104 protein-coding genes and 1 rRNA gene are annotated in these 109728 nt (G+C 72.6%); 55 read left to right on the forward strand and 50 right to left on the reverse strand.

All coding sequences use genetic code 11. The features are described from left to right. The first annotated feature begins 177 nt into the window (after positions 1-177). Positions 178-813: an NADPH-dependent F420 reductase gene (locus ACWDR0_RS11120; RefSeq protein WP_456351368.1), complete on the forward strand. Its 636-nt coding sequence runs from the start codon at positions 178-180 to the stop codon at positions 811-813. Between the two features lie 77 nt (positions 814-890). Next, positions 891-1877, forward strand: a complete 987-nt coding sequence (locus tag ACWDR0_RS11125; RefSeq protein WP_456351369.1) for an NADPH:quinone reductase — start codon at positions 891-893, stop codon at positions 1875-1877. 182 nt (positions 1878-2059) lie between these two features. Here the strand turns inward: ACWDR0_RS11125 and ACWDR0_RS11130 are convergent, their stop codons facing one another. The 7 genes from ACWDR0_RS11130 to ACWDR0_RS11160 all read right to left on the reverse strand — a co-directional run bounded on the left by ACWDR0_RS11130 (position 2060) and on the right by ACWDR0_RS11160 (position 9620). Further along, positions 2060-3763: a DoxX family membrane protein gene (locus ACWDR0_RS11130; protein ID WP_456351370.1), complete on the reverse strand. Its 1704-nt coding sequence runs from the start codon at positions 3761-3763 to the stop codon at positions 2060-2062. A gap of 376 nt (positions 3764-4139) precedes the next feature. Further along, positions 4140-5087, reverse strand: coding sequence for a 23S rRNA (guanosine(2251)-2'-O)-methyltransferase RlmB (gene rlmB / locus ACWDR0_RS11135; RefSeq protein WP_456351371.1), 948 nt, complete (start codon positions 5085-5087; stop codon positions 4140-4142). 104 nt (positions 5088-5191) lie between these two features. Then, the gene (gene cysS / locus ACWDR0_RS11140; RefSeq protein ID WP_456351372.1) at positions 5192-6592 is read right to left on the reverse strand and encodes a cysteine--tRNA ligase; all 1401 of its coding nucleotides are present in this window, start codon (positions 6590-6592) and stop codon (positions 5192-5194) included. Positions 6593-6744: 152 nt separating this feature from the next. Then, positions 6745-7149, reverse strand: a complete 405-nt coding sequence (locus ACWDR0_RS11145) for a PPOX class F420-dependent oxidoreductase (protein WP_456351373.1) — start codon at positions 7147-7149, stop codon at positions 6745-6747. A 229-nt stretch (positions 7150-7378) separates the two neighbouring features. Beyond that, on the reverse strand, positions 7379-7981 hold the full coding sequence (ispF, locus tag ACWDR0_RS11150) for a 2-C-methyl-D-erythritol 2,4-cyclodiphosphate synthase (RefSeq protein ID WP_456351374.1): 603 nt from the start codon (positions 7979-7981) through the stop codon (positions 7379-7381). Further along, entirely contained in the window at positions 7971-8717 is a 747-nt protein-coding gene (gene ispD, locus ACWDR0_RS11155) for a 2-C-methyl-D-erythritol 4-phosphate cytidylyltransferase (RefSeq protein WP_456351375.1), read from the reverse strand. Before ispD ends, ispF begins: the two co-directional genes overlap by 11 nt. Positions 8718-9137: 420 nt before the next feature. Beyond that, positions 9138-9620, reverse strand: a complete 483-nt coding sequence (locus tag ACWDR0_RS11160) for a CarD family transcriptional regulator (protein ID WP_003953493.1) — start codon at positions 9618-9620, stop codon at positions 9138-9140. A 939-nt stretch (positions 9621-10559) separates the two neighbouring features. Here ACWDR0_RS11160 and ACWDR0_RS11165 point away from each other — a divergent pair. Continuing rightward, on the forward strand, positions 10560-11204 hold the full coding sequence (locus ACWDR0_RS11165; protein ID WP_456351376.1) for a hypothetical protein: 645 nt from the start codon (positions 10560-10562) through the stop codon (positions 11202-11204). Between the two features lie 273 nt (positions 11205-11477). On the opposite strand, the gene ACWDR0_RS11170 is transcribed toward ACWDR0_RS11165, so the two are convergent. Beyond that, the gene (locus tag ACWDR0_RS11170) at positions 11478-12158 is read right to left on the reverse strand and encodes a response regulator (RefSeq protein WP_456351377.1); all 681 of its coding nucleotides are present in this window, start codon (positions 12156-12158) and stop codon (positions 11478-11480) included. Beyond that, positions 12155-13411, reverse strand: coding sequence for a sensor histidine kinase (locus ACWDR0_RS11175; protein ID WP_456351378.1), 1257 nt, complete (start codon positions 13409-13411; stop codon positions 12155-12157). Before ACWDR0_RS11175 ends, ACWDR0_RS11170 begins: the two co-directional genes overlap by 4 nt. A 215-nt stretch (positions 13412-13626) precedes the next feature. On the opposite strand from ACWDR0_RS11175, the gene phoU reads away from it, so the two are divergent. Together phoU and ACWDR0_RS11185 are read left to right on the forward strand one after the other, a co-directional pair. Beyond that, a complete protein-coding gene (gene phoU / locus ACWDR0_RS11180; RefSeq protein ID WP_456351379.1) occupies positions 13627-14316 on the forward strand; it encodes a phosphate signaling complex protein PhoU in 690 nt (229 codons plus the stop codon). Between the two features lie 195 nt (positions 14317-14511). Then, positions 14512-14664 (forward strand): hypothetical protein, encoded by a 153-nt coding sequence (locus ACWDR0_RS11185; protein WP_456351380.1) that lies wholly within the window; start codon positions 14512-14514, stop codon positions 14662-14664. A gap of 194 nt (positions 14665-14858) precedes the next feature. On the opposite strand, the gene ACWDR0_RS11190 is transcribed toward ACWDR0_RS11185, so the two are convergent. After that, positions 14859-16103 (reverse strand): MDR family MFS transporter, encoded by a 1245-nt coding sequence (locus ACWDR0_RS11190; RefSeq protein ID WP_456351381.1) that lies wholly within the window; start codon positions 16101-16103, stop codon positions 14859-14861. A 188-nt stretch (positions 16104-16291) separates the two neighbouring features. On the opposite strand from ACWDR0_RS11190, the gene ACWDR0_RS11195 reads away from it, so the two are divergent. From ACWDR0_RS11195 to ACWDR0_RS11210, 4 genes are all read left to right on the forward strand, one after another. Beyond that, on the forward strand, positions 16292-17053 hold the full coding sequence (locus ACWDR0_RS11195) for a phosphoglyceromutase (protein ID WP_456351382.1): 762 nt from the start codon (positions 16292-16294) through the stop codon (positions 17051-17053). Between the two features lie 156 nt (positions 17054-17209). Then, positions 17210-18346 carry a toll/interleukin-1 receptor domain-containing protein gene (locus ACWDR0_RS11200; protein WP_456351383.1) on the forward strand — a complete coding sequence of 379 codons (1137 nt, stop codon included), beginning with the start codon at positions 17210-17212 and terminating at the stop codon, positions 18344-18346. A gap of 142 nt (positions 18347-18488) precedes the next feature. Next, on the forward strand, positions 18489-19607 hold the full coding sequence (locus ACWDR0_RS11205) for a DUF1152 domain-containing protein (RefSeq protein WP_456351384.1): 1119 nt from the start codon (positions 18489-18491) through the stop codon (positions 19605-19607). A 2-nt stretch (positions 19608-19609) separates the two neighbouring features. After that, a complete protein-coding gene (locus ACWDR0_RS11210; protein ID WP_456351385.1) occupies positions 19610-19840 on the forward strand; it encodes a hypothetical protein in 231 nt (76 codons plus the stop codon). Between the two features lie 37 nt (positions 19841-19877). On the opposite strand, the gene ACWDR0_RS11215 is transcribed toward ACWDR0_RS11210, so the two are convergent. Continuing rightward, positions 19878-20441, reverse strand: coding sequence for a hypothetical protein (locus ACWDR0_RS11215; RefSeq protein WP_456351386.1), 564 nt, complete (start codon positions 20439-20441; stop codon positions 19878-19880). 257 nt (positions 20442-20698) lie between these two features. On the opposite strand from ACWDR0_RS11215, the gene ACWDR0_RS11220 reads away from it, so the two are divergent. Further along, positions 20699-21064: a hypothetical protein gene (locus tag ACWDR0_RS11220; protein WP_456351387.1), complete on the forward strand. Its 366-nt coding sequence runs from the start codon at positions 20699-20701 to the stop codon at positions 21062-21064. A gap of 15 nt (positions 21065-21079) precedes the next feature. Here ACWDR0_RS11220 and ACWDR0_RS11225 read toward each other — a convergent pair whose 3' ends face one another. Both ACWDR0_RS11225 and mshA read right to left on the reverse strand, forming a co-directional pair. Further along, the gene (locus ACWDR0_RS11225; RefSeq protein ID WP_456351388.1) at positions 21080-21595 is read right to left on the reverse strand and encodes a YbjN domain-containing protein; all 516 of its coding nucleotides are present in this window, start codon (positions 21593-21595) and stop codon (positions 21080-21082) included. Continuing rightward, positions 21588-22952, reverse strand: a complete 1365-nt coding sequence (gene mshA, locus ACWDR0_RS11230; RefSeq protein ID WP_456351389.1) for a D-inositol-3-phosphate glycosyltransferase — start codon at positions 22950-22952, stop codon at positions 21588-21590. Before mshA ends, ACWDR0_RS11225 begins: the two co-directional genes overlap by 8 nt. A gap of 362 nt (positions 22953-23314) precedes the next feature. Here mshA and ACWDR0_RS11235 point away from each other — a divergent pair, with 362 nt between their 5' ends. Both ACWDR0_RS11235 and ACWDR0_RS11240 read left to right on the forward strand, forming a co-directional pair. Then, positions 23315-24103: a class I SAM-dependent methyltransferase gene (locus ACWDR0_RS11235; protein ID WP_456351390.1), complete on the forward strand. Its 789-nt coding sequence runs from the start codon at positions 23315-23317 to the stop codon at positions 24101-24103. A 263-nt stretch (positions 24104-24366) separates the two neighbouring features. Beyond that, positions 24367-25506, forward strand: a complete 1140-nt coding sequence (locus ACWDR0_RS11240; RefSeq protein ID WP_456351391.1) for an NlpC/P60 family protein — start codon at positions 24367-24369, stop codon at positions 25504-25506. A gap of 21 nt (positions 25507-25527) precedes the next feature. Here the strand turns inward: ACWDR0_RS11240 and ACWDR0_RS11245 are convergent, their stop codons facing one another. After that, a complete protein-coding gene (locus ACWDR0_RS11245; protein WP_456351392.1) occupies positions 25528-25863 on the reverse strand; it encodes a hypothetical protein in 336 nt (111 codons plus the stop codon). A 445-nt stretch (positions 25864-26308) separates the two neighbouring features. On the opposite strand from ACWDR0_RS11245, the gene ACWDR0_RS11250 reads away from it, so the two are divergent. After that, positions 26309-27667: a PP2C family protein-serine/threonine phosphatase gene (locus ACWDR0_RS11250; RefSeq protein WP_456351393.1), complete on the forward strand. Its 1359-nt coding sequence runs from the start codon at positions 26309-26311 to the stop codon at positions 27665-27667. 416 nt (positions 27668-28083) lie between these two features. On the opposite strand, the gene ACWDR0_RS11255 is transcribed toward ACWDR0_RS11250, so the two are convergent. The 3 genes from ACWDR0_RS11255 to ACWDR0_RS11265 form a co-directional block, all read right to left on the reverse strand. Further along, positions 28084-28425, reverse strand: coding sequence for a DUF2516 family protein (locus ACWDR0_RS11255; RefSeq protein ID WP_456351394.1), 342 nt, complete (start codon positions 28423-28425; stop codon positions 28084-28086). A gap of 131 nt (positions 28426-28556) precedes the next feature. Next, complete coding sequence (locus ACWDR0_RS11260; protein ID WP_456351395.1) at positions 28557-29267, reverse strand: hypothetical protein; 711 nt, start codon at positions 29265-29267, stop codon at positions 28557-28559. 25 nt (positions 29268-29292) lie between these two features. After that, entirely contained in the window at positions 29293-29853 is a 561-nt protein-coding gene (locus tag ACWDR0_RS11265; protein ID WP_456351396.1) for a helix-turn-helix domain-containing protein, read from the reverse strand. Positions 29854-30044: 191 nt separating this feature from the next. Here ACWDR0_RS11265 and ACWDR0_RS11270 point away from each other — a divergent pair, with 191 nt between their 5' ends. The 3 genes from ACWDR0_RS11270 to ACWDR0_RS11280 all read left to right on the forward strand — a co-directional run bounded on the left by ACWDR0_RS11270 (position 30045) and on the right by ACWDR0_RS11280 (position 31702). Continuing rightward, the gene (locus tag ACWDR0_RS11270; protein WP_456351397.1) at positions 30045-30566 is read left to right on the forward strand and encodes a hypothetical protein; all 522 of its coding nucleotides are present in this window, start codon (positions 30045-30047) and stop codon (positions 30564-30566) included. Beyond that, on the forward strand, positions 30563-30991 hold the full coding sequence (locus tag ACWDR0_RS11275; protein ID WP_456351398.1) for a hypothetical protein: 429 nt from the start codon (positions 30563-30565) through the stop codon (positions 30989-30991). Before ACWDR0_RS11270 ends, ACWDR0_RS11275 begins: the two co-directional genes overlap by 4 nt. 129 nt (positions 30992-31120) lie before the next feature. Beyond that, the gene (locus ACWDR0_RS11280; protein WP_456351399.1) at positions 31121-31702 is read left to right on the forward strand and encodes a DUF6368 family protein; all 582 of its coding nucleotides are present in this window, start codon (positions 31121-31123) and stop codon (positions 31700-31702) included. Positions 31703-32064: 362 nt separating this feature from the next. On the opposite strand, the gene ACWDR0_RS11285 is transcribed toward ACWDR0_RS11280, so the two are convergent. Further along, positions 32065-33012, reverse strand: coding sequence for an alpha/beta fold hydrolase (locus tag ACWDR0_RS11285; protein WP_456351400.1), 948 nt, complete (start codon positions 33010-33012; stop codon positions 32065-32067). A 131-nt stretch (positions 33013-33143) separates the two neighbouring features. Here ACWDR0_RS11285 and ACWDR0_RS11290 point away from each other — a divergent pair, with 131 nt between their 5' ends. From ACWDR0_RS11290 to ACWDR0_RS11320, 7 genes are all read left to right on the forward strand, one after another. Further along, positions 33144-34103, forward strand: a complete 960-nt coding sequence (locus tag ACWDR0_RS11290; RefSeq protein WP_456351401.1) for a helix-turn-helix transcriptional regulator — start codon at positions 33144-33146, stop codon at positions 34101-34103. A 150-nt stretch (positions 34104-34253) separates the two neighbouring features. Continuing rightward, positions 34254-35162 carry an aminoglycoside phosphotransferase family protein gene (locus tag ACWDR0_RS11295; protein WP_456351402.1) on the forward strand — a complete coding sequence of 303 codons (909 nt, stop codon included), beginning with the start codon at positions 34254-34256 and terminating at the stop codon, positions 35160-35162. A gap of 59 nt (positions 35163-35221) precedes the next feature. After that, a complete protein-coding gene (locus ACWDR0_RS11300; RefSeq protein ID WP_456351403.1) occupies positions 35222-36181 on the forward strand; it encodes a metalloregulator ArsR/SmtB family transcription factor in 960 nt (319 codons plus the stop codon). Beyond that, positions 36178-36777, forward strand: coding sequence for a dihydrofolate reductase family protein (locus ACWDR0_RS11305; protein ID WP_456351404.1), 600 nt, complete (start codon positions 36178-36180; stop codon positions 36775-36777). Before ACWDR0_RS11300 ends, ACWDR0_RS11305 begins: the two co-directional genes overlap by 4 nt. A 215-nt stretch (positions 36778-36992) precedes the next feature. Beyond that, positions 36993-37421, forward strand: a complete 429-nt coding sequence (locus ACWDR0_RS11310) for a helix-turn-helix transcriptional regulator (RefSeq protein ID WP_456351405.1) — start codon at positions 36993-36995, stop codon at positions 37419-37421. A gap of 10 nt (positions 37422-37431) precedes the next feature. Continuing rightward, complete coding sequence (locus ACWDR0_RS11315) at positions 37432-37857, forward strand: VOC family protein (protein ID WP_456351406.1); 426 nt, start codon at positions 37432-37434, stop codon at positions 37855-37857. A gap of 593 nt (positions 37858-38450) precedes the next feature. Further along, entirely contained in the window at positions 38451-39548 is a 1098-nt protein-coding gene (locus ACWDR0_RS11320; protein WP_456351407.1) for a selina-4(15),7(11)-diene synthase, read from the forward strand. A 145-nt stretch (positions 39549-39693) separates the two neighbouring features. Here the strand turns inward: ACWDR0_RS11320 and ACWDR0_RS11325 are convergent, their stop codons facing one another. Genes ACWDR0_RS11325 through ACWDR0_RS11335 form a run of 3 tightly spaced genes read right to left on the reverse strand, consistent with a single transcriptional unit; the run spans position 39694 to position 43033 of the window. After that, entirely contained in the window at positions 39694-41043 is a 1350-nt protein-coding gene (locus ACWDR0_RS11325; RefSeq protein WP_456351408.1) for a GNAT family N-acetyltransferase, read from the reverse strand. Positions 41044-41066: 23 nt separating this feature from the next. Beyond that, the gene (locus ACWDR0_RS11330) at positions 41067-42044 is read right to left on the reverse strand and encodes an asparaginase (RefSeq protein ID WP_456351409.1); all 978 of its coding nucleotides are present in this window, start codon (positions 42042-42044) and stop codon (positions 41067-41069) included. A 53-nt stretch (positions 42045-42097) separates the two neighbouring features. Continuing rightward, positions 42098-43033 carry an RsiG family protein gene (locus ACWDR0_RS11335; RefSeq protein ID WP_456351410.1) on the reverse strand — a complete coding sequence of 312 codons (936 nt, stop codon included), beginning with the start codon at positions 43031-43033 and terminating at the stop codon, positions 42098-42100. 155 nt (positions 43034-43188) lie between these two features. On the opposite strand from ACWDR0_RS11335, the gene dtd reads away from it, so the two are divergent. Next, the gene (gene dtd / locus ACWDR0_RS11340) at positions 43189-43626 is read left to right on the forward strand and encodes a D-aminoacyl-tRNA deacylase (protein WP_456351411.1); all 438 of its coding nucleotides are present in this window, start codon (positions 43189-43191) and stop codon (positions 43624-43626) included. 147 nt (positions 43627-43773) lie between these two features. On the opposite strand, the gene ygfZ is transcribed toward dtd, so the two are convergent. The 6 genes from ygfZ to ACWDR0_RS11370 all read right to left on the reverse strand — a co-directional run bounded on the left by ygfZ (position 43774) and on the right by ACWDR0_RS11370 (position 48790). Next, positions 43774-44775, reverse strand: coding sequence for a CAF17-like 4Fe-4S cluster assembly/insertion protein YgfZ (gene ygfZ / locus ACWDR0_RS11345; protein WP_456351412.1), 1002 nt, complete (start codon positions 44773-44775; stop codon positions 43774-43776). Positions 44776-44784: 9 nt separating this feature from the next. Beyond that, positions 44785-45294, reverse strand: coding sequence for a Fur family transcriptional regulator (locus ACWDR0_RS11350; protein WP_456351413.1), 510 nt, complete (start codon positions 45292-45294; stop codon positions 44785-44787). A gap of 65 nt (positions 45295-45359) precedes the next feature. Then, on the reverse strand, positions 45360-45932 hold the full coding sequence (locus tag ACWDR0_RS11355; protein WP_456351414.1) for an FABP family protein: 573 nt from the start codon (positions 45930-45932) through the stop codon (positions 45360-45362). Positions 45933-46215: 283 nt separating this feature from the next. Continuing rightward, complete coding sequence (locus tag ACWDR0_RS11360; RefSeq protein WP_456351415.1) at positions 46216-47244, reverse strand: hypothetical protein; 1029 nt, start codon at positions 47242-47244, stop codon at positions 46216-46218. Then, the gene (locus tag ACWDR0_RS11365; protein WP_456351416.1) at positions 47241-47987 is read right to left on the reverse strand and encodes a hypothetical protein; all 747 of its coding nucleotides are present in this window, start codon (positions 47985-47987) and stop codon (positions 47241-47243) included. The genes ACWDR0_RS11360 and ACWDR0_RS11365 overlap by 4 nt, the downstream gene beginning before the upstream one ends. Continuing rightward, the gene (locus tag ACWDR0_RS11370; protein ID WP_456351417.1) at positions 47984-48790 is read right to left on the reverse strand and encodes a hypothetical protein; all 807 of its coding nucleotides are present in this window, start codon (positions 48788-48790) and stop codon (positions 47984-47986) included. The genes ACWDR0_RS11365 and ACWDR0_RS11370 overlap by 4 nt, the downstream gene beginning before the upstream one ends. Positions 48791-48897: 107 nt before the next feature. Between ACWDR0_RS11370 and ACWDR0_RS11375 the strand changes: the two genes are divergently transcribed. Further along, the gene (locus ACWDR0_RS11375; RefSeq protein ID WP_456351418.1) at positions 48898-49260 is read left to right on the forward strand and encodes a DsrE family protein; all 363 of its coding nucleotides are present in this window, start codon (positions 48898-48900) and stop codon (positions 49258-49260) included. A 66-nt stretch (positions 49261-49326) separates the two neighbouring features. On the opposite strand, the gene ACWDR0_RS11380 is transcribed toward ACWDR0_RS11375, so the two are convergent. The 4 genes from ACWDR0_RS11380 to ACWDR0_RS11395 all read right to left on the reverse strand — a co-directional run bounded on the left by ACWDR0_RS11380 (position 49327) and on the right by ACWDR0_RS11395 (position 51381). Further along, positions 49327-49656 carry a DUF3099 domain-containing protein gene (locus tag ACWDR0_RS11380; protein ID WP_456351419.1) on the reverse strand — a complete coding sequence of 110 codons (330 nt, stop codon included), beginning with the start codon at positions 49654-49656 and terminating at the stop codon, positions 49327-49329. Positions 49657-49835: 179 nt separating this feature from the next. Then, entirely contained in the window at positions 49836-50123 is a 288-nt protein-coding gene (locus tag ACWDR0_RS11385) for a DUF1416 domain-containing protein (RefSeq protein WP_456351420.1), read from the reverse strand. A gap of 47 nt (positions 50124-50170) precedes the next feature. Further along, complete coding sequence (locus tag ACWDR0_RS11390; protein WP_456351421.1) at positions 50171-51016, reverse strand: sulfurtransferase; 846 nt, start codon at positions 51014-51016, stop codon at positions 50171-50173. A gap of 281 nt (positions 51017-51297) precedes the next feature. After that, a complete protein-coding gene (locus ACWDR0_RS11395; RefSeq protein WP_350807544.1) occupies positions 51298-51381 on the reverse strand; it encodes a putative leader peptide in 84 nt (27 codons plus the stop codon). Positions 51382-51611: 230 nt separating this feature from the next. On the opposite strand from ACWDR0_RS11395, the gene ACWDR0_RS11400 reads away from it, so the two are divergent. Continuing rightward, a complete protein-coding gene (locus tag ACWDR0_RS11400) occupies positions 51612-52256 on the forward strand; it encodes a TetR/AcrR family transcriptional regulator (protein ID WP_456351422.1) in 645 nt (214 codons plus the stop codon). Positions 52257-52430: 174 nt separating this feature from the next. On the opposite strand, the gene ACWDR0_RS11405 is transcribed toward ACWDR0_RS11400, so the two are convergent. The 4 genes from ACWDR0_RS11405 to ACWDR0_RS11420 all read right to left on the reverse strand — a co-directional run bounded on the left by ACWDR0_RS11405 (position 52431) and on the right by ACWDR0_RS11420 (position 56861). Next, positions 52431-53174, reverse strand: coding sequence for an LmeA family phospholipid-binding protein (locus ACWDR0_RS11405; protein WP_456351423.1), 744 nt, complete (start codon positions 53172-53174; stop codon positions 52431-52433). Between the two features lie 208 nt (positions 53175-53382). Continuing rightward, positions 53383-54672, reverse strand: coding sequence for a hypothetical protein (locus ACWDR0_RS11410; RefSeq protein ID WP_456351463.1), 1290 nt, complete (start codon positions 54670-54672; stop codon positions 53383-53385). A gap of 983 nt (positions 54673-55655) precedes the next feature. Next, the gene (locus ACWDR0_RS11415; protein ID WP_456351424.1) at positions 55656-55910 is read right to left on the reverse strand and encodes a MoaD/ThiS family protein; all 255 of its coding nucleotides are present in this window, start codon (positions 55908-55910) and stop codon (positions 55656-55658) included. Between the two features lie 66 nt (positions 55911-55976). After that, positions 55977-56861: an alpha/beta hydrolase family protein gene (locus tag ACWDR0_RS11420; RefSeq protein ID WP_456351425.1), complete on the reverse strand. Its 885-nt coding sequence runs from the start codon at positions 56859-56861 to the stop codon at positions 55977-55979. Positions 56862-57152: 291 nt separating this feature from the next. Here ACWDR0_RS11420 and ACWDR0_RS11425 point away from each other — a divergent pair, with 291 nt between their 5' ends. Continuing rightward, entirely contained in the window at positions 57153-57941 is a 789-nt protein-coding gene (locus ACWDR0_RS11425) for a response regulator transcription factor (RefSeq protein WP_456351426.1), read from the forward strand. A 91-nt stretch (positions 57942-58032) separates the two neighbouring features. After that, positions 58033-59055, forward strand: coding sequence for a LacI family DNA-binding transcriptional regulator (locus ACWDR0_RS11430; RefSeq protein WP_456351427.1), 1023 nt, complete (start codon positions 58033-58035; stop codon positions 59053-59055). 253 nt (positions 59056-59308) lie between these two features. Here ACWDR0_RS11430 and ACWDR0_RS11435 read toward each other — a convergent pair whose 3' ends face one another. The 6 genes from ACWDR0_RS11435 to ACWDR0_RS11460 form a co-directional block, all read right to left on the reverse strand. Beyond that, positions 59309-59464 carry an L-seryl-tRNA selenium transferase gene (locus ACWDR0_RS11435; protein ID WP_456351428.1) on the reverse strand — a complete coding sequence of 52 codons (156 nt, stop codon included), beginning with the start codon at positions 59462-59464 and terminating at the stop codon, positions 59309-59311. A gap of 75 nt (positions 59465-59539) precedes the next feature. Beyond that, a complete protein-coding gene (locus tag ACWDR0_RS11440) occupies positions 59540-59737 on the reverse strand; it encodes a hypothetical protein (RefSeq protein WP_456351429.1) in 198 nt (65 codons plus the stop codon). 78 nt (positions 59738-59815) lie between these two features. Then, positions 59816-60997 carry a helix-turn-helix domain-containing protein gene (locus ACWDR0_RS11445; RefSeq protein ID WP_456351430.1) on the reverse strand — a complete coding sequence of 394 codons (1182 nt, stop codon included), beginning with the start codon at positions 60995-60997 and terminating at the stop codon, positions 59816-59818. A 153-nt stretch (positions 60998-61150) separates the two neighbouring features. Beyond that, positions 61151-64117, reverse strand: coding sequence for a tetratricopeptide repeat protein (locus tag ACWDR0_RS11450; protein WP_456351431.1), 2967 nt, complete (start codon positions 64115-64117; stop codon positions 61151-61153). Next, on the reverse strand, positions 64118-65980 hold the full coding sequence (locus tag ACWDR0_RS11455) for an HSP90 family protein (RefSeq protein WP_456351432.1): 1863 nt from the start codon (positions 65978-65980) through the stop codon (positions 64118-64120). It abuts the gene before it with no gap. A gap of 238 nt (positions 65981-66218) precedes the next feature. Next, complete coding sequence (locus ACWDR0_RS11460; RefSeq protein WP_456351433.1) at positions 66219-67196, reverse strand: hypothetical protein; 978 nt, start codon at positions 67194-67196, stop codon at positions 66219-66221. Between the two features lie 236 nt (positions 67197-67432). Between ACWDR0_RS11460 and ACWDR0_RS11465 the strand changes: the two genes are divergently transcribed. The 3 genes from ACWDR0_RS11465 (at position 67433) to ACWDR0_RS11475 (ending at position 70912) form a co-directional block, all read left to right on the forward strand. Further along, positions 67433-68428 (forward strand): S1C family serine protease, encoded by a 996-nt coding sequence (locus tag ACWDR0_RS11465; RefSeq protein ID WP_456351434.1) that lies wholly within the window; start codon positions 67433-67435, stop codon positions 68426-68428. 220 nt (positions 68429-68648) lie between these two features. Continuing rightward, complete coding sequence (locus ACWDR0_RS11470; RefSeq protein WP_456351435.1) at positions 68649-69398, forward strand: response regulator transcription factor; 750 nt, start codon at positions 68649-68651, stop codon at positions 69396-69398. A gap of 41 nt (positions 69399-69439) precedes the next feature. Further along, a complete protein-coding gene (locus ACWDR0_RS11475; protein WP_456351464.1) occupies positions 69440-70912 on the forward strand; it encodes a sensor histidine kinase in 1473 nt (490 codons plus the stop codon). A 188-nt stretch (positions 70913-71100) separates the two neighbouring features. On the opposite strand, the gene ACWDR0_RS11480 is transcribed toward ACWDR0_RS11475, so the two are convergent. Beyond that, positions 71101-72984 (reverse strand): bifunctional metallophosphatase/5'-nucleotidase, encoded by a 1884-nt coding sequence (locus tag ACWDR0_RS11480; RefSeq protein WP_456351436.1) that lies wholly within the window; start codon positions 72982-72984, stop codon positions 71101-71103. A gap of 190 nt (positions 72985-73174) precedes the next feature. Here ACWDR0_RS11480 and ACWDR0_RS11485 point away from each other — a divergent pair, with 190 nt between their 5' ends. Beyond that, entirely contained in the window at positions 73175-74521 is a 1347-nt protein-coding gene (locus ACWDR0_RS11485) for a serine hydrolase domain-containing protein (RefSeq protein ID WP_456351437.1), read from the forward strand. A 5-nt stretch (positions 74522-74526) separates the two neighbouring features. After that, a complete protein-coding gene (locus tag ACWDR0_RS11490) occupies positions 74527-75861 on the forward strand; it encodes a serine hydrolase domain-containing protein (RefSeq protein WP_456351438.1) in 1335 nt (444 codons plus the stop codon). 82 nt (positions 75862-75943) lie between these two features. Here ACWDR0_RS11490 and ACWDR0_RS11495 read toward each other — a convergent pair whose 3' ends face one another. Beyond that, on the reverse strand, positions 75944-76738 hold the full coding sequence (locus tag ACWDR0_RS11495) for a hypothetical protein (RefSeq protein WP_456351439.1): 795 nt from the start codon (positions 76736-76738) through the stop codon (positions 75944-75946). Between the two features lie 386 nt (positions 76739-77124). Here ACWDR0_RS11495 and mshD point away from each other — a divergent pair, with 386 nt between their 5' ends. The 8 genes from mshD to pstB all read left to right on the forward strand — a co-directional run bounded on the left by mshD (position 77125) and on the right by pstB (position 87556). Then, on the forward strand, positions 77125-78072 hold the full coding sequence (mshD, locus tag ACWDR0_RS11500; protein WP_456351440.1) for a mycothiol synthase: 948 nt from the start codon (positions 77125-77127) through the stop codon (positions 78070-78072). A 578-nt stretch (positions 78073-78650) separates the two neighbouring features. After that, complete coding sequence (locus tag ACWDR0_RS11505; RefSeq protein WP_456351441.1) at positions 78651-80879, forward strand: RNA degradosome polyphosphate kinase; 2229 nt, start codon at positions 78651-78653, stop codon at positions 80877-80879. A 304-nt stretch (positions 80880-81183) separates the two neighbouring features. Then, complete coding sequence (locus ACWDR0_RS11510; RefSeq protein ID WP_456351465.1) at positions 81184-82260, forward strand: CHAD domain-containing protein; 1077 nt, start codon at positions 81184-81186, stop codon at positions 82258-82260. Positions 82261-82370: 110 nt separating this feature from the next. After that, complete coding sequence (locus ACWDR0_RS11515) at positions 82371-82781, forward strand: NUDIX hydrolase (protein ID WP_456351466.1); 411 nt, start codon at positions 82371-82373, stop codon at positions 82779-82781. A gap of 511 nt (positions 82782-83292) precedes the next feature. Continuing rightward, entirely contained in the window at positions 83293-84423 is a 1131-nt protein-coding gene (gene pstS / locus ACWDR0_RS11520) for a phosphate ABC transporter substrate-binding protein PstS (RefSeq protein WP_456351442.1), read from the forward strand. Between the two features lie 231 nt (positions 84424-84654). Beyond that, positions 84655-85674 carry a phosphate ABC transporter permease subunit PstC gene (gene pstC / locus ACWDR0_RS11525; protein ID WP_456351443.1) on the forward strand — a complete coding sequence of 340 codons (1020 nt, stop codon included), beginning with the start codon at positions 84655-84657 and terminating at the stop codon, positions 85672-85674. Next, positions 85671-86750, forward strand: a complete 1080-nt coding sequence (pstA, locus tag ACWDR0_RS11530; RefSeq protein WP_456351444.1) for a phosphate ABC transporter permease PstA — start codon at positions 85671-85673, stop codon at positions 86748-86750. Before pstC ends, pstA begins: the two co-directional genes overlap by 4 nt. Positions 86751-86779: 29 nt before the next feature. Continuing rightward, positions 86780-87556 (forward strand): phosphate ABC transporter ATP-binding protein PstB, encoded by a 777-nt coding sequence (gene pstB / locus ACWDR0_RS11535; protein ID WP_456351445.1) that lies wholly within the window; start codon positions 86780-86782, stop codon positions 87554-87556. Between the two features lie 370 nt (positions 87557-87926). On the opposite strand, the gene ACWDR0_RS11540 is transcribed toward pstB, so the two are convergent. Continuing rightward, positions 87927-88928 carry an anion permease gene (locus ACWDR0_RS11540; RefSeq protein ID WP_456351446.1) on the reverse strand — a complete coding sequence of 334 codons (1002 nt, stop codon included), beginning with the start codon at positions 88926-88928 and terminating at the stop codon, positions 87927-87929. A 6-nt stretch (positions 88929-88934) separates the two neighbouring features. After that, positions 88935-89555 carry a DUF47 domain-containing protein gene (locus tag ACWDR0_RS11545; protein ID WP_456351447.1) on the reverse strand — a complete coding sequence of 207 codons (621 nt, stop codon included), beginning with the start codon at positions 89553-89555 and terminating at the stop codon, positions 88935-88937. A 329-nt stretch (positions 89556-89884) separates the two neighbouring features. On the opposite strand from ACWDR0_RS11545, the gene ACWDR0_RS11550 reads away from it, so the two are divergent. Further along, positions 89885-90247, forward strand: coding sequence for a metal-sensitive transcriptional regulator (locus ACWDR0_RS11550; protein WP_456351448.1), 363 nt, complete (start codon positions 89885-89887; stop codon positions 90245-90247). A gap of 231 nt (positions 90248-90478) precedes the next feature. On the opposite strand, the gene ACWDR0_RS11555 is transcribed toward ACWDR0_RS11550, so the two are convergent. Together ACWDR0_RS11555 and ACWDR0_RS11560 are read right to left on the reverse strand one after the other, a co-directional pair. Then, complete coding sequence (locus ACWDR0_RS11555; RefSeq protein ID WP_358823217.1) at positions 90479-90655, reverse strand: hypothetical protein; 177 nt, start codon at positions 90653-90655, stop codon at positions 90479-90481. Positions 90656-90735: 80 nt separating this feature from the next. Further along, complete coding sequence (locus ACWDR0_RS11560) at positions 90736-91578, reverse strand: hypothetical protein (protein WP_456351449.1); 843 nt, start codon at positions 91576-91578, stop codon at positions 90736-90738. A gap of 416 nt (positions 91579-91994) precedes the next feature. Between ACWDR0_RS11560 and ACWDR0_RS11565 the strand changes: the two genes are divergently transcribed. From ACWDR0_RS11565 to ACWDR0_RS11575, 3 genes are all read left to right on the forward strand, one after another. After that, positions 91995-92219: a hypothetical protein gene (locus tag ACWDR0_RS11565; protein ID WP_456351450.1), complete on the forward strand. Its 225-nt coding sequence runs from the start codon at positions 91995-91997 to the stop codon at positions 92217-92219. A gap of 181 nt (positions 92220-92400) precedes the next feature. Continuing rightward, entirely contained in the window at positions 92401-94005 is a 1605-nt protein-coding gene (locus ACWDR0_RS11570; RefSeq protein WP_456351451.1) for an FAD-binding oxidoreductase, read from the forward strand. A 248-nt stretch (positions 94006-94253) separates the two neighbouring features. Further along, positions 94254-94505 (forward strand): hypothetical protein, encoded by a 252-nt coding sequence (locus tag ACWDR0_RS11575; RefSeq protein ID WP_456351452.1) that lies wholly within the window; start codon positions 94254-94256, stop codon positions 94503-94505. 401 nt (positions 94506-94906) lie between these two features. Here ACWDR0_RS11575 and ACWDR0_RS11580 read toward each other — a convergent pair whose 3' ends face one another. Both ACWDR0_RS11580 and ACWDR0_RS11585 read right to left on the reverse strand, forming a co-directional pair. Next, a complete protein-coding gene (locus tag ACWDR0_RS11580; RefSeq protein WP_456351453.1) occupies positions 94907-95713 on the reverse strand; it encodes a phosphatase PAP2 family protein in 807 nt (268 codons plus the stop codon). 573 nt (positions 95714-96286) lie between these two features. Continuing rightward, a complete protein-coding gene (locus ACWDR0_RS11585) occupies positions 96287-97297 on the reverse strand; it encodes a C40 family peptidase (protein ID WP_456351467.1) in 1011 nt (336 codons plus the stop codon). A gap of 528 nt (positions 97298-97825) precedes the next feature. On the opposite strand from ACWDR0_RS11585, the gene ACWDR0_RS11590 reads away from it, so the two are divergent. The 10 genes from ACWDR0_RS11590 (at position 97826) to ACWDR0_RS11635 (ending at position 109405) form a co-directional block, all read left to right on the forward strand. Then, positions 97826-98134 (forward strand): hypothetical protein, encoded by a 309-nt coding sequence (locus ACWDR0_RS11590; RefSeq protein ID WP_456351454.1) that lies wholly within the window; start codon positions 97826-97828, stop codon positions 98132-98134. A 256-nt stretch (positions 98135-98390) separates the two neighbouring features. Next, positions 98391-99257, forward strand: a complete 867-nt coding sequence (locus ACWDR0_RS11595) for a hypothetical protein (RefSeq protein WP_456351455.1) — start codon at positions 98391-98393, stop codon at positions 99255-99257. After that, complete coding sequence (locus tag ACWDR0_RS11600; protein WP_456351456.1) at positions 99247-100593, forward strand: hypothetical protein; 1347 nt, start codon at positions 99247-99249, stop codon at positions 100591-100593. Before ACWDR0_RS11595 ends, ACWDR0_RS11600 begins: the two co-directional genes overlap by 11 nt. Further along, the gene (locus tag ACWDR0_RS11605; RefSeq protein ID WP_456351457.1) at positions 100590-102143 is read left to right on the forward strand and encodes an SCO6880 family protein; all 1554 of its coding nucleotides are present in this window, start codon (positions 100590-100592) and stop codon (positions 102141-102143) included. The genes ACWDR0_RS11600 and ACWDR0_RS11605 overlap by 4 nt, the downstream gene beginning before the upstream one ends. Positions 102144-102151: 8 nt before the next feature. Then, a complete protein-coding gene (locus ACWDR0_RS11610) occupies positions 102152-103573 on the forward strand; it encodes an ATP-binding protein (RefSeq protein ID WP_456351458.1) in 1422 nt (473 codons plus the stop codon). A gap of 121 nt (positions 103574-103694) precedes the next feature. Further along, positions 103695-105365, forward strand: coding sequence for a type VI secretion protein (locus ACWDR0_RS11615; protein ID WP_456351468.1), 1671 nt, complete (start codon positions 103695-103697; stop codon positions 105363-105365). A 123-nt stretch (positions 105366-105488) separates the two neighbouring features. Further along, positions 105489-106499, forward strand: a complete 1011-nt coding sequence (locus ACWDR0_RS11620) for an ABC transporter ATP-binding protein (protein WP_456351459.1) — start codon at positions 105489-105491, stop codon at positions 106497-106499. After that, positions 106496-107290, forward strand: coding sequence for an ABC transporter permease subunit (locus tag ACWDR0_RS11625; protein ID WP_456351460.1), 795 nt, complete (start codon positions 106496-106498; stop codon positions 107288-107290). Before ACWDR0_RS11620 ends, ACWDR0_RS11625 begins: the two co-directional genes overlap by 4 nt. A 25-nt stretch (positions 107291-107315) precedes the next feature. Further along, entirely contained in the window at positions 107316-108734 is a 1419-nt protein-coding gene (locus ACWDR0_RS11630) for a sensor histidine kinase (protein WP_456351461.1), read from the forward strand. Next, complete coding sequence (locus ACWDR0_RS11635; protein WP_456351462.1) at positions 108731-109405, forward strand: response regulator; 675 nt, start codon at positions 108731-108733, stop codon at positions 109403-109405. The genes ACWDR0_RS11630 and ACWDR0_RS11635 overlap by 4 nt, the downstream gene beginning before the upstream one ends. 81 nt (positions 109406-109486) lie before the next feature. On the opposite strand, the gene rrf is transcribed toward ACWDR0_RS11635, so the two are convergent. Continuing rightward, a 5S ribosomal RNA gene (rrf, locus tag ACWDR0_RS11640) occupies positions 109487-109603 on the reverse strand. Positions 109604-109728 lie beyond the last annotated feature (125 nt).

Below are 109728 nucleotides of genomic sequence, written 5' to 3' on the forward strand. Positions count from 1 at the left end.
TCGTCCTTTCTCGCCCTCGCGGCGGAGGGCTGTCGTACGACCCGGCGGGGGGCGGCGGGCGGCTGCCGTCACCCGGCCGGACCGGCCCCGTGGCCCCCGGCCCCCGGGGCTGCTCTGCTGGCCCTGACGGCGCCGGAGCCCCGGCCGCCCGGCGGACGGCAGCAGGGAGCACCGGCCATGACGACGGCCATCATCGGCCTGGGCAACATCGGCGGCAGAGTCGCCGCGAACCTGGCCCGGGGCGGCGAACCGCTGCTGCTCGCAAGCCGGGAACCGCAGGACGCGGTGGACGCGGCCGCCCGGCTCGGCAACGGCACCGAGGCCGTGACCGTCGACGAGGCGGTCGAACGCGCCGACGTCCTGGTACTCGCGGTCTGGTTCGACACCATCAAGGAGCTGATCGCTGCCTGGGGCGACCGGCTGGACGGAAAAATCGTCGTGGACCCGTCGAACCCCGTCGCCGTCGACGACCGGGGCGCGTTCCGGAAGACCCTGCCCGAGGACCAGTCGTCGGGCGCGGTCGTCGCCTCGCTGCTGCCGGACGGCGCCCGGCTGGTGAAAGCGTTCGGCACCCTGTCCGCGGACACCCTCGGCTCCGCCGCACACCGCGAGCCGCCCCGGGCGGCCGCGTTCTACGCCACCGACGACCCGGCGGCCGGTGCCACCGTCGCCCGGCTGATCACGGCGAGCGGCTACGACCCCGTGCCGGTCGGCGGAATCGACCGGTCGATCCGGATCGAGGTCTTCGGCGACCTCCACGAATCCACCCTGGGCACCACCCTGACCGCCGAGGAGGCGACCGCCAGGGTCTGAGCGGGGCGCGGGCGGGTGAGCGGCGGGGCTCGTACGCTCGGAAGTACGGCAGACACCCCCGGAGCGGGAGGTTCCGAATGCAGGCCGCCTGGTACGAGGAGCAGGGCCCGGCCGCCGATGTGCTGCGGGTGGGCGAGCTGCCCGGCCCGGTGCCCGGCCCCGGCGAGGTACGGGTCCGGGTCGCCGTCTCGGGCGTCAACCCGGGCGACACCAAGAAGCGGCGCGGCTGGCTCGGCTCCCGGATGCCGTATCCGAGGGTGATCCCCCACAGCGACGCGGCGGGGGTCGTGGACGCCACCGGGGACGGTGTGGACGCCCGGCGGACCGGCGAGCGGGTCTGGGTGTACGGGGCCCAGTCGTACCGCCCCTTCGGCACGGCCGCCGAGTACACCGTCGTACCCGCCGCCCAGGCGGTCCCGCTGCCCGCGCACGTCGGCGACGACCTCGGCGCCTGTCTCGGCATCCCCGGGATCACCGCCCACCGCTGTGTCTTCGCGGACGGCCCGGTGGACGGCCGGACCGTGCTCGTCCACGGCGTCCTCGGGGCGGTCGGCTCGCTGGCGGCCCGGCTCGCGCGCTGGGGCGGGGCCACCGTCCTCGGGACGGTCGTCCGGACCGGGGACCTGGCGGAGGTCGACCCGGCGGCCGTGCACCACGCCGTCGCGCTCGACGGGGACGACCCGGCGGCGGCGCTGCGGGCCGCGGCGCCGGGCGGGGCCGTGCACCGCATCGTCGAGGTGTCACTCTCCGACAACGCGCCGCTGGACGCGGCGGTCGCGGGCAACGACACGGTGATCGCGGCATACGCGACCCGGGCGGATCCCACTCCCCTGCCGTTCTGGGAGCTGCTGTTCAAGAACGTCACCCTGCGGCTGCTCGGCAGCGACGACTTCCCGCCGGAGGCCCGCGCGGCGGCCGCCCGCGATCTGACGTCGGCGGCCGCGTCGGGCGCCCTGACCGTCCCCGTACGCGAACGCTTCCCCCTCGCGGAGATCGCCCGCGCACACGACGCGGTGGACGCGGGCGGCCGCGGACGTGTCCTGGTGGATCTCCCGTCCCGGTGACCCTCCGGGGCCGGCCGCCCGCGGTACCTCTGCGGGACGGGGCGGTCATACGGAACCCGGCCCGGGCGGCGGGTGCGGTGCCGCCGCCCGGGCCGGGCAGTGTGCGAGGTGGAGCGGGCCGGGCAGTGTGCGGGGTGAAGCGGGCCGGGCGGTGTGCGGGGTGGAGCGGGCCCGCCCCCGGGTCAGCCCAGCAGTCCGCCGAGGACCCCGCTGCCGCCGCCCGAGTCGCTGCCGCCGCCGGAGCCCGAGCCGCCCGGGGAGTCGGCGCCGCCCGAGCCCGCCGGGGCGCCGGAGGAGCCGCCGGAGGAGGAGCCGCCCGTGGAGGAGGGGCCGGAGGAGCCGGACGGGGCCTTCGCCGGGCCCGAGCGGTCCGGGGAGGTACGGCGGCCGGTGGTGCCCTGCGTCTGGCTCGGCCGGTCGCCGACCCGGCCCGTCTCGCGGACGGTCTCGGCCGGGGCCGCCGACTTCTGCTCCTCCTTCGGCTTCTCCTTCGCGCTGCGGCTCGCGGCGGGCGACGGCTTGCGGTCCTTGCCGCCGCCGGTACCCGCGGAGGCCGGGCCGCCCGTGGGGCGGTCCTGCGGCAGGGAGGAGCCGGGGAGGTAGTTGGTCGGGTCCTGGCCGGGCCGGGGGACGTTCACCACGGTCTGGGACCGTACGGCGCCGCCCAGCACCGAGCCGATCAGCAGCGTCAGACCGACGACCACCGCCGTGATCAGCGCACCGCGCCGCAGCACCCGGCGGCGCAGCTCCCACAGCTCCGAGCGGGGGCCGAGCCGCCGCCAGGCCTCGCCCGCGAGATGGCCGTCCACCGAGTAGACCGGGGCACCCGCGATGATCAGCGGCGACCAGGCGGCGAGATAGATGATGTCGGGCGCGTCGTACGCCGGGACCGTCTTCCAGCTCACGGTCAGGATCAGGGCCGCCGACAGCAGCGCCCCGACCACCGCGGCCACCCGCTGCCACAGGCCCAGCACGGTCAGGACACCCACGACGACCTGGAGGAAGGCGACGGTGAGACCCGCGCCGACGGGGTGCGAGAGGGCGAAGTCCCGCAGCGGCTCGGCGAGCGCCCACGGGTGGAGGGAGTTGAGCCACTTCACCATGGAGCCGCGCTCGCCGCCGTCGAAGTAGACGGGGTCGCAGAGCTTGCCCATGCCCGCGTAGATGGAGATGAAGCCGAGGAAGACCCGGAGCGGCAGCAGCACCACACCGAGGTTCATCCGGCGGCCCGGGTAGTACGCGTGCCGGACCGCGTCGTTGCCGTGGCGCTGCGGGCGGCCGGTGGTGACGGTCTGGTCGAACTCGTCCTCGTCGCCGGGCCCGTCGTAGCCGGCGTAGCCGTCGGCGGCGCGGCCGCCGCGGCGGGTGCCCCGGCCGTCGTGGTCGTCCCGGCCGTCGTCGCCGAAGGCGGGGCGGGACGGGACGGCGTCGTACGCCCCCACCGCCTGGCGCATCGGCGGCAGCAGGGGCGCCACCGGCACGGGCGCGGTGTCGGTCGCGCCGGTGTCGACGTCGACCCGCGGGATGACCTGTGTCGCCCCCGTACCCTCGTAGCCGTCGTAACGGTCGCCGCCGGGGGCGTACGCCCCGCGCTCGACAGTGGCCGTGGCGGAGGAGTTCCGCACGGCCTGGAGCAGGCCCGAAGCGGCCGTGTCACCGGGCGCGGACCGCCCGCTCCAGACGACCGGCGGACGCCGCCGCGCGGCGGCCGGGGGGCGGGCGCCGGCCCCGGGTCGTACGGGGCGCGGCCGCGCGCTCGGGGCGAGCTGCACCCGGAAGCTGGCGTGGTTGACGATGACCTGCGCGGGGTCGGAATGAACCTTCACCATGCTCAGCGCAGGCTGATCATCGAACCCTGACCGGGGCGTTCTGGTGTCCACACTCATCTAACCGAGTGACATCGCGTTAGGACACTGTCACTGTCCGCCTTTCCTGTCCGAGGCCCGTCAAGCGCAGGTGAGAGGCCCGGAACGGTCCGAACCGGCGGAGGCAAGCGCGGCGCGCCGGGCGTGTCGCAGCATCACCCGTTCAGGATGCGCCGTTCGGCATGCGCCGGTCCGGACGCGTGAGGCACAAACGCGCGGGGCGGGAGGCGCCGCGCATGGTGCCCGGCCGGGACGCTCCGGCGCGGACCGCGGCGCCCGGAGAGCGGAACACCGCCCCGGCGCGGGCCGGAGCGGTGTTCGGGCAGTCGTACGGAGACGGCGTACGGGGACGGCGTACGGGGACGGGGCGACGGGCGTACGGCCCCGGAGGCCGGGGTCAGCGGCGGCGGGCCGCCTCGTAGAGCACCACACCCGCCGCGACGCCCGCGTTCAGCGATTCGGCGCCGCCCGGCATCGGGATCCGGACCAGGAAGTCGCAGGTCTCGCCGACCAGCCGGGACAGGCCCTTGCCCTCGCTGCCGACGACGATGACGACCGGGCCGCCGAGCGCCTCCAGGTCGCCGACCTCGTGGTCGCCGTCCGCCGACAGGCCGACGACCGTCAGGCCCGCCTTCTGGTAAGACTCCAGGGCGCGGGTCAGGTTGGTGGCGCGGGCGACGGGGGTCCGGGCGGCGGTACCGGCCGAAGTCTTCCAGGCGCCGGCCGTCATACCGGCGGCCCGGCGCTCCGGCACGACCACGCCGTGGCCGCCGAAGGCCGATACGGAGCGGACGACGGCGCCGAGGTTGCGCGGGTCGGTGACGCCGTCGAGGGCGACGATCAGCGGGTCCTCGCCGTCGTCGAAGGCGGCGGCCGCGAGGTCCTCGGGGTGCGCGTACTCGTACGGCGGCACCTGGAGGACCAGGCCCTGGTGGTTGAGCCCGTTGGTCATCCGGTCCAGCTCGGGCCGGGGGGCTTCCATGATGTTGATGTTGCCGCGGCCGGTGGCGAGCTGGAGGGCCTCGCGGACCCGCTCGTCGTTGTCGATGAACTGCTGGACGTAGAGCGTCGTCGCGGGCACACCGTCGCGCAGCGCCTCGAAGACCGGGTTGCGGCCGACGACCATCTCGGAGGTGCCCTTGCCGCCGCGGCGGGCCACCGGCCGCCGCTGGGCCTGCTTGGCCTTGGCGTTGGCGACACGGTTCTTCACGTGCCCCTTGCGGGCGGACGCGGGCGGCGTCGGGCCCTTGCCCTCCAAGCCGCGGCGTCGCTTGCCACCGCTGCCGACCTGCGCACCCTTCTTGTTGGATGTGCGGCGGTTCCTGCGCTGGCTGTTCCCGGCCATGGCTCTCTGCTTCCTGCTGTTACTGCTGCGTCTACGTCTCTGTATGTCAGTGTGCCGCCCGCCGGAGCGGGCGGCACATCACCGGCGCTACCGGTGCGAGGGGCTCAGCGGCTGCCGAGCGTCCACCGGGGGCCGTCGGGGCTGTCCTCGATGACCAGCCCGGACTGCTGGAGCTGGTCGCGGATCGCGTCCGCGGTGGCCCAGTCCTTGCGGGCGCGGGCCGCCTCGCGCTGCTGGAGCACGAGCCGTACCAGGCTGTCGACGGCGCCGTGGAGGTCGTCGCTGTCGTCGGCCTCGCCCGCCCAGTGCGGGTCGAAGGGGTCGAGGCCGAGGACGCCCAGCATGACCCGCACCTCGGCGGCCCGGGCGATCGCGGTCTCCTTGTCGTCGGCGGCGAGCGCCGAGTTCCCCTGGCGGACCGTGGTGTGGACGACCCCGAGGGCCTGCGGGACGCCCAGATCGTCGTCCATGGCCTCGGCGAAGGCGAGCGGCACCTCGGGGGCGGGCTCGACCACCGAACCGGCCTTCTCGCAGACCCGGGTCAGGAAGCCGGTGATCCGGGCGAACGCGGAAGCCGCGTCGTCCAGCGCCTCCGGGCTGTACTCGATCATGGAGCGGTAGTGCGGGGTGCCCAGGTAGTAGCGGAGGACGATCGGCTTCCAGCGCTGCACCATCTCCGAGACGAGGACCGAGTTCCCGAGGGACTTCGACATCTTCTCGCCGGACATGGTCACCCAGGCGTTGTGCACCCAGTACTTCGCGAAGTCGTCGCCGTACGCCTTGGCCTGGGCGATCTCGTTCTCGTGGTGCGGGAAGATCAGGTCGATCCCGCCGCCGTGGATGTCGAAGGCCGGGCCCAGGTACTTGTGCGCCATGGCCGAGCACTCCAGGTGCCAGCCGGGGCGGCCGCGGCCCCAGGGGGTCTCCCAGTCGGGCTCGCCGGGCTTGCTCGCCTTCCACAGGGCGAAGTCCCGGTGGTCGCGCTTGCCGGTCTCGTTGTCGGCGGAGGGCTGGCGCAGATCGTCGATGTCCTGGTTGGAGAGCTCCAGATAGCCGGGGAAGGAGCGCACGTCGAAGTAGACGTTGCCCTCGGCGGCGTAGGCGTGACCGCGTTCGATCAGCCCGCGCATCATCTCGATCATCTCGGGCACATGGCCGGTGGCCCGGGGCTCGTAGGTCGGCGGGAGGCAGCCCAGGGCGTCGTAGCCCGCGTTGAAGGCGCGCTCGTTCTCGTAGCCGATCGACCACCAGGGGCGGTTCTGCTCCGCCGACTTCTTGATGATCTTGTCGTCGATGTCGGTGACATTGCGGATGAACGTGACCTCGTAGCCGCGGTAGGCGAACCAGCGGCGCATGATGTCGAAGTTCAGCCCCGACCTGATGTGCCCGATGTGCGGGGCGGCCTGCACGGTAGCGCCACACAGGTAGATCGAGACACAGCCCGGCATAAGCGGGGTGAAGTCACGGATCTGCCGGGCGCTGGTGTCGTACAGGCGAATAGTCACCCCCCCAGGGTAGTGGGCGCGCGACAGTGCCCCGCTCCTTCCCGGCCATTCGCCCGGCCGCGGGGATCCTTCTGAGCTGGCGCACGGGCCGCAGCCGGCGCCCGGCCACCCGGAACGCGGGCAGCCGGGAGCCGCCGGTGAGCGGCGGGGGGTCAGATCCGGCCGACGACCTTGCGCGGGGTGATCCGGACGACGACGCGCTGGGCGTCGTCCGCCGCGGCCGGGTTGAACTCGGCGTACTTCTTGCCGACGTACTTGACGGCCAGCTCGTCGATCAGCTCCGGGCCGCCCTCGGTGGTGATCTCGACGGTGCCGCGGATCTCGGCATAGGTGTAGGGCGCGTCGAAGGGCTGGACGACGACGGTGACGCGGGGATCGCGGCGGAGGTTCTTCTCCTTCTGCCGCCCGATCGTGGTCGAGATCAGCAGATCGTCACCGTCGCGCTTCACCCAGACCGGGGACACCTGAGGGCTGCCGTCGGGCTGGATGGTGGCGATGTTGACGAAGACGGGGGAGTCGAGCAGGGCCTTCAGTGCATCCGACAACTGGGCAGACATGGTGTTGCCTTCCTGGTCCGGGGGCCACGATGGGTGAGGGTCGGACCTCCGCGCGTCACGGATGCCCGCCGGGTGAACCATGCCACACGGACGGTTGTTCCCGTCCGTGTGTTGCCGCCGTATGAACAATGCCGGGGCCTTCCGGGGGCCGGGGCAGGGGCGGGTGCCTCGCGCGTCTCCGCGCCCCGCCCCGCCCGTGTCCGGCTCCCTTGTACGTGTCCGGCTCCGGCTAGGAGCCTGCGGGCGTCTCCGTGCCCGTACCAGTGCTCGTACTCGTACGGAAGACGAGCGCCGTCGCGATGGCGGCCAGCCCCTCCGCCCGGCCGGTCAGGCCCAGCCCGTCCGTCGTCGTACCCGAGACCGAGACGGGTGCGCCGACCGCCGCGCCGAGTGCCTTCTGCGCCTCGTCGCGCCGCTTGCCGACCTTCGGCCGTACGCCGATGACCTGGACGGCGACATTGCCGATCTCGAAGCCCTCGGCGCGGACGATACGGGCCGCCTCGGCCAGGAGCGTGACACCGGAGGCGCCGGACCACTCGGGGCGGCCGGTGCCGAAGTGCGCGCCGAGGTCGCCGACGCCCGCGGCGGAGAACAGGGCGTCGCAGGCGGCGTGCGCGGCGACGTCCCCGTCCGAGTGGCCGGCCAGCCCGGCGCTCTCGCCCTCCCAGAGCAGCCCGGCGCACCACAGCTCGCGGCCGGGCTCGAAGGCGTGCACATCGGTCCCGATGCCGACCTGCGGCAGCGGGAACGGGACCACGGGCACCGGCGCGGACGGGACGGCGGCCGCGGCGGCCCCGGTGTCCCCGGCGGCGGTTGCGGGATCAGAAACCATCGTTGGCCCTCCTGCGGGCGAGTACGGCCTCGGCGAGGACCAGGTCGAGCGGACGGGTCACCTTGAACGCCTCTTCGTGACCGGGCACCACGACGACCGGCTCGCCGAGCCGCTCCACCATGCCCGCGCAGTCGGTGGCGCCCTCGCCGTCCGCCGGGACGGTGTCATGGGCGCGGACCAGGGTGGCCCGGTCGAAGCCCTGCGGTGTCTGGACGGCCCGCAGCCGGGACCGCTCGGGCGTGGCGACCACGGGCTCCGGCTCGCCCTTCGCGCCCGGGGTCACCTCCTTGACGGTGTCCGCGAGCGGCAGCGCCGGGACGACCGCGGGCGCTCCGTCACGTACCGCCTCGATGACGGCGTCGACGGTGTCGACGGGCACCAGCGGGCGGGCCGCGTCATGGACGAGGACGACCGGGACGGAATCGGGGACGGCGGCGAGACCGAGCCGTACGGACTCCTGGCGGGTCTCGCCGCCGGGGACGACGACGACCTCCGTACGGTCCGGCAGGGCCACATCGGCGAGGAGGTTGCGTACGCCCTGGGCTTCCTCGGGCGGCGCGACGACCACGACGAGGGCGACGGCGTTGGACGCGGCCATGGCGCGTACGGCGTGCACCAGCATGGGTGTGCCGTTGAGCGCCCGGAGCGCCTTGGGGGCTCCGGGGCCGAGCCGTACCCCCCGTCCGGCGGCCGGGATCACCGCTGCGGCGCGGGGTGTGAGCGATCGGTCTGACATCGGTTGCACTCCGGCAGGTTTGTTTCCTCGGCCCTTTTGGGTATGGCCTCAGCGTGCCGGGCGCGACGCCTTGACGGACCCTTCCGTGACGACGGTCTGCGCCAGCCGCCCGGGCCCGGCACACCAGGGCCGGGCTCCCTTCGGGGGCCGGGTCTCCTGGGAAAGGGCCGTGCGTGTGACTGCTAGTTGTGTACGTGTGACTGCGTGACTGCTAGGTACGGCTGCGTAGCTGTGGCCGCTGCTCCGGCACTGCGGTGTCAGCACTGCGGTGTCAGGTGACAGTAGACGAACATGCCGCAGTGCCCGGCAACAGTTCAGTGATCAATGGCGATCACATCATGTCGGCGGGCACCGCGGCAGTTGTGTGTACGTCCGGCCTTACCGGTTCCGCTCGGGCGGGCCGGTCAGCGGCCGTGCGCCTCAGGACGCGAGGACCTCGTCGAGCAGGGCCTCGGCCTTGTCCTCGTTGGTGTTCTCCGCGAGGGCGAGTTCGCTCACCAGGATCTGGCGGGCCTTGGCGAGCATCCGCTTCTCACCGGCGGAGAGTCCGCGCTCCCGCTCACGGCGCCACAGGTCGCGCACGACTTCGGCGACCTTGATGACATCACCGGAAGCGAGCTTCTCCAGATTTGCCTTGTAGCGGCGGGACCAGTTCGTCGGCTCCTCGGCGTACGGCGCGCGCAGCACCTCGAAGACCCGGTCGAGCCCGTCCTGACCGACCACATCGCGTACGCCCACGAACTCCGCATTGTCCGCCGGCACGCGCACCGTCAGGTCGCCCTGGGCGACCTTGAGCACCAAGTAGGTCTTGTCCACGCCTTTGATCTGGCGAGTTTCGATGGCCTCGATCAGCGCGGCCCCGTGATGGGGATAGACCACGGTGTCGCCAACCTTGAACGTCATGTGACAGGTACCCCTTCCGTGGCTATCCAGGGTAACACGGATACAGCTTCTTCTGAATGGCGTTTTCGCAGGTCAGGGCATATCTCGGGGCTTGACAACAGCGATGGCAACGTGCTGCGGGCGGGTTCCGGAACACGGTATTCGCAGGTCGGAGCGGCTCTGCGGACAGGCGGAAACACGGGCGACACACCTGGCCGGGGGCCCGCCGAAGCAGCCGAACGTCCCGATTTGCCGGGTTCTCATGGTGAACTTCCCGTACTCCGTTCGGACCTCGGCCACCCGTACGGACGGACGCCGGGAACAATCATGAATTGATCTTCGAATGTCCATCGGTATTCATTACCGCCACACCCGCACCACACGTCCACGACTTCCCACCACTTCCCCGGCCGCCTCTTCCGCCGCCCCTTCCGGCGGCACTTCCCGCCGCACTTCCCTCGGCACTTCCCTCGGCCGCTCGATCCCGTGGCGGCGGCCGCCCGGAATTGATCACCTGTGGCGTTAGCCGTTAGCGGTTAGCCGATTTGCGAACGGCGGGTGAATCCCGGGAATCGCGGCCCGAATCCCGGCCCGCCCCTCCCGGACCCCGGCGCCGGGCCCGCTCCCCCGGCCACCGGTCCGGCCACCGACCCCGGCTCCGGCATGTCCGGGCAGGCCGGGACGGGTGCGGCGGCGGGGAGCGAAGGGCCCGTAAGGGGCGGGTCGGGTGCGGGCACGGCGGAAGGGCTCTGTAATCTGTGGACGAACTGACGCGGGCCCAGCCGCCATTGCGCCGGTTCACGCAGAACCCGCTCCGGTTCACGCCGGAACGGGGCAGTACCAGAGCACCACCAGAACAGTCCCGAGCCAGATCCGTACGTGCAAGGAGATGCCGCCGTCGTGAGCCTCCCCCTTACTCCGTCCGGGGGCGCTACCCGCCTTCGCCGCGGCGCTGTCGCCGTGACCGCGGTCGCGCTGTCGTTCGCCGCGCTCACCGCGTGCGGCGCGGGCAACAACGCGCAGACGCTCGGCATCAAGCCGGACACCGCGACGGCCTCGGTGGACAACATCGCCATCCAGAACGCGAACGTCATCACCCAGGAGAAGGCGGGCCAGGGCGGCCCCGCGGTCGTCTCGGCGACCCTCTTCAACAAGGGCGAGACCGACCAGACCCTGGACTCCATCACCCTGGGCGGCGGCGCGGGCACCGTGAAGCTCACGGCCGCGTCCGGTTCCGGTGCGGTCACCGTGCCCGCCCAGGGCACGATCGTCATCGGCGGCAAGGGCAACGCCTCGGCCGTGATCGAGGACGGCGCCGCGCTGGAGAAGAAGATCGGCGGCGTCCAGGAAGTCGTCTTCAAGCTCAGCAAGACCGGCGATGTCCGGCTGGAGGCGTTCGTCGTCCCGGCCTCGGCCGACGGCTACCAGGGCTTCGGCCCGAGCAGCGCCCCCGCGCCCGCCCCCGAGGCCTCCGCCTCCCCGTCCGGTGCGCCGGGCGCCGAGGGCGAGAAGAAGACCGAGGGCGCCGCGGACAAGCCGGCCGAGGGTGCCGAGGGCACGGAGGGCGCCGACGCGCCCGAGACCCCGGAGACGCCCGCGGGCTGATCCCGCGACCGCGTACAGCAGCAGAGACGAGGGCGCCCCACCTTTCCGGTGGGGCGCCCTCGTCCGTAGGCCGTCCGGTCCGGCCGCCCGGACCGTGCGTATGGCCGCCGGTCCGGCCGCCTCGTCCGCATGCCGTTCCGGTCCCGTACGCGGCCCGTCCGCCGGTCCCGTACACCGGTCCCGTAAGCCCGTCCGTCCGCCCGTGCCGTACGGCTCACACGGCACGGGCGGCGGACGGCGCTACGGACGGTGCTACCGCTGTCCGGGCACGGCCTACGGCTCGAACTTGTAGCCGAGGCCGCGGACCGTGACCAGATAGCGCGGGGCGCCCGGGTCCGGTTCGATCTTGGCGCGCAGCCGCTTGACGTGGACGTCGAGGGTCTTGGTGTCCCCGACGTAGTCGGCGCCCCAGACCCGGTCGATGAGCTGCATCCGGGTGAGCACCCGGCCCGCGTTCCGCAGCAGCATCTCCAGCAGGTCGAACTCCTTCAGCGGGAGGTCGATCTTGCCGCCGGAGACGGTGACGACATGGCGGTCGACGTCCATCCGCACCGGACCGGCCTCCAGGGCGGCCGGAGCGGCCTCCTCCGGCTCGCCGCGGCGGCGCAGCACCGCGCGGATCCGGGCGACCAGTTCGCGCGAGGAGAAGGGCTTGGTGACGTAGTCGTCCGCGCCTATCTCCAGGCCGACGACCTTGTCGATCTCGCTGTCCTTGGCGGTCACCATGATGACCGGCACGTTCGAGCGGCCGCGCAGCTGGCGGCAGACCTCGGTCCCGGGGAGCCCGGGCAGCATGAGGTCGAGGAGGACGAGGTCGGCGCCGTTGCGCTCGAACTCGTCGAGGCCCTCGGGTCCGGTGGTCGCCACGGCGACCTCGAAACCCTCTTTGCGGAGCATGTAGGAGAGAGCGTCGCTGAACGATTCCTCGTCCTCGACGACGAGCACTCGGGTCACGGAAGGACCTCCGGGGCAGGGATCTCGATGTTCGGATCGGTGGGGGGAATGGGCGGGTCGGCGTTGTCGGCGCGATCCGGTTCCGTGCGGGAGCGGTGGCGTACGGATCCCGCTTCCGGGAGTCGCAGGGTGAAGGTGGAACCCTGGCCCTCGGAGCTCCAGACCGTGACCTCCCCGCCGTGCGAGGCGGCCACGTGTTTGACGATCGCCAGCCCGAGGCCGGTGCCTCCGGTGGCGCGCGAGCGGGCGGGGTCGACGCGGTAGAAGCGTTCGAAGACCCGTTCGCGGTCCTTTTCGGAGATGCCGATGCCCTGGTCGGTGACGGCGATCTCGATCAGATTCCCGCCCGGGGCGGGGACACGGCGGGCGGAGATGCCGACGCGGGTCCGGGCCGGGGAGTAGTTGACGGCGTTCTCGACCAGATTTCCGAGGGCGGCGGCGAGCTGGCCGCGGTGCCCCCAGATATGCAGGCCGTCGGTGCCGCCGGAGACCATGGTGATGTTCTTGGTGGACGCCGGGTGGCGGGAGCGGTCGATCGCCTCGGCGACCAGTTCGTCGACGCGCACCGGCTCGGAGCCGTCCAGCGGATCGTCGTTCTGGACCCGGGAGAGGTCGATCAGCTCCTGGACCAGGCTGGTCAGCCGGGCGGCTTCGATCTGCATCCGGCCGGCGAAGCGGGAGACCGCCTCGGGGTCGTCCGAGGCGTCCATCACGGCCTCGGCGAGCAGGGAGAGAGCGCCGACGGGTGTTTTCAGCTCATGGCTGACGTTGGCGACGAAATCCCGGCGTACGGCTTCGATGCGGCGGGCCTCGGTGAGGTCCTCCACGAGCAGCAGGACCAGCCGGGAGCCGAGGGGCGCGACCCGGGCGGAGACGGCGAGCGCCTCGCCCCGGCCGGTGCCCCGGCGCGGCAGGTCCAGCTCGACCTGGCGGATCTCGCCGTCGCGGCGGGTGTCCCTGGCCATCTTCAGCATTGCCTCGACGGTCAGTTTTCCGCCACGGACCAGCCCGAGGGCGTACGCCGCGGAGCTGGCCTTCACCACCGAGTCGCTCTCGTCGAGGACGACCGCGGAGGAGCGCAGCACGGAGAGCACGGTGTCGACGCCGGGCGGCAGCACCGCGTCCGTGTGCAGCGACGACCGGGTGGGCCGGCGCTGCTCCCGTTCGCTCCAGCGGAACGCCAGCACGGCGAAGACGCCGGTCAGCAGACCGCCGATCGCCGCCACTGCGGCGACCGCCGCGTTCACGTCCATGCCTCAAGGTTAGGCATGGTCATCGCATTGGTCTCGGCCGAAGGGGTGAGCCGGGGGACTCGTCGCCCAGAGTTCACCGCGGGGACGGGGCCGGTTCATTTGGGAAAGTGGGGGGCGACTCCTTGGCCGCGGAACGTGGGAGCGTGGGGGTTCACGGACCCCATCCGGGCCCCGGTCGCCGCGACCGGACCACGGTCACCGAGAGAGGGAACTCCATGCGGGACGCGTACCACGAGGAACTGGACTCGATCAGCGAGAGTCTGGTCGAAATGGCCCGGCTGGTCGGGTCGGCCATAGGGCGCGCCACGACGGCGATGCTCGACGCGGATCTGAAACTGGCCGAAAGTGTGATCGCGGCCGATCAGAAGGTCGACGATCTCCAGCACGATCTGGAGGGGCGGGCCATTGCCCTGCTGGCGCGCCAGCAGCCGGTGGCGACGGATCTGCGGATAGTGGTGACGTCGCTGCGGATGAGCGCGGACCTGGAGCGTTCGGGTGACCTCGCGCAGCATGTGGCGAAGCTGGCCCGGCTGCGCTTCCCGGAGTCGCCGGTGCCGCGGGATCTCCAGGCCACCATTCTGGAGATGGGCCAGCTGGCGCAGCGGCTGATGGCGAAGGCGGGCGAGGTGATCATCACCAAGGACGTCGACCTGGCGCTCCAGCTCGAAACGGACGACGACGAGATGGACCTGCTGCACCGGACGCTGTTCCAGCATCTGATGGACGACCGCTGGAAGCACGGCATCGAGACGGCGGTGGACGTCACGCTGCTGGGTCGCTACTACGAGCGGTTCGCGGACCACGCGGTGTCGGTGGCGAAGCGGGTGGTGTACCTCGTCACGGGCGAGCACGCGGACGAGATCCAGCCGGACACGGTGGACCAGGCGGACGCGGTACAGGCCTGATCCCCGCGGGAATCCCGGTCCCGCGGGGCGCCGGATGCCCTTGTGACGCAAGGGCCGGGCGGGCCGTGCATACGCTCCGTACCCGTGCCTCCACGCGCTGTTGATGCGCCCGCCGGAGTGGGCATGAAATGGCGAGAGGCGGCATGTGGTGCACGCCGTGCGCGAGCATGCCTCCGTATCCGATGAGGAGGAACCATGGCCGATTCCCCGACCCCGGACCCCCAGCAGGACCCCGCACCCGACGCGCAGCGCGACGCGATCCGCCTCCCGCTGCTGGGCGCCTGCGGCTGCGGCTCGGGCTGCGGCTGCGGCTGCCAGTCGGGGTCGCCGTGCCAGTGCGGCGGCTGACGAGGACGCCGTAAGGGCGGGCCCCCGCCGGTCAGGCCGACCGGCGGGGGCCCGCCCTTACGCTTTTCGGGTGCCGCAGGCGCTTGTCGGGTCCCGGGTCCCGGGGGCCGGGGCGCTCGGGTCCCGCGGGCCCGGGTCACGGGCCCCTGAGTTCACGCCTGGGGTTCACGCTCTTGGGCAGGTGACCGGCCGGGTCAGGCGGAAGCCTTCGCCCCGTCGGCGATGACGCCCCGCCCTTCCTGCCCTGCCGCCTGCTGCCGGTCCCCCATCGGCTCGTCCTCCCCCAGGCTGCGGAGCAGCAGCCAGAAGCCGGCGGCGGCGCCCGTGCCGAGGACGGCGCACAGGGCCCAGAGCCAGTCGGCGCCGAAGCGGTCGATCATCTGCCCGGCCATCAGCGGTGCGGCGAGCGTGGCGACGGACCAGGTCAGCGAGTACACGCCCTGGTAGCGGCCGCGCCCGTGGAGCGGGGCGAAGCGGACGACCAGACCGGCCTGGGTGGGTGCGGCGAGGATCTCGCCCAGGGTCCAGACGGCGACCGTGAGGGCGTAGAAGGCGATGGAGTCGGCGAAGGCGGTGAGCCCGTATCCGTACCCCGCGAGCAGGGAGGCGAGGACCAGCAGCATCCGGGGGTCGCGGTGGGTCATGACATGGGTGAGGGGGATCTGGAGGATCACGATCAGCAGCCCGTTGAGCGCCATGACCATGCCGAAGCTGGACGGCGAGAGCCCGGAGTCGCCCATGGCGAGCGGCAGTCCGATATAGCCCTGGGTGAAGATCAGCGCGAGGACGAAGGAGAGCACGACCAGGCTCATGAAGCGGCCGTCGCGCAGTACGGTCCCCATCCCGATCTGCCGCTCGGCTCCCGCGTCCGGCCCGCCGTCGGCGGGGCGCTCGGGCCGGGATTCGGGCAGCTTGACGAAGATGACGACCGCGCAGGCCAGGGTCATCACGGCCTCGCCGAGGAAGCCGATGAGGAAGCTGTGCTCGGCGACGAACCCGGCGACGGTCGCGGAGATCGCGAAGCCGAGGTTGATGGCCCAGTAGTTGAGGGAGTACGCGCGGACCCGGTCCTCGGGGGGCACGATGTCGGCCATCATCGCCTGGACCGCGGGGCGGGAGCCGGTGGTAGCGGCGCCGACGACCGCGGCGACGGCGGCGATGGCGGCCGGGTGCTGGACGAAGCCGAGGACACCGACCGAGACGGCGGACAGGGCCTGGGTGATCAGCAGGGTGGGCCGGCGCCCGATCCGGTCGGCCAGGACCCCGCCGCCGATGGACCCGGCGACCCCGCCGAGCCCGTAGAGGGAGACGACCAGGCCCGCGTACGAGGCGGAATGCCCCTGCTCGGCGGTCAGATAGAGCACCAGGAAGGTGGAGACGAAGGCGCCGAGCCGGTTGACCAGGGTGCTGGTCCACAGCCACCAGAACTGCCGGGGCATCCCCGCCGTACTCCTCCGTACGGCTCCGTACAACCGCCCCGCGCCCATACCGACTCCCCCACCCGATGTAAGTGCTGCAAACCCGCACCGCACATTACATCTGGCTGGGTGCAGAGACCACCCATTTGACGGGACCCGTCAACCGTCCCGCGCGTGGGCCGCGGGGCGGGTCCATTAGGCTCGTACGCATGGCCGACGCACCGTACAAGCTGATCCTCCTCCGCCACGGCGAGAGCGAGTGGAACGCAAAGAACCTGTTCACCGGCTGGGTGGACGTGAATCTCACCGAGAAGGGCGAGAAGGAGGCGGTCCGCGGCGGCGAGCTGCTGAAGGACGCCGGGCTGCTCCCCGACGTCCTGCACACCTCCCTCCAGAGGCGCGCCATCCGCACCGCGCAGCTCGCCCTGGAGTCGGCGGACCGCCACTGGATCCCGGTCCACCGCTCCTGGCGCCTGAACGAGCGCCACTACGGCGCCCTGCAGGGCAAGGACAAGGCCCAGACGCTCGCCGAGTTCGGCGAGGAGCAGTTCATGCTCTGGCGCCGCTCCTACGACACCCCGCCGCCGCCGCTGGCGGACGGTTCCGAGTTCTCCCAGGCGGGCGACCCCCGCTACGCGGACATCCCGCCGGAGCTGCGCCCGCGCACGGAGTGCCTGAAGGACGTCGTGTCCCGGATGCTGCCGTACTGGTACGACGGCATCGTCCCGGACCTCCTGGCCGGCCGCACCGTCCTGGTCGCCGCCCACGGCAACTCCCTGCGCGCCCTGGTCAAGCACCTGGACGGCATCTCGGACGAGGCCATCGCCGGCCTCAACATCCCCACCGGCATCCCGCTCGCCTACGAGCTGGACGCCGACTTCAAGCCGATCACCCCGGGCGGCACCTACCTCGACCCGGACGCGGCGGCGGCGGCCATCGAGGCCGTGAAGAACCAGGGCAAGAAGAAGTAACCCGAGCTCTCGCGCTCAGCCAAGCCTCCTGCCTGCGGCTTCACCGTAGGCAGGAGGCTCTTTGGTGCATCCGTCGCCCCACTGACACGCACTCCACCGCACCGGGTTTTGCCAATTCCCGTTGCAGGGCAAGCTATTTGACTAGGCTCTAGAGTCATGACCAAAGCGCAGCCCGCCGGTTTCTGGAGCTATACGCGTCGCGATGATGAACTGGACTCGGGGCGGATCGTCCGCCTGTCGGAGCGGATCGCCAGCGAGTTCGAGATCATCACCGGTGAACCTCTTGAGATCTTCTTGGACAAAAAGTCGATCGAGTGGGGGGATGCATGGCGAGTGCGTCTCGACTCCGCCCTGACCGGAACCACCTTTCTCATACCTGTGATCACGCCGAACTTCCTCAAAAGTCAGGAGTGTAGGCGCGAGGTCATCAAGTTCTCCGGACACGCGGCCAGTCTGGGACTGGACGAGCTACTGCTGCCGATCCACTATGTGAATGTTCCCCAGCTCGCACACGGATCCGACGACCTCCCCTCGGACGAAGTCGTCGAGCTCATCGCAAGGCGGCAGTGGGTGGACTGGCGTGAACTGCGTCTCGAAGACGAAACATCACCCGTGTACCGACAGGCCGTGCACAAGCTGGCGTTGAAAATCTCGGAGGTGCTGGAGTCGGCACCACCCGCCATGCCGGTGGCAATAGCTCGGCAAAGCCTCACTGCCGATGATGAACCACTGGGTTTTCTCGAGCTCATGGCAGAGGCCGAGACGGCACTGCCCGTGTGGGTAGGGATCGGGCAGAAGTTTCCGGAAGTCCTCTCGTCCATCAGCCTTGAAACCTCCTGGGCAGCCGAAGAGATGGCCAAGTCGGACGCCCGGAGTGGAGGGTTCGCTGGCCGAATGCGTGTCACCGAGCAGCTTTCCAAACGTCTCGCCGAACCTGCGGCACAGGTCGAAGCACTGGGAGGGCAGTACTGGGCAGCCCTTGCTTCAATCGACCCGGGAATTCAGGGGTTCATCAGGCGAGCCGGCGAAGAGGATCTTTCCCCAGAAGACAGGCAAACCGTTCGCGAGTTCTTCATGCACATCCAGGAGTTGGCAGCAACATCCAGCAATACGACCATGCAACTCCAAGGATTCTCCGACAGCATGGAAGGAGTTACCCACCTCAGCAGCCATTTGAAGCCGCAGCTAAGGATCATTCAAGCTGGCGTGCAAAAAATGATTGACTGTCAGGCTGTTATCGATGAATGGAGTCGCCTTATCGGCGAAACCGACCTCGGGGACGACTCACCCTAGCCGGCAGGAATCTGCCAGCATCGCTACCGGCGGGAGCATTCCTGCCCAAGGTCGCCTTGCACCTTAAGCGAGGTCTGGCATTGCGTCGGACCTCTAGCCCCTAGAGGCGGGTGTCCGGACCGCGCTCCCGTACCCTCCACAGGTGACACGTCTGATCGTGGCAACAGGTGGAGGCGGCGACGCGGTCGCCGCGGCGATGCTCGATACGGCCCTGTACGGCGTGGAGGATCCGGCAGTCGTACTCACCTACTCATGGGACCGCCTCCTCGTCGACCCGGTCCCGGGGCCCAGAACACCGGCTGACTTCACCGCGCTCGGCCGCCTGTCGCCCGGAGTCCCCGTCATCACCGCCGACACCGAGCCCGTCCCACCGGCGGGCTCCACGCTTCCCCGCCTGGCCCGCGAACTCCCCCAGACCTTCGCGCTGATCGACCCGCGCCACGGCGTGCACGGCATCACCCGGCAGTTGACCGAACTGGTGGAGCAACTCCGCCCCGAGTCCATCGACCTGCTGGACGTCGGCGGCGACATCCTCGCCCGCGGCGACGAGCCCACCCTGCGCAGCCCCCTGGCGGACGCCTTGACGCTGGCCGCGTGCCACCGGCTCGATGCACCCGTACGCCTCCTCGTCGCGGGTCCCGGCCTCGATGGGGAGCTGTCCGTCGAGGCTCTTCGGCCGCTGCTGGGGCCTGCCGTTGCCGCCTTCACCCCGGAGCACGCCGCAGCAGTCGATTCGGTCCTGGCGTGGCACCCCTCCGAGGCCGCCGCCATGCTCGCTGCCACCGCCCGGGGCACCCGCGGGCTGTGCGAGACACGCGACGCCGGCCTCCCCGTGGCCCTCACCGACGAAAGCCCCACTGTCCACGAGGTCGACATCGACGACGCCTTCCAGCGGAACAGGCTGGCCCATGCGATCGCCACGACCACCACCCTCGCGGCCGCCGAAGCGCTCAGCCGGGACATCTGCGGCTTCTCCGAGATCGACTACGAACGCGACAAGGCCGCCCGGCTGTCCGCGACACCGCCGACACCCTTCGACCCCGAAGCCACCCTCATCCGCGTGGCCGCGTACGAGCACCAGGCATGCGGCCGGGGAATCACCCATACGACCTTCCGACGCCTCACCGAAGTCCTCGGACTCCCCGGCAGCCACCGCGAAGCCCTCAAAGCCCTACTGCTCACCCACCACCCCGAGCAGCACGCCCCGCCTCTCTGGCGCATCCCGCCGTGTAGCGTGGCGCGCCTGATGAACGGGGGCTGACGGTGGTCGACGTCGTGCGGGTCATGGAGGCGCTGGCGGAGCAGGGTGTCACCGTGCTGTTCAAAGCGGACGCGGAACGCATGCGGGACGGGGTGAAGCCGTGGACCTTCGTCGCGACCGGCTCGCCCTTCCACGAAGACCTGCTCGTTCGCACCGACGCCCCTTCGGTGGAAGCCTGCCTGAAGATCTGTCTGCCGCAGTTGCGCGCCCGCGGTCTGGTCATCCCTGAGTAGAGCGGGAAGTCACGGGCCGCTCTCCCGCCCCGGGCCGTCAAGGCTCTTCCCGCCCGGCCCTCGCGCGGTCCAGCCACCAAGCTGCGATGCCCACCAGGACCGCCACCGCCGCCGCGTATGCCGGGAGCCAGCGGGTGGTCGTGGAGGAGAGGCAGTCGGCCAGGGCCTCGTGGGACGCGGCGCGTTCGGCGGCGGAGAGGGAGGGGAGGGGGGCGTCGGGGAGGGCGGAGACCTCGGCGCGGGTGCGGGCGGCGGCGTATGCGGCCTGGGCGGGGCAGTCCGCGCGGGTGCCCGGCATGGGGAAGAGCCACGACCAGCGTTGCAGGGCGGGGGCCAGGGTGATCGCCACGCAGAGGCCGACCACCATCGAGTAGGCCGTCAGATTGCGCAGGTAGAAGGAGTCGGGGGCGCCCGGGGGTCGGCGCGGGAGGCGGTAGAAGCAGACGATCAGCGCGAGCAGCGTCGCGCCGATGTACGTGGAGAACCACTGCCACGAGCCCTGGGCCAGTACGGCCGCCAGTACGCCGCCGAGCGCGATGCCGATGACGCCCGCCTGGCTGCCGGAGGTGTCGGCGGCGGTGGATGGGCGGGGGTGGGCCATGGTCGGCTCCCGGGTCGGGGAGTGGGCAGGGAGTGGTCGGGGAGTGGGCAGGGAGTTTCAGCATCCGGGTCAGTGGAGCAGAGGTACGGAGGCATGCCGGGGCGGGCGGGATTCTCCACCGGATGGTGGGAGGGATGGGAGGGGCGGGGATGGGAGGGAAGGGGTGAAATCCGGTGGGCAGTTGGGGGGCGGCTCGGTAGCGTCGGGGGCCGGTGGCCGCGCTTCGGTGGTCGCCGCCGTACCGGAGAGTGATTCCCATGACCAGCAGTCAGCGCGAGACCACCACCCTGTGGCGCCCCACCGGGCCCGTGGAGCTGGCGCTGGTCGAGGAGCTGGAGTGGCGGGCGTGGCCGCCGCGGCTGGCCGAGCAGCCGATCTTCTATCCGGTGCTCAACGAGGAGTACGCGGTCATGATCGCGCGGGACTGGAACGTCAAGCACGACGGCGCCGGTTTCGTCACCCGCTTCGAGGTCGACTCGGCCTTTCTGAGCCGCTATCCCGTCCAGCAGGCCGGTGGCCGGACCATCCTTGAGCTCTGGGTTCCGGCGGAGGACCTCGACGAGTTCAACGCCCATATCGTGGGGCGCATCGAGGTGGTCCACGAGTTTCGGCGCGAGGGGTAGCCCGCGGCCACCGAGTCAGTCGGCAGCGGGCGGGGAATCCGTCAGGCGGGCAAACGCCTCCAGGTTGCGCGTCGACTCGCCGCGGGAGACGCGCCAGGCGTACTCCTTCCGGATCGCGCTCGCATAGCCCAGCTCCAGCAGGGTGTTGAAGGCGCCGTCCGACGCTTCGAGTACCGCGCCCAGCAGCCGGTCCACCTCCTCCGGCGTGATCACGGAGAGGGGGAGGCGGCCGGTGAGGTAGATGTCGCCGAGCTGGTCGACCGCGTATGCGACCCCGTACAGCTTGAGATTCCGCTCCAGCAGCCAGCGGTGCACCGCCGCGTCGTTCTCGTCGGGGTGGCGGATCACGAAGGCGTTCACGGAGAGGGAGTGCGCGCCGATCCGGAGGGAGACGTTCGTCGCCAGTTTCCGGGTGCCGGGGAGGGTGACGACGTACGAGCCGGGCTCGGGGCTCTCCCACTCCGCGCCCGCCTCGCGCAGGGCCCCTTCGAGGGCCTCGGCGGGGGATTCGCGTACGGCGTCGTCAGACATGGTGGGAGCGTACCCGGCGGCGGTAGTCGTGCAGGGCGGCGGTGTAGACGTCCGCCGTGGCCGCGGCCGCCGCGTCCCAGCCGAAGGAGCGGGCGTGGCCGGCCGCCGCGGCACCCATCCGGGCCTCCAGGGCCGGGTCGTCGATCAGCCTGCGGAGCGCGGTTGCGTAGTCGGCCGGGTCGTGCCCCTGGACCAGGAAGCCCGTGCTCCCGTCCCGTACGGCCACCGGAAGTCCGCCGACCGCCGCCGCGACCACCGGGGTGCCGGTCGCCTGTGCCTCGATGGCCACCAGACCGAAGGATTCGCTGTACGAGGGCATGACCAGCGCGTTCGCGGCGCGGAACCAGTCGGCGAGCCGGTCCTGGCCGACCGGCGGATGGAAGTGGACGACATCGGCGGTGCCGAGGCGCGCGGCCAGTTTCTGGAGGCCCTCGGGCCGGGCCAGGCCGCTGCCGCTGGGGCCGCCGACGACGGGGACGTAGAGCCGGGAGCGGAGCGAGGGGTCGCGTTCCAGGAGGCGGGCGACCGCCTGCAGCAGGACGTCCGGGGCCTTGAGGGGCTGTATCCGGCCGGCGAAGAGGGGGACGAAGGCGTTCCGGGGGATGCCGAGTCGGTCCCGGGCCCGGTCGCGGGCCGTTTCGGCGGAGTGCGGGCCGGAGTCGGGGTCCGGGCGGAACCGGTCGAGGTTGACCCCGGGGTGGACGACGGCGACCTTCGCCGGGTCGGCGTCGTAGAACCGGACCAGTTCGTCCGATTCCTCCGCGGTGTTCGCGATCAGCCGGTCCGCGGCGTTGACGATCTGCGTCTCGCCGATGACCCGGGACGGCGGCTCGGGGGTGTCGCCCTCGGCCAGCGCGGCGTTCTTGACCTTGGCCATCGTGTGCATGGCATGGACCAGCGGGACGCCCCACCGCTCGGCGGCGAGCCAGCCGACGTGCCCGGAGAGCCAGTAGTGGGAGTGGACCAGGTCGTAGTGGCCGGGGCGGTGGCGGGCCCAGGCACGCATCACGCCGTGAGTGAAGGCGCAGAGCTGGCCGGGCAGGTCCTCCTTGGCGAGTCCTTCGTACGGGCCGGCGTCCACATGGCGTACGAGGACTCCCGGCGCCAGCTCCACCGTGCTCGGCAGCCCGCCCGCGGTCGACCGGGTGAAGATCTCCACCTCGATGTTGATGGCGGCGAGGCGGCGGGCCAGCTCGACGATATAGACGTTCATCCCGCCCGCGTCGCCCGTGCCCGGCTGGTGCAGGGGGGAGGTGTGGACGCTGAGCATGGCGATACGGCGCGGCTTGCGGGGGCCCCCGGGGAACCTGAGGCGGGGTGCCAGACCGGTCGAGATGCGGGAGACGTACTGACTCACGCGAAGACCCTCCTCGTTCCGGGCATGGCAAAGGGCGGACGCTCTGGCCGTCCGCCACCGCACAACAGCGGAGCGCGCCCTTCCATTTCCCCTCGTCCCCCACTTTGCCAAATCGTGATGGGGAGGGCGAGACGGGGGCGGGGTGGGAGTGGGGTCGGAGTAGGTCCGGGGGTGGAGTGGGACGGGCGTACGGGCAGGGGCGCGGGGCCTCGGGGCGGCCCGGGCTGCGGCGCGCAGGGACGGGCGTACCGGCGGCCTCCCGCGCCGGGGCCTCCCATACAGGGGGTGGGAGCGGGAGCGGGCGGGCGGACCGGAAGCCCGGGGCATCCCGGCCGTACGGGAAGGGGCCATACCCTCGACGTATGAGTACCCGTCCCGTCGGAACCGCCACCCGCGGGACGACCAACCCGAACCGGCTGCGCCGGATGGACCGGTGGATCGCGGCCACGCACGGCCGCGCGCTGCGGGCCGCCGCCCGTCCGCTGGCCGTGGACCTCGGCTACGGCGCGGCTCCGTGGACCACCCTGGAGCTGGCCCGGCGGCTGCGCGCGGAGGCCGATCCGCGGTGCGAGGTGGTCGGTATCGAGATCGACCCGGAACGGGTAGCGGCGGCGAAGCCGTACGAGGAGGCCGGGCTGAGCTTCCGGCACGGCGGCTTCGAGGTGCCGGTGGACGCCCCGCCGACCCTGATCCGGGCGGCGAACGTGCTGCGTCAGTACGAGGAGGGGGAGGTCGCGGCCGTATGGGCGCGGCTGTGCGGGCGGCTAGCGCCGGACGGGCTGCTCGTGGAGGGGACGTGCGACGAGATCGGGCGGCGGCACGTGTGGGTGGCGCTGGGGCCCGAGGGGCCGCGCACGGTGACCTTCGCGGCCCGGCTCGGCTCCCTGGACCGCCCGTCCGACCTGGCGGAACGGCTGCCCAAGGCGCTGATCCACCGGAATGTGCCGGGCGAGCCGGTGCACGCCTTCCTGCGGGACTTCGACCGGGCGTGGGCGGCGGCGGCGCCGTACGCCTCGCTGGGGGCGCGCCAGCGGTGGATGACGGCGGTGGCGGCGCTGCGGGCGGACTGGCCGCTGCGGGACGACCGGCGGCGGTGGCGGCAGGGGGAGGTCACGGTGGCGTGGGGGGCGCTGGCGCCGGGCGGGGGGTGACGCTTGCCGGAGGAGGGGCAGGGGCGCGGGGCGCGGCCGGGAGCGGAATTCACCGTTCGATCACCGGTTCGGGTGAACGGATGAGCGGGGCGGGAACCCGGGAGAGTCGGCAGGCGTATTGACGGTGATAGGCCGTTGACCTCTGTCGATTTGGGCAGGGTCATGGCACCATCACCGGGGCACTGGAAGTTACTGACAGTCAATCAGATAGTTCGGAAGTTGCCGCTGTTGTACGGGGTGCGGGAGCTATAGGAGGGGGAATCGTGACGCGACGAGACTGGGCCACCGCCGCGATCGTTCTGGTCTGCGCGGTGACGCTGTCGGCGACGTCGGCCACGGCCACGGCCTTCGCGGCACCGGGTTCACCCACACCGCCGGTGGCGCCGCCCGCCGCCGCGTCGGTGACGAATCCGGGCGTGGGCGCGCCGGGCACGGGTGCCGGCGCGGAGGGGTCGCCCGTCACGGGCGGCCGGACCCTGGAGCAGGTCCGGCTGGAGATAGAGGCCCTGTATCACCAGGCGGTATCCGCCACGGACGCGTACAACCTGGCGGAGGAGCAGGTCGAGCGGCAGTCGGCGGAGATCGTGCAGCTGGCCAAGGAGGCCGCCCGCGCCCAGCAGCGCATCGACGATCTGAAGGACGCGGCGGGCGATGCCGCCCGCACCCAGTACCGGACCGGCGGGCTGCCGTCCGAGGCGCGGTTCATGCTGACCGACGACCCCCAGCTCTTCCTCGACAGCGCCAGTCGGCTGGCCCAGGGCCAGAAGGCGACGAAGGACCTGCTGCGTGATCTGAAGCAGGCCCGGTCCGAACTGGACGCCTACGCACAGAACGCGAGCTCGCACTGGAAGTCGCTGGAGGCCCAGCGGGTCCGGATGGCGGACGCGAAGAAGCTGGTCGCCACGAAGATAGCGGCGGCGGAGAAGCTCGAAGCCCGGCTGGAGAAGGAGGACAGGGCCCGGCTGCTGGTCCTGGAGAAGCAGGCCGCCGAGCGGTCTCAGGCCGCCTGGCTGCGGTCGGGCGCGCTGAAGGAGGTCAAGGGGACCATCACCGCCGCGGGCGGCAAGGCAGTGGAGTTCGCGCTCGCCCAGGTGGGGCTGCCGTACGAATGGGGCGCGGAGGGCCCGAAGTCGTACGACTGCTCGGGGCTGACGTCCGAGGCATGGGCAGCGGCCGGGGTGAAGATACCGCGCACGTCGCAGGAACAGTGGCGGCAGTTGCAGCGGATCGACATGGACGAGATACGGCCGGGCGACCTGATCATCTACCACGACGACGCGAGCCATGTCGGGATGTACATAGGCGACGGCAAGATCGTCCACGCCCCGCGCCCGGGCCGCACGGTCACCGTCGCGGGCGCCGGCGCCAACAAGATCCTTGGCGTGGTCCGGCCCGGCAGCTAACCGGTCTCTGCCGGACCCCGCCTATCCGGCGTCCCACTCCGCCTGTACCCAGGTCAGCTGTGCTTCGGTCAGCGGAGGGTCGAACCCTGCCGGGAACATCAGCATCACCGGCTGCGGCCACATGTTCTCCGGCCCGTGCTCGTCGCAGTGCAGCGCGACGAGATGCGGTCCTTCCCCGCAGGACTCGTGCCCGTAGGGGCGATCGTGCGTCCGGCAGAAGTAGCCGAACGTCCAGCAGTCGTCTTCTTCGGCCGGCTCGTAGAAGCGGGGGTCGCGAACGATCGTGGTGACCGGCTCCTGCCGGTTGAACCGGGGGATGGGCCGGGGGTCACGCCACAGCAGTCGGGGAGGGAGCACGAACCCATCCTGCCCGGGGCGACCTGTCCGGATCACGGGCCGTCGGCCGGGCCGAGCAGGAGCCGGGCCGCGGGGGACGGCGGGCGGGGGACGGGGGGACGCAAGGACGAGGGACTGCGGGACCGCGGGGCGCGGGTAAGCCGGGCGCGGGGAGTGTGCCGTTGGACACGTGGGCGCGGTGGCTCCGCCGGGGCGCACTCCGCAGGGACCGGCGGCCCCCGGATACCCTTCCGGACCCGCTCCGGGGCCCGGAATACCGGCGGGCGGGCGGCCCGGAGGCGTGGCGGGTGGAAACCGGGCGGCGGCGCGCGGGAAGGTGGCCGGGAGGTCACGGCGGAAGCGGAACCGCATTCCGTTGGACCGCGCCCTAGCGCTATGGTCCCCGTCGGCGGGTTGTCGATCGGCGGTCCGCCGCGCCCTCGGGGGAGGGAAAGGAACCGGACCCATGGCCGTACCCGTACCGCGACAGAGGAACTCCTCCGTCACCGGAGCCGAGGCATCCGCCTCCGCGCCCGCGCCCACCGGCGGCACCGGCACCGTGGCAGGAATGCCGGGAACGAGCGGCGCGGCCGCGCCCGGCGGAGCCACCGCTGCGGCCGCGGCAGCCGCGGGACCGTCCCCGGCCGAGCCCGCCCAGTTGACCCTGCTGGTCATCGAGGACGATCCGGCGGGGACGTTCACCGTGCCCGAGCTGTCCGAGTCCGGTGGCGGCACCGCGACCCGGGTCCGGATCCGGACCGCCCGGAATCTGACCGAAGCGGAGCGGCTGCTCACGGACGACGTCCACTGCGTCCTGCTCGACCTGGCGCTCCCCGGCGCCGCCGGGTCCGCGGACGGGCTCGGTCCGCTACGGCATGTGCTGCGGCTCGCGCCCCGCCATGCCGTGCTCGCGCTGACGACCTCGGGCGATACCGAGCGTGCCGCGGAGGCGGTCCGGCTGGGCGCGCAGGACCATCTCTTCCGGGACGAGCTGGACAGCAGGCTGCTGAGCCGTACCGTGCGCTATGCGGTGGAGCGCAAGCGGGCCGACACCGCGCAGCGCAAGCTCGCCGAGTCCAAGCTGCGGGCCCAGGAGAACGCCCGGCTGGAGCGCGGGCTGCTGCCCACGCCCCTGCTGGAGGGCTCGGAGCTGCGGTTCGCCTCGCGCTATCGGCCCGGCCGGTCCCGGGCGCTGCTCGGCGGGGACTTCTACGACACCGTCCGCACCCCGGACGGCACGGTCCACGCCATGATCGGCGATGTCTGCGGCCACGGCCCGGACGAGGCGGCCCTCGGGGTGGAGCTGCGGATAGCCTGGCGGGCCCTGACGTTCGCGGGGCTCTGCGGGGACGAGCTGCTCTCCACGCTCCAGCGGGTGCTGGAGCACGAGCGGGAGAGCGAGGAGATCTTCGCGACGCTCTGCACCATCGACATCGCCCCGGACGGCCGCCGCGCGGGCATCTGCCTGGCCGGGCACCCGTCGCCGCTCTTCCTCCGCGGCGGCCTGGCGGCGCAGCTCCTGCCGCACGAGGACGGCGGCCCGGCTCTCGGCCTGCTGCCGCGCGCCCGCTGGCCGCGCCACCAGATCGACCTGGGCGGCGCCTGGTCGCTGCTGCTGTACACGGACGGTCTGATCGAAGGCCGTACGGGACCGGGCGAGAAGCAGCGGCTGGGGCAGGAGGGCCTCCAGTCGATGATCACCCGCCTGCTGGCCTCGGGCCACGAGGGCGAGGCGCTGCTGGAGTCGTCGGTCGCCCAGGCGCGGGAGCTGAACGGCGGCGAGCTGACGGACGATGTCGCGGTCCTGCTGCTGAGCCGCGGCTGAGGGCCGCCGAGACGGCCCGGGGGCGGGCAGGCGCCCCCGGCGGCGGGTCGGCCGCCCGTACGGGAGCGGGCCCGAGGGCAGGCAGGCTGCCCATGCGGGAGTGGCCCCGGCGACGGGCGGGCCGCCCTTGCGAGAGCGGGCTCGGCAGCGGGTGGAAGGGCTCTACGGGGCTGGGGGCGGCCGGGGCGACGGCTCGGGGCCGCCGATGGCACCGGAGCGCGTGGGGCCGGAGCGCGTGCAGCCTGGAGGCGGGAGGCGCCCGCCTGTGGCACCGGAACGGGCTGCCCCGCGGCTCAGGTGACCGGGCACCCAGGAGTCGCCCGGCGCCCCGGGATCCCCGGCGGGACCGAAACCGGGACCGGGATACCGAGGCCGGTAGACCGAGGCCGGGAAACCGGGACCGGGCGGCGTGGGGCTTACCGGCCGCCGTTGTACGGGCCGTACGGGCCGTCGCTGCTGGAGCCGCCGCGGCGGCCGCCGCCACCGCCCGAGACCTGCTTGACCGCGGGCCGGACGTCCACGAAGAAGACGATCGTGGCGACCAGTCCGATCAGGGACAGGAAGAGCATCGGGATCAGCAGGTTCACCAGCACCGTGACGCCGAGGATGACCAGCCAGAAGGGCTTCGTCTGCTTGTCGGCCGCGCGGAACGCGTCCTCACGGGTGAAGGCGGCCATGACCAGCGCCGCCACGGACGAAACCGTGAAGACGAGAAAGAGGAACAGCGACAGCGAGAGGTCGAAGTTCTCACGCAGCATGGTGGCACCGCCTAGGGGGTCGATGGTGAAGCGCCCTTACCGGCAACCGTACCCGGCAAGGACGAAGAACGGACCGGACGCCTGAAAGGTGCCCGGTCCGCGCTCTTACACTCCTCTTCGCATCCGCGTGATCACTTCGCGGGCGGGTCGGTCTTCTTCGTGGCCGTCTTGCGGGCGGCGGGCGCCCGGCGCGGAGCCGGGGGCTTCTTCGCCGCGGCGGGCTTCGGCGCCGCCTTGGGCTCCGTCCCGGCCGCGGCCTTGCCGCCGCCCGAACCGGCGGCGGGCTTGGCGGACCGGGGCCGCGGCTTCGCGGCCGGCTTCGGCTCCCGCGCGGGCGGGGCGGCGGGCTCCGGCTCGACGGCGACCGCGATCTCGGTGATCTCCTCGGCCGCCTCGCCGCGCCAGGTGCGTACGGTCTGCTCACCGTGCTCGGCGACGCGCTCGTACGTCTCCCGGGCCTTCACGGCGTACTCGGCGGCGACACCGACACCCCGCAGGGCCAGGTCCTGGGCGGTCTCGCCGAGCTTCCGCAGGTCGTCGCCGTCCAGGCCGTTGAGCCCGGTGAAGACCTCGTTGACCTTCGCGGAGACGGTCGCCTGGGCCTCCTTGGCCTGGCCCGCCACCCGCTCCTGGACAGCCTTGGGGTCGGTGTTGCGCAGTTCGCTGAGGTCGTTGCGGATCCCCTCGATACGCTCCGGCGCCCCGGCCGCGAGGTGCTCGATCAGCGCGGGAACCTTGAGCGCCTGCTGCACGGCGAGGTCGGCCGTACCGGCGGCGAAGTAGAGGGGGGTGGGGTCGCTGAGGCTCTTGCGCAGTTCGCGCAGGTCATCGGTGATGGCCATGTCGGTGGTCCTCCCGGGACGGGGTTCAGTCCGAGCTCCGGGGCGTACGGTCGGCACTGCTGCCGCGCCGCCCGCCCTCCGGGCTCTCGTCTGCTTCGGCTTCGGCGGGCTTCTTCTGCGCACCCCGGGATCTCCCCGGGGCGCCCGGCCCCTCGGGCTCCTGGAGGTGCCGCACGACGTCCGCGCCCGCGGAGGCGGCCGTCGCGGCGGGGTCCGCGGCATCGGGGCCGTCCGTGACCTCGTATCCGTTCTCCTTGCGGAACGACTCGTAGATCTGGAGCAGAACGGCCTTCTGCCGCTCGTTTATGGAGGGGTCGGCGATGATGACCGCCCGCGTCTCCAGCTCCTCCCGGTCCCGCTCGTCCAGGATCCCGGCCCGCACGTAGAGCGTCTCGGCGGAGATCCGCAGCGCCTTGGCGACCTGCTGGAGCACCTCCGCGCTCGGCTTGCGCAGCCCGCGTTCGATCTGGCTGAGATACGGATTCGACACCCCGGCGGCATCCGCGAGCTGCCGCAGCGACAACTGCGCACTGCGCCGCTGTTCGCGGAGGTACTCACCGAGGTTGCCGACGTTGAGTGATGCCATGTCCCGATCGTGCCCCAGCTCCGCTAACTATTGCAAGCAGATGCTTGCAATAGTGCGCTACACAACACCACCGCCGCTGTGACCCGCAGCGACAGCTGGCGCTTCGCAGGGGAATCCGTCACCGGTCGCCCGAAGTCGCCGAGCGGTAATCCCCCAGGCCCTGGCCGGTGTGCGCCACTAGGTTGGGGTGCGTGGAGACACGGGGGCAGAGGTACCGGTACGTGGGTCCGGCCGAGCTGAAGGAGCTCGTCCGGACGGGTGATGAGGGGCGGAGCATCCGCTCGGCGGCGGACTTCGGCGAGTGGGTCTCGGCGCTGCCCCTGGACGAATTGGCCGAGCCGTTCACGTTCGTCGTGGATGGCGGCGGGGTGCTGCGACTGGCTCCGCGCCGCAGTGAGCACGTGGTGTGCGCCGGCGGCGGAGAGGTCCTGAGCGCCGGCGAGATGAGCTTCCGCGAGGAGTCCGGGCGGTGGGTGGTCGAGGAGGTCAGCAACCAGTCGACCGGCTACTGCCCGGATGTCAGCTCATGGCCCGCCGTGGCCGAGGCTCTGGACGGGATCGGGATCCATCGACCGCCCGGATTCACGCACGAGGTGGTCTTTCGCCGATGCCACTCCTGCCGGGAGCTCGGCATCGTGCGGGAGAAGGACTTCGTATGCGTCTTCTGCGGCGAGGACCTGCCGCGGGAGTGGAACGTCGGGGAGCCCGGATGACCGGTCGGACCGCGAAGATCGCATCGCTCTGCGAGTGCGGCAGCACGGCGGAGCGGCAGGTGAACCAGTTCGTCCTTCACGATGAGTTGTGGTGGGACTCGGAGTTCTCCTGCGGGTCCTGCGGCACCTACCTGTGCGAACACGCCGGTCCGGGACCAGCACCCGATGATGTCCGGGAGGCTCTCCTCGCAGCCCACGGGTCCGTCAGACTACGGCTGGCCGGTTCGGTTCCCAGTCTCGTCCCGGCTTTGAAGGTCTTTCGGGAGGCCGCAGGAGTCTCGCTGTCGCGCGCTCGTGAACTGACCGGGGAACTGAGCCACGACGGTCTGGTGGGGACGCTGCCGGAGATGGAGTTCCTGGAGGCCCGGCTGCAGAGGCGAGGAGTTCCCGTCGACATCAATCGGCAGCAGCCTCAAGGGGACTGAACCAGAGTGCCCCGGCACTGAAAACAATCTTGAACTTGGACTGTGGCCCACGATGATCAGACGTCTGCTGTCGGGTGCTGGTAGAACCGGGTCCCGGTGGCACTTGGTCCACGAGGCTCTGGGGGCGGTATGTCGGGACCGGCAGCTGGACTGTGGCTCTTCGAACCACGCGGGTTCGCGGATATCCTGGCCGATGCGGTCCCGTGGCTGGAGACCTTCTGCGAGCCGGTAGAGGCCAAGGCCGGCGGTGACGTGGATTTCCGGGTGCGAGACGGTTCGGCCCTGGGCCTGCAGGCCTTCGACCCGGCCGATGTCGGCGTGTTCTTCCTGTCGGAGGACGAGGAGATGCCCGCCGAGGACGAGGACTACTCGGCTTTCTCGCGGCCACCAGTGCAGGGGCTGATAGTCGGCGCCGGCTGCTCGGGGTCGATGAACCACGTGCTGCTCGGCCACCTGACGCTCGCTCTCGCCCGCCGTCTCGATGCGCTTGTCGATTTCGACGGACTCTTGTGCGGTTACCGCACCGCGGGAGGCAACACGAGCAACGAGGCAGTCCTGGCCCGGGCGAGAGCACTGGCGTCAGACCTCCCGGGAAGGCTCACGGAAGTCTCCTATGACACCGGCGGTGGGGACCGGTGGCTTCGGCATGTCGGAGACGTGGAATTCCTGGAAGCCTGGTTGCAGCATCCCGACTTCCACCTGAACAAGTAGCGCTGGAGCGCCGATTGCCGCGTCCCGACTCACGGTGCAGGCCGCCACTCGCGGTCAAAGCCCAGCGGGCATCGGACGCATCACCGCGATACAGACGACGAAGCGCGGTCAGGTGAGCTGCCCGGACCGCCCAACGGGGCGGGGCAGCAACGGATGTGACAGGGGAAGCCGGGCGAGTGCTCGTGCGACTCATCATCAAACTGCCCTCAATGCCCGTCGTCAGCCCGCATGGCTGACCCGGATGGCCACGGGAACGAGAACTACGCCCTGTGACCATCCGCGTGGCGGAACCACCGTCATCCTCCGGGACGATGTGCTCAACCACACCGTCCATGCCCCGCCCTGCGCGCGAGCCCCGGCCGCTACGTGGCGGCGTTCTGGCGCTCCAGCCACCGCAGGATCGTCCGGTTCGTCTCCTCCGGCATTTCCTGCTGGATCCAGTGGCCGCAGTCCAAGCCGGTCACTTCCACACCGGGCACGAACTCCGCCAGGTTCCCGGACCTTTGGATCGTGTCCCGGTCGCCGTAGATCATGAGTGCGGGCTGCCGGACGATGGGGTCCACGTCCGCCAGCAGATGCCAGTTGCGGTCGAGGTTCCGGTACCAGTTCACACTGCCGGTGAAGCCCGCGGATTCGAAGGCGGAGACGAAGACCGCCAGTTCGGCGTCGCTCATGACCGGATCACCGAGTGGTGTTTCGGCTTCGGCCAGGCCGATGAGCGCCATACCCGGCCGGGGTTCCGCGGGGGGCTCGTTCTTCCGGTACAGGTTGCGGAGGAACCGGAAGGCGTTTTTGTCGAATACGGCGTCCGCGACGCCGGGCCGCCGGTTGAAATGGACGAAGTAGAAGTCGGCACCGAAGACCTCTTCCATCCACTCGATCCAGGGCTTCTCGCCGCGCGCCATGTACGGCAGGCTCAGATTGACCACCTTGTCGACCCGGTCCGGGTGCAGCAGGGCCAGTGACCAGACGACCATGGCACCCCAGTCATGGCCGACGAAGGTGGCGTCCTCGTAGCCGTAGTGGTCGAGAAGCGCGACGAGATCGCCCGTCAGATGCGCGATGTCGTAGTCCGTCACTCCGGCCGGGCGGGACGAGTTTCCGTAACCCCGCTGGTTCGGGACGATGACGTGGTAGCCCGCCGCGGCAAGGGCAGGAATCTGATGGCGCCAGGAGAAAGCGTGCTCCGGCCAGCCGTGACAGAGCACGATGGGTTTCCCGGCACCCCGCCGGCCTGCTTCGAAGACCTCCAGTTCGACACCGTTGACGGAGACAAGAGCGGGCTCGGGGAAATCAGCGGGATCGAACATGGCATTTCCTCTCGTGCTGTTCGGAATTTCGGGGCGATCACCGGCGACAGGGGCGCCGGGGAGGCCGTGCCGCCATCTTGGGCAGCCAAAGCGGTCACCCCATGACCGGTTTCGCTGAAATCCTTCTCCGTATGCGAACCGACCGGCTGGTGGCCGTCCTCCTCCTGCTGCAACGGCGCGAACGGGTGACCGCGGCGGAGGTGGCCCGTGAGCTGGAGGTCTCCGAGCGCACCGCCCGCCGCGATCTCGATGCCCTGGCCATGGCCGGGGTGCCCGTGTACTCCGTGCAGGGCCGGGGCGGCGGCTGGCGCCTGGTGGGCGGTGCCCGCACCGACCTGTCCGGGCTGACCGAGACCGAGGCCCGCGCCCTGTTCCTGGTCGCCGGACCGGCCTCGGCCGCGACATCCGCCGCGACACCGGCCGTGAAAGCGGCTCTCCGCAAGCTCGTGCATGCCCTGCCGGAGCCCTTCCGGGTGCAGGCCGAGGCAGCGGCGGCGTCGTTGGTCGTGGATCCGCAGCGCTGGGGGTCGAACCGGGTCGAGCACCGGCCGCCGCGGTTCCTCGGCCCGCTCCAGGACGCGGTGATCCGCGGCGTCCAGGTGCGGCTCGGGTACACCGACCGCGAAGGCGCCGCAACCGAGAGGACCGTCCACCCGCTGGGGATCGTCGCCAAAGGCCCGTCCTGGTACCTCGTCGCCCATACCGAGGCCGGGCGGCGGACCTTCCGCGTCGACCGCGTATCGGCCGCCGAGCCGACCGGCGATCCCGTGCACCGGCCCGAGGGCTTCGACCTCGCCGAGTGCTGGCGCGGGATCGCCGACGAGATCGACCGCAGGCGTACGCCCCTCCGCATCCGGGCGGTGTGCGTGCCCCACGGGACGGACCTGCTCCGGATGGCGCTCGGCGACCGCCTGGAAGTGGGAGGCCCCACGGCCGACGGCCGTATCGAGGTCGTGATCCGCGGCCACAGCGAGTACCTGCTCGCCGGTGAGCTGGCCGGACTGGTCGAATGGGTGGAGGTGACCGGCCCTCCCGGGGTACGGGAACACCTGGCCGCGATCGGCAGCGCGCTCGTCGGGCGGTACGGCTGAGACCGCCCGCCCTTCGAGGGTGGCGGCTTCGCGCAGGCGGGCCGGGGAGCAGCCGGGCCGGGAACATGCAGGCCGGGGCGGGCAGGGCCGGGGCGGGCCGGGCCGGAAACTCGTTGGCCGACGGCCGCCCGCAGTCGTGAGACTCGGCGGGTGGCACTTCACCAGGACGAAATCACCGTAGCCGAGCCGCTGATCCGGTCGCTGCTGGCGGCACAGCGCCCCGAGTGGGCCGGGCTGCCGCTGGTACGGGCAGGCGGGGGCACGGACAACACCATGTACCGGCTGGGGGACGGGCTGCTCGTGCGGCTGCCGAGAACCGCCGGGCACGAGCGGGCCATCCGGAAGGAACGGGAGTGGCTCCCCCGGCTGGCACCCCTGCTTCCCTGCGCGATTCCCGAGCCGGTCCATGCCGGGACACCCACCGCCGCCTTCCCCCTGGCCTGGTCGGTGTACCGGTGGATCGACGGGGAGGAGCCCGGCCCGGGGACCGTCCGGGACTGGGCCGCCTTCGGGGCCGATCTGGCGGCGGCCGTACGGGCACTGCACCGCGCCGACCTCATGGGGGCGGTCCGCTCCGAGGGGCTCGACTGGTACCGCGGCGGCGGTCTGGCGCCCTGCGATCCCTGGGTCCGCGAAGCGTTCGACGACTGCCGGACCGCGCCCGGCGACGGGCTCGACGTCGACGCACTGGAGCAGCTGTGGGAAGCCGGGCTCGCGCTGCCCGACCCCGCCGGGCCGCCCGGCTGGCTCCACGGCGACCTCAAGCCCGGCAATCTCCTGGTCCGGGACGGCGCGCTGCACGCCGTCATCGATTTCGGGGGGCTCTCGGTCGGCCTGCCCGATGCCGAACACGCACCCGTCTGGGATCTGCCGCCCCAGGCGCGGCACGCCTACTGGGACACCCTCGGCCTCGACGGCCCGACCCGTATCCGGGCCCGCGCCTGGGCGGTCGCCGTGGCGGTGGCGGGGATCTCCTACTACCGGCACACGTTCCCCGCCTTCGTCGCGGAGTGCCGGGCGCGGCTCGGCGCGATCCTCACCGATGCCGCCGCTTGCTGAGGGCAGCACCCGGAGAATATTCCTTGACACGAATATTCTCAGCAGAGAATATTGGACGCATGGACGCACTGCTCACCGCACTGGCCGACCCCGCCCGGATGCGGCTCGTGGCCCTGCTGGCCGAGCGGCCCCGGCCGGTCGGAGTGCTTGCGCAGCTCGCCGGAGCGCGGCAGCCGCAGACCACCAAGCACCTCCAGAGCCTGGAACGGGCCGGGGTCGTCACCTCCCGGCGCAGCGGACAGCGGCGGATCTACGCGCTCCGGCCCGCTCCGCTGCGGGAGCTGGCGGCCGTACTCGGGCAGCTCGCCGATACCGCGGAGCGGGCCGGCGGGCCCGGGGAGACGTACGACCGGTACGGGCGGAGCCTCGAAACCGAGCGGCACGCCGCCCGGGGCACCGGCTGGGCGGACGGCCGTACGTTCCGGTTCGTACGGCGGCTGCCCGGGCGGCCGCCGGCGGTCTGGCGGCAGCTGACCGAGGCACCACTGCTGGCCCGCTGGTGGACGCCCGACGATCTGCGGGTCTCCGAGCTGGTCTTCGAGGCGCGGCCGGGCGGCCGGATCGCCCACGAGTACCGCGATGTCGACGACACCGGTGATGCCGGTGGAGCGAGTGGAGCGGATGGCTTGGACCGGGTGGCCGGGCGTTCGGAGGGCGTGGTCGAGGACGTAAGGCCGGGTGAGTACCTCGCGTACCGCGTCTCGCCCCTGCTTCCCGACGGCAGCCCCGCCTTCACCGCACACGTCGCCCTGGAGCTGCGCCCCGCGGAAGCGGAGACCGGCGGCGGCACGGAGCTCGACGTGCACTGGGTGATCGGCGACAGCACGGTCGCGTCCGCGGACTTCGTCGCGGGTATCGAAATCGGCTTCGGCCAGAGCCTGGACAAGCTCACGGCCGCCCTGGCCGCGGAGGCGGAGCGCCGCACCGAAAGCGGCACGGACGGCAGTAGCACGGGCAGCAACACCGATGGCAGTACCGACAGCACGGACAGCACCGACAGACACGGGAGTACGACATGACCACCCCCGCCGGACGCCGGGTGACCGCGAATCTCAGCCTTACCCTCGACGGCCGCTACAACGGCCCGGGCGGCGCCCACGACTTCGAGGCCTTCGCGCCTTATGTGACCTCCGAGACCGCACGGGACCATCTGACCCGCATCTGGCAGGACGCGACGACCGCGGTACTCGGCCGGATCAACGCCGAGGGGTTCCTGGCCTACTGGCCGGGTGTCGCCGAGGACGAGAACGCCGACCCGCGCGACCGCGGCTATGCGAAGTGGCTGGTCGGCACCGAGAAGGTGGTGTTCTCGACCACCCTGGCCGAGGCGCCGTGGCCCGGCGCCCGGGTGGTCGACGCTCCCGCGGCGGAGGTGATCGGGGAGCTGAGGGCCACCGGCACCGGCGACATCCTCGTCAACAGCAGCGCAAGTCTGATCAAAGAGCTGCTCGCCGCGGATCTGGTCGACCGGCTGTACCTCATGATCTTCCCCGAGATCGCCGGAAGCGGACAGCGGCTCTTCGAAGACGGGCTGCCCCGCACATCGTGGCGGCTCGTCCGGCAGGACACGGGCGCCTCGGGCGAGCTGGCACTGATCTACGACCGGGTGCGCTGAGCCGGCCGCCCTCCACCGCGGGAGCTCCGCCGCGGGAACTCCGCCATGGGATCTCCCCTGCGCGATCTCCGCCGCCGGATCTCCGCCGCGGGCCCGGGACCGCACCGGGGCAGGGGCCGCACAGGGCCCGGGACCGCACAGGGCCCGGGACCGCACAGGGCCCGGGACCGCACAGGGGTTCGTACGGCCGGTGGGTGGTCGGTACCGTGAAAGACATGTCGCATGTACCCCTGCCCGACCTCGCCCGGCTGCGCCGGGCCCGGGACACCATGGACCGCGACTACGCCCAGCCGCTGGACGTACCCGCGCTGGCGCGGATCGCGCTGATGTCCGCGGGCCACTTCTCCCGCAGCTTCCGCGCGGCCTACGGCGAGACCCCGTACAACTACCTGATGACCCGCCGGATCGAACGGGCCAAGGTGCTGCTGCGCCGCGGCGATCTGTCCGTGACGGAGGTGTGCATGGCGGTCGGCTGTACGTCGCTGGGGTCGTTCAGTTCACGCTTCACCGAGCTGGTCGGGGAGAGCCCGAGCGCCTACCGATCGCGGGACCACAGCGACAGCGCGGCCGTCCCCGGCTGTGTCGCCATGGTCCACAGCAGACCGGTCAGGATTCGAGAAGCGGGACCCGCCCCCGGTCCGTAGCGTGAAGTGCATGAACATCGAACTCGCACAGTGCTTCATAGCCGTCGACGACACCGACCGGGCGCTCACCTTCTACCGGGACGCGCTGGGGCTGGAAGTCCGCAACGACGTGGGCTGGGAGGGGATGCGCTGGGTGACCCTCGGCGCGCCCTCGCAGGACGTCGAGGTCGTACTCGAACCGCCGCTGGCGGACCCGGGCGCCTCCGAGGCCGACCGGCGGGCGGCCGCCGAGCTGCTCGCCAAGGGCATGCTGCGCGCGGTGAACTTCCGCACCGACGACGTCGACGCCACGTTCGAGAAGATCCGCGCCGCGGGCGGCGAGGTGCTGCAGGAGCCCATGGACCAGCCGTACGGCGTCCGCGACTGCGCCTTCCGGGACCCGGCGGGGAACATGGTGCGCTTCAACTCCGCGGCCCGGAAGCAGTCCGGGAAGTAGCCGCGGGAACGGTCCCCGGCCCGGCAGACGCCTCGCGGTGAGCCCCTCGGACGGGCGCCGCGAGGCGTTCGCGCGTCCAAACCCTTATTTCCCGCCATTTCCGGAGTGCGCCGGGCGCGCTCCGGGAGTGCCCCCGACGCGCCCGGTGCGGCAATACGCCTGATGTGCACCGCGCGTACGTAACCGGAGTGCGCCGCTCGCCGCTCCGAATGGCCGTGTTTTCTACGCCATTCACCGCGCCCGTCCACACCCGGTGGCGCAATTCTCACCCTCCGCAACCATGCGGCAACCTTGCGCCGGTTAGGCCGTACGCCTCCGGACCCTCGCCCGGGCCGCGCCCCTCCGCACGCCGCTCACCAGCGGATTCGCCCGCCGGGCCGGAACAGAGCCCCGGCCGCGGCCCGGTCGGCACACCCCGGAGCACCCGCATGTCCGGGCTCCGCGGCACATACGCCATCCGGCCGGATGGCGGAATGCGGCCGTTGGACAGCTCCGCCACCGACAGTACTATCCCACATAGTTGATCTATACACATAACCCCCCGCACATCTTCGTGTACACAGTGGTCGCATTCCGCAAAGAGGTGATCAAGCGTGGGGCCCCAGTTGACCGTTCCGCCGATCTACGCCCCGATACCCCCGGCGATCCACCCCCGGCACGCCACGATCGAGGCCCGGACGGCGGCATGGGCGGAGGCCTTCCGTATCGGCTCCCCGGAGCTGCGCGGCAGACTCGTCCGCCATGACATCGGCACCTTCTCCGCCCGTATCCTGCCCGACGGCCGGGAGGAGGTGGTGGAACTCCTCGCCGACTTCGTGCTCTGGCTGTTCGGCGTTGACGACGGCTACTGCGAGGAGAGCGATCTCGGCCGTCGGCCCGGCGATCTCGTCGGTGTGCTCCACAGACTGCTGCGCGTCGCCCAGGACCCCGGCGGCCCCTTCCTCCGCTCGGACCCGCTCGCCGCGGGGCTGCGCGATCTGCGGGCCCGGATCGACCGCTTCGGTACGTACACGCAGTCCACGCGCTGGGTGGACGCACTGCGCGAATACTTCTTCTCGGTCGTCTGGGAGGCCGACCACCGCCGCGCGGGTACGGTCCCCGATCTGAACGACTACACCCTCATGCGCTTGTACGACGGCGCTGCCACCGTCGTGTTCCCGCTGCTGGAAATGGCCCACGGCGACGAGCTGCGGCCGGGCGAGCGGGACCATCCGGCCGTCCGCGCCCTCTGCGAGATGACGTCGTTCATCATCAGCTGGGACAACGACATCTTCTCCCACCACAAGGAGGCGTCGGGGAACGGCTTCTACCTGAACGCGCTCCGCGTCCTCCAGCACCACCAGGGGCTCTCCCCCGCCGACGCCCTGACCACCGCGATCGGCCAGCGCGACCGGGTGATGTGCCTCTTCCTGAAACTGGCGGAACAGCGTCGGCGCACCGGCAGTCCCGAGCTGTGCCGCTATCTGGACGGCCTCCGGCACTTCGTCCGGGCCACCCAGGACTGGAGCGTCAGCTCGCTGCGGTACACCACCCCCGACAATCCGGCCCGCTTCGCCGGCACGTTCCGGTCGACTCCGACCGACGACAGCGCCGAACCGCTGGACATCCCGGTGATCCGCTGGTGGTGGTCCCTGGTGCCGGAGGAACGGACGACAGCCCGCCGCCGGCCGGAGCGGACCGCGGCCTGCTGACGGCCCGGACCGGAGCGAAGGGCGTTGTGCTGACGGCCCGGCCCGGCCCGGAGCGAACGGCGTTGTGCTGACGGCCCGGCGGCCGTGGTGCCCGGCCCGGAGCGGACCGCGTTCTACCGACGGCCCGCTCCGGTCCGGATCCGGCTCAGAAGATGTCGGGGCACCACGGCCGCCGGGCCGTCCGGAAGATCCGGTCCGCCAGCGCCGCGGCCCCCGCCCGCTCCTCGCGCACCGCCCCCAGGTCGGCCAGCCGCAGCGGGGAGGCGTCGCCCAGATAGCAGGCGCCCAGCTCCCGTACGTCCAGCGTCAGCTCGGCCGGGGCGTCCGTCGGCACGCAGCGTGCGCCCTCCGGCCCCGCCTCCAGCCGGTACCGGCCCCCGGCCAGGCCCAGCTCGTCCTGTACGCCGAGGACGAGCGTGCCCTCGCCCTCGTACGTCCGCGCCTCCAGCGCCCGGACGACATCGAGGATCCGCACCCACAAATAGTCCGTGTCCACCAGGATCCGGGCGGCGCGCGGATCCGGGAGCAGGTCCGGCAGGATGCTGTCGGGGGCGCGCTCGCCACTGCGGACCCGGCTCGCCCAGTCGAGGGAGCAGACGTACTCCCAGAGCGCCCGCTCCGCCGCCGGGGAGACGGTGAACAACTGCTCGACCGTGACCGTGCCGTCGGGCTGCTTGCCGTCGTGCCACTTCTGGTCCGACTTGTACGCGATCAGCCCCTCCAGCTCGCCCGCCGCCGAACGGTAGGCGGCCCAGAAGGGCTCCTTCCACTCCCGGCTGGGAACCGTGATCCGGCCCGTCTCCAGATCCCACCAGCGGTCGCAGCGGGATACCGCGCCCGGCTGCCGGGCGAAGAAGCGGGCATGCAGCTCGGGGCCGATCTTGCGGATCTCGTCGAGCGGGACCAGATCGACCCGGCCGCCGTCGCGCGGCCCGGACCACCCGCGGTCGGCGCCGGTACGGGACAGGTCGACGGACCAGGCGGCCGCGCGGGACGCCGGGCCGAAGCCGAACCGGCCGTAGATCGGGTACTCGGCGGAGATCAGGGTGGAGAGCGCGTACCCCCGCTCCTTCGCGGCCGCCAGGTCCGCGGTCATCATCCGGCTGAGCAGTCCCCGGCGGCGGTGGGTCGCGGAGACGGTGACATTGGTGACCGCGCTGGTGTCCAGCGCCCCGCCGCCGGGCAGCGAGAGCCGCTGGTGGAAGGTGCGGTACGTGGCGACGCAGCGGCCGTCGTCATAGGCGCCCAGCGCACGGTCCGGGTCGATACCGCCCCGGCGGCCCTCGATCTCGGCCTCCGTCACGGACGGCGTATTCAGGAAACCGGTGCTCATGGCCCGCAGCCAGTCGGGGATACCGGCCTCGGTGAGGGGCCGGATCTCCACCTCGGTGCGGGCGCCGTCACGGGCCTCGGAGCGGGATTCGGAGCGGGCGTCGGTGCTGGATTCGGTGCGGGATTCGGTAACCGGGACTGCGGCGGCGGAGTCGGAGGTCATCCCTTCACGCTAGGCAGCCCGGTTCAGAAAGTCGCCCGAATTTCCCCGACCTCGGCGCCACCGCCCAGCAGCGGCGCCCGGCGGATCCGCGCCACCACCGGGTCGACCACGCCCATCAGCTCCAGCGCCCGCCCCAGCACCGGCCCCAGGGCCCGGGCCGCGCCGTCCTCGATCTTGAAGGCGAGGGCCCGGCCGTCGGCGAGGGCGACCGCCTGGACCGCCTCGGCACCCATCTTCGACAGCGCGCCCGGCACCTCCCGCATCAGCCAGGTATCGGCCCGGCGGGTGCCCGCGACGTACTCGGGGTGGGCCCGCATGGCGTCCGCGACCCGGCGCCCGGCCGTGCCCTCGTCCGCCGTGACCAGCGAGCGGAAGGAACGGGCCAGACCGGTCAGGCTGACCGCCATCAGGGGCGCCCCGCAGCCGTCGGTGCCGACCGCGGCGACCGGCTCGCCCGCCGCCTCCTCCACGGCCTCGCGCACCAGGCGCTGCACCGGGTGGCCGGGGTCGAGATAGCCCGCCCGGTCCCAGCCGTTGAGGGCACAGGCCGCCAGCCAGGCGGTGTGCTTGCCGGAGCAGTTCATCGTGACCGGCTCACGGACCCCGCCGGCCGCGAGGTACGCCTCCGCCTCGGCCGGGTCCAGCGGCAGGTCGGCCGGGGTGCGCAGCTCGCCGGGCGCGATGTCGTACTCGGTCAGCATCTTCCGTACGAGGTCGAGGTGAAAGCTTTCTCCGGAGTGGCTGGCGGCGGCCAGGGCAAGCCGCTCCCCCGACAGGTCGAGCCCGGCCCGGAGGGTGGCCACGGCCTGCATGGGCTTGCCCGTCGAGCGGGGGAAGACGGGGGCGGCGACATCGCCGAGCGCCAGCTCCACACTGCCGTCGGGGGCCAGCACGACGAGCGAACCGCGGTGACGGCCCTCGGTGAACCCCGACCGGACGACTTCGGCGAGAACCGGTGCCGCGGCGGTGCCGGGGGTCCGGAGGGTGGGGGTGCTGCTCATCGCGGGGTGGCCTTCCGACGGGGTGGTGCGGGCCCGCCGCCGGAAGGATCGCCTCAGGTCAGCAGGTCGTCTACTTGTGCTTCGCCTTCACGGTACCTGCGTGCGATCTCGGCGCTGCAATCGTCGGCTGTACGTTGCAACAGTTGCCGCCGCCGGGAGACCCGCTGCTCGTAGCGGACCAGCCGGCCCATGGCGGCGTGCAGCTCGTCGTCGGTACGGGCCTGGAGGTCGGACAGCTCCACGTCCCCGAGCATGTCGGCGGCCAGCCGGCCGTACTTCTCGCTGTGCGGCGGGGCGACCGTCACATGGCGGGCGGAGGTGCGGTGGCTGGAGGGGGCGTCGGTGAGGATCTCGGAGAGCCGGTCCACGACGGAGGCCGTGACGGACACCGGAGCCGGAGCCGGGGCAGCGGCGGTGGACGGCGCCGGGACGGCCGCGGGGGGTACGGACGCCGAGCCCGTGGCCGCCGCGGTGGCGGCGGCCGGCCCGGTGGCCTCCGGGCCCGCCCCGACGGCCGGGGCCCTACCCGGGACGGCGCCGCCTGGCGTACCCGGACCGGGGGAACCCTCCGCATCCGGGCCCGGCGTCCGGCTACCGGTGCCGCGCCGGGCCAGCTCCGCCCGGAGGATGTCGATCCGCCCCTGGAGCAGCCGCCGCACATAGCTGAGGTCGGCCTCGTCCTGCTGTGCGCCGCGCCGCAGGGTCCGCAGCTCGGGCAGGTGCAGCGAGGGCAGCTCGTACCGCGGCGGGTCGGGGAAGTGATCGGCCGCCCGGCACTCCCGGTCCCGCTGCTGGGGCGGCCGGGCGGAGGCGGCGGGACCGACGGAACCGCCGGGACCTCCCGGACGGCCCGCGGAATCGCCGGGATCCCCCGGTCCCGCCGAATCCCCGGAAGGTCCGCAAGGTCCGGAATCCCCGGCGTCCCCGGAATCCGTGCCGGCCGCGGGGTCGGAGGTGGCCGTCGTGTGCCCGGTACCCGAAGTGCTCATGTCCTACGTCCGTCCCCTCGACCGGCGCGGGGGTCTTCCCCGGGCCCCGGAGTCCGGGGCCGGGCCGGGGGCGCGCCGCCTTGGTGCATCGTGCCATTGGGGAACCGTCCCACGCAGGCGCTCTGCACCCGTTCAGCCCCGATAGGTTGGGCTGTATGCGTGCAGTGGTACAGCGGGTCGACGGCGCGAGCGTCGCCGTGACGGACGAGTCGGGCACCCGGACGGTCGGGGAGATCAGCGGCGAGGGGCTCTGCGTCCTGGTGGGCGTCACCCACGAGGACACCCCGGAACAGGCGGAGCGGCTGGCCCGCAAGCTCTGGTCGCTGCGGATCCTGGAGGACGAGAAGTCGTGCTCCGACGTGGGTGCGCCACTGCTGGTGATCTCCCAGTTCACCCTCTACGGCGACGCCCGCAAGGGCCGCCGCCCGACCTGGAACGCGGCCGCGCCGGGCCCGGTCGCCGAACCCCTCGTCGACGCGGTGGTGGCCGCGCTGCGGGCCCTGGGCGCGAAGGTGGAGACGGGCAGGTTCGGCGCGAGCATGCGGGTGTCGCTGACGAACCAGGGCCCGTTCACGGTGCTGCTGGAGGTCTGAGGGCCTGCCGGGCCGGAAGGCCGGGGGCCTGGGGAGCCGTACGGTCCGGGGCCCGGCAGCCTGGGGAGCCGTACGGTCCGGCAGCCGTTGTACGCCGCCGGGCGCGCGGCCCCCGGCGGCGTACGCCCCGGCCCGCGGGGCTCCGCCCTACGGCTCGACCACCGTCTCCTGTGCCGCGGCCGTGTTCCCCGCCATCAGCTCCGCGTCCACCGGAACGTTCCGCTTCACCAGGGCCAGCGCGATCGGCCCCAGCTCGTAGTGGCGGGCGGAGCTGGTGACGAAGCCCAGCTGGCGGCCGCCGTCGCCGTCCTTGGCCAGCCTGACCGGGGTGCCGGGGCCCGGCAGGTGCACCTCGCTGCCGTCCAGGTGGAGGAAGACCAGCCGCCGCGGCGGCTTGCCCAGGTTCTGTACCCGGGCGACGGTCTCCTGGCCGCGGTAGCAGCCCTTCTGGAGGTGGACGGCCGTGCCGATCAGGCCCAGCTCGTGGGGAATGGTCCGGTGGTCGGTCTCGAAGCCGACCCGGGGCCGGTGCGCCTCGATGCGCAGCGCCTCGTACGCCAGCATTCCGGCGAGCGGCCCGTGCTCGGCCGCGTACGCCTCCAGCGCGGCCCGCGGCAGGAACAGGTCACGGCCGTACGGGGTCTCGCGGACGACCGTGCCGTCGGGGGCGGGCGCGACGGAGCCGGCGGGCAGGTGCACCACCGCGAACTCGTCGGTCCGGTCGGCGATCTCCACCCGGTAGAAGAAGATCATCGACTGCAGATAGGCGGTCAGCTCGCCCCGGGCGCCGGGCTCCGTGTGGATCCAGACGGTCTCCCCGTCGTCGACGAGGGAGAGACCGTGCTCGATATGCCCGTTCGAGGAGAGGATCAGCGCCTCGGTGGCCTGTCCGGGGGGCAGGTCGGTGACGTGCTGGGTGATCAGCAGGTGCAGCCAGCTCAGCCGGTCGGCGCCGGTCACGGTGATCACTCCGCGGTGGGAGAGGTCGACCAGGCCCGATCCGTCGGCGAGGGCCGCCTGCTCGCGGAAGATATCGCCGTAGTGGGCGGCCACACCTTCGTCGGCACCTTCGGCGGGGACGGCGCCGGGGCGGGACAGCAGGGGGCTGCGGGGAGCCTTCGGGGTCTTCACATCGGAAACGTCGGCCATGGGGAAAGCCTACGACTCTGCCGCGGACCCCTCGGCGGCGGCCGATCCACCCGGTCCGCCCGATCCGCCCGGTCCGTCGTCGGCGGCCGATCCGTCCGCGTCCGGCGCCGGGCAGTTCTCACAGCGGCCGAAGATCGCGAAGTGCTTCATATCGGTGTCGAAGCCGAAGGTCCGCCGGAGCGTCTCGGTGAAGTCGGCGGCGATGCCGACCTCGGCCTCGATGACGCGTGAGCAGTCCCGGCAGACCAGATGGAGATGGTGGTGCCGGTCGGCCAGATGGTAGGTCGGGGCGCCGTGGCCGAGATGGGCGTGCGAGACCAGCCCCAGCTCCTCCAGCAGCTCCAGCGTCCGGTAGACGGTGGAGATGTTCACCCCGGACGCCGTCCTGCGCACCTCGCACAGGATGTCGTCCGGAGTGGCGTGCTCCAGAGTGTCGACGGCCTCCAGCACGAGCTGCCGCTGCGGGGTCAGCCGGTAGCCGCGCTTGCGCAGGTCGCTCTGCCAGTCGGTGGTCACCACGCTCCCAGTGTAGGGAGTGCCGGGCGAATGGCGGGGGCCCGGAACGCGCCCCCGCACGGGACGGCCTACTTGAAGAAGGCGATTCCGTCGTCGGGCAGGTCACCCAGGTCCTTCGCCCACTCGGCGACCTCTTCGGGCGTGACGGTCTTCTTCAGATGCGCCGACATGTACGGCCGCAGCGGGACCTCCGGGGTGGCCTTCTCGCCCACCCACATCAGATCGCTCTTCACATAGCCGTAGAGCCGCTTGCCACCGCTGTACGGGCCGGAGGCGGCGGTCCGGGCGACGGCGTCCGTCGCCAGGTCGATCTGCGGCTTCTTGTCGGCCAGCTCGCCGTACCAGATCTCGACGATGCCCTGGTCGCGGACCATGACGACCTCGACCTTGCGGTCCTTGTCGATCCGCCAGTAGCCGTGCTCGCTCTCCAGCGGGCGGACCTTGTTGCCCTCGGCGTCCAGGACCCAGCTGTGCGAGGAGTACTCCAGCACGTCACGGCCGTCGTGGGAGAAGGTGACGGACTGGCCGAAGTTGCACTTCTCGGCGCCCGGGAAGTCGGAGACGCCCGCGCCCTCCCAGGTGCCGAGGAGGAAGGCCAGGGGGACGAGGTCCGGGTGAAGGTCGGACGGGATCTCGATCATGAGCTGATTTCCGTGGTGGGAGCAGGGGTTCCGGACGGGCGGGGATTGGTCAGCGCTGACCCTGGTAGAGCTTCTTCACGGCCAGTACGGCGAAGGCGGTGACGCCGATGCAGACCAGGACCAGAAGGGCCTCGAAGAATGCCTCAAGCACGGAGTGCTCCTTGTTCAGGTGCGAAGGAAACAGCGGACCTACCGGGCCCCAGCCTAATGGGTGGGGCCCGGACCGGCCGTGTGCGGGGCCGCCGGGCCGGGTGCGGGGCCGCCGGGGGGACGGCGTATCCCGTCAGCTCAGCAGCTGGGCCTGGAGCGCCACGGTCTGGTGGAACGGCACGGCGGCCGCCTCGCGCTTGCCGTTCCCCCGGCCCTTCCCTTCGTGGACGACCACGGCGATGGTGTCGCCCGCCAGGATGTAGCCCTGCCGGATCCGGCTGGGCCCCGGGCCCGTCGCCTCCCGGTACAGACTCGACGTGACCTCGGACGACCCGCCGGTGAGGTCCCACTCCTCGTCCGGCTCGAAGGCGTGGCCGCCGTCGAGCGCGGCCCCGGGCTCCTGGTTTCCGTCGGTGTCGAGGGTTGCGTAGTTGAACAGGTTGGCCGCCGGTGCCGAATCGAATCGCAGCAGGTAGACCCGGGACTCGGTGCCGTCCGGCATGGTCCACGCACGGGCGGCGACATGGCGGAGGCCGTAGTCGGCGAGGTCGCTTTCGATCCCGGCGCGGTGGTCCTCGGCGTACTCGGCCGCGAATCGCCGCGGAGTCGTCCAGCCCCCGGCCCGCTCCGTGTCCTGCCGGGCGCCCTCCGGCGCGGGCAGCAGCAGCCGGCGCAGATCGGCGTGGTGGATGCCGTCGGTGTTCTGCTTGCTGAAGGGGCGGGGGGTGCCCTTGGGAAGCGCGGGGAGCGACAGCCGGGGATAGTCCCAGCGGCCGTCGTCCTCCGTCGTGAGGCCGGGTACGTCACCGCGGTCCAGGGCCGTGATGCCGTACGCCGTCCCGGCTCCGAACCCCAGACAGACGGTGACGGCAGCGCTCCAGCGGGCGACGGCACGGAGCACCGGCCGGTCGCGGTGGGCGGCACCGGCTGCCTCCGGGGCGGACCCGGCCGGGTCCTCCGGCACGGGTTCGGCAGGGTGCTCCACGGCGGGCCGCGCATCCGGCTCCACCCGGGGCCCGGGCTCCGGCCTGTGCTCCGGCTCCGGCTCCGACTCCGGCCGCGGTTCGGGATCCGGCTCCCGCTCCGGCCCGTGCCCGGGCAGCGGCTCCTGCTCCTGCTCCTGCTCGGGCAGCGGCTCCGGTCGCGGCTGTGACCCGGTCATACGTACTCCCCCGGTGAGGCGATGTGGTCGAGCTGCTTCTTCACGAATCCGGCGACGGTGGCGGCGGAGAGGCTCCCGTCGCCGGTGAAGCGCACCATGACGAAGACCCCGGCGACATGCGCGGAACAGTCGTATCTGAAGAGTCCGTACCCGCTGTCCGGCTCCTCGGGGAGGTCCTGGAAGCAGGCGGCTTCCCGGTGCCCCTCGATCCCGGGACCCTTGTCCACCCCCAGGAGCTCCTTCAGCCCGGCGTAGGACGCGTGCATGCCGCGAGCGTCTTCCTTGTTCTTCATACGGGCGATCTGCACCTCGGTCAGATACAGGCCGACCTGGTTCTCCACATAGGTGCGCCAGGCCATCCCCTGCAGCCCCGCCCGCTCGACCGTGCGGTCGAACCTGCGGCGTTCGGCGCCCGTCAGCCCTTCTCCCCGGTCCTTCATCAGACGCTCGGCCTGCCGTGCGTCGAATTCACCGTCGTTGCCCCCGTAGGGCGTCATATCCGGGCCCAGGGTCTGGGTGTCGGGGACCGGCAGCAGCAGTCTGCCGAGCGGGGTGTCGCTACGGCCCCGGTCCAGGTCGCCCGCCGGATCGTCACCCGGCTCGGCCGGTGCCCCGCCCCAGATCACGGTCGGCGCGGTACGGTCCGCTCCACCGACGGCGTCCGCGGTGTACGCCGCTCCGGCGCCGGTCGCCAACAGGGCGACGGCGACGGATATCGCGGTTCCCGTCGATACGCGTCTCACAGCCGCTCCAACTGTCGTTCGGCCAGCACCCGGATGTCCTGCGCGGTGACGGGCCCGGTGTCCCGGATGGTGATGTCGGCGGTGATATCGCCCCGGCGGACGACCGCCCGCCCCTGATACCGCTCCTCGTAACCGGGATCCGGATCCAGCAGGTAGTAGCGCCCGTTACCGCTGCCGGGGAGGGGGTCTCCACCGTCGAGGACACCGTCACCGCCCAGGTACTCGTGCCGCGTCTCGGCGAAGACCCCGGCACCTTCACTGGCCCGGAACTGGATCAGCCGGATCTCGTACGTACGGTCGCCCTGCTCCCACGACGCGCCTGCGATCCGCCGGATCCCCCGCTCCATCAGCTGGTACAGCATGTACTGGGAGTTGTCGTGCTCCCTCAGGTAGGCCGGGATGTCCAGCCAGCCGTCGTCCGACGGCGCCGACAAGGCGTCCCTCGCCCCGGCGGGCCGGGGCAGCAGCAGTCTGCGCAGATCGCCGTTGACCTTGACACCCCGGTCCTCGGCGGCCGAGAGCACCGGAAGCCGCTCCCCGTCGGGCAGTGGCTTTGCCGGGTACGCCAGGCCCGGCCGGCTCAGCGGTGGCAGCGGGTCGGGTTTCCGGTCGGCCTGAATGCCGTACCCGACGGCGGTTCCGGCACTGATGCCGATCACGGCGGCGACGGCCAGCAACCGGGCGGTCGCACCGAGCCGCGGCCGGCCGCGGGTGTCCGCCGCCGCGGGCGGGTCCGGATCCGCGGGTGCGGAAGTCGGTACGGCGGGCAGCGCGCGCCCGTCGCCCCTGGGCTGTTTCTCCACGTTGAGGCCCCCCTGAGACCTGAGAACACGGCCTCGTACGCCGGGCCGCGCAGATCAGACAGATAGCGGAGAGCGGGAGTTGTCCGCATCCGGATTACAGTTCGGGCATGGCCAACAAGCTCGTGATCAAGGTGACCGCCGGGGCCGATGCGCCGGAGCGGTGTTCGCAGGCGTTCACCGTCGCCTCCGTAGCCGCCGCCAGCGGGGTCGAGGTGTCCCTCTGGCTGACCGGCGAATCGTCGTGGTTCGCGCTGCCCGGGCGGGCCGCCGAGTTCGAGCTGCCGCATGCCGCGCCGCTGCCCGATCTGATCGAGGCGGTGCTGGCGTCCGGGAGCGTCACGCTGTGCACCCAGTGCGCGGCCCGGCGGGAGATCACGGCGGCGGACGTGCTGGAGGGCGTACGGATCGCGGGGGCGCAGGTCTTCGTACAGGAGGCGATGGGGGACGGCGTACAGGCGCTCGTCTACTGATCGCGCCCCGGGCGCGGAGGGGCGCGCGGGACGGGCCCGAGACCCGGAGGGGCGCCGGCCGGTCCGCTACGGCAGGCCGTCACGGCCCTCGCGGTCGTCCCGGTCGGGGCCGCGGTCCCGGTCGGGGCGTTCGGGCCGGCCCGGGCGGCGTTTGCCGTCCAGTTCGTCCCACCACTCGTCGGACTGCGGATCCCCGGTGGGGTCGTCCCACCAGCGGTCGTCGGGGCCCCGGCGGTTGGCGATCATCGCGGCGACCGGCGGGATCACCATGGCCACCAGGCACATGGCGACGGCGGCCGGCAGCGACCAGAGGCGTACGAAGGCCCAGGCGGATACGAAAAGTACGAGGCACCCGCCCATGAGCAGGAAATAGGCACGTCGCCGCCGCGCGTACATATGTCCAGGGTACGGCCGGCGGGCCGGGAACGACCGGAGGGCCGCACCCCGGACCAGTGGCGTCCAACCCCCGGGATGCGGCCCTCCGGCCCGCTCGGTTCCGTACTCGCGCGGTGTTCGGCCGCGCCGTACGGAGGGCGGCGGCGCGGACCGTGCCGCGCCCCGCCCGTCCGCTCGTGTCAGACCGCGATCGCGACCTCGGCGAGCCCGCCGTGCTGGGCGACGACCGTACGGTCCGCGGTGCCGCCGGGCACCAGCGCGCGCAGGGTCCAGGTGCCCTCCGCGGCGTAGAACCGGAACTGGCCGGTGGCCGAGGTCGGCACCTCGGCGGTGAACTCACCGGTCGAGTCCAGCAGCCGGACGTAGCCGGTCACGGGCTCGCCGTCACGGGTCACCTGGCCCTGGATGGTGGTCTCGCCGGGCTTGATCGTCGAGGCGTCGGGGCCTCCGGCCTTCGCTCCACACATACTGCTTCTCCTACTGCTGCTGCTTGCCGGGGTCGGATCCAGAGGTGTTACTTGGCGGCGCCGAGCTCGATCGGCACGCCGACGAGGGAGCCGTACTCGGTCCACGAACCGTCGTAGTTCTTGACGTTCTCCACACCGAGCAGCTCGTGCAGGACGAACCAGGTCAGGGCGGAGCGCTCGCCGATACGGCAGTACGCGATGGTGTCCGTCGCCAGATCGACCTGCTCGTCGGTGTAGAGCGCGGTCAGCTCTGCGTCCGACTTGAACGTGCCGTCGTCGTTGGCGTTCTTGGACCACGGGATGTTGCGGGCGCTGGGCACGTGGCCGGGGCGCTGCGACTGCTCCTGCGGCAGGTGGGCCGGGGCGAGCAGCTTGCCGCTGAACTCGTCGGGGGAGCGCACGTCGACCAGGTTCTGGGTGCCGATCGCGGCGACGACGTCGTCACGGAAGGCGCGGATCGACAGGTTCTGCGCGGTGGCCTTGTACTCGGTGGCGGCGCGCTCGGGCACCTGGGAGCCGTCGACCAGGTCGCGGGAGTCCAGCTCCCACTTCTTGCGGCCGCCGTCGAGGAGCTTGACGTCCTGGTGACCGTAGAGCTTGAAGTACCAGTAGGCGTAGGAGGCGAACCAGTTGTTGTTGCCGCCGTAGAGGACCACGGTGGTGTCGTTCGCGATGCCCTTCGCCGAGAGGAGCTTCTCGAAGCCCTCCTGGTCGATGAAGTCGCGGCGGACCGGGTCCTGGAGGTCCTTGGTCCAGTCGATCCGGATCGCGTTCTTGATGTGGTTCTTGTCGTACGCCGACGTGTCCTCGTCGACCTCCACGATCGCGACCTTCGGGTCGTCGATGTGGGCCTCGACCCAGTCGGCGTCTACGAGGACGTCGCTGCGGCTCATGTTCCTTCTCCTCCGGGGCAGTTACGGCGGCATCGTGCCTGGGGACGGTCCGGGCGGCGCGCCGCTTGCGGTGCGGAGCCGGGCCTGTGTGCTGTTGCTGGAGTGCGACTGTGCGGTGCGGCGTGCGGACGACGAGCGGCGGCGGCCTGCGGCCCCGGCCGGGTTCGGACGGTGTGGCGACACGGACGACGGACGCGGGCACGGGTGCCGCACAGTCTGCGGCGGCCCTGATCAGCGGTTCAGCGGTCGAAGGGCCAGGGGTGACGGGAGTCGGCTCCCGCTCAGACGGCGCGACAGAGCATGGCGGCGACGCGGCACAGGTCTACTGCCCGCCGCTTCGTGAGATCCGCCTGTCGCTGCTTCATGCGTCCGATCGTAGGGACGGTTCGGGCACACTGTCACCGTTGTGTCGAATATTGAGACTCGATCGTCCGCTATACGAAACGATCGAGGGTCGAACAAGGTCGCGAGGGTGCCACTGACGCCACCGCCGCCACACCCTTCTGACCCGTGGACAGCACCGTCTCAGCATGCGGCCGTGCGGCAGAAATAAAGTGGAGTGGACGTTCTATCCAGTCCGGGTAGATTGGGACGAATGAAGACCAGGGCACGGCACCACGCGACCACCACCCAGTCCGCCGGAGCCCCGGCGGAGCAGCCCGCGGAGGTCCCCGGCACCCGGGAGCGCATCATCCGCGCCGCGTCCGCGCTGATGCAGCGCCAGGGGTACGACGCCACCGCCATCAAGCAGATCTCCCAGGAGGCGGACGCCACCCTGGGCTCCGTCTACCACTTCTTCCCCGGCGGCAAGCAGGAGCTGGCGGTCGCCGCGGTCCACCGCGGCGACGAGGAGTTCAGCGGGATCCTCCGGGAGATCCTGGACGCCGAACCCGACCCGGCGAAGGCGATCACCGCCCTCACCGACAGCCTCGCCGACGGGCTGCGGGACTCCGACTGGGCCGACGGCTGCCCGGTGACGGCGACCGCGCTGGGGACGGCCGGGCGCCTCCCCGACATCCAGCGCGCCGCGGCCGCCGCCTTCGACCGCTGGCAGGAGCTGGTACGGGAGAAGCTCGCCGCGTCCGGCGTGCCCGAGGGCGAGGCCGCCGACCTGGCCTGCACGATCGTCAGCACCCTGGAGGGCGCCGAACTGGCCGCGCAGGTCGCCCGCGACGACCGGCCGCTGCGGCTGGCGGGCACGCATCTGGCGCGGCTCGTCGCGCTCTCGGTGCGGGTATAGGGATTGTGGCGGGTGCGGGGATTGCGGCGGCCGGCCGGTCGGCCCGCCCGGAGCAGCCCGGGGGCGGGCACGGCGCAGGGGCGGGCACGCGTGGCGGCGCGGCGGCGGGCCCGGCGCGAGGGTAGGAACGGTGCACGGGCGGCGGGCGGCGGGCGGCGGGCGGCGGGCGGCGGGTCAGCCGACCAGGGAGACGCCCTTGCCGGTCCCGGAGAACTTCAGCCCGCCCTCCTCCGCGGTGACCCGGTCCAGGGTCACCGGCTTCGGCAGGCCGTCCAGCTTCAGCTCGTAGTCGAGGACGTCCCGGAGCATCCCTTCGAGCCCCGGCACCGCGAGGCCGGGCAGCGCCTCGGCCTTGAGCCGTAGCGTCCCGCCCTCGCGCAGCTCCACCGAGCTGTAGACGGTGACATCGCGCTTCAGCAGGGACTCGAACCGGCCGGGGTCCTTGCCCGCGTTCTTCAGCAGGTCCAGCAGCGAGCCGGTGACCTTCACCTGGCCCTTGGCCGCCCGCTCCGGGCCCGCGTAACCGACGGTGGCGCCCTGGGGCGCGGCCCTGCTGAGGTCGGAGTACGAGACCCGCCCCGACCCGTCGGCCGTGCCCGCCACGGCCGACGAGAAATCACTGTTGATCTTCACATCGCTGAGTTCGGCCCGGACCTCGGTGATACTCACCGGGCGGCCGTCGGCGGTGGCCGTGACGCCCTTCAGGCTGACGTCGACCCCGTCCAGTTCCTTGCTGAAGACCTGCGTCAGAAAGGGGAAGCCCTTGATGGCGACATCGGGTGTGCCGGCCAGCCCCTGACTGGCCCTCACCCGGTCCGCGACCTCCGACTCGGCCATGTTCACGGCAACCCGGTCGGCGGCGACGAACAGGCCGCCGAAGACGACCGCGGTGATCAGGGATATTCGCAGCGCGCGCACGTCCGGTGCCCCCTTCTCGTACGGACGGCCCCGGGGAGCCGGGGCCTGTCAGTCAACGACGTACGGCCGGGAGCGATGGTTCCGGTGCGGGCGGAGGGGTGGTACGGCTCACCCCCCGCACCCGGCGGGCGGGCCGGGGGTACGGGGGGTGAGGGGGCGCGGGGCCGGTGTCCGGCGGCGGATGGGTTCCGGGCCGGGCGGGCGGCGGTCAGGCCAGGACGCGTCCGATCAGATAGACCGCGGGCGACGCCAGGGTGAGCGGCAGCGCGACCCCCGCCGTGAAGTGCACGAACCGCGACGGATAGTCGTAGCTCGCCACCCGCAGGCCCACCAGCGCGAGCCCGCCGGCCGCCAGGCCCAGCAGCGCGCCCCCGGCGCCCAGGTCCGTCAGCCCGCCGGCCGCGACGCCCGCACCGGCCGCGGCCAGCAGGGCGAGTACGACGGACGCGACGGGCGGCACCGGCAGGGCCCGGGCGACCACGGCCACCGCGACGGCAATCCCGCCGACGACGACCGCGTCGGCGGAGGCGGCCAGATGCCCGGCCGCGAGCACGGCGAACGCGGCGGCCGCGACCGTCGCCATCAGTCCGTACATCCGCTCGTCCGGCGCGGCGTGACTGCGCAGCTGGAGCACGACGGTGATCAGCACCCAGACCCCGAGGGTCCCGAGGATCGCGGCCGGTCCGTGCTCCCGGCCCACGGCCAGCAGGACGGCGTCGGCGGCGAGGCCGCCGGCGAAGGCGAGGGCGATGCCCTGGCGGGCGGGCCACATGCCGTTGAGCCGGAACCAACCCGCGGCGGTGACCGCCTGGAGCAGCACCAGCGGTACGAGCAGTCCGTACGGGCCGAGGGCCGCGCCCCCCGCGAGCAGCAGACCGAGCAGCGCGGTCAGCCCGGCGGGCTGGATCCCGGGCGGGATGATCGGCGAACGGCCCTCGGCACGGGCGCGCTGCGCATCGGTGACGCGGGCGTTCCCGGTGGTCTTGGGCGTGCTGTAGCCGTTGCCGGGGCCGGTCGCCCCGGGTGCCGGTGCCGGGGCCGGTGCGACGGGAGGTCCCGTCACGGGCGTGATGGCCGCGGCGGGCCCGGGGCGTCGGCCCCGGCGGCCCGAGGGAGCAGGGGCCTCCGGCGGCAGGGGGTGGGCACCCGGCGCGGAGGCGGCGGGGGCGCCGTACGACGGTGTGCCCGGGGCGGCCGGGCCGCCGTACGAGGGAGCACCGGGGGCGGCCGGACCACCCGTGGAACCGGCGGGAGCCGGGGCGCCGCCGTACGAAGGCGCACCCGGAGCGGCCGGACCACCCGCAGCGCCCGCGGCAGCCGGGCCGCCATAAGAAGGCGCACCCGTGAACGGCGTGCCCTGGGCAGCCGGGCCGCCGTAGGAAGGGGTGCCCGGCGGGCCGGGGGGCGCGGGGTACGGGGAACGATTCGCCTGCCCCGGCGCGGCGCCCGGGCCGGTGGTGTACGGACCGGTGGCGTACGGGCCCGGGCCGGACGGCACCGGCGGGAGGTACGCCGTCTCGGCCGCCGCGGACGCGGGTGCGGGCGGCGGTCCGGGCGGCGCGCCGGGCCCCCGGCCCGCGGGCCCCGGCGGGACGGGCGGGAGGTACGCGGTCTCGGCAGCGGATGCGGGCGGGACGGGCGGCAGGTACGCCGTCTCCTCGGCCGCCGAAGCGGGGCCGGGGGGCACGGGCGGCAGATACGCCGTCTCCTCGGCGGCGGAGACGGGCGCCGGCGGGTAGCCGTACGAGCCCGGGGTACCGACGGCTCCGGCAGGGCCGTACGGGCCCGGAGCACCGGCGGCTCCCGCGGAACCGGGACCTGTGAAACCGGGCGTACCGGGAGAACCGGGCGCACCGGCGGAGGGAGCGGGCGGCACCGGCGGCAGATAGGCCGTCTCGTCGGCGGCACCGGGTCCGGTACCGGCGGACGCGGGGCCGTAGCCCGGCCCTGCGGCACCCGCATGGCCGGACGGGCCGCCGAAGCCCGCGTCCGCACTACCGGGGAGCGGACCGTAGCCCGGCCCGGTACCGCCGGACGCGGGACCGTAACCCGCACCCGTACCACCGGACGGCGGGCCGAAGCCGCCGACACCGGCCGCGGGGTCCGCCGGGGGGACCGGGGGCATCAGTGCCGTCTCCTCCGCCGGGCCGGGGCCGGGCGGGGGCGGGCCGCCGAGCGGGGGGACGCCCGGCTGGTACTGGGTGTCCCAGGTCTCGCCCTGCCAGGTCTGCGCGGGCTGCTGCTGGTGCTGCGGGGCCTGCGGGTAGCCGTAACCGGGCGGAGCGGGTGTCTGCGGGGCGCCGTAACCCCCCGGGGCCTGCGGATAGCCGTAGCCCGGCGCGGGCGGCTGCTGGGGGTAGCCGTAGCCGTCGCCGCGGTACGCGTCGTACGGCCGGCCCTCCTCCCCTCCGGCGCGGCGCTGTCCGTACGGGTCGTTCGGGTCGTACGGATACTGCTGGTCGCTGCTCATGCTGTCCGGGTTCACCCTCCTGCGAAGGGCGGCAGCACCTCGACCGTGCCGTCCTCCGCAAGCCGTACGGTCTGATGGTCACGCTTCCCGACGGGCTCGCCGTCGACGAGGAACGAGCAGCTCTTGAGCACCCGGGTCAGTTCGCCCGGGTGGCGTTCGCGCACCGCGTCCAGCGCCTCGGCCAGCGTCCTCGCCGCGTACGGCTCCTCCGCGGTCCCGGCCGCCGCCCTGGCCGCGGCCCAGTAGCGGATGGTCCCCGCCGGCATGCGCAGCTCCCCTCGTCGCCGTCTCGTCGTCGTCTCGTCGTCGTATGCGTCCTCCGTGGGCCTCCATCATGGGCCATCGGCGGCGGCCGCACGGTCCGTGAGCCAGACCGCGAGGCGCTCCAGCAGCGCGTCACCGGCGGCGTTCTCGGCATGGCCCATGCCCGGTTCCAGCCACAGCTCGGCCGGGCCGGCCTCGGCGAGCATCCGGGGGTGGTCGACGGGGAAGTACGGATCCCGGTCGCCGTGCACGATCAGCAGCGGAACGGGCGCGATCAGCGGAACCGCCTCCACCGGGGAGAGCGGTACGGGGTCCCAGCGGCGGTCGTGGATCCGGGTGCCGAGCCCGACGCGGCCCACGGCCCGGCCGAGGGGATGGGAGATCATCCACTGCACCCGGCGCATCGGGGGCGTACCCCGGTAGTACCAGCGCGCGGGAGCACTGACGGCGGCCACGGCATCCGTTCGTGCCTCCGCGCGCCCCCCGCGTCCGGCGGAGTGCAGGGCCGCATGGCGGAGCACCACCGAGCCGCCCATCGAGAAGCCGACGGTGGCGATCCGCGAATGCCCCAGGGACCTGGCCCAGGTGATCGCGGCGGCCAGGTCGAGAACCTCCCGGTCGCCCAGGGTGGAACGGCCGCCGGAGCGGCCGTGACCACGGAAGGAGAAGGTCACGACGGCCGCGTGGGCGGCGAAGGCACCGGCCGCGCGGCGGACGCCGGGACGGTCGGCGGAGCCCGTGAAACCGTGCGCCACGACGATCGCGGGCCCGGGTCCCGGGGGGCCGCCGGAGGCGCCCGGCCGGGCGTCACCCTCCGGAACCGGACGGCGACACGGTTGATAAACCGCCTCAATACGGACACCATCGGAGGTCCGGAGCTGCGCGCGCCGGACCCCGGACGTGACCGGATCGACGTCCACACTGTGAAATCGGCCCTCTGGCTCGGAGCGCATGTGGGCTATTGTGCTGGGAATGAGGATCCGGGCGACGCAGCCCCCGGGTCCTTTTGCGTTTCCGGCCTGTTGTTACGAGCAGGTGAACCGGCAGGCCGCCGGAGCCGCACCACCGCGTCCTCGCAGGGACCGAGGAGGAACCGACGTCATGGACGAGCGAACCTCGTACGACCGCAGTACCGGCGGGGCCGACCGCAGTACCGGCGGGGCGAACCTGCCCGGCGTGACGAACCGCCCCGGCGCGGCCGGCCGGCCGGCCGGAGCGCCCGGCGCGGGAGCGGGTGGGGCGCGATGAGCTCGCTGCTGCTGCTGACGAACGCCCTCCAGCCCTCGACGGAGGTACTGCCCGCGCTCGGGCTGCTGCTGCACAACGTCCGGGTGGCCCCGGCCGAGGGCCCGGCGCTGGTGGACACCCCCGGCGCCGATGTGATCCTGATCGACGGGCGCCGCGATCTGCCGCAGGTGCGGTCGCTCTGCCAGCTGCTGCGCTCGACCGGTCCCGGCTGTCCCCTGGTGCTGGTGGTGACGGAGGGCGGGCTGGCCGCGGTCACCGCGGACTGGGGCATCGACGACGTCCTGCTCGACACCGCGGGCCCGGCGGAGGTCGAGGCCCGGCTGCGGCTGGCGCTGGGCCGGGCCCAGGCCGGTGCCGACGACTCCCCCATGGAGATCCGCAACGGCGATCTGTCGGTCGACGAGGCGACGTACAGCGCGAAGCTGAAGGGCCGGGTCCTGGACCTCACCTTCAAGGAGTTCGAGCTGCTGAAGTATCTGGCGCAGCACCCGGGCCGGGTCTTCACCCGCGCCCAGCTGCTCCAGGAGGTCTGGGGCTACGACTACTTCGGCGGTACGCGGACGGTCGACGTCCATGTGCGGCGGCTGCGGGCGAAGCTCGGGCCGGAGCACGAGTCGCTCATCGGCACCGTACGGAACGTGGGCTACCGCTTCGTGGCACCGGAGAAGGTGGAGCGCGAGGCGGCGGCCGCGGCGAAGAAGGAGTCCGCCGGGGAGCGGGCCGGGGGCCGGGCGGACACCCGGGCCAAGCCGCGGGCCGGCGCCACGGCCGGTACCGGAGAGTAACCACCGGGCCGTACCGACCGGGTCCGTCCGGCCTGTGAGATACCCCGGACGACCTGCCCAGAAGGGGGTCACCCCGCGTAGACTGCCGCGCGTGGCCAAGGTGACGCGGGACGACGTTGCGCGACTGGCGGGGACTTCGACCGCCGTCGTCAGTTACGTCATCAACAACGGACCCCGGCCGGTCGCCCCGGCCACCCGCGAGCGCGTCCTCGCCGCCATCAAGGAGCTGGGCTACCGCCCGGACCGGGTCGCCCAGGCGATGGCCTCGCGCCGTACCGATCTCATAGGGATGGTCGTCCCCGACGCCCGCCAGCCCTTCTTCGCGGAGATGGCGCACGCGGTCGAACAGGCCGCCGCCGAGCGCGGGAAGATGGTCCTCGTCGGCAACTCGGACTACCGCCGCGAGCGCGAGGTCCACTATCTGCGGGCGTTCCTCGGCATGCGGGTCTCCGGGCTGATCCTGGTCAGCCAGGGCCTGACGGAGAGCGCGGCCGCCGAGATCGAGGCATGGGAGGCGCGGGTCGTGCTGCTGCACGAGCGCCCCGAGGCCATCGACGACGTCGCGGTCGTCACCGACGACATCGGCGGCGCCCAGCTCGCCACCCGCCATCTGCTGGAACACGGCCACGCGTACGTCGCCTGCCTCGGCGGCCCCGACGACACCCCGCCCGTCGGCGACCCGGTCACCGACCATGTCGAGGGCTGGCGGCGGGCGATGCTGGAGTCCGGGCGCTCGGTGGAGGGCCGGCTCTTCCAGGCGCCGTTCAACCGGTACGACGCGTACCAGGTCGCGCTGAAGCTGCTGTCCGGTCCCGACCGGCCGCCCGCGATCTTCTGCTCGACGGACGACCAGGCCATCGGCGTGCTGCGGGCGGCGCGGGAGCTGCGGATCGACGTACCGGGCGAGCTGGCGGTGGCCGGGTTCGACGACGTCAAGGAAGCGCATCTGACCGACCCGCCGCTGACGACGGTCGCCTCCGACCGCCCGGCGATGGCGCGGGCGGCGGTCGACCTGGTCCTGGACGACAGCCTGCGGGTCCCGGGCTCGCGCCGCGACCGGGTCCGCCAGTTCCCCTCCGGGCTGGTCATCCGCCGCTCCTGCGGCTGCGCGTAGCCCTGGGGGCGGGCGGGAACGGCAGCGAGCCGCGGGGAGACGAGTTCACCGGCGCCGACCGTGCCGGCCTCCAGGACCCGGAATCAGGCTGCGGCGGGCAGCTCGGTGCGCGTACGCCGGATCAGGTCGGCCACCTCGGGCTGCCCCTTCCAGGGGGCGAGGGCACGAGTCACGTCGTGGAGGTAGCTGTGGGCCCCGCCCGGCATGAGCCCCCCAACCGGCCGGGCGGGGCCGTCATGATGCGTCGCCCCTCTCAGGGCGTCCCGTTCCTCGTGGTCCTGATGGCTTCCGCGATCTGCTCCGCCGCGTCCGCCGGGACCATGCCCACGTTGACGTAGGACTTCCCCGAGTGGGTGACCACGGGGCGCAGGCTGCTCCAGAACGTCTCAGGGAGTCCGATCGCAGCCATGGAGGTCCGTATCGCCTCCGTCGCGTCAACGGCCTTTGAGCGGGCATCACGCCATGTCTGCATCTCCATGAGCGCTCAGTGCCCTTCAGGATGACGACGGATGTAGACGTTGCAGTCGGACACCGTGGTCCAGTCGTTCCCGGCACGGGCCCAATCGCGCACGTTGGCCAGCTCGGCGCATCCCGCACACCCCTCGACAGGGTCCGGATCCCGTTCCAGCCGTAAAGGCAGTTCGACCGGGGCCACGCTGTAGCGCGTGGGTTCGCTAGTCATGCCAACTGACGCTAGAGACCTCCCCGACCAGCAACCATGGCAGTTCCGTCCGCGATCGGCAGGAAGTGCCACGAGGCGTCACACGGGCAGCCCCACAGTGTCCGCCAGAGACCGCATCTCCCCCGTCAGGCTCCGTCGACGGGCCACGATCCGCCCGAGGATGTCACGGGCGTACCGCTGGTTCGGCAGCCATTCCGGGGCTGCGTCACGGATGCCCGCCAAGGTGTCGACGGCCTGCCCGTACTGCCGTGTCCTGGCGTACGCGTCGGCCACGTCGAGCAGGTGACGATTGCGGTTGTTCGATGTGGCCCGGAAGCCCGTCGCCGGGATCTTCGCGGCCAGCTTGAGCACCAGATCCGGCCGGTCCAGAACCATGGCGTTCTCGGTCCGCTTCAGGGTCACCGTGACCGGGCCGAACCTCCGCAGGAAATCGTCACCGGGGGTGAACTCCCGCCCCAGGGCTGCTGCGGCGGAGTGAGCGAGCCTCAGCGCGCCCTCAGCCTCTTCCGCGCGGTTGTCCCGTACAGCGGCAGCCGACAGGCGCAGCAGCAGCCACCCCCATGCGCTGAGTTCCTCCGGGGTGGCCCGGGAGAGCCGGGGTTCCGTGTCGTCGGCCCATCGGGCGGCCAACTCCCTTGCCTCCCCGAGCTTGCCTTGCCTCAGCAGCAGCCAGCACATCGTGTTGACCGTCGCCGCCCCTTGCACGTGGTCCGCCGAACCGTCCAGAGCGGCCCTCAAGCACCACTCAGCCGCTTCGAACTGCCGCGTCTGCGTCAGAAGCCAGCCGGTGAGCTGCAACAGGCGCACACGGACGGCACGTCCTCCGGGGTCGAGCTGCGCCACGATGTCGGCGTCCCGCAGCAGTGCGGGCAGGACCGCCCGCAATTCGGCGAACCGGTCGCTGGAGAAGAGGGGTACAGCGGCCCTGAGCGCATACCGCACGCCGTCCAGGGTCGGCGGCTCATCCAGCTCGGCAGCACCCACCAACGGGGCCGTCAGCGCTGCCCGGACCGTTGCCCACTGGTCAAGGGTGGCAGCGCTCGCCCCGTCCTCAGCCGACTCCGCCACCAGGCGCATCGTGGGCACCCCGAGCGAGGCAGCGAGTCTCCGCACTGTCTCCAGTCGCGTGTCCTGCCGCTCGCCCTGTTCCAGCTTGCGGATCAACGACACGGACACACCGGACTCACGGGCGAGTTCCTGTTGGGTCATCCCCCGGCGCTTGCGTACATTCCTGAGCTGTTCACCCAAGTTGGCAGGCATATCGCGAGAGTACGCCCGTGCACACAGAGCCGCAGGGGACCGCCCACCACCAGGGGTGGACGGTCCTGAGGCCTCGGCTCCCGCCCGCCCCCCCGGCCGCATCCGCCCGAGCCCACTGCCGAGTCGCCGCCCGGCACCCCGGCCGTCCGATCCCTAGCCCCGGTCCATGAAGCTCCGGCGCAGTTCCTCCAGGATCCGGACCGCGTCGTCCAGGTCCGCCTTGCGGGAGCGGGCGATCGCCGTTGTCAGGCGGGCGATCGCCTCGTCGCGGCGTTCCAGGCCGTTGCCCTCGATGAGGGCCGCGATCCGGACCGCCTCCGCGCGCGGGGCCTCGGCGGCCTTGCCGCCCTCCTCGTATGCGGCGATTGCCGCCTCCGCCTCGGTGAGGGCCTCCGGGAAGCGCTCCGCCCCGGCCAGGACGCGGGCCCGGCGGTAGTGGGTGCTGCCCCGTTCGTACCAGGCGGTGAGACCGTCGGCGGACGCGGCGGCCACGATGTCGTCGGCGCGGGCCAGATGGGCCAGCGCCGCGTCCAGGCCCTCGTCGCCCCGGGACTCCACGGTCAGACGGGCGAACTCCCGCAGCATCTCGGTCATCAGGGGCGGGTTCGGCGCCTCCGCGTGGGCGGTGAAGGCCCGTTCGTAGGCCGTGGCCGCCGCGTCCCAGCGGTCCGCCAGTGCCAGCGTGACGGCCGTCTCGCCCGCCACCAGGGTCTGGATCGGGCGGTCGTCCTCCCATCCGGCGACGGCGTCCGCCAGCAGCAGGAACTCCTCGGCCGCCGGCCGGAACTCGCCCAGCTCCCGCAGGCCGCGGGCGAGGTTCAGCCGGGCCTGGGCGAGCACCCGCTCGTCGAGCGCGGCACCGTCGGTACCGTCGGCGCCGGTGAGTACGGATTCCAGTACGGCGACGGCCTCGTCCGGACGGCCGGACTCCGTCAGCACCTCGGCCAGCTGGAGCCGGACCGCCGCGGCCTCGTCGTGTTCGGTGTCCCGGTCGTGCCGGGCGGCCGCCTCGGAGAGATGGCGTACCGCGCCGCCGTGGTCACCGAGGTGGGACACGGCATGTCCGAGCAGCGTGTACGCCCCGGCGAAGGCGAACTCGTGGTCGCCGTAGCGGGCGGCGTCGCTGATGGCGCGGTGCACCAGCTCGGCGGCCTCCTCGTAGCGCCCGTCCGCCATCAGGCCCTGGGCGAGCTGGAGCCGCGGCCGGCCCGCGCGCCAGGGGCGGTCGGAGGCGGCCACATCCTCCAGCGCGGCCCGCAGCTCCTTCTCCGCGCGGGCGGTGTCGCCGGTCCTGGCGGCCACATCGGCCAGGAACTGGCGGGCGTTGGCGATCTGGTGGGGCAGCGACAGCCGCTCCGCCTCGGCCCGGAGGGTGCCGGTGTGCTCCTCCAGCTTCGCGACGGCTTCCCCGCCGGGCTCCGGGAGCTGCTGCGCGGCCGCCCGGTACGCGGTGAAGGCCAGGCAGAACAGCACGCCGCCGTAGCAGAGGGTGCGCTCGACGGCCGCGTCGGCGCCGAGGAAACCCTCCGCTTCGGCGGGGTTCCCGCCCGTCAGCGGGACCCGGTCCCGTACGACCGCCGCTTCCTGGACGAGCTGTTCCATTTCCGCGACCCGGTCGGAGCCGTCGTCCGGCCCTTCGGCGCCGGCCGTGTCCCGCGGACCCCAGGTGATCACCCGGGCCCGGGTGCTCAGCGCCTGCCAGTGCAGGCCCAGGTCCTCGTACAGCCCGGCCGCCCGCTCCAGCTCCACGACGGCTTCGGTGTCGGCGCCGTCCCGCAGCAGCCGGTTGGCGCGGTGTTCGGCGAGTTCCGCGTGCAGCAGCTCCACCGGGCCGATGCCGTCGTCGTGCGGGGTGTTCCCGCCCGCGGCCAGCCGCTCGGCGACCAGGGTCCACAGCCCGTCGGCCGCGGGATGGCCGGCGGCGTCCTGTCGGCGGGCCTCGCGCACCAGACCGGCGAAGCCGGCCGGTACGGCGGGCGCCTCCACGGGCACCGGCGGTGCGGCGGCGCGGGCGACGGCGGTCCGCAGGCCGAGCGGCAGCGGCTCGTCGAGCAGGGGGCTCCGGTCGAGCCGGTTGCGCCGCCGGTCGCCGACCGCGGTGGTGCCGTTGCGGGCGTCGAAGGCGGCGGCCAGCCGGTCGGCCTCGGTACGGACCTCGGCAAGGAGCTCCGCCACGGTCCAGTTCCGGCCGGGCGGACCCGCGACGGCGGTGGCGCCGTGCCCGTCGGCGGCGAGCCGGGCGAGCAGCAGCTCGGTGCCGGTGAGGAAGCCCAGCCGGGACAGCGGGGCTCCGGCCGCCTCGAACAGCGGGCGGTTCTCCGCGAGGATCTCCAGTCCGCGGCCCTCGTTCCGGGACAGCGCGCAGAACTCCAGGTGCAGGCCGATCTCCTCCAGCATCCCGGTCTTCCCGCGGATCTGCCGGTAGCCGCTGAGGTGGTGGGAGCGGGCCTCGTCGGCGCGGCCGGTGCGCAGCAGCGGCAGCAGGGCGAGCGCCCGGGTCATCGCGGGCTCCTCGGTGCACTCGGCGCTGCCGTCCAGGACCGGCCGCCAGCTTTCGAGGGCTCCGGTGTCGTCGCCGGTGAGCAGCCGGTGGGCGCCGAGGCGGCGGAGTTCGCACGGTCCGCAGTCGCTGTATTCGGTACGGGGGCGGGTGGCCCAGAGGTCGTACGCGTCGTCCGTACCGGTACCGGTGTGGGCGGCGATCCGGTATCGGGCGGCGGCCACCGGCTGGAGACCGTGCCCGGCGGCGGTGAAGCGTTCCCGCGTCTGTGCGACCCAGGCGTCGACGGTGGCCAGCGGCACTTCGGGGACCTGGAGCAGGGAGAGGGCGACCCAGAAGGACCGGTGGTGGATCTGGGCGGCCTCCCATTCGCTGAACTCGTCGGGGGCGCTCTCCCAGAGCTTGAGCAGCCGGGCGAAGGCGACGGGCGACTTGCGGTGCTCGCCGGTGACGTCGTACGCCGTCATGAGCTCCATCAGGGCGGTGACGAGGACATCGGGCTTCTCGAATGCCCCGGCGGCCTCGACGAGTTCCTCGGCGGTGATGGTGCGCTGGAGTCCATGGGGTCTGCCGTTGTTCTCGCGCAGCGCCTCGACCACGGCCTCGGGGGTGTCCAGCATCTAGATGTCCTTCCGGGGCTCGGAGCCGGGTGCCGCCGTGCCGGGGTGGTGCATGGCGTGGGTGAGGAGGCCGGTGAAGGCCCGGGTGAGCAGGGCGTTTTCGCTTGCCCTCAGGGGCCGGCGGCTGAGCAGCAGGGCCTGGCCGTAGAGGGCTTCGGCGGTGGTGACCGCGAGGCCGCGTTCGGTGATCGTCACGGCCTGCCGTACCAGCGGGTTGAGATGGTTGAGCACGAGCTGGGCGGGCGGGGTCTCCTGGCGGAGCGAGCCGAGGATGTCGGCCCACAGTCCGTCGCTGTCGGCGGCCAGTCCGGACCGGGTCCGCTCATGGCGCGCTTCCCGGTTGTCGATGAGCAGGACGGGCGCGGTGACGGGCTGGAAGTCGCGCAGGACGACATCGCAGTCATGGGCGCCGACGGTCTCCCGGGCGACGGAGAGGAAGGCGGCGGCACGCAGTTCGACGGCCGGGTCCACGCCGTCGAGATGGGCGGTGACGGTGTGCGGGTCGAGGTCGGCGACGGCGGTGCCGGGCCTGATCTCGGGCAGCCGGTGCACCAGGTCGCGGTCGTAGGTGTAGCCGCCGTTGACGACGCCCATGCCGACGGCGGACGCGATGGGCGCGACCTGCCGGAACTCCTCCACGCTGCGGGTGACGAGGACGGTGGCGTGGGTCCTGGTGAAGACCTCCAGGGTGACCTGGCCGTCCGTGGTCTCGAACGGCAGCCACGGCAGCACGATGCGCAGCAGTTCGTCGTCGTAGCGGGCGAGCGCCTTGACCGCGAGATGGTGGACGTCGATGAAACGGTGCAGCAGGGCGGGGTCGCGGGCGGCGAGCCCGGTGAGCCAGTCGCGGATCCGCTCGCCGAGGGCGTCCCGTACGGCGGAGAGGGTGCCGTCCTCGTACAGGGCCTCCCGGGACGCGGTGGGCCGCAGGCTGGTGGTGTCGATGACGCAGCGGACGAAGAACGCCCATTCGGGGAGCAGCTCCGGCGCCTGGTCGGTGAGGAGCATGCCCTTGAGATGGACCCGGTGGCCCGCGTGCCGGCCGGGGACGACGGCCGTGGGCAGGACGTAGGCGACACCGCGCAGTCCGGCGGCGGGGAGGTCCAGCTCGATGGTGTCGAGCGGGGTGAAGTCGAAGAGTTCGCGGCAGTGGGCGGTCAGGGCCTCGCGGCGGGCCAGCGGGGAGGCGTGCGACCGGTCCCAGGGCGGGGTGTCGTCGATCCGGTGGGTTTCGCCGCGCGTATCGGTGACGGTGACCTGGTAGGGCAGCAGGGTGCCGTAGTGCCGGGCCAGCGAGACGACCCGCTCGGGGGTGGTCCACTCGGCGTTGTCGGCGCGGGGCACGAGCCGGACGGTGGTGCCGGGCTCCGGGACGGCGGACGCGGGCAGGGTACGGATGGTGTAGCGGCCGTCGGCGTGGCCGCGCCACTCCACGGCGGGCGCGGCGGGGTCGGCGGCGGAGCGGCTGAGCACGGTGATCTCGTCGGCGACGACGAAGCAGGCGAGCAGCCCGATGCCGAACTGGCCGATGAAGTCGCCGCGGTCGGCTTCGAGTCCGGCGCCGTCGATACCGCCGCCGGACGTGCGCTTGGAGCTGCGTCCGATGGTGGCGAGGAAGCGGTGGACATCGGCCTCGGTGAGCCCGATGCCGGTGTCCGTGACGGTGAGGGTGTCGCCGGTGCGGACGGTGATGGCGGCGGGTGCGCCGGGGGTCGCCCGCTGCCGGGCGGTGATGGCGTCCACGGCGTTCTGGAGGAGTTCGCGGAGGTAGACGCGGGGGCTGGAGTAGAGGTGGTGGGAGAGCAGGTCGACCAGGCCGCGCAGGTCGACCTGGAAGGTGTGGGACGTCTGGGAGTCGGTCACCTGTGCAGTGTCTTTCCGTGAATCGGGGCGTCGTGGGGTGTCTCGCGGCGGCTGCCGGAAGGGGGCCGGGGTGACGGCGCGCGGCAGCGGTTCCGTACCCCGGCGGATTCCGGTACGGGTACGGGCGGGCGCACCAAGCGCACCGGACGCACCAGGCGCACCGGGGACACCGGAGCGTCCGCGGCAGGAGGCGGTGCGGGGGGCGGGTACGGCGCGGTGCGGCGCGGCGCGGGCCCGGTCAGCGTCCGGCTGCCGAGCGCATCCTCTTGTAGGCGCCCACGGGGTCGCTGCCGTCCAGGTAGTACCAGGGGGATTCCGTGACGCGCCCCTCGGTCGCCGCGAAGGCCTCCCGGGCCTCCTCCGGGGACTCGGTCAGCGAGAAGGCCATGGCGAAGGAGTTGAGCACGTCGACACCGGGGCCCTCGGGGTCGAAGTCGGGGTGCCGGTAGGAGTGGTCCGCGGCCTCGTTCAGGGAGGCCGTCACCCCGGGACTCATGATGTACGCGTTGTCCGCGCCGCGTTCGAGGTGGAGCCACTGCTCGATGTGCGCGTCGGCGACCAGTCCGCCGAGCCACGTCCCGGCGGGGGCCTCGAGGGCCGCCGTCCGCGCGAACTCGTGCATGGCCTCGTGGGAGCCGCCCCACTTCTCGCAGACCTGCTGAAGGTGGGACGTGTGCACACCGAAGTGGTGCGGATCGCGCCGGGTCGCCGCCTCGAAGCGGCGGTGGGCCACGGTCTGCCCCACCTGGAGGGCGCGTCCGGTGGTCAGCAGGCCGTGCCAGGGCGCGACCCAGTCCGGTTCGCGCTCCGCCGCCTCGAACAGCCACTCCTCGCCGATGGCCAGCCGGGCATGGAAAGTCTCGAACTGCTTGCGCGACACATCCTTGGCGCGGGCGCTGGTCCGGGCCTCCCAGCCCCAGCTGATCTGGCGGAAACCGCCGACGACCCGGGGCAGTGCCGCGTCGGGCTCGGCCTCGATGACCTCCGGGATCCACCGCTCGACGCCCGCGGTGTCGGAGACGGCCCGGATCAGCCGGGACCGTCCGTCGTTCTCGGCCCGCCCCAGGACCATCTGCCGGACGAGGTCCCAGTCGGCGGCGGCCGCGGCTTCGCGCACCACCGGCAGCTCGGGATCGTCGTAGTCCTTGACCAGCCGGGCGGGCGCTCTGCCCGTCAGTTTCCCCAGCGTCCGGCTCATGGCCCGGAGCACCGCCATGCTTCCCCACCCCTTGTCGTACGTGACCGACGGAGCGGTTGTCGATCACGCCCCCTCGTGGAGGTAGTGACTATCACGGTTGTCCGACAATCACCCACTTCTTTGGCCGGTGATCATCGGTCGGCGGCCCTCCCGCCGGGTGCGGGCGCCGTCCTTATACCGGGCATACGGAACTCTGCCTCCGTTCTCAGCGCGGGCTCAGATCCTTCTCAGACTCGCCGGGGACAGTCGGTGACATGAGCGACCAGTACCGTGACGACGCCCCGCACTCCGTACCCCCGCCGCCTCCGTACGCCCCCTGGCCCGCACCGCCGGAGCCGCAGTCCGAGCCCGGAACGCGGGCGCGGGCCCGGAAGAAGGCCCGGGGGTCCATCGCCCTGATGGTCGCCGTGGCCATCGGGGCCGCGACCGTCGGCGGGGCCGCCTCCGCCGTGGTGGGACAGCTCACCGACGACCGGACCGGCCGGGCCGCGAGCAGCGTCACCGGGACCAATGTCTCCACCGCCCGGTCCGCCGGGAGCGTCGCCGGGGTCGTGGACGCGGTCGCCCCCAGCACCGTGGAGATCCGCGCCCAGGGCGGCAACGGGCAGTCGACCGGATCCGGCGTGATCATCTCCTCCGACGGGGAGGTCGTCACCAATGCCCATGTGCTGGGCGGCGCGAAGACGGCACAGGTCCGGCTGAGCGACGGCAAGACGTACCCCGCCGATGTCGTCGGGACCGCCCCCGACCAGGACCTCGCCCTGGTGAAGCTGCGCGGCGCGAGCGGGCTCAAGGCCGCGGAGCTCGGGGACTCCGGCAGTCTGCGGGTCGGCGACCAGGTCGTCGCCATCGGTTCGCCCGAGGGGCTGACCGGCACTGTGACCAGCGGAATCGTCTCCGCGCTCGACCGGGACGTGACCGTCGCCAAGGAGTCCGAGCAGCCCCGCGGGTCCGACAGCGGCTGGCCCTTCGAGTTCGGCGGCCGCCAGTTCAACGGGGACACCGGCGCGACCACGACCACGTACAAGGCCATCCAGACGGACGCCCCCCTCAACCCCGGCAACTCCGGCGGTGCCCTGATCGATATGCAGGGGCGGATCGTCGGCATCAACTCGGCCATGTACGCGCCGGGCAACGGCAGCGGGTCGGCGGCCGGCAGCGTCGGCCTCGGGTTCGCGATCCCCGTCGACACGGTGAAGAGCACGCTCGCCGAGCTGCGCGCGGGCACGGGCTCGGGTACGGGTGTCTAGCCCGGCGGGGCGGCCCGGAGCGGCCGGGCCGGGCGCCGGGCCGGGGGCTCCCGAGGCTCCCGGTGCTCCCGGGCCCGGCGCGGCGCCCGCCCCGGGCGGTGCCCCGGCCGGCGCGGGCGGCGACGGGCCCGGCGGCGCGGCCGCCCCCGCCCCCTGGCCCCTCCCGGGGCGGCGCGACGCCGAGGCCCTTTTCGGGGGCGGACCGTGCGAGGCTTCTGATATGACCGAGAGCCGCGACCAGAACCCGTACGCCGACCGCGTACTGATCGTCGACGACGAGCCCGCCGTGCGCGACGCGCTGAAGCGGAGCCTGGCCTTCGAGGGGTACGACACCGAGGTCGCCGTGGACGGGCTGGACGCGCTCGCCAAAGCGGAGTCGTACGGACCCGATCTGATCGTCCTCGATATCCAGATGCCCCGGATGGACGGGCTGACCGCGGCCCGCCGGATCCGGGCGGGCGGCTCCACCGTGCCGATCCTGATGCTGACCGCCCGGGACACCGTCGGCGACCGGGTCACCGGCCTGGACGCGGGCGCCGACGACTATCTGGTGAAGCCGTTCGAGCTGGACGAGCTGTTCGCACGGATCCGGGCGCTGCTGCGCCGTAGCGCGTACGCCTCCCCCGTACCGCTCGACTACGCCCTCGACGAGCCCGGCGACGTCCTGGAGTTCGGCGATCTGTCGATGAACCTCAGCACCCGCGAGGTGTACCGCGGCGACCGCCCGGTCGAGCTGACCCGTACCGAGTTCACCCTGCTGGAGCTGCTGCTGACGCACCCCCGGCAGGTCCTCACCCGGGAGCAGATCCTCAAGGCGGTCTGGGGCTTCGACTTCGAGCCCAGCTCCAATTCGCTCGATGTGTACGTGATGTACCTGCGGCGCAAGACGGAGGCGGCCGGGGAGCCGCGGATCGTCCACACCGTACGCGGGGTGGGCTATGTGCTGCGGGGCGCCGGGGGCGACGGGTGACGCACCACCCCGGGACGGCACAGCACCCCGCTCCGCCCCCGATGCCCGCCCGGCCCCCCAGGGGCCCGCGCGGGCCGGCCGGGCTGGTCCACCGCTTCCGCCGGCTTCCGCTGCGCTCCCGGATCGCCCTGCTGGTCGCCACGGCGGTCGCCGCCGCGGTCGCCGCGGTCGCGGTGGTCTCCTGGGCGCTGACCCGGAGCCAGCTGAACGCCGAGATGGACCGGTCGCTGGAGAACACCCGGGCGGCCCAGGAGAACGTCGTGGACGCGCTGAACAAGTGCGCCCGGGTCGGCAGCGACACGGTCATCAAGTCGAAGGTCCCGAAGTCGTTCGCCTACACCCAGATGGTCGCGCCGGACGGCTCGCGCTGTGTCGCGGCCTGGAGCCAGCCGGTGAAGGTGACCGGCCTCGACGTCGATGTCGCCAACAGGCGGATCGAGAGCGCCCTTCACGACAGTGTCACGGACAGCGGGCAGAAGGTCCGGGTGCACACCACCCTGCTGGAGCTGCCGAGCGGCGATATCGCGGTCTCCGTCTCCCGCCCCCTCGACGAGATCGACACCTCCCTCAACCGGCTGGCACTGATGCTCACCGGACTGGCGGGCCTCGGGGTGCTGGGCGCGGGCGCGGCCGGGCTCTGGGTGGCGCGGACCGGGCTCCAGCCCGTGGACCGGCTCACCGACGCGGTGGAACATGTGGCGCGCACCGAGGACCTGGGGGTACGGATCCCCGCCGACGGCGACGACGAGATCGCCCGGCTCTCCCGCTCCTTCAACGCGATGACGGAGGCGCTGGCGTCCTCCCGGGACCGGCAGGCCCGGCTGATCGCCGACGCCGGTCATGAACTCCGTACCCCGCTGACCTCGCTGCGGACCAATATCGACCTGCTGGCCCGGAGCGAGCGCACCGGCCGGGCGATCCCGCCCGCCGACCGGCAGGCGCTGCTGGCCAGTGTGCAGGCCCAGATGACGGAGCTGGCGGCGCTGATCGGCGATCTCCAGGAGCTGTCGCGGCCGGACGGGCCGCAGGACGGCGACCGGCCGCTGAAGGTCGTCGCCCTCCACGAGATCGCGGCCACCGCGCTGGGCCGGGCCCGGCTGCGCGGCCCGGAGCTGGTCTTCGCCGAGGACCTGGCGCCCTGGTACGTACGGGCGGATCCGGCCGCGCTGGAGCGGGCGCTGGTCAATGTCATGGACAACGCGGTGAAGTTCTCGCCGCCCGGCGGCACGGTCGAGGTACGGCTGCGCGACGGCAAGCTGACCGTACGGGACCACGGCCCCGGGATTCCGGCGGACGAACTGCCGCATGTCTTCGACCGGTTCTGGCGCTCCCCGTCGGCCCGGGCGCTGCCGGGCTCCGGGCTCGGCCTGTCGATCGTGGCCAGGACCGTCCGGGCGGCGGGCGGCGATGTGGCGCTCCGCCCGGCGCCGGGCGGCGGCACGATCGCCGCGCTCCGCCTCCCGGGCGCGGCCGCACCGCCACCGGGCACGCCGGGCGCCTCCGGCGAGGGGTGAGGGGGCCGGTCACCCCGCGGGGCCGGAGCGGCACCCGGCCCCGTGCTTGGCCCGTGCCTGATCCGGGCGCCGCGCCCGGACCGGCCGCCCCGCGGCCGCCCCGCGGCCGGTTCGCCCGCCCGGTACGCCGGAGGGGCGGCGGGCCGTCCGGCCCGCCGCCCCCCCCTCGTCACCGCTGCGCCGAAGCGTTACTTCACAACGGTGATCCGGCCGGTCGCCGGGGGCGCCAGCGGCGCCGCCGCGCTGGAGTTCGCGCCCAGGTAGCCGATGAACACATCCAGGTCGGACGCGCCGACGAGCTTGTTGGTGTGCTCCTTCAGCACCGAGAAGCCGTCACCGCCGCCCGCCAGGAACTCGTTCATCGCGACCCGGTAGGTCTTCGCCGGGTCGATCGGCTCGCCGTTCAGCTTCACCGAGTCCGTGACGATCCGGTCCGCGCCGGTCTTCGTCAGGTCGAGGGTGTACGTGAAGCCCTTCGACACCTGGAGGATCTTCGGTGCCACCTGGTTGGAGCCGCTGACCTGCTGGCGGAGCGCCGTCAGCAACTGCGCGCCGGTCAGGTCGACCACGTTCATCATGTTGGTGAACGGCTGGACCGTGAAGGCCTCGCCGTAGGTCACCACCCCGTCGCCCTCGGCGCCGGACGCCTTGTGGACCAGAGGCGCGCGGATACCGCCCGGGTTCATCAGCGCGAGCTGCGCGCCGCCCTTGTCGGCCGGGGAGAGCGCGGCGAGCTGGGCGTCGGCGATCAGATTGCCCAGCGGGCGCTCCTCCGCCGACATCGGGTTGTCGATGTCCGCCGCGATATGGCCGACGGTCCGGTTCGCGATCGGCCCGGCCAGGGTGTTCCACCGGTCGATCAGCGCGGTCATGTCCGGGGCCTTGGGCACGTCACGGGTGACGACGTGGTTGGTGGCCCCGACCGAGGTGCGGACGATGTCCTTGGTGCGCCGGTCGTAGGTGAGGGTGGTCTCGGTGTACAGCCGCCCGGCGGAGGCCGCCGAGGTGACGGTGCGCGGCTTGCCCGCCGGGTCCGGGATGGTGCAGGCGTACGCCTGGTGGGTGTGGCCGGTGACCAGGGCGTCGACCTGCGGGCTGACGTTCTTCGCGATATCGGCGATCGGGCCGGAGATACCGTCGCCGGGGCCCGGGCTGTCGCAGTTGTAGTTGTACGAGTTGGAGGCCGGGAAGCCGCCCTCGTGCAGCAGCGCGACGATCGACTTGACGCCCTTGCGCTCCAGGATCTTCGCGTACTTGTTGATCGACTGGACCTCGTCGTTGAACTTCAGGCCCTTGATGCCCTCGGCGTTGACGATGTCCGGGGTGCCCTCCAGGGTCACACCGATAAAGCCGATCTTCACGCCGTTGCGCTCCCAGATGAAATACGGGTCCAGCAGCGGCCGACCCGACTTCTCGTGGGTGACATTGGCGGTCAGATAGGGGAATTCGGCGCCCTTGAACTTCTTGCCCGGCTCGAAACAGCCCGCGGTGGGGTGGCAGCCGCCGTTCTGGATCCGGCCCAGCTCCTTGGCGCCCTCGTCGAACTCGTGGTTGCCGACGGAGGAGACGTCCAGGTCGAGCTTGTTCAGCGCCTCGATGGACGGCTCGTCGTGGAAGAGCCCCGAGAGCATCGGGGTGGCGCCGATCAGATCGCCCGCGGCGGCGGTGACCGTGTACCGCTTGCCCTTGCGGGCCTCGCGCAGATGGGTGGCCAGGTATTCGGCGCCGCCCGCGTCAATGGTGCTGGTGGTGCCGTCCGGGTTGGTCCGGGTCACCCGGCCGCCGGAGCCCGACGGGGGCTGGAGGTGGCCGTGGAAGTCGTTGAAGGAGAGCAACTGGACGTCGACCGTACGGCCGTGGCCGTGCCCCTTGCCGCCCTTGTCCGCCCGGTCCTGCTCATGGGCGCCCGCCGTACCCGGCAGCGCCGCGAGCAGCGCGCCGACGGTGGTCAGTCCGGCGACGGCACCCAGCAGCCTGCGGTTGCGGCGGCTGCGGTGGGCGCGGGCCGGTCCGTTGAGGGCCCGGGAGCCCTCCGGCTCCTGGCGGCTCGTTCTCTGCGGAGTGGCTGACATCTTTCCCTGGTTTCCCCTCGGTCGGCGCGACTGCGGCGAAGGTTGCCCCGGCAGCCTAGGGTCAACGCGCGTAGCGCGACAGAGGGGTGAGGGTCACAACTCGGCCATCGCGCTCCCGCGATCAACCTCCCCGCCCTTTGTGTGGTCATTTCCACCGATGACCAGTCGGCAGCACCAGCAAGGAGCAGGCATGACGGTGGCGAAGAGGGCGGCGGCGACGGGGGCGGGGACCGCGGCGGCAGGGCCGGAAGGGACGGCCGGACGGCGGGGCGGGGGCCTTGCCGGGGGCCGTGGGAGAACCTTCCGTACGGGCGCGATCGCCCTGGTCGCGGGGGCGGTGACGGCCGGTGTGCTGGCCGCCCCGGCACAGGCCCGGGAGGGGGCGGCCCCGGCCGACCGGGCCCGGCACGCCGCCACTCAGCAGGCGATCGAGGCCATCGTGGCGCAGGGGACGCCCGGGGTGACCGTCGCCGCGACCGACGCCCGCGGCCTGTGGCGGAGCGCGGCGGGCACCGGCGATCTGCGGACCGGCAAGAAGCGGGGGGCGAACGACCTCTTCCGGACCGCGTCCATCACCAAGACCTTCGTCGCCACGGTCCTGCTCCAGATGGAAGCGGAAGGAAAGCTGAGCCTCGACGACACCGTCGACAAATGGCTCCCCGGCCTGGTCCGGGGCAACGGCAACGACGGCCGGAAGATCACCGTACGGCAGCTCCTCAACCACACCAGCGGGATCTTCAACTACACCTCGGACCCCGACTACGCCCGGAAGTACCTCCTCGAAGAGGGCTTTCTGAAGCACCGGTACGACAATGTGCCCCCGGAGTACCACGTCCGGGTCGCCCTGGCGCACCGGCCGGACTTCGAGCCCGGCACCCAGCAGTCGTACTCCAACACCGGCTATGTCCTGGCCGCCCTGATCATCGAGAAGGCGGGCGGGCGGACCTACGAGACGGAGATCAAAAAGCGGATCATCAACCCGCTGAAGCTGCGCTCCACCTCCAACCCCGGCAACACCGTGCACCTGCCGCAGCCGAGCAGCCGCGCCTACTCCACGCTCTCCCTGGACCCGAACGCCACCAGGATCCACGATGTCACCGAGATCCACGGCTCCCAGGGCTGGGGCGACGGCGACCTCACCACCAGCGCCGCCGACCTCAACCGCTTCTTCAGCGCCCTGCTGCGCGGAAAGCTGCTGCCGCCGAAGCAGCTGGCCGCCATGAAGACCACCACGGGCGAGGACTACGGGCTCGGGATCTACAAGACCGCGACGAGCTGCGGAAAGACGCTGTGGGGCCACAGCGGCGGCGCGCCGGGCTCCCTCTCCGACGCCCTGACCACCGAGGACGGCCGCCACCAGCTCGCGTTCAACGTCAACGGGGACTGGAAGGCGACCCAGGAGCAGTTCACCGCGGTCGTCGAGGCGGAGTTCTGCGGCAAGGCGCCGGGGACCGTACCGCCCGCCGCCGCGAAGCAGGCGCCGGCCGGGAAGGTCCCCGGGGCGGCCGCCCGTAGCGCCGTGACGAACAGGGGCTGACCGGTATGCCGAAGACCCCGGGCATATCCACCACGCCCACCGCCCACCGCCGCACCACCCCGCACCGCCCGGCCCGCCCCCGCGGGCAGGGCCGGGACACCGCCCGGCGCCACCGGCTCCGGGCCACCACGGTCGCGCTGGTCAGCGGCGCTCTGGCGGCCACGGCCCTCGCCGGGCCCGCCCATGCCCGGAGCGGCCCGGCGGGCGGCGGCCACCATCCCGCCACCCGGGCGGCGCTGGCGGCCGTGGTGGCGGGCGGTATGCCCGGGGTCACGGCCGCCGCCACCGACCGGGACGGCACCCGGCGCGGCGCGGCGGGCATCGGCGACCGGCGGACCAACGCCCCGCGGGGTGCCGACGACCGGTTCCGGATCGCCTCCATCACCAAGACCTTCGTGGCCACGGTCCTGCTCCAGATGGAAGCGGAAGGAAAGCTGAGCCTCGACGACACCGTCGACAAATGGCTTCCCGGAGTGGTCCGGGGCAACGGCAACGACGGCCGGAAGATCACCGTACGGCAGCTCCTCAACCACACCAGCGGGATCCACGACTTCCTCCACGACCCCGCCTACGCCGCCAAGTACGCCTCCCACGACGGCTTTCTCAAGCACCGCTACGACTACCGCAGCCCCTGGGTGGCGGTCGTCGCCGCGATGCGCCACACGCCCCAGCCGCCGGGCGTCCGGCACTCGTACTCCAACACCAACTATGTGCTGGCGGGCCTGATCCTCCAGAAGGCGGGCGGCCGGACGTACGAGACGGAGGTACGGAAGCGGATCATCGAGCCGCTGGGACTCCGGGCCACCAGCAACCCCGGCAACAGCAGCCGGATGCCGCGGCCGGGCAGCCGGGCGTACTCCACCCTGGGCGTGCCGTCGGGCAAGGTCTACGACGTCACCTTCCAGAACGCCTCCCAGACCTGGGCCGAGGGCGACATGATCTCCAGCGCGGCCGACCTCAACCGCTTCTTCGGCGCCCTGCTGCGCGGAGAGCTGCTGCCGCCGCGGCAGTTGGCCGCCATGAAGACGCTGGTACCGGACCCGGACAATCCGGCGGCCGGGCACGGGCTCGGCATCGCGACCTTCAACACCGTCTGCGGACAGACCCTGTGGGGACACACCGGCGGCTGGGTCGGCTCCCTGTCGGTGGCGGTGACCACCGAGGACGGCAGCCATTCCCTGGCGTACAACACCAATGGGGACTGGCCGTCGGAGGAGCTGGGGTCGGTGGTGAACGCGGAGTACTGCGGAACGGGCCCCGCGACCGGCGGCGCCCACGGCCCGGCGGCGACGGCGGTGCCGGGTCCGGTCACCGGGCCGAGCGGGGGGTGGTGGCGCTGAGGACCGCGGGGGCAGCCGGTGCCGCGGCCGGCGCGGTGGCCGCCCGTACGCCGTAACCGGTCCCGCCCACCGCGGTCCGGCGTCAGCCGGTCCCGGTGGGCGCCCCGGGCTCCGGGCCCGCGCACTCCGCCGGATCCCCGTCCTCCGGCGGGCCGTCCGCCGCCGCGGGGACCACCCGCAGCGTGGACATCAGCTCGTCCGCCAGCCCGGTCACCTTCTCCGTCTGGGCCATATTGCGCCAGGTGAAGGAGGCGAGCACCAGGCTTCTGACCCCCGGTGGCAGCACCGCGTAGGTGAGGGAGCCGGTGTCCTGCCGCCAGAGTCCGAGGAGCTGCCGGGTCCGGACCTGCGAGCGGACCCGGACGGCGGGCCCGGCGGGCAGATCCGGATAGGTGACCTCGGGAACGGCCGCCTTGCCCGGGACCGACCGGTCGAGCAGCAGCGCACGTGCCTCGTCGAGCCCGGGCCGCGGCGGACCGGCCCCCTCCTCGTCCGTGTCCTCGCTCCCGGCCTCGTCCGCATCCTCTTTCGCGTCGGGGCCGCCGTCCGTACCGGCCGCGACGGGGTCGGACCAGATATCGAGACAGGTGTCGATCACAAAGTCGGCGAGCGCCTCGCCGGTGCCGGAGTAGAAGGCCGCCGCCATGACGGGCGCACCGGCGTTGAGCGCGGCGGCCCGGTCGGCCACATCGTCGAAAAGGGCCTTCTCCTCGATCCGCAGCCCGCGCGGACCGTAGAGTTCCACGGTCCGCCGGGCCAGTGCCTCCGCCTCGGTGCGCGCACCCGTGGCCAGCGTCAGATCGACCCATCCGGGGCCGAGTTCGACGCAGCACACGAGGTCTTCGACCGGGGGAGCTTCCTCGTCCTGTGCGGTCACCCCCCGTTCCTACCAGAGGGCACCGCGCGCTGTTCGCGGTTGTGCGATTCAGGGCCGGGACCGGTGGGGTTCCCGGGGAATCCGGGGCCCATGAAGGGCCCGGGCGCGGGTGGTTCACGGCGCTTCGGCGGCTGATGTCAGCGGATATCGGGTGATGTCGTCGGAGTACGGGGACTGTCGCCAGGTATCGGCAGATGTCCCGGAGGCGCGGGCGGGCCGCGGCACCGGACACCGGCGGGGCACCCGGCGGCCACCGGCCGCCCGCCCACCCCGCCACCCCGCCACCCCGCCACCCCGCCACCCCGCCACTCCGCCGCTCCGCCGCTCCGCCGCTCCGCCGCTCCGCCGGAAACCGTCCCGTGCCCGCCCCGCCGTAGGCTTCCCCCATGACGACAGACGCAGTGTTCCCGGAGTCCGGACGGCGGATCGAGAGCCTCGACGCCCTCACCCCCGAGCGGGCCGAAGCCGTCCTCGCCCTGCTCGACGCGGCCGCGGCGGCCGACGGAACACAGGCCGTCTCGGAGCAGGGACGGCTCCAACTGCGCGGCGGCAGGCGGGAGGGCGTACGGCATCTGCTGCTCAGCCACGAGGGCGAGCTGGTCGGGTACGCACAGCTGGAGGACACCGACCCGGTCGAGGCACCCGCCGCCGAACTCGTCGTCCACCCGTCCCACCGGGGGCGCGGCCACGGCCGGGCGCTGGGCAGCGCCCTGCTCGCCGCCTCGGGCAAGCGGCTGCGGGTCTGGGCGCACGGCGGCAAGTCCGCGGCCCGCCATCTGGCACAGGTCCTCGGGCTGACGCTCTTCCGCGAACTGCGGCAGATGCGCCGCCCGCTGGCCTCCCCCGACGCCCCGGGCCGGGTGCCCGCGGAGCTTCCGGAGCCGGTGCTGCCGGCCGGGGTCACCGTCCGTACCTTCGTCCCCGGCGAGGACGACACGGCCTGGCTCGCGGTGAACGCGGCCGCCTTCGCCCACCACCCCGAGCAGGGCTCGCTCACCCAGCGCGACCTGGACGACCGGAAGCGCGAGCCGTGGTTCGACCCGCGGGGCTTCTTCCTCGCCGAGCGCGACGGCGAGCTGATCGGCTTCCACTGGACGAAGGTGCACGCCGCCGAGCAGATCGGTGAGGTGTACGTGGTCGGGGTGCGGCCCGACGCCCAGGGCGGCGGCCTCGGCGGGGTCCTCACCACGATCGGGCTGCGCCATCTGGCCGCCGAGGGGCTGCCGACGGCGATGCTGTACGTCGACGCCGACAACACGGCGGCGGTCCGGGTCTACGAGCGGCTCGGCTTCCGCACCCATGAGGTGGACCTGATGTACCGCACGGAGTCGTAGGTCGTCTCTTTCGGATCTTCCCGGGCTCGCGTGCCTCCCCCGGCTACCGCTGGGGGTGCCCCCAGGCACCGCGACACGCATACGGCCCCGGCGGCCACCCCTGGAGCACGGCGCGCACCGGCCCCGGCGGCCGTACGCCGGGGCGCGCGCCCGGAGCCGTACCCCGGTGTCCGTCGGCACGCACCCGTACACAGCCCGTACCCGCCTGTCCGCGCCCCTCCGCCTTCCTGCCGTGTCCGCAGCGGCAGCGGCCGGAGCCGTACCGTCACCCGAACGCCGCATCGCTCCCGGACGGACCGGGAAACGGCCCCGGCCCTTCCCCGGGGCGGCGGGCGGGCCGGGCCCGGGAAGCCGCCTGCCGCCGCCCCACCGGCGGTGACCTGCGTTCCGTCCGCGATTCCGGGACGTCATGTCCTCGTTACCGGGCATTCAGACGGCCCTGGGACCCTCACTCAATGCAGCCAGCCGTACCCGGCCCCGTACCCGAGCCCGTGCCGGATCGCATTCCGGACCGGATACGGATCATCACACCCCCCTCCGACGCGCCCATCGTCCCCCTGACGCGGAAGAATGGGTTCATGAGTCAGCAGCCTGCCGAGGCATCGGTCCAGCACCCGCAGCCGTCCGTCGGTTCCATAGCCGCCCACCGGCCCCACACCGTGGCGGCCACGGTGTCCGATCTGGAACCCGATCTCGACGCGGATCTCGACGCGTACGAGGAGGAGCACCACGGCAACGGCGCAGAGCTGCCCGCGAACCGTTTCCTGGACCGGGAGCGCAGCTGGCTCGCCTTCAACGAGCGCGTCCTGGAGCTGGCCGAGGACCCGGCGACCCCGCTGCTGGAGCGGGCGAACTTCCTCGCCATCTTCGCCTCCAACCTGGACGAGTTCTTCATGGTCCGGGTCGCCGGGCTGAAGCGGCGCATCGCCACCGGCGTCGCCACCCGCTCCGCCTCCGGCCTCCAGCCGCGCGAGGTGCTGGACCTGATCTGGACCCGCTCGCGCGAGCTGATGGCCCGGCACGCGGCCTGCTTCCAGCAGGACGTGTCCCCGGCGCTGGCCGAGGAGGGCATCCACCTCATCCGCTGGCCCGATCTGACCGAGAAGGAGCAGGCCGGTCTCTTCACCCTGTTCCGGCAGCGGATCTTCCCGGTCCTGACACCGCTGGCGGTGGACCCGGCACACCCCTTCCCCTATATCTCCGGCCTCTCCCTCAATCTGGCCGTCGTGGTGCGCAACCCGGTCAGCGGGCACCGCCACTTCGCCCGGGTCAAGGTCCCGCCGCTGCTCAACCGCTTCCTGGAGGCGTCCCCGCAGCGGTATGTGCCGCTGGAGGACGTGATAGCGGCCCATCTGGAGGAGCTGTTCCCGGGCATGGAGGTGCTGGCGCACCATATGTTCCGGGTCACCCGCAACGAGGACCTCGAAGTCGAGGAGGACGACGCCGAGAACCTGCTCCAGGCCCTGGAGAAGGAGCTGATGCGGCGTCGCTTCGGGCCGCCGGTACGGCTGGAGGTCGAGGAGTCCATCGACCCGTACGTCCTCGACCTGCTGGTCCGCGAACTGAAGATCACCGACGCCGAGGTGTACCCGCTGCCCGGACCGCTCGACCTGACCGGTCTGTTCGGGATCGCCTCGCTGGACCGGCCCGAGCTGAAGTACGCCAAGTTCATCGCGGGCACCCACCGCGATCTGGCCGAGGTCGAATCGGCGTCGGCACCCGACATCTTCATGGCGCTGCGGGAGCGGGACGTCCTGCTGCACCACCCGTACGACAGCTTCTCCACCTCCGTCCAGGCCTTCCTGGAGCAGGCCGCGGCCGACCCGGACGTGCTGGCCATCAAGCAGACGCTGTACCGCACCTCCGGCGACTCGCCGATAGTGGACGCGCTGATCGACGCGGCCGAGTCCGGCAAGCAGGTACTCGTCCTGGTCGAGATCAAAGCCCGGTTCGACGAGCAGGCGAACATCAAGTGGGCGCGGAAGCTGGAGGAGGCGGGCTGCCATGTCGTCTACGGCCTCGTCGGGCTGAAGACCCACTGCAAGCTGTCGCTGGTGGTGCGCCAGGAGGGCGAGATCCTCCGCCGCTACTCGCACGTCGGCACCGGCAACTACCACCCCAAGACCGCCCGGCTCTACGAGGACCTCGGCCTGCTGACCGCCGACCCGCAGGTCGGCGCGGACCTCTCCGACCTCTTCAACCGGCTCTCCGGCTACTCGCGCCGGGAGACCTACCGCAGGCTGCTGGTCGCCCCGAAGTCGCTCCGCGACGGGCTGGTTTCGCGGATCAACAAGGAGGCCGCGCACCACCGGGCCGGCCGGCCCGCCTATGTGCGCATCAAGGTGAACTCGCTGGTCGACGAGGCCATCATCGACGCCTGCTACCGGGCGGCGATGGCGGGCGTACCGGTCGACATCTGGGTCCGCGGCATCTGCGCGGTCCGGCCCGGGGTCCCCGGGCTCTCGGAGAACATCCGGGTCCGCTCCGTACTCGGCCGCTTCCTGGAGCACTCCCGGGTCTTCGCCTTCGGCAACGGCGGCGAGCCCGAAGTGTGGTTCGGCAGCGCCGACATGATGCACCGCAACCTCGACCGCCGGATCGAGGCGCTGGTCCGGGTCACCGACCCGGCGCACCGCGCCGCCCTCACCCGGCTCCTGGAGACGGGCATGTCCGACACCATCTCCTCCTGGCACCTGGGCCCGGACGGCTCCTGGACCCGGCACGCTACGGACGCCGACGGCCAGCCGCTGCGGAATGTGCAGGAGATGCTCATCGACGCGCGGAGGCGCCGGCGTGCACAATCCTGATCCGACAGCGACCGCCCCGCCCCCGCGCCGTCCCCTGCCGGGGGCGGCGCCGGACCCGGCCGCGGAGGCCGGGCTCCTCGCACCGGCGGAACGGCCCGCGCCGTCCCGCGCGGACGCCCTCACCGGCGCGGCGGCCCCGCACCCCGCCCCGGAGACCGCGACCGTGGTCCTGCCCCACCCGGCGACCACCCCGGAATCGGTTCCGGAAACGGTCCCGGCGGGGGACACGGCGGGGGACACGGCCACGGGCGTCGTCCCGGGCGCGGCCCCGACCGGAGCGGGCCCCGGGGACACCGCGGGCGCCTTGGGCACCACAGGCACCGCAGGCACCGCAGGCACCGGGGATACGGCCCCGGCGGACGCCGATGCCGTACTCGCCGGGTATCTGCACGCGCACGCCGCGGACTTCCTGCGCAGTCTGAAGCTGCACGGCGAGAGCGGCGCGGACACGGCCGCCGCCGACCGTGCCGCCCGGGCCCTGCGCCGGGCGGCCCGCCGGATCGGCGGCACACTGCACACCTACCGGCCGCTGCTGGACCCGGTCTGGGCGGACGGACTCCGTACCGAACTGGACTGGCTCTCCACCACCCTGGCGCAGGAGCACGCCTGCACCTCCCGGCTCAGCCTGCTCCTCGAAGCCCTCGCCCGGCTGTCGGGCGCGGTCCCCGCCGCCGTACCGGCCCGGCCCGCCGGGGCCGCGGGCGGCGCGCTGACCGCGGGGGCCGTGCGGGCCGGTGCGCTGCTGGAGCGGCAGCTCACCCTCGCCAGGACCCGGGCCCACTCCGCCGCGCTCGGGGCCCTCGGCTCGGCCCGGTTCCATGCGCTCGCGGATACCGTCGCACTCCTCGCCTCCGAGCTGCCGCCGCGGCCGCCCGCCCGCTCCTCTTTCCTCCCCGCCCCCGCGCCCGCCCCGGCCCTCGCCGACGAGGTCCTGATGCCCGTCGCCGCGGGCGCCGAACGGCGCCTGCTGGAGGCGGCCGCGGCCCTCCCGCTGGGCCGCGCCGGCCATCCGTACAACGCCGATGCCCTGGTCCACGGGCTCGGCCCGGCCGCCGGCGAGGAGGCCCAGGACGCCCCCTGGCACCGGGTCCGCAGACTGCTGCGGCTGCACCGCTACGCCCTGGAGGTGCTGGAGCCGCTGCGGCCCGGCGCCACCCCGCCCGCCCTCACCCGTGCGGGCCTGCTGCTCGACCGGCACCGGGACGCCGCCGAGGCCGCCGAGGCCGCGGCCGCCGCCGCCCGCACCCCCCGGATCGCCCCGGCCACCGCCTATGCCCTGGGCATCCTCCACGCCGACCAGCGCCATGAGGTCGAGGCCGCGCGCTTCGCCTTCCAGGAGGTCTGGCCCGGCTCCCTCGCGGTCCGGACCCGTACACCGTGAACACCGGGCACCCCGGGCATGCCGGGAGCAGCGGGAACACCGGGCCTGCCGAGAGCACCGGGCCTGCCGGGCACAGCGGGCCGCCCGCGGCCGCCGATTCCACCCCCGTACTGGCCGCGGGCTGCGTCCTGTGGCGCCCGGCCCCCGGCAGCAACAGCAACGGCGACGGCGACGGGCTGGAGATCTGTCTCGTACACCGCCCGAAGTACGACGACTGGTCGCATCCGAAGGGCAAGCTGAAACGCGCCGAAGAGGCGTACGCGGGCGCGGTCCGGGAGACCCGGGAGGAGACCGGGATGGAGTGCGCGCCGGGGGCGCCCCTGCCGACGGTCCGCTATCTCGTCGACGGGCGCCCCAAGGAGGTCCGCTACTGGGCCGCCGAGGCCACCGGGGGCGCCTTCGTCCCCAACGACGAGGTGGACGAGGTGGTCTGGCTGCCGCCCGCCGCCGCGATGGCCCGGCTCAGCCAGGAGAGGGACCGGGAACTGGTCACGGCGCTGCTGGCCGTCCTGCGCGGCTGACGCGGCCCGCCACCGCGGAAACACCGCACGGCAGGCGCCCGCGGCGGCCCGCGACACGCCCCGGCGGCAGGGGCGAGAACACGCCCGGGTGGCCCGAACGCATGCCACTCGTACGGGTAACGCCTCCCACGGCGCCGCCGTTCGCGCGCTAGGTTGCGCACGGTGAGGCGACCGGCGGTCACCGTCCGTCGCCACCGCCCGACCCCGTACGCCGTCCTCCCAGGGAGCCCGCCGCGCCCGCCGCCCCGCCGACCACCGCCCCGCGCCCGGACCGCGCCGCGCCGAAGGCCCCGCCCCCGGCCGGGCGCCCGCCCCGGGCCGCTGCCACCCAGCCGCCCGGCACGGTTCACCTGCCGTTCACCCACCCCCTCGGGTCACTTCACCTGTTCTGCCTAATTTCGGCAGTACGTGGTGACCGGCACCCGGCCGGCTCCCCCCACCCCCGACCCACGCCGTCCGGCGTCCCGGCATCCGCCGGCTGCCCGGCGGCTTCTGGAAGGAACACCCGAAAGTGAAGCTTCAGCGCAAGAACGGGCTTCGCGCCACCGCATTCGGCGCCCTCGCAGTCACCGGGGCCCTGGTCCTCACGGCGTGTGGTTCGGACGACAACACGGGCGGCAGCGGCAACGCGAGCAAGACCGGCGCCACGTCGAACATCTCGTGCGAAGGCGCCAAGGGGAAGCTCCTGGCATCGGGTTCCAGCGCGCAGAAGAACGCCATGGACCTGTGGGTCAAGAACTACATGGCCGCCTGCTCGGGCGTGGAGATCAACTACAAGTCGTCCTCCTCGGGCGAGGGCATCGTCGCCTTCAACCAGGGCACGGTCGGCTTCGCGGGCTCCGACTCCGCGCTGAAGCCCGAAGAGGTCGCCGAGTCGAAGAAGATCTGCAAGAGCGGCCAGGGCATCAACCTGCCGATGGTCGGCGGCCCGATCGCGATCGGCTACAACCTCCCCGGGGTCGACGATCTGACGCTGGACGCCGCGACCATCGCCAAGATCTTCAACGACAAGATCACCAAGTGGAACGACCCGGCGATCGTCAAGCTGAACGAGGGCAAGTCCCTGCCGGACAAGGACATCCAGGCCTTCCACCGCTCCGAGGACTCCGGCACCACCCAGAACCTCGGCAAGTACCTGGGCGCCACCGCCAAGGCCGACTGGCCCTACGAGGCCGAGAAGAAGTGGCCCGCCCCCGGCGGCCAGGCCGCCTCCGGCTCCTCCGGTGTCGCCGCCCAGGTCAAGCAGGTCGACGGCGCGATCGGCTACTTCGAGCTGTCGTACGCCACCTCCCAGTCCATCCCCACCGTCTCCATCGCCACCGGTGCCGCCGCCCCGGTGAAGGCCACCTCGGAGAACGCCTCCAAGGCCATCGCCGCCGCCAAGGTCAAGGGCACCGGCAAGGACCTGGCGCTGGAGCTGGACTACGCCACCAAGGCCGAGGGCGCCTACCCGGTCGTCCTGGTGACCTACGAGGTCGTCTGCGACAGCGGCAACAAGAGCGACACCCTCAGCACGGTCAAGTCCTTCCTGACCTACACGGCGAGCGAGGAGGGCCAGAAGGTCCTCTCGGACGCCGGCTACGCCCCGATCCCGGCCGAGATCAACGCCAAGGTCCGCGAGACGGTCGCCGGCCTGAACTGACGCCGGCGACGCCACGGCGGCCCGCACCGGGCGGACCCCGGCGGACGGTTCCCGTCCGCCCCGCCCGGTCGGCGCCGCCCCGCCGGGCCCGCCCGGTGGGCCCGTGACCCCGCGCCCCGCGGCCCCGCCCCCGGTCCGGCCCGGAACCCCTGTTTCGTCCCGTATCCGTCCGCCCATCCGGTGCACCGCCGCCAGGGGAGCCACCTCTCCCCCACACAGACCGGAAAGACCATGGTTTCCACGACACCCATAGAACCGATGGACTCCCCGCCCCCCGGCGCCGCCGGGGCGGTCACCGGCGCCCTCGCCGGCCGGAGCGCCGCCACCGGCCGCGCGGGCGACAAGGTGTTCCTCGCCCTGTCCCGCGGCTCCGGCATCCTCCTGCTGGTGCTGATGGCGTCGATCGCCGTCTTCCTCACCTACCGCGCGGCGATCGCGCTGGCGGAGAACGAGGGGAACTTCCTCACCACCTTCGACTGGAACCCGGCGGGCAACCCGCCGGTCTTCGGCATCGCGGTGCTGCTCTTCGGCACGGTCGTCAGCTCGGTCATCGCGATGGCCATCGCCGTCCCGGTCGCCGTCGGCATCGCGCTCTTCATCTCGCACTACGCGCCGCGGAAGCTGGCCGGGCCGATCGCGTACATCGTCGATCTGCTGGCCGCCGTGCCGTCGATCATCTACGGCATCTGGGGCGCGCTCTTCCTGGTCCCGTATCTGGAGGGCCTCAACCTCTGGCTGGACCAGTTCTTCGCCTGGACGTACGTCTTCGAGAAGACCGAGGTCGGCGTCGCCCGCTCGCTGTTCACCGTGGGCATCCTGCTGGCGATCATGATCCTGCCGATCGTGACCAGCGTCAGCCGGGAGGTCTTCCTCCAGGTCCCCAAGGCCCACGAGGAGGCCGCGCTCGCCCTGGGCGCCACCCGCTGGGAGGTGATCCGGATGTCGGTGCTGCCGTTCGGCCGCTCCGGAGTGATCTCGGCGTCGATGCTGGGCCTGGGCCGGGCGCTGGGCGAGACGATGGCCGTGGCGACCGTACTGTCGCCGAGCTTCCTGATCTCGGGCCATCTGCTCAACCCGGGCGGCGGCACCTTCGCGCAGAACATCGCGGCCAAGTTCGACGAGGCCAACGAGCTGGGCCGGGACGCGCTGATCGCCTCCGGTCTGGTGCTGTTCGTCCTCACCCTGCTGGTGAACGGCGGCGCCCGCATGATCATCGCCCGCCGCAAGGAGTACTCGGGGGCCAACGCATGAGCCAGACAGCGACCAAGGACAGCACCCCCGCGCCCGCCCCGGCGGTCACCGCGAGCCGGCTCACCGGCCGTTCCCTGCCCCGCTGGGCACCCGCCGGGTTCGCCGCCGCGGGCATCGCCCTGGGCTGCGGCCTGGGCGCCGCGGCCGGCTTGCACAGCAGGATCCAGTGGGCCCTGCTGTCGGCCGTCTTCTTCATGGCGATCTCGTACGCCGTCACCTCGGCCGTCGAGAACCGCCGCCAGGCCCGCGACAAGCTGGCCACCAGCATCGTGTGGGTCTGCTTCGTCCTCGCCGTGATCCCGCTGTTCTCCCTGATCTGGGTGACCGTCAGCCGGGGCGTCAAGGTCCTCGACGGCTACTTCCTGACCCACTCGATGGCCGGGGTCCCCGGCTTCGAGCCGGGCGGCGGTGTCTACCACGCCATCGTCGGCACCCTCCAGCAGGTCGGCCTCGCCGCCCTGATCTCGGTACCGGTCGGCCTGCTGACCGCGATCTACCTGGTCGAGTACGGCCGGGGCGCGCTCGCCAAGGCGGTGACGTTCTTCGTCGACGTCATGACCGGCATCCCGTCGATCGTGGCCGGCCTCTTCCTGCTCTCCATCATGCTGATGTTCGAGCTGAAGCCGTCCGGGCTGATGGGCGCGCTGGCACTGGCGATCCTGATGCTCCCGGTCGTGGTCCGCTCCACGGAGGAGATGCTCAAGCTCGTACCGAACGAGCTGCGCGAGGCGGCCCTGGCGCTGGGCGTGCCGAAGTGGCGCACGATCCTGAAGGTCGTCGTCCCGACCGCGCTCGGCGGTATCACCACCGGTGTGATGCTCGCCGTCGCCCGGATCGCCGGCGAGACCGCGCCGATCATGCTGCTGGTCTTCGGCAGCCAGCTCATCAACACCAATCCGTTCGAAGGCGCCCAGTCCTCGCTCCCCTTCTACATCTGGGAGCAGTACCGGGTCGGCAGCGAGGCGTCGTACGACCGCGCCTGGGCCGCCGCCCTGGTCCTGATCGCCTTCGTCATGCTCCTCAACCTGGTGGCCCGCGGCATCGCCCGCTGGAAGGCCCCGAAGACCGGCCGCTGACCGCGGCGACTGGGAAGTGATCTGAACTCATGGCCAAGCGAATCGACGTCAGCGGACTGACCGCCTACTACGGGACCCACAAGGCGATCGAGGACATCTCGATGACCGTGGAACCCCGCTCGGTGACGGCCTTCATCGGCCCCTCCGGCTGCGGCAAGTCCACCTTCCTCCGCACCCTCAACCGGATGCACGAGGTCACCCCGGGCGGCCGGGTCGAGGGCAAGGTGATGCTGGACGACGAGAACCTGTACGGGTCCACCGTCGACCCCGTCGCCGTCCGCCGTACGGTCGGGATGGTCTTCCAGCGTCCCAACCCCTTCCCCACCATGTCGATCTTCGACAATGTGGCGGCGGGCCTGCGGCTCAACGGCTCGTACAAGAAGAACGAACTGAGCGACGTGGTCGAGAAGTCGCTGCGCGGCGCCAACCTCTGGAACGAGGTCAAGGACCGGCTGAACAAGCCCGGCTCGGGCCTCTCCGGCGGTCAGCAGCAGCGGCTGTGCATCGCCCGGGCGATCGCCGTGGCACCGGACGTCCTGCTGATGGACGAGCCCTGCTCGGCGCTCGACCCGATCTCCACCCTGGCCATCGAGGATCTGATCGGTGAGCTGAAGGAGCGTTTCACCATTGTGATCGTCACCCACAACATGCAGCAGGCGGCCCGGGTCTCGGACCGTACCGCCTTCTTCAACCTGGCGGCCGTGGGCCAGCCCGGGAAGCTCGTGGAGATCGACGACACCGAGCGGATCTTCTCCAATCCGTCCGTCCAGGCGACCGAGGACTACATCTCCGGCCGCTTCGGCTGAGCCGCCCCCTCACCGCCGTACGGCGCGGCGCGCTTCCGCGCGCCGCGCCGTGACCGAGCCGTCCTGCGGTGCTGCCTGGCGGTGCCACCGCACGACGAAGGGCCCGCCCCTCCACTTCCCGGGGGCGGGCCCGCACGTTTTCCCGTGGGGGCGGGGGGACGTCGCTCCGGGCGGGCCCGGTACGTCCCGGCCCCGTACAGCAGTCCCGGTCCACTGCCGGACGGGCGCCGCGCAGGCCCGTACAGAGCCCCGCCGCAGCGGGCCGGGGCGCGGCCAGGTCCGGGGCTCCGTCAGCGGCTGCTGCCGCTTCTCCCGGCCCCGGGCACGGTCCGGAGGTCCGGGGCGGTGCGGGTCCCGGGCCCCCGGCCGGTCAGCCGAAGGCCAGCCAGATGACGCCGTAGCCCGCCGCGGCGACCGCCGCGGCCGCGGGCATGGTGATGAACCAGCCGAGGACGATGTTCTTTGCGACGCCCCAGCGGACCGCGTTGACCCGCTTCGTCGCCCCCACCCCCATGATCGCCGAGGTGATGACATGGGTGGTGGAGATCGGCGCGTGGAAGAGGAACGCGGAGCCGAACATGATCGAGGCGCCGGTGGTCTCGGCCGCGAAGCCCTGCGGCGGGTCCAGTTCGATGATCTTGCGCCCGAGGGTCCGCATGATGCGCCAGCCGCCCGCGTACGTCCCGAGCGAGAGCATCACGGCACAGGCGATCCGGACCCAGACCGGAATCTCGTCGCCGGACTGCTGCACATCCGCGATTACCAGGGCCATCACCACGATGCCCATCGTCTTCTGGGCGTCCTGGAGGCCGTGGCCCAGCGCCATCGCCGCCGCGGAGACGGTCTGAGCGATCCGGAAGCCGCGGCGCGCCTTGTTGGGGTTGGCCCGGCGGAAGATCCACATGATGGCGACCATCACCAGATAGCCCGCGATCAGCCCGACGAACGGGGAGACGAACATCGGGATGATGATCTTCTCCAGGACCCCGGACCAGATGACCTCGGTACCGCCCGCCAGCGCCGCGCCGACCATGCCGCCGAAGAGGGCGTGCGAGGAGGACGAGGGCAGGCCGAAGTACCAGGTGACCAGGTTCCAGACGATGGCGCCGAGCAGGGCGGCGAAGAGGATGCCCATGCCCTTGCCGCCGGCCGGCGGGGTCTCGATGATGCCCTCGCTGACCGTCTTGGCGACGCTCTGGCCGAGGAAGGCGCCCGCGAGGTTCATCAGGGCGGCCATCACCAGCGCGACCCGCGGGGTGAGGGCCCGGGTGGAGACGGAGGTCGCGATGGCGTTCGCGGAGTCGTGGAAACCGTTGGTGTAGGTGAATCCGAGCGCGACACCGATGGTCACGATCAGCGCGAAGGTGTCCACGAAGGTTCAGGACTCCTTGACCGCGATGGTCTCCACGGTGTTGGCGACGTGTTCGAAGGCGTCCGCCGCCTCCTCCAGGACATCGACGATCTGCTTGAGCTTGAGCACCTCGATGGCGTCGTACTTGCCGTTGAAGAGGGTGGCCAGCAGCTTCCGGTGGATCTGGTCGGCCTGGTTCTCCAGCCGGTTGACCTCGATCCAGTACTCGGTGAGGTTCTCCAGGGTCCGCAGATGCGGCATCGCCTCGGCGGTCAGCTCCGCCGCCCTGGCCAGCACCTCGATCTGCTGCTCGACGCCCTTGGGCAGCTCTTCGACCTGATAGAGGACGACGAGGTCGACGGCCTCCTCCATGAAGTCCATGATGTCGTCGAGGGAGGAGGCCAGGGCATAGATGTCCTGCCGGTCGAACGGTGTGATGAACGAGGAGTTGAGCTGGTGGAAGATGGCATGGGTGGCGTCGTCACCCGCGTGCTCCGCGGCCCGCATCCGCTCCGCGATCTCGCTCCGCGAAGAAGCGTCGGCCCCGAGCAGTTCCATCAGGAGCTTGGAGCCCGTGACGATGTTGTCCGCGGAGGCCGCGAACATGTCGTAGAAGCTCGTCTCCCTGGGGGTCAGACGAAATCGCACGTGGGGTCCCTGGGGTGCTTTGGATTCGGACAGGCTGATGCTAGGCGCATTCATCCGGCCACGGCCAACCGGTGTTCCTCAGTGTCGCCGATGGGTGCCCCGATCAGCATGGGCCCGTTGCCGGAAGGTTTTGCGACCATGGCGGCGGCATCCGTCCGGGGCTTGCCCGGCGTCCTTTCCGGTGGGGCCGGGCGACTTCCGCCCGCGATCGGGCCCCAGCCGGTATCATATACCCATGAGGGGTATACGAACCCCGATCTGAACGACGTATCAGTACACAGCAGTACACGCGGCTTCACTCCGCGTATCCACGACAACGGGAGGACCCGATGACGACCACCGAGGCGGCCGGCCCCCCGGTCACCGCGCCCTCCGACGCCACGGCCCCGGTCACCGACCACGACCACGGCATCCACGGCTACCACAAGCAGAAGGACGAGCACCTCAAGCGCCTGCGCCGGATCGAGGGCCAGATCCGCGGCCTGCAGCGGATGGTCGACGAGGACGTCTACTGCATCGACATACTCACGCAGGTCTCCGCGTCGACGAAGGCGCTCCAGTCCTTCGCGCTCCAGCTGCTGGAGGAGCACCTGCGGCACTGCGTCGCCGACGCGGCCGTCAAGGGCGGAGCCGAGGTCGACGCCAAGGTGGAGGAAGCGACGAAGGCGATCGCCCGGATGATGCGCACCTGATCCGGGGCTACCGGGGCGGGAACGAACCGATGGGCAGGAGCGTGTGGCGTTCCTGCCCATCGGTGTGTCTCGCGCCGTTACTCCCGCGGCGCGCCGAGCGCGCCGCCGTGCCGGCCGGCTCCGCGGGTGCTGAGCCGTCCCGGACACTGCCGGTGTGTTCCGTGTACCGATCCGTGCCGACCGGGTCCCCGGCCGCGCAGCCCCATTACTGCCCGGCCGGCCGGTCCGCCGTCAGTCCTGCCGCGCGAGCGCCGAGCGCTCCGCCGCGACCTTCAGCACCTCGTCGATACGGGCCGGGCTCAGCCGCTCCCCGTCCGCGGCGGACGCCGCGATGATCAACTCGCCACACAGTTCGATCTCGGCGAGGGCCACGTGGTCCTGGACCAACGTCGTACTGGGCGGAGCCACGTGCGTTCACCTCTTCCTCCGGTGTCGACTTCCTAGCGTAGGGAGTGCTCCACGGACCGCGCATGGCACGTCCGGACCATTTAGCTCCTGATCCTTCCGGAGTAAATGCTGCCCGGATCGGGCAGCCGCACCGTCACCGGCGTCCCGAAACCGAAGAGCACCGTAGTAGAGGTGACGGCGACGCTCGCGGTTCCATTGCTGAAGCTGAAACGGTGCCGCACCTTGCGCAGCCTGCCCGCCTCGTCCACATAGGCGTCGAACGGCACGGTCGTCGTGGTGAACCCTTTCGCCGCCGCCGCCAGCGCCCCGCGGGCGTGCGGTCGCGCGCGCCGGGCGGCGTAGGCGATATCGGCGGTCCCCCGGAAGTGGCGGACCGTCGTGCCCGCGAAGCGCTCCCGCCCGACCAGCTCCGCCTTCCGCACCCCGCGCAGCAGTTCGGCGGCGGCCAGCGGGTCCGTCGCCCCGCCGGTGACCAGATTGCCGTCCGCCAGCGTGGTCGTGTCGATCCGGACCCACTTGTCGGCGGGCACGCCCGCGCCGCGGTTCTTCATATAGAGCGCGCCCGGGGTGAGCAGCTCGGTGACCGGACGGTGCTCTTCCGCTCCGGCCGGGTCCCGTGGCAGCACCACCGTCAGCCGTGCCATGCGGTGCCGGAAGTCGTAGCCGCCCTCGCCCTGGATGGTGACCCGGGTGCCACCGGTCGCCGTCTCCATCGAGGTCCGCGCCAGGGCACTGCCCGTGCCGAGCAGCCCGTCCGCGGCGGCGGCGAGCACCGGATGCCCGGCCCCGGGCCGTTCGTCGGCCACGGCCCGTACCTGGGGACCGGCTCCGCCGCCGGAACAGCCGGTGACCGCGACCGCCCCGAAGACGACGGAGACGACGGCGGCCGCCCCGCTCCTGTGTCCGTGCCGCTGCACCACCATGCGCTGCCCACCCCCAACACCGGACCCGCCGTCCGGTCACGAGAGACCTCCACCCGCCCCGTTCAACGACCGCCGGGGCCCGCCGACACGGCCCGCGCGGGCGGGCGGGGGCGCCCCGGGAGCACATGTACTCCCCCTCCACAAGCCGGGTGCAAGCCCCCGGGCGCCGGAGCACGGCCCGGGACGGCCGGGGCCCGCCCGTCAGCGCGTGCGCCGCCCGAGCCGGGCGCGTACCGCCGGACCACACCACCCCGAGCGAGCCCCGGCCCGCCCCGGCCCTCCACGTCACCGCCGGACCGCACGGCACCAGCACCGCCGGACCACACCATCCCGCCACGCCGGACCGCGCTCCCGGGCCCGGGCCCGGCCGGGTCCCGGCCGTATCCCGCGGGCACCCGCCCCAGTACGGTGGGAACGTGCCCCCGCATGCCCCCACGGACGACGGTCCCGCGCCCGCCCCGGCGCACCACCCCCACACCACGGTCACCGCCGAACGCGGCTCCTTCGCCCTGGCCCGCTGCAGCTGCGGCTGGTCGGGACCGGCGCGGCGGTCGCGCGACCGCGCCCGTACGGACGCCGCCTCCCACGCGGCGGCGGCCGGTCCGGGAGCCGGGGCCGGAATCGGGGCCGACGGCAGTTGAGAGGACCGGGCGCCGGGTACGTATTCCCGTACCGCGTCCGCATCCCGTACACGTCCGCGCACCCGGCTCCACGGCGGCGGCCACGGCCGGAGCAGGACCGGCGCCGGAAGCGACAGCAGCACCCACACCGGCACCGGCATCAGGACCGGCATCAGCACCGACCACGGCCGGGAGGCCCCCTTTGGAACGGCGCGCGCTCCTCGGCTCACTGGCCGCCGCCCTGACGACGGCCGCGGCGACCGCCTGCTCCCCCGGGCGCGGCGCGGGAGCCGGCCCCTCCGTACCGGCACAGCGGTCCCCGGGCCCGTCCACGGCACCCGCCGGGTCCCCCACGGCCCCGGCACACGGCGGCCGGCCCACTCCCGCCGGTGCCTGGCGGTCCCTCGGCGGCGGACTCGACGGCAAACTGGTCCTCCCCGGCGACGCCGACTACGCCACCGCCCGGCAGCTCTACAACACCCGCTTCGACGGGCTGCGTCCGGCGGCCGTCGCCTATGCGGAGGGGCCGGAGGACATCCGGGAGTGCCTGCGGTTCGCCCGCGCCCACCGGATACCCGTCGCCGTCCGCAACGGCGGCCACTCCTACGGCGGCTGGTCCTCCGGCGACGGCCGTCTGATCATCGACGTCTCGCCGCTGGACTCCGTCGTCCCGGACGGCCGGGACGCCGCCGAGGTCGGCGCGGGCGCCCGGATCATCGGTCTCTACCGCGGACTCGACCGGGTGGGCCGGACCGTCCCGGCCGGTTCCTGCGCCTCCGTCGGCGTCACCGGGCTCACCCTCGGCGGCGGCCATGGCGTCACCTCCCGGGCATACGGACTGACCTGCGACAACCTCCTCGGCGCAACAATCGTCACCGCCGACGGCCGGGTGCGGGAGGTGAGCGCCGCACGGGAGCCCGGGCTGTTCTGGGCACTGCGGGGCGCGGGCGGCGGCAACTTCGGCGTCGTCACGGCGCTCCGGTTCCGTACGCATCCCGCGCCCGAGGTGATCGTCGGCTATCTGACCTGGCCGTGGTCGCGGGCCGCGGCCGTGCTGACGGCCTGGCAGCGGTGGGCGCCCGCCCTGCCGGACGAGATCTGGTCCGGCTGCCGGCTGGTCGGCGGCCCCGGCGGCGAGCCGTCCCTCTCGGTCGCGGCGCTCTCACTGGGCACGGAAGGCGACCTGCGCAACGCCGTCGACCGGCTCGCCGACCTCGCGGGCTCCTCCGCGGCCTCCGTCTCGCTGCGCCCGCGCGCCCATCTGGACGCCATGCTCGGCTACGCGGGCTGCGGCGGCCTGGGCGAGGAGCAGTGCGCGCTGCCGGGCGCCCTGCCGGGGCGCAGCCGGGCGGGGGTGCTGCCGCGGGAGACCTACGCGTCGGCGTCCGGTTTCTTCGACCGGGAGCTGCCCGCGGCGGGGGTACGGGCCCTGCTCGACGCGGCCGAGGGCTTCACCCGGCGGCCCGCGGGCCGCGCGGAGGGGGCGATCCTGCTCACCGCGCTCGGGGGCGCGGTCAACCGGGTCGCCCCGCTGGCGACGGCGTTCGTCCACCGCCGCTCCCGGATGCTGGCCCAGTACACGGCGGCCTGGGCACCGGGGACCGCGGGCCGGTCCGAACGCGCCTGGCTGCGCGGGACGCACGCGGCGATGCGGCCGTGGGCGTCGGGGGCCGCCTACCAGAACTACGCCGACCCGGAGCTGCGGGACTGGCGCCGCGCCTACTACGGCCCGGCGGCCCCCCGCCTGAGCCGCCTGAAGTCGCAGTACGACCCGGACCGGCTCTTCGCCTTCCCTCAGGCGCTCTGAGGGGGCGCCGGGGCTCGCGGCCCGGGAGCCGCCGGGCGCGGGGCCGGTCCGGTCCGGTCCCCCCAACGGGGGCCGCCGGATGGCCGAACCGGGCCGGGGCGGGTGAGCTGGGGGAGGACGGGTGTACGGGGCCGATGCCCCCGGCGCCGTACTCCCGCACCGCTCGCCGGCGCACTCGCGGCCGACGCACCCCGGAACGTTCGGAACCACCCGGAGGCAGAAACCTCCGGGACACGGAGAGGAACCCCATGCCCGGTTTCCCGGCCACCGCGGGCCGAATAGCCTCGGTCACCGCCCTCACGGCACTCGCCGTCCTTCTGCCCCCGGCCGCGGCGAGCGCCCTGCCGGCCGGCTCCGTACCGTCCGGACCGGCCCTGGCGGGCAAACCGGAGGGCCCGGTCGAGAGCGCGCTCTCCGTCGGCGCGACGGGGATCGTCGCGGCGGCGGGAACGATCTACATAGTCCGGCGGCACGAACGCCGGCAGCGCCGCCGCCGCTGACCGGAGGGCCCGGCCGGGCTCGCGCCCCCGCGCGGCTGCGGTCCGCTCGAACCGGTCGCGGGCATCGCCTCGTACGAATCGCGCACCCCGGCGGCCGGGCTCCCGCTCGACGAGGGGCCGCGGCCCCTCGAAGCGCCTGCGGGAAGGCAACCGGCACGGCCCGGGCGAACGAGCCGGAGGCCCTCCGGCTCCCGCGGCACGCACCGTGACACGTATCCCGTCCGCCGCACCGGACACGGCAGGTGCCGTCGGCGCGGGCGGCCGGGACACGGGAAGGCACCAGAGGGCCCGCCCGGCACCGGAAGCCACCGGCGGACCCGCCCGGCACCGGAAACAGGAGCGGGCCCCCACAGGGCGGCGGGGCTACAGGCCGCCGCCCCCCATGTGCGGGCCGCAGGCCGTCAGGCCGCCAGGCCCTTGTCGCGCGGGCCCTCCGCCCGCGGCTCGGGGATGCCCAGCGGCTCGGCGCGGCCGTTCGACGGGTCCTCCGGCGCCAGCTTGGACCGCACCATCCAGCGGCCCTTCGCGGATCCGGCGATCGCCCTGGTCACCGGGGTCAGCAGTAGTTGGGCGAGGGGGGCGAGCAGCAGCGTCACCGCCGTACCGAGGGCGAAGCCGCCCACCACGTCGGTGGGGTAGTGGACACCCATGTAGATACGGAGGAAGCCCTCGGCGAAGGCCAGGCCCAGCGCGGCCCAGCCGAGCTTGCGGTGGGCGAGGAAGATACCGACGGCGATCGCCATCGCCATCGTCGAGTGGTCGCTGACGAACGAGTAGTCCGTCTTGCCCTGGACCAGGACCTCCAGCGACTTGTCGTGCACGAACGGCCGCGGCCGCTCCACGAACCCGCGGATCGGAATGTTGATCACCAGGGCGACGGCGGCCGCCAGCGGCGCCCAGACGAGCGCGGCGAACCCGGCGACCGAGTCCTCCGTCGTCCCGCGCTTGCGGACGGACCACCATGCCCAGAGGCCGACGGCGACGAGCCCGAGCATGATCCCGTACTCGCCGACGAAGCCCATGATGCGGTCGAACCACGGCGGCGCGGCCTTCGCCAGACCGTTGATGTCGTGGAGCAGGCCGACATCGGCCCCCGCGGCCCCTCCCGACTCCGCCAGGGACACCGTCCCCACCGAACCCGTCTCCGACGCCGCCGGGGATACCCCTGTGGCGAGTCCAGCCATCTGCTGCGGCCCCTTGCCTTCCATCGGCCCTTCTTCGGCCTCGATTGCCCTGTCGTCGACGGCGGCGCGCCCGCGCACGGCGCCCTGCCGTCTGCCCCCGTGCCCCGTTGTCCGGCGGTCCGCCGGGCGGTGCGCGTGGCGCACGCCGCCCTCCGGCGGGGCGGCGAGTGATGATCACCGCCCGTCCGGTTCCGACGCCCGCCCGGGCGGTGCCGGTTCCGGCTCCGGTGTCCGCCGGTGCCGTACGGCCGCCGCCCGGCCTCCGTACAGTCTCCGTGCAGTTCCGTACGGCCGCCGCACTGGCTCCGTACGGTCGCTGTACGGGCTCCGTACGGATCGCCCACCGCGGCCGGCCGGCGTCCGCCCGGTCGCCCCGGCGGCTCCGTTCAGGGAACGGCCCGCCGGGCGCGGGCGTTCCGCCCGCTACCGAACGATCACCATGACGTTATCGAAGAGAAACACGTCATCGCAGCTCAGTGCGGTCGCCCGGGCTCCCGGGCGGGCTTCCCCGGCCGCCGTGGCCGGGGTGTTTCGGCCAGGCTCCCCGGGGCGCGTCCGGAGGTCCGGGAGCGCGCGGAGGGCGGTCGGGGTGGTGCGTCAGGCGGACGGCGGATGCTTCGGCAGCGATTTCGCGCCATCCTCCGTCACTCTGGTCGCCCCGAAGTAGTCCGGGGTGTCGATCTTGTCGAACCGGATCACGGCGCCGGGCCTCGGCGCGTTGATCATGTATCCGCCTCCGACGTAGATGCCCACGTGCCGGATGGCCCGCGAGTTGGTGAGGTCGTCCGAGAAGAAGACCAGGTCGCCGGGGAGCAGCTCGTCCCGGGAGGGATGCGGTCCCGCGTTGTACTGGTCGTTCGCCACCCGCGGCAGGTCGATCCCGACGGTCCGGAACGCGGCCTGGCTCAGGCCCGAGCAGTCGAACCGCCCGCCGTGCTCGGGGGTGCCGTTGCCGCCCCACAGATACTTGGTGCCGAGCTGCTGCTGGGCGAAGTTGATGGCGCCCGCCGCCTGCCGGGACGGGTCGACCCTGCCGACCGGGCGGGCGAAGCTCTTCTCCAGCGTACGGATGATCCGCACGTAGTTCTGCGTCTCCTTGTACGGCGGCACCCCGCCGTACCGGATGACCGCGTACGCACCGGCGTTGTACGCGGCGAGCATGTTGTTCGTCTGGTCCCCGGGGACCTTCTTCACGTATCCCGCGACCTTGCAGTCGTAGGTCGCGGCGGAGGGGATCGCGTCGGCGGGGTCCCAGACGTCCCGGTCGCCGTCGCCGTCGCCGTCCACTCCGTGCGCGGCCCAGGTGCCCGGGATGAACTGGGCGATGCCCTGCGCGGCCGCATGGCTCTGGGCCCGCGGGTTCCAGCCGGACTCCTGGTAGAGCTGGGCGGCCAGCAGCGCCGGGTTGATGGCCGGGCAGAGGTTGCCCCACTTCTGGACGAGGCCCTGATAGCGGGCCGGCACCGCGCCCTTGGCGAGGCCCACGGCCCGGCCGGAGCCGGAGCCGGTGGCTCCGGCGGCGAGCGAGTACGTACCGACGACGAGCAGGGCGAGGAAGGCCAGGCATCCCCCGACGGAGATACCGGCGACGAGCCACGCCTTACGCACCGTCAACCGCCCTCCGCCCGAACCGAGTCCGCCGAGCGCCAGTGTAGGCGGGTGACGGCCCGTTCAGGAGGTGGACGCGGACGCGCGCCCGGGCACGGCGGCCCGCGCCTCTGCGCCCGCCGGGGCCCGTCCCCGTACCCCGGCGGTGTCCCGCACCCCGGACCGGGCGGCCCCTCCCTCCCTGCGCTCCCCGTGCGCCCTGTTCCGGCCGCGGCCGCGCCGCCAGCATGGCGGCACACGTGCCCCGGCCCGCCCGAAACGTGAGGAGCGCCCCAAAGGTGGAACAACGACAGTCATTGCCCGGAGTCACGCAGCGTGATACACAGAGTGACGGTACGGGCTCCACTCGATGATCCCGATCCGCTCCACCGCAGGTCAGGGCGGCAGCGATCGGTCATACGTGCGGAGATCGGGTAAAGAGACCCGCCAAGTCGGCATACGCGGGCGGTTTCATCAGCGAAGATAGAGCGATGGCCCATGCCGAGGGGCACGGGCGGCGAAAAACCCGACAGGGGCGGTGAGTTACACATGATCCTGGCAGCCAAAGAAGGCGACATCAACACCATCATCGGCGGCATCGCGCCGAACTGGGGCCCGTTCGGGAGTCTGGGCAGCGAGGCCCGGGTGATGATCGAAGTGGTGATGGCCGTCGCCATTCTCATCTGCCTCGGCATCGCGATCTGGGGCGCGGCCAAACAGCGCATCGGAGCAACGGCACTCCGGGACACCTTCAGCGCCGAGCAGGGCAAGGGTCTGATCGTGGCCGGGCTGACCGGAGTCTTCATCATCGGGTCACTGGGGACCCTGTTCACCATCGTGTACGGGATGGCCGTCTGACCCGACCCGCTCCACCGACCCGTTCCGCCGGCCGACCGAGAGCCCGGACCACCCTCAGAGGTTGCGACCCCCCGATGCCCCTGACGCCCCCGCCGTCCCCGTCGCGCCGGCCGCACCGACCGTTCCGGTCGCGCCCGGCGGGTTCGGCGTACCCGGTCCCGAAGCCCCCGACAACCCCGGTGCATGCGATGTCCCTGATGGACCGTCACCGTCCGGGCCCCGGGATCCGCCGGGGGCCCGGGGAGAAGGCCGCACGATGAACCCCGCCGACGACCACGGCCACGGCTACCGCTCCGGCGACGCACCCGACGACCCCTACGGCGGCTCGGGCCGCACCCGTACCCGGCTGCCCGGCGCCTACGACGACGGCCTGGACGGCGGCGGCGCCCGCCGGCCGGTCCGCCCCTCCCGCTCCCTGATCACGGTCGTCGGGGTCGTGGTCCTGCTGATCGCCGCGATCGCCTTCGCCAACCAGGGCGGCGACGACGGCGACTCCGGGACCGGCGGCGGCTCCGGCGGCGCCAAGGGCATCTCCCCGACCGCCCCCACGGGCACCGCCCCGGTGCAGGGCCGGACCGACGGCATCCCCACCGGGTACGCGCGGGACGCGCAGGGGGCGCAGAGCGCGGCCGCCAACTTCACCGTCGCCCTCGGCTCCGACGGTATGTACGACAAGGACCGGCGGGCCCGGATCGTACGGACCGTGTACGCGTCCGACGTCGCCGAGGCCCGCCGGGCCGACCTCGACAAGGCGTACTCCCGCAAGGAACTCCTCTCCGGCATCGGGCTCGGCCCCGACGGCACCCCGCCGGAGGGCATGACCTTCGTGACCCGGCACAGCCCCGTGGGCACCAAGGTGGAGAGCGCCGGCCAGAACGCGGCCACGGTCTCCGTCTGGTATTCGGCCCTGTTCGGACTGGCCGGCGAGAACTCCCGTAACCCCGTCACCGAGAGCTGGTACACCAGCACCCTCCAGCTCCGCTGGGCCGGCGGCGACTGGAAGATCGTGAGCCACACCCAGAAGGACGGTCCGGTACCGGTCGGCCGCGACCAGACCGCTTCCGGCTCCCAGGAGATGGCGGATGCCGTCCAGCAGTTCGGAGGGTTCACCTATGCCCGCTAATCGCCGCGGCGCACTCCCGGGCAGGCTCCCGGGAGCACTCCCCGCCGCCCTCACGGTCACCGCCGCCCTGACGGCCCTGCAGACCGCGGCCGTTCTGCTGGCCACCCCGGCCGCGGCCGAACCGACCCCGCGGCCCAGCACCTCCGGGAATCCGGACTGCGCCATGCTCAGCGGCCCCTCCAAGGCCCGCTGCGAAGGCGGCGAAGGCGCCGGCACCACCTCCACCCCCGGTGATGTCGTCGACTCCCCCCTCATGATCCTCGGGCGCGGCTGTGCCGAAGCCGCCGCGTGGACCGTGGACACCCTCGCCAAGGCCGTGAAGTCCACCGCCACCGTCGACTTCACCAACACCACCTTCCTCTCCCAGTACGCCGTCGTCTTCGCCGCCGCCACCGTCCTCACCCTGATCATCTGGCTGCTGGCGGTCGCCAAGCGCGCCATCCGCGGCGTTCCCCTGATGACCGCGATCTCCGAGGCCGTCGGCTTCCTCTGGCTCACCGTCCTCGCCTCCGCCTTCACCCCGCTGCTCCTCTACACACTGGTCTCGGCCACCGACGCCATCTCCGAGGTCATCGCGGGCGGCACCAAGGACGAGACCGAGCAGTTCTTCGGCTCCTTCTCCCAGGCGCTGAAGCAGGGCAACGACATCGGCGGCGGCCCGATCATGCTGATCGTGGTCTCGATGGTCACGATCCTGGCCGCCGGGGTGCTCTATCTGGAGCTGTTCATCCGGGCCGTCCTGCTGTACGTCGGCGCCCTCCTCGGCGTCGTCGTCTACTCCGGTCTCGTCGACAAGAACATGTGGGGCCACGTCCGCCGCTGGGCCGGGCTGATGATCGCGATCATCCTGGTCAAACCGGTCATCCTGATCGTCCTCGGGCTGGCCGGCGCCCTCGCGGGCGACGACGGCCCCGACGCCTTCTCCGCCGTCGTCTCCGGACTGGCCATCGTGATCCTGGCGATCGTCGCCTCCGCGATGATCTACCGCTTCGTCCCCGGCTTCGGCGACGAGATCGTGGCCGCCCGCAACAACCGGCTCCAGGGCGGCGTCGAGAACCGCGCCGCCGCCGTCATCAGCTCCCCCGCCGCCCTGGTCTCCCAGGGCATCAAGACCCACAGCGCCCGCAGCACCCCCGGCGGCGAGAGCTCCGGCGGTGCCGCGGCCCGGCCCGCGAACCCCGTCGGCGGCGGAGTCGCCGCCCACGGCAGCCGCCCCACCGGCGGCGGTACGGGCGGGGCCGCCGCGCCCGCGCCCCGTAGCAGCGCACCCAGCACCAACACCCCGCACACCAACCGCACCAGCAACAACACCGGCACAGGAGGTGGAGGGCGTTGACCACCCAGTCCCATCCCATCGCGCCCCGCCGCACGTATCTCATCGGCCGGGCCCGGCCGAACGCGATCATCGGCAAGAACCGCGAGACCGGCGAGATCGCCCTGATCATCGCCGGTGCGTTCCTCGGCATGATGAGCGGACTGCTGGTCCCCTATCTCGTCCCGCGGATCGCCCTGCTGATGGGCTTTCCGCTGATCGCGCTCGCCGCCGTCTACCTCCCGTACAAACACCGCACCTTCTACCGCTGGTTCGAGATCAACCGCAGCTTCAAGCGGACCCTGCGCTCGAACACGGTCTACCGTTCGGCGGCCGCCGAGGCCGGCACCCGGCTCGACGGCCGCGAGGTCGAGATCGGCCCGCCCCCCGGTATCGGCCGGATCAGCTGGCTCTCCGCCCCCTTCGGCCCCGACGAGATCGCCGTACTGCTGCACGCCGACCGCCGTACGGTCACCGCCGCCATCGAGATCGAAGGCCCCGGCGTCGGGCTGCGCGACAGCGAGGACCAGGAGGCCCTGGTCGACCGCTTCGGCACCCTCCTCAAGCACGTCGCCAACGGGGACGGCTTCGTCACCCGGATCCAGATGCTGGCCCGCACCCTGCCCGCGGACCCCGACGCCCATGCCAAGGACGTCGCCCAGCGCGGCGACGAACGCTCCCCGGAGTGGCTGCGCGACTCGTACGACCAGCTCCAGTCGATGGTCTCCACCTCCAGCGAGCAGCACCGCGCCTATCTCGTCGCCTGTATGCACTACACCCGCGAACTGGCCGCCGAGGCGCATGCCATGGCCCGGGCCTCCCGCCACACCAACAAGGGCCGCAAGCTCGACAAGGACGCCGGGCTCGCGGTCGTGATGGCCCGTGAGCTGACGGATATCTGCGCCCGGCTCGCCGAGGCCGATATCCGGGTCCGCCAGCCGCTGGGCCAGGGCCGGCTCGCGTCCCTCGTGCACTCGATGTACGACCCGGACCACCCCATCGACCACATCCAGGCCATGACCAAGCGGAACGCCTGGCCCGCGGAGCTGGACGCCATGGAGCCCACCTACCTCCAGGCCAAGACCCGCGAGTCCGCGACCCGCGCCCCCTGGTGCCATGCCACCGCCTGGGTGAAGGAGTGGCCGATGACCCCCGTCGGCGTCAACTTCCTCGCCCCGCTTCTCGTCCACACCCCGGACGTGATCCGTACCGTCGCGGTCACGATGGACCTCGAACCCACCGAGGTCGCCATCGAGCGGATGCTCACCGAGAAGACCAACGACGAGGCCGACGCCAGCCGCGCCGCCAAGATGAACCGCACCGTCGACCCGCGGGACATCGCCGCGCACGGCCGGCTCGACCAGCGGGGCGAAGACCTCGCCTCCGGTGCCGCGGGGGTCAACCTCGTCGGGTACATCACCGTGTCGTCCCGCTCCCCCGAGGCCCTGGCCCGGGACAAGCGGACGATCCGGGCGTCGGCCGGCAAGTCGTATCTGAAGCTGGAGTGGTGCGACCGCGAGCACCACCGGGCCTTTGTGAACACGCTGCCGTTCGCGACCGGCATCCGCCGTTAGGGGCCACTGTGCGAGATCCGCTGTCCAGCGTCACCGAGGCGTTCACCTCGTTCGTCTTCGGCAAGGTCGAGACCACCCGGCTGCCCGTGCGCACCTCGACGGGCCAGGCACAGGCCGTCTATCTCCCGACCGCCGCACCCGGCCTCGGCGACTCCGGCGTGATCATCGGCCGGGAGGTCTACAGCGGCAAGGGCTATATCTACGACCCCTTCCAGCTGTACGGGCAGCAGCTGCCCGCCCCGCACTGGCTGGTCCTCGGCGAGTCCGGCAACGGCAAGTCGGCCCTGGAGAAGACGTACGTCCTGCGGCAGCTCCGGTTCCGGGACCGCCAGGTCGTCGTCCTCGACGCCCAGGGCGAGGACGGTGTCGGCGAGTGGAACCTGGTCGCCGAGCAGGTGGGCATCACCCCCATCCGGCTCGACCCGATGACCGCGCTCGACGGCGGGATCCGGCTCAATCCGCTGGACCCGGCGATCACCACCACCGGCCAGCTGGCCCTGCTGCGGACCATCATCGAGGTGGCCATGGGCCACGGCCTCGACGAGCGCTCCGGCTTCGCGCTGAAGGTGGCCCACGCCTATGTCAACGAGACCATCACCGACCGGCAGCCCGTCCTCACCGACATCGTGGAGCAGTTGCGCCACCCGGAGGCCGAGTCCGCCGAGTCCATGAACGTCGACATAGACGACGTACGGGCCTGGGGCCTCGATGTCGCCCTGGTCCTCGACCGGCTCGTCGACGGCGATCTGCGCGGCATGTTCGACGGCCCGACGACGGTCGGCATCGACCTCGACGCCCCGCTCATCGTCTTCGACCTCTCCCATATCGACCGCAACTCGATCGCCATGCCGATCCTGATGGCGATCGTCGGGGTCTGGCTGGAGCACACCTGGATCAGGCCCGACCGGAAGAAGCGCATCTTCCTGGTCGAGGAGGCCTGGCACATCATCAACAGCCCCTTCGTGGCCCAGTTGTTCCAGCGGCTGCTGAAGTTCGGCCGCCGGCTCGGCCTCTCCTTCGTGGCCGTCGTCCACCATCTCTCCGACGTGGTGGACGGCGCGGCCGCCAAGGAGGCCGCGGCGATCCTGAAGATGGCCTCCACCCGGACCATCTACGCCCAGAAAGCGGACGAGGCACGGGCCACCGGGACGGTCCTCGGACTGCCCCGCTGGGCGGTCGAGATCATCCCGACCCTCACCCCCGGTATCGCCGTCTGGGACGTCAACGGCAATGTCCAGGTCGTCAAACACCTGGTCACCGAGGCCGAACGGCCGCTGGTCTTCACCGACCGGGCCATGACGGAGTCGTCCCGGCCACTGCCCGAGGAGATCGAAGCCGCGGAGTGGGAGGCGGAGCAGCGGGCGGAGCTGATGGAACGGCGGCGCAGGCAGTACGACGAGAACGCGTCCTCCGAGTCGACGGTGGCCTGAGGTGCGGCACGACCCCCGGCACGGCCCCGGCGGACACCACGGCCAACACGGCCACCACGGCCCGCCCGGCCGCCGCGCCGGCGGCGGGGTGCCCGACGGACTGCTGGCCGGGATCCTCGCGATGGCGGCCGCCGCGCTCTTCCTGGTCTGGACGTCGACCGGGCTCGCGGGACTGCTGGCGCACGGCTCCTGGCCCTCGGGGGTCTCCTTCACCCGGGCCCCCCGGGCGCTGCGGTCGCTGATCGGCGCGCCGGACGAACTGCCCGCGGCCTGGCCCTCGACCCCGCCGGGCGAGCTGTCCGGATACGGACTGTTCTGGGGCCTGGTCATCGGCCAGGTCATGATCCTGGCCGTACTGGCCGTGTTCACCGTCGGCACCCTGGCCCGCTGGAAGGCGGTCCGCCGGGCCCGCGCCGCGGAAGCGGCGGACCGGCGGCACGCGCAGTGGGACGACGAGCGGGGCGGGCGACAGCACGGGCCGTGGGACGACGGGCAGCGGCACGCGCGGTGGGACGAGAAGCGGGACGGACAGCGCGACGGGCGGCGGCAAGGACCGCGGAGTCCGTACGCGTACGAGGACACCGCCCCGCCCCCCGCGCCGCGGTCCGCCGCCCCCGGCCCGGTACCGCCCGCGAGCCGCTTCGACCCACCGGACCCCCTCCCCGAACCCCGCCGGGAAACCGGAGCAACGGCACCCGGACCGGCGCATGAACCGGCACAGGGACCGGGACACGGACGGGAACTCGGACCGGAACTCGGATCCGCGGCCGCACCGCCCCGCGAACCCGCGGTACCGGCGGTACCGGCACCCGCGGTGTCCGGGGAGCCCCCCGCCACCGCCCGGGAAGCCGCCGTTCCGTCCCCCCGCCCCGCGCCCGCCGTCTTCTTCGGCGGCCCCGAGGCCCGCCGCCCCACCGCGCTCAAGGCCGCCCGGGACGCCGAGGGCCCCCTGCTGGTGGTCACCTCCGACCCGGCGCTCTGGGCCGAGACCAAGGACGCCCGGGCCAAGCTGGGCCCCGTCCTCGTCTACGACCCCGGCCACCTCTGCGACACCCCCGCCCGGCTCCACTGGTCCCCCACCGCACGCTGCGAGGACGCCCCCACCGCCCGGGACCGGGCCGCCGCCCTGCTCGCGCCCGTCCGGCCGCACGCCCGGATCGACGCGGCCATGGCCGATACCGCGGAGACCCTCCTCCACTGCTGGCTGCACGCCGCGGCCGTCGACGGCCGCCCGTTCAAGCAGGTGCACCGCTGGGCCCAGGGCATCAACACCCAGGAGTCCGTCAAAATCCTGCGCACCCACACCAAGGCGGCCGCGGGGCTGGCCGGACTGCTGGAGGCCGCGCTCACCGCGCACCCGGAGCGCCGCGAGATCGCCCAGCAACTGGTCGCCCGCGCCCTGTCGTCGCTCTCGTCCATCCATATCCGCGAGGCATGCACTCCCAACCGAACTGATGCCCTCGCCTTGGAATCATTTATCAACGAGGGGGGAACCCTCTATCTGGTGGGCGAACCTCAGGAGGATCCGAGGGCCCACCCCGGAGCGATGCCACTGCTGACGGCACTGGCTTCAGACGTGGTCGAGCACGGCCGCCGCATGGCCGCACGGTCATCCGCCGGCCGGCTCGACCCACCACTCACCCTTGTTCTCGACGACGCGGCGGCCGTCGCCCCGCTCCCCGGACTGCCCGCCCTGCTCGCCTCGGGCCCGGCCGCCGGGCTGCCCGCCCATGTGCTGCTCCGCTCCCCCGAGCAGGCCAGATCCCGCTGGCAGGACCCGCTCCCCCGCTGACCGCCCCGCAGCCCCGGCGGGCGGGCCCTCGGGGCCGCCGTAGTACCGGGGTTGTACGCCACCGTCCCGGATGCCGTCCACGGTCGGACGATCCACGGCCGCCCGCGGAGCACGATCGTGCACATGATCGAAGCCCAGGGACTCACCAAGCGGTACGGCGGCGGCCGTTCCCATCCCCATCCGAAGAACCGCACCCGCCCACGCACCAAGACCGTCGTCGACGACCTCAGCTTCACCGTCCGCCCCGGCAGTGTCACCGGCTTCCTCGGCCCCAACGGCGCGGGCAAGTCCACCACGATGCGCATGATCCTCGGCCTGGACGCGCCCACCGCGGGCCGGGCCACCGTCGGCGGCCGGGCCTACGCCGCCCACCCGGCCCCTCTCACCGAGGTCGGCGCCCTCCTCGAAGCCCGCTCCGTCCACCCCGGCCGCAGCGCCCGCAACCATCTGACCGCCCTCGCCCACACCCATGGCATCCCCGGCGGCCGGGTCACCGAAGTCCTCGGCCTCACCGGTCTCACCGAGGTCGCCGACCGGCGCGTCAAAGGCTTCAGCCTCGGTATGGGCCAGCGCCTGGGCATCGCCGCCGCCCTGCTCGGCGATCCGGCGACCGTCGTCCTCGACGAACCGGTCAACGGCCTCGACCCCGAAGGCGTCCTGTGGATCCGGAATCTGCTGAAGTCCCTGGCGGCCGAGGGCCGTACCGTCCTCGTCTCCTCCCATCTGATGAGCGAGACGGCGCTGACCGCCGACCATCTCGTGATCATCGGCCGGGGCCGGCTGCTGGCCGACACCACGGTCGCCGACTTCGTCCGCTCGGCCGGGACGGACACGGTGAAGGTGGTCTCCCCGGCGGCGGGCCGGCTGGCGGAGCTGCTCGCGGGCCCGGGGATCCGGATCTCCTCGGACACCCCGGGGACGCTGACCGTCCGGGGCACGGACGCGGAGCGGATCGGCCGTACGGCCGCCGCGCACTCCCTCCCGCTGTACGAACTCACCCCGCAGGCAGCCTCCCTGGAGCAGGCGTTCATGGACCTCACCCGAACCGCCGTCGAGTACCGGACCGCCGTCGAATCCCGGGCGGGCACCCCGGACGCCGTACCCGCCGCCGCCCCGGAAGGGATCACCGCATGAGCACCACCGGCACCACCGCAACCGGCCCGTACCGTCTCAGCTACCCCGGTGTCCTGCGCGCCGAGTGGCACAAGCTGTGGACGGTCCGCTCCACCTGGATCACCCTGCTGACCGCCGTCGTCGTCACCGTCGGCCTCGGGGTGGCCATCGGCGCCACCTACGAGAGCGGCGGCGACGACGCCGATATGGACATCGTCTTCCTGACCCTGGTCGGCTTCCAGTTCGCCCTGATCGCCCTTGCCGTCCTCGGCATCCTGGTCACCGCCGGGGAGCATTCGACGGGCCAGGTCCGCTCCACGCTGACCGCGGTGCCCCGCCGTACGCCGGTGCTGTGGGCGAAGACCGCCGTCTTCGGGGCGGTGACCCTCGCCACCACCCTGGCCGCCACCTTCACCACCTTCTTCGCCGCCCAGGCGTTCTACAGCGGTACCGACCAGGCCGCGTCCCTCGGCGATCCGGGCATTCTGCGCGCCCTCCTCGGCAGCGCCGCCGGACTGACCCTGATGGCCGTGACCGCCCTGGGCATCGGAGCCCTCCTGCGCTCCGTCCCGGGCGCCATCGGCGGTTTCATCGGACTGGTGCTGATCCTGCCCGGCGTACTGGCGATGCTGCCGTACGACGCCACCGGCGAACTCGTCGACTACTTCCCGGCCGAGGCGTTCGCCGCCCTCAACAGCGCCCAGCCGGTGGCCGGAGCGGCCTCGCCCGGGGCCGCCCTGCTCGCCCTCGTCCTGTGGGCCGCGGTCTTCCTGGCCGGGGCGGCGGCGCTGCTGAAGCGGCGTGACGTATGACCCGTCGCCGTACGAGGATGGCGGGGTGACGGGGGAACAGGGGACGGCAGAGCACCTACCGGACCGGATACGAGCCCGGCTACGGGGCCGGAGCGGCGCACGCCGCCCGGCCCCCGCGGGCCCCGCCCCCGCGGATCCGGAGCAGACAGGCCCGGAGCGTGCGGATCCGGAGCGTACGGGCGGGGAGCAGACGGGCAGCCGGCATCCGGTCACCCACCTCCTGATCCGCCTCACCGACCGGATCCGGTCCTTCGACGTCCGCCGCCCCTGGGTCTGGGACACCACGGTCACCGGCTTCTGGCTGACGGCCGCCCTCGTCGACATCAGCAGCGGCGGCTGGCGCCGGATCCCGGGCAACAACGACGCCGTCCCGCTCTGGCTGGTCGTGGCGATGTCCGTCGGTTTCGCAGCACCCCTGCTGATCCGCCGCAGCCGCCCGCTCGGGGCACTGCTGCTGATCCTCCCGTTCCTCCTCGTCAACGCCTGGACGGGCGCCCGGCTCCAGTCCTCGCTCCTCCAGATGATCGTCTTCTACGGCATCGCCCTGCGGCTGCCGCTGCGGACGCTGGTCCCGGTGCTGGGACTGCTCTCGGTACCGCTGGCGATCGGCGCCGTACGGTACCCGGTGGAGAGCTGGGATCAGACGATCGTGCCGCCGCTGTACGCCCTCTGCATGGTCGCCCTGCTCGGTATCGCCGTCCGCTCCCGCAAGGAGTACACCGCCTCCCTGGTGGAACGCGCCCGGCGGCTGGAAATCGAGCGGGACCAGCAGGCGCGGCTCGCGACCGCGGCCGAACGCACCCGGATCGCCCGGGAGATGCACGACATCATCGGCCACAACCTCTCGGTGATCACCGGCCTCGCGGACGGCGGCCGCTATGCGGCGGCCGGCTCCCCCGAACGGGCCGTCCAGGCCCTCGACGCGATCGCCGCCACCAGCCGCACCGCACTGACCGATCTGCGCCGGCTGCTGGGGGTGCTGCGCGAGGACGAAGCGGGTACGGACTCTCCCGGCGGGCCCGGCGGCGAACGGGCGCCGCAGCCCGCGCTCGGCGATCTCGACGGGCTGATCGACGGGGTCCGCGCGGCCGGGCTCCCGGTCCGTACGACCGTACGCGGCGGCGCCGTCCCGCTCTCCCCCGGACAGCAGCTCACGGTCTACCGGATCGTGCAGGAGGCCCTGACCAACACCCTCAAGCACACACCCCCGGGCACCACGGCCGCGGTGGACCTGGCGCACGCCCCCGGATTCCTCACGGTCACCGTCACCGATACCGGCCCGGCCACCGCGCCGGGCCCGCGGGGCGAGGGCCGGGGCCTCACCGGAATGCGGGAACGCGCGGCGCTCTACGACGGCGCGCTCGAAGCCGCCCCGCTCCCGGCCGGCGGCTGGCGTGTCCGCCTCCGGCTTCCCGTCCCCCTCCCCGCGAAGGCCTCCGAATGACCACCGTGCTCATCACCGACGACCAGCCCATGCAGCGGTTCGGCTTCCGCATGCTGCTGGAGAGCCAGGACGATATGACCGTCGTCGGCGAGGCCGCGAACGGCACCGAGGCCGTCCGGATGGCAGCCGGTCTCCACCCCGATGTGGTGCTGATGGACATCCGGATGCCGGGCCTGGACGGTATCGAGGCGACCCGCAGGATCGTGGCCACCGGCGACCGCACCCGCATCCTGATCATGACGACGTTCGACCTGGACGAGTACGCGTACGACGCCCTGCGCTCGGGCGCCTCGGGATTCCTCATCAAGGACGCCTATCCGGAGGAGCTGCTCGCCGGGATCCGCGCGGTGGCCTCCGGGGACGCCGTGGTCGCGCCGAGTCTCACCCGCCGGCTGCTGGACGCCTACGCCCACCGGCTGCCGTCCGGTGCCGCCCGCACGGGCGGTGCGGAAGCCTCCGATCCCCGGCTCTCCGCCCTCACGGAACGGGAGCGGGAAATCCTCACGGTCGTCGGCCGCGGCTGGACGAATACGGAGATCGCCACCCGGTTCCAACTGGCCGAGTCGACGGTGAAGACCCATGTCTCCCGCATTCTGGCGAAGACGGGCGCCCGCCACCGGGTCCAGGCCGTCATCCTGGCCTACGACACCGGGCTGGTCCGCCCCCAGTGACCGGGGGCGGGTTTCTCCCCGCTTCTCCCCGGAAATGCAGAAAGGCCCCGCACCAAGGTGCGGGGCCTTCCCGGAAAAGTTGTTCGGCGGCGTCCTACTCTCCCACAGGGTCCCCCCTGCAGTACCATCGGCGCTGAAAGGCTTAGCTTCCGGGTTCGGAATGTAACCGGGCGTTTCCCTAACGCAATGACCACCGAAACACTATGAAACAATCAAACCTGCCGGACAGGTCGTTGCCTCAGAACTAACACAGTGGACGCGAGCAAATATGGACAAGCCCTCGGCCTATTAGTACCGGTCACCTCCACCAGTTACCTGGCTTC

This window comes from Streptomyces sp. NPDC003691, assembly GCF_053981115.1.

Bases quoted from the DNA above. Each gene is read 5' to 3' on its own strand.
- ACWDR0_RS11470 (WP_456351435.1), top strand. From the start codon at position 68,649: ATGACCGAGAGCCGCGACCAGAACCCGTACGCCGACCGCGTACTGATC.
- ACWDR0_RS11265 (WP_456351396.1), bottom strand. From the start codon at position 29,853: ATGGCATCACTCAACGTCGGCAACCTCGGTGAGTACCTCCGCGAACAG.
- ACWDR0_RS11445 (WP_456351430.1), bottom strand. From the start codon at position 60,997: ATGCCTGCCAACTTGGGTGAACAGCTCAGGAATGTACGCAAGCGCCGG.
- ACWDR0_RS11375 (WP_456351418.1), top strand. From the start codon at position 48,898: ATGGCCAACAAGCTCGTGATCAAGGTGACCGCCGGGGCCGATGCGCCG.
- ACWDR0_RS11260 (WP_456351395.1), bottom strand. From the start codon at position 29,267: ATGGCCATCACCGATGACCTGCGCGAACTGCGCAAGAGCCTCAGCGAC.
- ACWDR0_RS11275 (WP_456351398.1), top strand. From the start codon at position 30,563: ATGACCGGTCGGACCGCGAAGATCGCATCGCTCTGCGAGTGCGGCAGC.
- ACWDR0_RS11285 (WP_456351400.1), bottom strand. From the start codon at position 33,012: ATGTTCGATCCCGCTGATTTCCCCGAGCCCGCTCTTGTCTCCGTCAAC.
- ygfZ (WP_456351412.1), bottom strand. From the start codon at position 44,775: ATGGCCGACGTTTCCGATGTGAAGACCCCGAAGGCTCCCCGCAGCCCC.
- ACWDR0_RS11595 (WP_456351455.1), top strand. From the start codon at position 98,391: ATGAACCCCGCCGACGACCACGGCCACGGCTACCGCTCCGGCGACGCA.
- mshD (WP_456351440.1), top strand. From the start codon at position 77,125: ATGACGACAGACGCAGTGTTCCCGGAGTCCGGACGGCGGATCGAGAGC.
- ACWDR0_RS11360 (WP_456351415.1), bottom strand. From the start codon at position 47,244: ATGACCGGGTCACAGCCGCGACCGGAGCCGCTGCCCGAGCAGGAGCAG.
- ACWDR0_RS11395 (WP_350807544.1), bottom strand. From the start codon at position 51,381: ATGAAGCAGCGACAGGCGGATCTCACGAAGCGGCGGGCAGTAGACCTG.
- ACWDR0_RS11335 (WP_456351410.1), bottom strand. From the start codon at position 43,033: ATGAGCACTTCGGGTACCGGGCACACGACGGCCACCTCCGACCCCGCG.
- ACWDR0_RS11175 (WP_456351378.1), bottom strand. From the start codon at position 13,411: ATGGACGTGAACGCGGCGGTCGCCGCAGTGGCGGCGATCGGCGGTCTG.
- ACWDR0_RS11560 (WP_456351449.1), bottom strand. From the start codon at position 91,578: ATGGTGGTGCAGCGGCACGGACACAGGAGCGGGGCGGCCGCCGTCGTC.
- ispF (WP_456351374.1), bottom strand. From the start codon at position 7,981: ATGGTTTCTGATCCCGCAACCGCCGCCGGGGACACCGGGGCCGCCGCG.
- ACWDR0_RS11220 (WP_456351387.1), top strand. From the start codon at position 20,699: ATGACCAGCAGTCAGCGCGAGACCACCACCCTGTGGCGCCCCACCGGG.
- ACWDR0_RS11200 (WP_456351383.1), top strand. From the start codon at position 17,210: ATGACCAAAGCGCAGCCCGCCGGTTTCTGGAGCTATACGCGTCGCGAT.
- ACWDR0_RS11580 (WP_456351453.1), bottom strand. From the start codon at position 95,713: ATGGAAGGCAAGGGGCCGCAGCAGATGGCTGGACTCGCCACAGGGGTA.
- ACWDR0_RS11485 (WP_456351437.1), top strand. From the start codon at position 73,175: ATGACGGTGGCGAAGAGGGCGGCGGCGACGGGGGCGGGGACCGCGGCG.
- ACWDR0_RS11325 (WP_456351408.1), bottom strand. From the start codon at position 41,043: ATGACCTCCGACTCCGCCGCCGCAGTCCCGGTTACCGAATCCCGCACC.
- ACWDR0_RS11385 (WP_456351420.1), bottom strand. From the start codon at position 50,123: ATGTGTGGAGCGAAGGCCGGAGGCCCCGACGCCTCGACGATCAAGCCC.
- ACWDR0_RS11215 (WP_456351386.1), bottom strand. From the start codon at position 20,441: ATGGCCCACCCCCGCCCATCCACCGCCGCCGACACCTCCGGCAGCCAG.
- ACWDR0_RS11280 (WP_456351399.1), top strand. From the start codon at position 31,121: ATGTCGGGACCGGCAGCTGGACTGTGGCTCTTCGAACCACGCGGGTTC.
- ACWDR0_RS11590 (WP_456351454.1), top strand. From the start codon at position 97,826: ATGATCCTGGCAGCCAAAGAAGGCGACATCAACACCATCATCGGCGGC.
- ACWDR0_RS11380 (WP_456351419.1), bottom strand. From the start codon at position 49,656: ATGTACGCGCGGCGGCGACGTGCCTATTTCCTGCTCATGGGCGGGTGC.
- ACWDR0_RS11460 (WP_456351433.1), bottom strand. From the start codon at position 67,196: ATGGCGGTGCTCCGGGCCATGAGCCGGACGCTGGGGAAACTGACGGGC.
- ACWDR0_RS11415 (WP_456351424.1), bottom strand. From the start codon at position 55,910: ATGCCGGCGGGGACCATCCGCTACTGGGCCGCGGCCAGGGCGGCGGCC.
- ACWDR0_RS11435 (WP_456351428.1), bottom strand. From the start codon at position 59,464: ATGGCTGCGATCGGACTCCCTGAGACGTTCTGGAGCAGCCTGCGCCCC.
- ACWDR0_RS11440 (WP_456351429.1), bottom strand. From the start codon at position 59,737: ATGACTAGCGAACCCACGCGCTACAGCGTGGCCCCGGTCGAACTGCCT.
- ACWDR0_RS11465 (WP_456351434.1), top strand. From the start codon at position 67,433: ATGAGCGACCAGTACCGTGACGACGCCCCGCACTCCGTACCCCCGCCG.
- ACWDR0_RS11635 (WP_456351462.1), top strand. From the start codon at position 108,731: ATGACCACCGTGCTCATCACCGACGACCAGCCCATGCAGCGGTTCGGC.
- ACWDR0_RS11615 (WP_456351468.1), top strand. From the start codon at position 103,695: ATGGCGGCCGCCGCGCTCTTCCTGGTCTGGACGTCGACCGGGCTCGCG.
- ACWDR0_RS11255 (WP_456351394.1), bottom strand. From the start codon at position 28,425: ATGCTGCGTGAGAACTTCGACCTCTCGCTGTCGCTGTTCCTCTTTCTC.
- dtd (WP_456351411.1), top strand. From the start codon at position 43,189: ATGCGTGCAGTGGTACAGCGGGTCGACGGCGCGAGCGTCGCCGTGACG.
- ACWDR0_RS11315 (WP_456351406.1), top strand. From the start codon at position 37,432: ATGAACATCGAACTCGCACAGTGCTTCATAGCCGTCGACGACACCGAC.
- ACWDR0_RS11300 (WP_456351403.1), top strand. From the start codon at position 35,222: ATGGACGCACTGCTCACCGCACTGGCCGACCCCGCCCGGATGCGGCTC.
- ACWDR0_RS11235 (WP_456351390.1), top strand. From the start codon at position 23,315: ATGAGTACCCGTCCCGTCGGAACCGCCACCCGCGGGACGACCAACCCG.
- ACWDR0_RS11190 (WP_456351381.1), bottom strand. From the start codon at position 16,103: ATGCCCCGGCAGTTCTGGTGGCTGTGGACCAGCACCCTGGTCAACCGG.
- ACWDR0_RS11195 (WP_456351382.1), top strand. From the start codon at position 16,292: ATGGCCGACGCACCGTACAAGCTGATCCTCCTCCGCCACGGCGAGAGC.
- ACWDR0_RS11390 (WP_456351421.1), bottom strand. From the start codon at position 51,016: ATGAGCCGCAGCGACGTCCTCGTAGACGCCGACTGGGTCGAGGCCCAC.
- ACWDR0_RS11550 (WP_456351448.1), top strand. From the start codon at position 89,885: ATGACGACCACCGAGGCGGCCGGCCCCCCGGTCACCGCGCCCTCCGAC.
- phoU (WP_456351379.1), top strand. From the start codon at position 13,627: ATGCGGGACGCGTACCACGAGGAACTGGACTCGATCAGCGAGAGTCTG.
- ACWDR0_RS11355 (WP_456351414.1), bottom strand. From the start codon at position 45,932: ATGATCGAGATCCCGTCCGACCTTCACCCGGACCTCGTCCCCCTGGCC.
- ACWDR0_RS11125 (WP_456351369.1), top strand. From the start codon at position 891: ATGCAGGCCGCCTGGTACGAGGAGCAGGGCCCGGCCGCCGATGTGCTG.
- ACWDR0_RS11145 (WP_456351373.1), bottom strand. From the start codon at position 7,149: ATGTCTGCCCAGTTGTCGGATGCACTGAAGGCCCTGCTCGACTCCCCC.
- ACWDR0_RS11250 (WP_456351393.1), top strand. From the start codon at position 26,309: ATGGCCGTACCCGTACCGCGACAGAGGAACTCCTCCGTCACCGGAGCC.
- ACWDR0_RS11310 (WP_456351405.1), top strand. From the start codon at position 36,993: ATGTCGCATGTACCCCTGCCCGACCTCGCCCGGCTGCGCCGGGCCCGG.
- ACWDR0_RS11400 (WP_456351422.1), top strand. From the start codon at position 51,612: ATGAAGACCAGGGCACGGCACCACGCGACCACCACCCAGTCCGCCGGA.
- rlmB (WP_456351371.1), bottom strand. From the start codon at position 5,087: ATGGCCGGGAACAGCCAGCGCAGGAACCGCCGCACATCCAACAAGAAG.
- pstA (WP_456351444.1), top strand. From the start codon at position 85,671: ATGAGCCAGACAGCGACCAAGGACAGCACCCCCGCGCCCGCCCCGGCG.
- ACWDR0_RS11120 (WP_456351368.1), top strand. From the start codon at position 178: ATGACGACGGCCATCATCGGCCTGGGCAACATCGGCGGCAGAGTCGCC.
- ACWDR0_RS11505 (WP_456351441.1), top strand. From the start codon at position 78,651: ATGAGTCAGCAGCCTGCCGAGGCATCGGTCCAGCACCCGCAGCCGTCC.
- ACWDR0_RS11620 (WP_456351459.1), top strand. From the start codon at position 105,489: ATGATCGAAGCCCAGGGACTCACCAAGCGGTACGGCGGCGGCCGTTCC.
- ACWDR0_RS11225 (WP_456351388.1), bottom strand. From the start codon at position 21,595: ATGTCTGACGACGCCGTACGCGAATCCCCCGCCGAGGCCCTCGAAGGG.
- ACWDR0_RS11330 (WP_456351409.1), bottom strand. From the start codon at position 42,044: ATGAGCAGCACCCCCACCCTCCGGACCCCCGGCACCGCCGCGGCACCG.
- ACWDR0_RS11425 (WP_456351426.1), top strand. From the start codon at position 57,153: ATGAGCTCGCTGCTGCTGCTGACGAACGCCCTCCAGCCCTCGACGGAG.
- ACWDR0_RS11290 (WP_456351401.1), top strand. From the start codon at position 33,144: ATGCGAACCGACCGGCTGGTGGCCGTCCTCCTCCTGCTGCAACGGCGC.
- ACWDR0_RS11490 (WP_456351438.1), top strand. From the start codon at position 74,527: ATGCCGAAGACCCCGGGCATATCCACCACGCCCACCGCCCACCGCCGC.
- ACWDR0_RS11450 (WP_456351431.1), bottom strand. From the start codon at position 64,117: ATGCTGGACACCCCCGAGGCCGTGGTCGAGGCGCTGCGCGAGAACAAC.
- ACWDR0_RS11420 (WP_456351425.1), bottom strand. From the start codon at position 56,861: ATGCGCTCCGAGCCAGAGGGCCGATTTCACAGTGTGGACGTCGATCCG.
- ACWDR0_RS11185 (WP_456351380.1), top strand. From the start codon at position 14,512: ATGGCCGATTCCCCGACCCCGGACCCCCAGCAGGACCCCGCACCCGAC.
- ACWDR0_RS11575 (WP_456351452.1), top strand. From the start codon at position 94,254: ATGCCCGGTTTCCCGGCCACCGCGGGCCGAATAGCCTCGGTCACCGCC.
- ACWDR0_RS11625 (WP_456351460.1), top strand. From the start codon at position 106,496: ATGAGCACCACCGGCACCACCGCAACCGGCCCGTACCGTCTCAGCTAC.
- ACWDR0_RS11305 (WP_456351404.1), top strand. From the start codon at position 36,178: ATGACCACCCCCGCCGGACGCCGGGTGACCGCGAATCTCAGCCTTACC.
- pstC (WP_456351443.1), top strand. From the start codon at position 84,655: ATGGTTTCCACGACACCCATAGAACCGATGGACTCCCCGCCCCCCGGC.
- ACWDR0_RS11130 (WP_456351370.1), bottom strand. From the start codon at position 3,763: ATGAGTGTGGACACCAGAACGCCCCGGTCAGGGTTCGATGATCAGCCT.
- ACWDR0_RS11160 (WP_003953493.1), bottom strand. From the start codon at position 9,620: ATGACGTTCAAGGTTGGCGACACCGTGGTCTATCCCCATCACGGGGCC.
- pstB (WP_456351445.1), top strand. From the start codon at position 86,780: ATGGCCAAGCGAATCGACGTCAGCGGACTGACCGCCTACTACGGGACC.
- ispD (WP_456351375.1), bottom strand. From the start codon at position 8,717: ATGTCAGACCGATCGCTCACACCCCGCGCCGCAGCGGTGATCCCGGCC.
- ACWDR0_RS11475 (WP_456351464.1), top strand. From the start codon at position 69,440: ATGCCCGCCCGGCCCCCCAGGGGCCCGCGCGGGCCGGCCGGGCTGGTC.
- ACWDR0_RS11600 (WP_456351456.1), top strand. From the start codon at position 99,247: ATGCCCGCTAATCGCCGCGGCGCACTCCCGGGCAGGCTCCCGGGAGCA.
- ACWDR0_RS11480 (WP_456351436.1), bottom strand. From the start codon at position 72,984: ATGTCAGCCACTCCGCAGAGAACGAGCCGCCAGGAGCCGGAGGGCTCC.